This is a genomic window from Streptomyces sp. NPDC045470 (assembly GCF_040646595.1).
Taxonomy (GTDB): domain Bacteria; phylum Actinomycetota; class Actinomycetes; order Streptomycetales; family Streptomycetaceae; genus Streptomyces.
Window position 1 is genome coordinate 172,362 of record NZ_JBEZAN010000011.1, and the last position, 85,554, is coordinate 257,915.

77 protein-coding genes and 2 pseudogenes (1 of these 79 cut by a window edge) are annotated in these 85,554 nt (G+C 71.5%); 45 read left to right on the forward strand and 34 right to left on the reverse strand.

All coding sequences use genetic code 11. The annotated features are described in order from the left end of the window. Both AB0A97_RS27335 and AB0A97_RS27340 read right to left on the reverse strand, forming a co-directional pair. Positions 1-455, reverse strand: partial view of an aminotransferase class III-fold pyridoxal phosphate-dependent enzyme gene (locus tag AB0A97_RS27335; RefSeq protein WP_361154827.1) — the 5' end (the start) only. The gene continues 850 nt to the left of window position 1, outside the view; 455 of the gene's 1,305 nt are visible here — the first part of the coding sequence; the start codon lies at positions 453-455; its stop codon lies beyond the left edge, outside the window. 136 nt (positions 456-591) lie between these two features. After that, positions 592-1,263, reverse strand: a complete 672-nt coding sequence (locus tag AB0A97_RS27340; protein WP_361154829.1) for a hypothetical protein — start codon at positions 1,261-1,263, stop codon at positions 592-594. A gap of 962 nt (positions 1,264-2,225) precedes the next feature. Here AB0A97_RS27340 and AB0A97_RS27345 point away from each other — a divergent pair. From AB0A97_RS27345 to AB0A97_RS27390, 10 genes are all read left to right on the forward strand, one after another. Then, positions 2,226-2,891 carry a hypothetical protein gene (locus tag AB0A97_RS27345; RefSeq protein WP_361154831.1) on the forward strand — a complete coding sequence of 222 codons (666 nt, stop codon included), beginning with the start codon at positions 2,226-2,228 and terminating at the stop codon, positions 2,889-2,891. 42 nt (positions 2,892-2,933) lie between these two features. Next, complete coding sequence (locus tag AB0A97_RS27350) at positions 2,934-4,181, forward strand: FAD-dependent oxidoreductase (RefSeq protein ID WP_361154833.1); 1,248 nt, start codon at positions 2,934-2,936, stop codon at positions 4,179-4,181. Continuing rightward, positions 4,178-4,978, forward strand: coding sequence for a HisA/HisF-related TIM barrel protein (locus tag AB0A97_RS27355; protein ID WP_361154835.1), 801 nt, complete (start codon positions 4,178-4,180; stop codon positions 4,976-4,978). Before AB0A97_RS27350 ends, AB0A97_RS27355 begins: the two co-directional genes overlap by 4 nt. Continuing rightward, the gene (locus tag AB0A97_RS27360; protein ID WP_361154837.1) at positions 4,975-5,994 is read left to right on the forward strand and encodes a zinc-dependent alcohol dehydrogenase family protein; all 1,020 of its coding nucleotides are present in this window, start codon (positions 4,975-4,977) and stop codon (positions 5,992-5,994) included. Before AB0A97_RS27355 ends, AB0A97_RS27360 begins: the two co-directional genes overlap by 4 nt. A 90-nt stretch (positions 5,995-6,084) precedes the next feature. Continuing rightward, positions 6,085-9,189, forward strand: coding sequence for an amino acid adenylation domain-containing protein (locus AB0A97_RS27365; protein ID WP_361154838.1), 3,105 nt, complete (start codon positions 6,085-6,087; stop codon positions 9,187-9,189). Positions 9,190-9,193: 4 nt separating this feature from the next. Beyond that, positions 9,194-10,582: an FAD-dependent oxidoreductase gene (locus tag AB0A97_RS27370; protein WP_361154839.1), complete on the forward strand. Its 1,389-nt coding sequence runs from the start codon at positions 9,194-9,196 to the stop codon at positions 10,580-10,582. Further along, positions 10,575-11,789, forward strand: coding sequence for an amidohydrolase family protein (locus AB0A97_RS27375; RefSeq protein ID WP_361154841.1), 1,215 nt, complete (start codon positions 10,575-10,577; stop codon positions 11,787-11,789). The genes AB0A97_RS27370 and AB0A97_RS27375 overlap by 8 nt, the downstream gene beginning before the upstream one ends. Before the next feature lie 351 nt (positions 11,790-12,140). Then, entirely contained in the window at positions 12,141-12,665 is a 525-nt protein-coding gene (locus tag AB0A97_RS27380; RefSeq protein WP_361154844.1) for a SigE family RNA polymerase sigma factor, read from the forward strand. Next, positions 12,658-13,092, forward strand: coding sequence for a hypothetical protein (locus AB0A97_RS27385; protein WP_361154846.1), 435 nt, complete (start codon positions 12,658-12,660; stop codon positions 13,090-13,092). The genes AB0A97_RS27380 and AB0A97_RS27385 overlap by 8 nt, the downstream gene beginning before the upstream one ends. A gap of 83 nt (positions 13,093-13,175) precedes the next feature. Beyond that, positions 13,176-14,438 carry a mannosyltransferase family protein gene (locus AB0A97_RS27390; RefSeq protein WP_361154848.1) on the forward strand — a complete coding sequence of 421 codons (1,263 nt, stop codon included), beginning with the start codon at positions 13,176-13,178 and terminating at the stop codon, positions 14,436-14,438. 87 nt (positions 14,439-14,525) lie between these two features. On the opposite strand, the gene AB0A97_RS27395 is transcribed toward AB0A97_RS27390, so the two are convergent. Continuing rightward, entirely contained in the window at positions 14,526-16,049 is a 1,524-nt protein-coding gene (locus tag AB0A97_RS27395; RefSeq protein ID WP_361154850.1) for a carboxylesterase family protein, read from the reverse strand. 125 nt (positions 16,050-16,174) lie between these two features. Then, the gene (locus tag AB0A97_RS27400) at positions 16,175-16,534 is read right to left on the reverse strand and encodes a TetR-like C-terminal domain-containing protein (protein WP_361154852.1); all 360 of its coding nucleotides are present in this window, start codon (positions 16,532-16,534) and stop codon (positions 16,175-16,177) included. 163 nt (positions 16,535-16,697) lie between these two features. Between AB0A97_RS27400 and AB0A97_RS27405 the strand changes: the two genes are divergently transcribed. Beyond that, entirely contained in the window at positions 16,698-17,561 is an 864-nt protein-coding gene (locus AB0A97_RS27405) for an alpha/beta hydrolase (RefSeq protein ID WP_361154853.1), read from the forward strand. Next, a complete protein-coding gene (locus AB0A97_RS27410) occupies positions 17,554-18,108 on the forward strand; it encodes a WHG domain-containing protein (RefSeq protein WP_361154854.1) in 555 nt (184 codons plus the stop codon). The genes AB0A97_RS27405 and AB0A97_RS27410 overlap by 8 nt, the downstream gene beginning before the upstream one ends. A 34-nt stretch (positions 18,109-18,142) precedes the next feature. Here the strand turns inward: AB0A97_RS27410 and AB0A97_RS27415 are convergent, their stop codons facing one another. Beyond that, positions 18,143-19,030 (reverse strand): LysR family transcriptional regulator, encoded by an 888-nt coding sequence (locus AB0A97_RS27415; RefSeq protein ID WP_361154963.1) that lies wholly within the window; start codon positions 19,028-19,030, stop codon positions 18,143-18,145. A 395-nt stretch (positions 19,031-19,425) separates the two neighbouring features. On the opposite strand from AB0A97_RS27415, the gene AB0A97_RS27420 reads away from it, so the two are divergent. Beyond that, positions 19,426-20,121, forward strand: coding sequence for an SDR family NAD(P)-dependent oxidoreductase (locus tag AB0A97_RS27420; RefSeq protein WP_361154856.1), 696 nt, complete (start codon positions 19,426-19,428; stop codon positions 20,119-20,121). Positions 20,122-20,197: 76 nt separating this feature from the next. Here the strand turns inward: AB0A97_RS27420 and AB0A97_RS27425 are convergent, their stop codons facing one another. Further along, positions 20,198-20,536 (reverse strand): helix-turn-helix domain-containing protein, encoded by a 339-nt coding sequence (locus tag AB0A97_RS27425; RefSeq protein ID WP_361154858.1) that lies wholly within the window; start codon positions 20,534-20,536, stop codon positions 20,198-20,200. Positions 20,537-20,678: 142 nt separating this feature from the next. Here AB0A97_RS27425 and AB0A97_RS27430 point away from each other — a divergent pair, with 142 nt between their 5' ends. From AB0A97_RS27430 to AB0A97_RS27440, 3 genes are all read left to right on the forward strand, one after another. Beyond that, entirely contained in the window at positions 20,679-21,092 is a 414-nt protein-coding gene (locus tag AB0A97_RS27430) for an STAS domain-containing protein (protein ID WP_361154860.1), read from the forward strand. Between the two features lie 60 nt (positions 21,093-21,152). Beyond that, positions 21,153-21,704 carry a hypothetical protein gene (locus AB0A97_RS27435; protein WP_361154862.1) on the forward strand — a complete coding sequence of 184 codons (552 nt, stop codon included), beginning with the start codon at positions 21,153-21,155 and terminating at the stop codon, positions 21,702-21,704. Between the two features lie 244 nt (positions 21,705-21,948). Beyond that, positions 21,949-22,578 (forward strand): STAS domain-containing protein, encoded by a 630-nt coding sequence (locus AB0A97_RS27440; protein WP_361154864.1) that lies wholly within the window; start codon positions 21,949-21,951, stop codon positions 22,576-22,578. A 71-nt stretch (positions 22,579-22,649) separates the two neighbouring features. Here AB0A97_RS27440 and AB0A97_RS27445 read toward each other — a convergent pair whose 3' ends face one another. Beyond that, on the reverse strand, positions 22,650-23,138 hold the full coding sequence (locus tag AB0A97_RS27445; RefSeq protein ID WP_361154866.1) for a carboxymuconolactone decarboxylase family protein: 489 nt from the start codon (positions 23,136-23,138) through the stop codon (positions 22,650-22,652). Positions 23,139-23,319: 181 nt separating this feature from the next. Here AB0A97_RS27445 and AB0A97_RS27450 point away from each other — a divergent pair, with 181 nt between their 5' ends. After that, the gene (locus tag AB0A97_RS27450; RefSeq protein WP_361154964.1) at positions 23,320-24,258 is read left to right on the forward strand and encodes an RNA polymerase sigma-70 factor; all 939 of its coding nucleotides are present in this window, start codon (positions 23,320-23,322) and stop codon (positions 24,256-24,258) included. Positions 24,259-24,464: 206 nt separating this feature from the next. Beyond that, the gene (locus AB0A97_RS27455; RefSeq protein WP_361154868.1) at positions 24,465-25,682 is read left to right on the forward strand and encodes an NAD(P)/FAD-dependent oxidoreductase; all 1,218 of its coding nucleotides are present in this window, start codon (positions 24,465-24,467) and stop codon (positions 25,680-25,682) included. 55 nt (positions 25,683-25,737) lie between these two features. Here the strand turns inward: AB0A97_RS27455 and AB0A97_RS27460 are convergent, their stop codons facing one another. Continuing rightward, positions 25,738-26,523, reverse strand: a complete 786-nt coding sequence (locus AB0A97_RS27460; protein WP_361154870.1) for a TioE family transcriptional regulator — start codon at positions 26,521-26,523, stop codon at positions 25,738-25,740. Positions 26,524-26,581: 58 nt separating this feature from the next. Between AB0A97_RS27460 and AB0A97_RS27465 the strand changes: the two genes are divergently transcribed. Then, complete coding sequence (locus tag AB0A97_RS27465; protein ID WP_361154872.1) at positions 26,582-27,787, forward strand: erythromycin esterase family protein; 1,206 nt, start codon at positions 26,582-26,584, stop codon at positions 27,785-27,787. Between the two features lie 104 nt (positions 27,788-27,891). Here AB0A97_RS27465 and AB0A97_RS27470 read toward each other — a convergent pair whose 3' ends face one another. From AB0A97_RS27470 to AB0A97_RS27500, 7 genes are all read right to left on the reverse strand, one after another. After that, a complete protein-coding gene (locus AB0A97_RS27470) occupies positions 27,892-29,538 on the reverse strand; it encodes an MFS transporter (RefSeq protein ID WP_361154874.1) in 1,647 nt (548 codons plus the stop codon). 209 nt (positions 29,539-29,747) lie between these two features. Next, positions 29,748-30,221, reverse strand: a complete 474-nt coding sequence (locus tag AB0A97_RS27475) for a MarR family transcriptional regulator (RefSeq protein WP_361154876.1) — start codon at positions 30,219-30,221, stop codon at positions 29,748-29,750. A gap of 135 nt (positions 30,222-30,356) precedes the next feature. After that, positions 30,357-30,956 (reverse strand): hypothetical protein, encoded by a 600-nt coding sequence (locus tag AB0A97_RS27480; RefSeq protein WP_361154878.1) that lies wholly within the window; start codon positions 30,954-30,956, stop codon positions 30,357-30,359. Positions 30,957-31,170: 214 nt separating this feature from the next. Next, entirely contained in the window at positions 31,171-31,893 is a 723-nt protein-coding gene (locus tag AB0A97_RS27485) for a DJ-1/PfpI family protein (RefSeq protein ID WP_361154880.1), read from the reverse strand. 78 nt (positions 31,894-31,971) lie between these two features. Then, positions 31,972-32,982, reverse strand: coding sequence for a DUF4073 domain-containing protein (locus AB0A97_RS27490; RefSeq protein WP_361154882.1), 1,011 nt, complete (start codon positions 32,980-32,982; stop codon positions 31,972-31,974). Between the two features lie 176 nt (positions 32,983-33,158). Continuing rightward, entirely contained in the window at positions 33,159-33,509 is a 351-nt protein-coding gene (locus AB0A97_RS27495) for a hypothetical protein (protein ID WP_361154884.1), read from the reverse strand. Between the two features lie 78 nt (positions 33,510-33,587). Beyond that, positions 33,588-34,541 carry a GNAT family N-acetyltransferase gene (locus AB0A97_RS27500; RefSeq protein ID WP_361154887.1) on the reverse strand — a complete coding sequence of 318 codons (954 nt, stop codon included), beginning with the start codon at positions 34,539-34,541 and terminating at the stop codon, positions 33,588-33,590. Between the two features lie 124 nt (positions 34,542-34,665). Here AB0A97_RS27500 and AB0A97_RS27505 point away from each other — a divergent pair, with 124 nt between their 5' ends. After that, a complete protein-coding gene (locus AB0A97_RS27505) occupies positions 34,666-35,130 on the forward strand; it encodes a cupin domain-containing protein (RefSeq protein WP_361154889.1) in 465 nt (154 codons plus the stop codon). 197 nt (positions 35,131-35,327) lie between these two features. Here AB0A97_RS27505 and AB0A97_RS27510 read toward each other — a convergent pair whose 3' ends face one another. Then, positions 35,328-36,020 (reverse strand): DUF4232 domain-containing protein, encoded by a 693-nt coding sequence (locus AB0A97_RS27510; protein ID WP_361154891.1) that lies wholly within the window; start codon positions 36,018-36,020, stop codon positions 35,328-35,330. A 468-nt stretch (positions 36,021-36,488) separates the two neighbouring features. On the opposite strand from AB0A97_RS27510, the gene AB0A97_RS27515 reads away from it, so the two are divergent. The 3 genes from AB0A97_RS27515 (at position 36,489) to AB0A97_RS27525 (ending at position 40,007) form a co-directional block, all read left to right on the forward strand. Then, on the forward strand, positions 36,489-37,943 hold the full coding sequence (locus AB0A97_RS27515) for an MFS transporter (RefSeq protein ID WP_361154893.1): 1,455 nt from the start codon (positions 36,489-36,491) through the stop codon (positions 37,941-37,943). 140 nt (positions 37,944-38,083) lie between these two features. Next, positions 38,084-39,049 carry an META domain-containing protein gene (locus tag AB0A97_RS27520; protein ID WP_361154894.1) on the forward strand — a complete coding sequence of 322 codons (966 nt, stop codon included), beginning with the start codon at positions 38,084-38,086 and terminating at the stop codon, positions 39,047-39,049. A 568-nt stretch (positions 39,050-39,617) separates the two neighbouring features. After that, positions 39,618-40,007, forward strand: coding sequence for a DUF4333 domain-containing protein (locus AB0A97_RS27525; RefSeq protein WP_361154896.1), 390 nt, complete (start codon positions 39,618-39,620; stop codon positions 40,005-40,007). A 138-nt stretch (positions 40,008-40,145) separates the two neighbouring features. On the opposite strand, the gene AB0A97_RS27530 is transcribed toward AB0A97_RS27525, so the two are convergent. Both AB0A97_RS27530 and AB0A97_RS27535 read right to left on the reverse strand, forming a co-directional pair. Next, on the reverse strand, positions 40,146-40,760 hold the full coding sequence (locus AB0A97_RS27530; RefSeq protein ID WP_361154898.1) for a TetR/AcrR family transcriptional regulator: 615 nt from the start codon (positions 40,758-40,760) through the stop codon (positions 40,146-40,148). Positions 40,761-40,825: 65 nt separating this feature from the next. Then, positions 40,826-41,698: a 3-hydroxyacyl-CoA dehydrogenase family protein gene (locus AB0A97_RS27535; protein ID WP_361154900.1), complete on the reverse strand. Its 873-nt coding sequence runs from the start codon at positions 41,696-41,698 to the stop codon at positions 40,826-40,828. 152 nt (positions 41,699-41,850) lie between these two features. Here AB0A97_RS27535 and AB0A97_RS27540 point away from each other — a divergent pair, with 152 nt between their 5' ends. Together AB0A97_RS27540 and AB0A97_RS27545 are read left to right on the forward strand one after the other, a co-directional pair. Next, complete coding sequence (locus AB0A97_RS27540; RefSeq protein WP_361154901.1) at positions 41,851-42,588, forward strand: acetoacetate decarboxylase; 738 nt, start codon at positions 41,851-41,853, stop codon at positions 42,586-42,588. Positions 42,589-42,654: 66 nt separating this feature from the next. Next, the gene (locus AB0A97_RS27545) at positions 42,655-42,951 is read left to right on the forward strand and encodes a hypothetical protein (RefSeq protein ID WP_361154903.1); all 297 of its coding nucleotides are present in this window, start codon (positions 42,655-42,657) and stop codon (positions 42,949-42,951) included. 120 nt (positions 42,952-43,071) lie between these two features. Here the strand turns inward: AB0A97_RS27545 and AB0A97_RS27550 are convergent, their stop codons facing one another. Then, entirely contained in the window at positions 43,072-43,452 is a 381-nt protein-coding gene (locus tag AB0A97_RS27550) for a MerR family transcriptional regulator (RefSeq protein ID WP_361154904.1), read from the reverse strand. 230 nt (positions 43,453-43,682) lie between these two features. Here AB0A97_RS27550 and AB0A97_RS27555 point away from each other — a divergent pair, with 230 nt between their 5' ends. Beyond that, on the forward strand, positions 43,683-44,621 hold the full coding sequence (locus AB0A97_RS27555; protein WP_361154906.1) for a chlorophyllase: 939 nt from the start codon (positions 43,683-43,685) through the stop codon (positions 44,619-44,621). 226 nt (positions 44,622-44,847) lie between these two features. Beyond that, complete coding sequence (locus AB0A97_RS27560) at positions 44,848-45,588, forward strand: GNAT family N-acetyltransferase (RefSeq protein ID WP_361154966.1); 741 nt, start codon at positions 44,848-44,850, stop codon at positions 45,586-45,588. Positions 45,589-45,618: 30 nt separating this feature from the next. Here the strand turns inward: AB0A97_RS27560 and AB0A97_RS27565 are convergent, their stop codons facing one another. Both AB0A97_RS27565 and AB0A97_RS27570 read right to left on the reverse strand, forming a co-directional pair. Next, complete coding sequence (locus AB0A97_RS27565) at positions 45,619-50,103, reverse strand: tetratricopeptide repeat protein (RefSeq protein ID WP_361154907.1); 4,485 nt, start codon at positions 50,101-50,103, stop codon at positions 45,619-45,621. A gap of 10 nt (positions 50,104-50,113) precedes the next feature. Beyond that, positions 50,114-50,446, reverse strand: coding sequence for a CU044_2847 family protein (locus tag AB0A97_RS27570; protein WP_361154908.1), 333 nt, complete (start codon positions 50,444-50,446; stop codon positions 50,114-50,116). Between the two features lie 185 nt (positions 50,447-50,631). Between AB0A97_RS27570 and AB0A97_RS27575 the strand changes: the two genes are divergently transcribed. Continuing rightward, the gene (locus tag AB0A97_RS27575; protein WP_361154909.1) at positions 50,632-51,828 is read left to right on the forward strand and encodes a hypothetical protein; all 1,197 of its coding nucleotides are present in this window, start codon (positions 50,632-50,634) and stop codon (positions 51,826-51,828) included. Then, positions 51,825-52,790 (forward strand): hypothetical protein, encoded by a 966-nt coding sequence (locus AB0A97_RS27580; RefSeq protein WP_361154911.1) that lies wholly within the window; start codon positions 51,825-51,827, stop codon positions 52,788-52,790. The genes AB0A97_RS27575 and AB0A97_RS27580 overlap by 4 nt, the downstream gene beginning before the upstream one ends. Positions 52,791-52,811: 21 nt before the next feature. Here AB0A97_RS27580 and AB0A97_RS27585 read toward each other — a convergent pair whose 3' ends face one another. The 6 genes from AB0A97_RS27585 to AB0A97_RS27610 are packed head-to-tail and all read right to left on the reverse strand — an operon-like array spanning position 52,812 to position 61,992. Then, complete coding sequence (locus AB0A97_RS27585) at positions 52,812-54,767, reverse strand: hypothetical protein (RefSeq protein WP_361154913.1); 1,956 nt, start codon at positions 54,765-54,767, stop codon at positions 52,812-52,814. Beyond that, positions 54,760-55,743: a hypothetical protein gene (locus AB0A97_RS27590; RefSeq protein WP_361154914.1), complete on the reverse strand. Its 984-nt coding sequence runs from the start codon at positions 55,741-55,743 to the stop codon at positions 54,760-54,762. The genes AB0A97_RS27585 and AB0A97_RS27590 overlap by 8 nt, the downstream gene beginning before the upstream one ends. Then, the gene (locus AB0A97_RS27595; RefSeq protein ID WP_361154915.1) at positions 55,740-57,365 is read right to left on the reverse strand and encodes a hypothetical protein; all 1,626 of its coding nucleotides are present in this window, start codon (positions 57,363-57,365) and stop codon (positions 55,740-55,742) included. The genes AB0A97_RS27590 and AB0A97_RS27595 overlap by 4 nt, the downstream gene beginning before the upstream one ends. Continuing rightward, positions 57,352-59,904: an AAA family ATPase gene (locus tag AB0A97_RS27600; RefSeq protein WP_361154916.1), complete on the reverse strand. Its 2,553-nt coding sequence runs from the start codon at positions 59,902-59,904 to the stop codon at positions 57,352-57,354. Before AB0A97_RS27600 ends, AB0A97_RS27595 begins: the two co-directional genes overlap by 14 nt. Beyond that, on the reverse strand, positions 59,901-61,364 hold the full coding sequence (locus tag AB0A97_RS27605) for a hypothetical protein (RefSeq protein ID WP_361154917.1): 1,464 nt from the start codon (positions 61,362-61,364) through the stop codon (positions 59,901-59,903). Before AB0A97_RS27605 ends, AB0A97_RS27600 begins: the two co-directional genes overlap by 4 nt. Further along, entirely contained in the window at positions 61,354-61,992 is a 639-nt protein-coding gene (locus AB0A97_RS27610) for a 4Fe-4S single cluster domain-containing protein (protein WP_361154918.1), read from the reverse strand. Before AB0A97_RS27610 ends, AB0A97_RS27605 begins: the two co-directional genes overlap by 11 nt. 499 nt (positions 61,993-62,491) lie before the next feature. On the opposite strand from AB0A97_RS27610, the pseudogene AB0A97_RS27615 reads away from it, so the two are divergent. The 3 genes and pseudogenes from AB0A97_RS27615 to AB0A97_RS27625 all read left to right on the forward strand — a co-directional run. Next, positions 62,492-62,629, forward strand: a pseudogene (locus AB0A97_RS27615) (pyridoxamine 5'-phosphate oxidase); the annotation flags it as partial. 215 nt (positions 62,630-62,844) lie between these two features. Continuing rightward, positions 62,845-63,270 (forward strand): hypothetical protein, encoded by a 426-nt coding sequence (locus tag AB0A97_RS27620; RefSeq protein ID WP_361154919.1) that lies wholly within the window; start codon positions 62,845-62,847, stop codon positions 63,268-63,270. Positions 63,271-63,504: 234 nt separating this feature from the next. Continuing rightward, a complete protein-coding gene (locus AB0A97_RS27625; protein ID WP_361154967.1) occupies positions 63,505-64,545 on the forward strand; it encodes an aldo/keto reductase in 1,041 nt (346 codons plus the stop codon). Positions 64,546-64,608: 63 nt separating this feature from the next. On the opposite strand, the gene AB0A97_RS27630 is transcribed toward AB0A97_RS27625, so the two are convergent. From AB0A97_RS27630 to AB0A97_RS27645, 4 genes and pseudogenes are all read right to left on the reverse strand, one after another. Beyond that, a complete protein-coding gene (locus tag AB0A97_RS27630; RefSeq protein WP_361154920.1) occupies positions 64,609-64,761 on the reverse strand; it encodes a hypothetical protein in 153 nt (50 codons plus the stop codon). A 62-nt stretch (positions 64,762-64,823) separates the two neighbouring features. Continuing rightward, positions 64,824-65,189, reverse strand: a complete 366-nt coding sequence (locus AB0A97_RS27635) for a hypothetical protein (RefSeq protein ID WP_361154921.1) — start codon at positions 65,187-65,189, stop codon at positions 64,824-64,826. 235 nt (positions 65,190-65,424) lie between these two features. Next, the gene (locus tag AB0A97_RS27640; protein WP_361154922.1) at positions 65,425-66,228 is read right to left on the reverse strand and encodes a MerR family transcriptional regulator; all 804 of its coding nucleotides are present in this window, start codon (positions 66,226-66,228) and stop codon (positions 65,425-65,427) included. Beyond that, a pseudogene (locus AB0A97_RS27645) lies at positions 66,221-66,756 on the reverse strand (VOC family protein). The gene AB0A97_RS27640 and the pseudogene AB0A97_RS27645 overlap by 8 nt, the downstream one beginning before the upstream one ends. A gap of 159 nt (positions 66,757-66,915) precedes the next feature. Between AB0A97_RS27645 and AB0A97_RS27650 the strand changes: the two are divergent. From AB0A97_RS27650 to car, 3 genes are all read left to right on the forward strand, one after another. Then, positions 66,916-67,626, forward strand: coding sequence for an FCD domain-containing protein (locus tag AB0A97_RS27650; RefSeq protein ID WP_361154924.1), 711 nt, complete (start codon positions 66,916-66,918; stop codon positions 67,624-67,626). Then, positions 67,623-68,864 carry an MFS transporter gene (locus AB0A97_RS27655; protein ID WP_361154925.1) on the forward strand — a complete coding sequence of 414 codons (1,242 nt, stop codon included), beginning with the start codon at positions 67,623-67,625 and terminating at the stop codon, positions 68,862-68,864. The genes AB0A97_RS27650 and AB0A97_RS27655 overlap by 4 nt, the downstream gene beginning before the upstream one ends. A gap of 83 nt (positions 68,865-68,947) precedes the next feature. Next, positions 68,948-72,571 carry a carboxylic acid reductase gene (gene car / locus AB0A97_RS27660; protein WP_361154927.1) on the forward strand — a complete coding sequence of 1,208 codons (3,624 nt, stop codon included), beginning with the start codon at positions 68,948-68,950 and terminating at the stop codon, positions 72,569-72,571. 27 nt (positions 72,572-72,598) lie between these two features. On the opposite strand, the gene AB0A97_RS27665 is transcribed toward car, so the two are convergent. Beyond that, a complete protein-coding gene (locus AB0A97_RS27665; RefSeq protein WP_361154928.1) occupies positions 72,599-73,201 on the reverse strand; it encodes an XRE family transcriptional regulator in 603 nt (200 codons plus the stop codon). An 88-nt stretch (positions 73,202-73,289) separates the two neighbouring features. Here AB0A97_RS27665 and AB0A97_RS27670 point away from each other — a divergent pair, with 88 nt between their 5' ends. From AB0A97_RS27670 to AB0A97_RS27680, 3 genes are all read left to right on the forward strand, one after another. Beyond that, a complete protein-coding gene (locus AB0A97_RS27670; RefSeq protein ID WP_361154930.1) occupies positions 73,290-73,916 on the forward strand; it encodes a methyltransferase domain-containing protein in 627 nt (208 codons plus the stop codon). A 54-nt stretch (positions 73,917-73,970) separates the two neighbouring features. After that, entirely contained in the window at positions 73,971-74,471 is a 501-nt protein-coding gene (locus AB0A97_RS27675; RefSeq protein WP_361154932.1) for a DinB family protein, read from the forward strand. 98 nt (positions 74,472-74,569) lie between these two features. Next, positions 74,570-75,610 (forward strand): vWA domain-containing protein, encoded by a 1,041-nt coding sequence (locus AB0A97_RS27680; RefSeq protein WP_361154934.1) that lies wholly within the window; start codon positions 74,570-74,572, stop codon positions 75,608-75,610. A gap of 103 nt (positions 75,611-75,713) precedes the next feature. Here AB0A97_RS27680 and AB0A97_RS27685 read toward each other — a convergent pair whose 3' ends face one another. Further along, on the reverse strand, positions 75,714-75,902 hold the full coding sequence (locus AB0A97_RS27685) for a hypothetical protein (RefSeq protein WP_361154935.1): 189 nt from the start codon (positions 75,900-75,902) through the stop codon (positions 75,714-75,716). 159 nt (positions 75,903-76,061) lie between these two features. Between AB0A97_RS27685 and AB0A97_RS27690 the strand changes: the two genes are divergently transcribed. The 3 genes from AB0A97_RS27690 to AB0A97_RS27700 all read left to right on the forward strand — a co-directional run bounded on the left by AB0A97_RS27690 (position 76,062) and on the right by AB0A97_RS27700 (position 78,766). Further along, entirely contained in the window at positions 76,062-76,496 is a 435-nt protein-coding gene (locus tag AB0A97_RS27690) for a VOC family protein (RefSeq protein ID WP_361154936.1), read from the forward strand. A gap of 102 nt (positions 76,497-76,598) precedes the next feature. Then, positions 76,599-77,489, forward strand: coding sequence for an AraC family transcriptional regulator (locus AB0A97_RS27695; RefSeq protein WP_361154938.1), 891 nt, complete (start codon positions 76,599-76,601; stop codon positions 77,487-77,489). A 59-nt stretch (positions 77,490-77,548) separates the two neighbouring features. Then, a complete protein-coding gene (locus AB0A97_RS27700; RefSeq protein ID WP_361154939.1) occupies positions 77,549-78,766 on the forward strand; it encodes an epoxide hydrolase family protein in 1,218 nt (405 codons plus the stop codon). A 113-nt stretch (positions 78,767-78,879) separates the two neighbouring features. Here the strand turns inward: AB0A97_RS27700 and AB0A97_RS27705 are convergent, their stop codons facing one another. Next, on the reverse strand, positions 78,880-80,181 hold the full coding sequence (locus AB0A97_RS27705) for an MFS transporter (protein WP_361154941.1): 1,302 nt from the start codon (positions 80,179-80,181) through the stop codon (positions 78,880-78,882). A gap of 121 nt (positions 80,182-80,302) precedes the next feature. Between AB0A97_RS27705 and AB0A97_RS27710 the strand changes: the two genes are divergently transcribed. The 4 genes from AB0A97_RS27710 (at position 80,303) to AB0A97_RS27725 (ending at position 85,451) form a co-directional block, all read left to right on the forward strand. Next, the gene (locus tag AB0A97_RS27710) at positions 80,303-80,779 is read left to right on the forward strand and encodes a helix-turn-helix domain-containing protein (RefSeq protein WP_361154943.1); all 477 of its coding nucleotides are present in this window, start codon (positions 80,303-80,305) and stop codon (positions 80,777-80,779) included. 546 nt (positions 80,780-81,325) lie between these two features. Beyond that, entirely contained in the window at positions 81,326-83,068 is a 1,743-nt protein-coding gene (locus tag AB0A97_RS27715) for an FG-GAP-like repeat-containing protein (protein ID WP_361154945.1), read from the forward strand. A 257-nt stretch (positions 83,069-83,325) separates the two neighbouring features. Then, positions 83,326-84,876 (forward strand): FG-GAP-like repeat-containing protein, encoded by a 1,551-nt coding sequence (locus AB0A97_RS27720; RefSeq protein WP_361154946.1) that lies wholly within the window; start codon positions 83,326-83,328, stop codon positions 84,874-84,876. A gap of 143 nt (positions 84,877-85,019) precedes the next feature. Beyond that, the gene (locus tag AB0A97_RS27725; RefSeq protein WP_361154947.1) at positions 85,020-85,451 is read left to right on the forward strand and encodes an NUDIX hydrolase; all 432 of its coding nucleotides are present in this window, start codon (positions 85,020-85,022) and stop codon (positions 85,449-85,451) included. The last annotated feature ends 103 nt before the right edge of the window (positions 85,452-85,554 follow it).

Consider the following 85,554-nt stretch of genomic DNA (forward strand, 5'->3'; position numbering starts at 1 on the left):
GCGAGGGAGCCGAAGGACCGGCCGTGGTAGCCGTAGCGCAGCGCGATGACCTGGTGGCTGCCGCGGTACTGGGTCGTCAGCAGCAGCGCGGTCTCCACGGCCTCGGTTCCCGAGGAGGTGAAGAACACCACGGGGTCGGGGATGCCGGACGCGTCGGCGATGCGCTCCGCCAGTTCCACCTGTTCGCGGATCAGGTAGAAGGTCGAGGTGTGCACGACGCCGGTGCGCAGCCTCTCCCGCACCGCCTCCTCGATGCCGGGGACGCCATAGCCCACGGTGTTGGTCGCGATGCCGGAGTAGAACTCCATGTACGTCTTGTCACGGGAGTCGGTGACGATGCAGCCGTCCCCGCGCACGATCTCCAGGGGCTCTTCGTAGAAGAGCGGCAGCCACGGGGGCATGATCTTCTTGTGGCGGCTGAGCAGGCTCCCGTCCCGGGCGCCGTCGTGTGTCACGGTCTCCTCCACTGGCTCTGTTCCGCGACGTGGTCCGCGCGCCGCGGCACTGGTCGCGGGCAGGGGACGTGGCACCCCGGCTGGAGCGGCCGTCCCCTGCTCTCGGCGGGCCTGGCGGCGCCGAAACGCCCTGCGGCTACTGGAGCTTGGCCAGGCTCGGCCACTCGTCCAGCGACCCGGGACCGCGGACGACGGTGTCCTCGTGCGGCTCACCGCCGGTGATGCGGATGCGGACGTAGCGGTCGCCCGAGAGCATCCAGAACTGACTGTGCTGGTCGGGTACCGGCACCACCGCGTCGATACGGTCGAAGCCCGCCAGACTCGGCCAGTCCTCGAACGTGCCCGGCCCACGCACCACCGAGTCCTCGTGCGGCTCGCCGTCGGCCAGCCGGACGCGGACGTAGCGGTTGCCGGAGAGGAACCAGAACTGGCCGTACTGGTCGGGGACCGGCACCACCGCGTCGATACGGTCGAAGCCCGCCAGGCTCGGCCACTCGTCCAGCGACCCGGGACCGCGGACGACGGTGTCCTCGTGCGGCTCACCGTCGGCGATGCGGATGCGGACGTAACGGTCACCGGACAGGAACCAGAACTGACTGTGCTGGTCCGGCACCGGCACCACCGCGTCGATACGGTCGAAGCCCGCCAGACTCGGCCAGTCCTCGAACGTGCCCGGCCCACGCACCACCGAGTCCTCGTGCGGCTCGCCGCCGGCGAGGTGGATCCGCACGTACTTGTTGCCGTACAGCAGCCAGAACTGACCGTGCTGGTCCGGGACCGGGACCACCGCGTCGATGCGGACGGACATGAGGGTCTCCTTTCTGAGAGGGGTGCACCCGTACTTCGGTCTCCACCCGCGGGCGACGAACGGCACAGGTCGCGGCAGCGCCGCGGAGGATGTCCGCCGGGCGTGCGCCACGTCGGTGAGCAGACGTCTCCCGATTCACCCGGCGCGGGCACTGTTGCCGGCGCACCGGGCGACGGCGTCGGCAGGAAGTAAGGCACGGTCGGCCGTGTGCCGCGGCGTTGTGCGCCACGCCGGGGTACGGCACGCGGATTCTTGGCGCCCCTGTCGCCGCTGCCCGAAGACCGCGGACGGTGCGAGCGATCCGGAGGAGTGGGAAGAGGAGACTCCGGCTCTGTTCCGCCATCATCTTCAGCCGTTCCGGCAGTTGTCCAGGCAGGGCGGAGGGTGTTCCATGCGATGTGTTTTTCACACACCTGAAACCTGGCCAATCCCTGCCGCCCCCTCAGGGAGAACCCTTTCCCCTCGGCACCCGGCGGGCTCAGTTCTTCGCCCGTATGCCGACCGCTGCACGGAGAACCTTTCAACTGCCATACACCGGCGGCAGTTACCACGGAGCAGAATTGGCCGACATTCTGCCCCGGCCGTTTCGCCCGGCGGCGCCGCAGATCACTTTCGCCGCCCGACGCGCACGTCCGGTACCGGATCGGAGCGCCGACTCGTTTTCGGCATCAGCAACCTCGTGCCCCACAGCGAACGAAAGACGGGGAATTTCCTGCGCCCGGAAAAACTCTCCGTGCCCGCTGTGGCGTCTTTTTGCGGACAAGAGGAAGCCGCACGTGGTGTTCAAGGTTTTCGGGGGTACGCCACCCTTGTCCCCGGACAGAACGAAGGGGCATGACTCCGGCGTCCGACTTTTCTTCGGCGCCGGCGGCCGTCACCCTCACAAACGTTTCCGATCTTCGCGCGCCGCGAACCGCACGGCGCGAAAAAACATCCGATGTCACGAAGGGAAATTACCGGCCATGGTCGATTCGTCCTCCGTCACGTCCCGGCACCTCGTCGACGAACTCACCGCACGACGCGAGAAGGAACCGGTGGGCAACGCCCTGCTCGACGCCGCCGCCGACGGACGCCTGTCCGTCGACGCGTTGCGCCGCCTGGTCAGCACGGAAGCCCAGTGCCACCTGGCCGAACTCGGCGCCTACGGGACGGTGCTGTCCCGGTTCCCGCGCCGCCCGGCGGCGGACCTGAGCATCCGGCTCGCCCGGCTGGTCCACGACGCCCAGCCCAAGCTCCAGCAGTGCGCGCAGGCGCTCGGCCTCGACGACCTGCACGGCAGCGACCGGCCGACGGAGCGCGCCGCCTACACGTTCAACGGCACCCTGAGCTGGCTGGCGGCACAGGGCAGTCAGGCCGCGTTCGCGCTGGCCTCCGCCACCGACCTGCGGGTGTACTTCTCGGGCTGCGCCGAACTCGTCCGGCACATCAGGCGGTCCGGCTTCGAGGCCCCGCAGTCCTTCCTCACCTACTACGAGGACGAGACGCCGCAGGAGCTGGAACAACTGGCCCTGGACGTGGTGCAGGACGGGCTCGACCGGGGCGACGACCCGCGCGACGCCGTGTTCTGCGCCCGGCTGCTGGAGGAGTCCATCGGCGACTTCTGGCGCGCCGCCGCCGGGCCCGCCTGAGGGACCTGCCACCGGAACCCCACCCGAGACCGAGGAGGCAGCATGCGGGTCGGCATCGCCGGAGCGGGAGCCGCTGGGCTGGCCACCGCCTGGCTGTTGGACGGTGTCCACGACACGCTGGTGCTCGAAGCGCGCAAGGACGTCGGGGGCAATCTGCGGTCGGTCCACCTGCCCGACGATGCCGGGTCCCCCACCGCCCTGGACCTCGGTGTCCAGGAGGTGCCCGGCGACGGGGTGACCACGCGGCTGGCCGAGGCCCTCGGCCTGGACGGCGCACAGTGGGCCGAGATGCCCACCGGCCGCACCGTCGTCCGCGACGGCGCCCGCGCGGCGAGACCGGCCGACGGCCGTCCGTCCGCGCCGATCCGCGCCACGGAGGACGCGGCGGAACTGCTGGCCGCGCACGCCGCCGCCTGGCAGCGGGACGCGCTTGCCTGGACCGTCCCGCTGGAGGCGATGGTGGAGCCCTGGGACCTGCCGCGGCACGTCAAGGACGCGGGGGTGTACGCCCTGCCCGCCTCGGTGTTCGGCTGCACGCTCCACGACGCCCGGCGCCTGTCGGCCCGCGCCGTCGGGATGTTCTACGCCGACCCCGGCGACGGTGCCGATGCCCGTACCTACCGGCTGCGCGGCGGAATGCAGGCACTGGCCTGGCAGTTGGCCCGACGTTCCCGGTCGGCCCGGCTGCTGACCGGGACCTCCGTGCGGCGGATCCGCCGTACGGCGGGCCACTTGGAAATGATCGACGCGCGCGGTGCCCGGCACGCGGTGGACGCCGTGGTGCTGGCCCTGCCCGCCGAAGCGGCGCGGTGCGTGCTCGGCTCCCTCGGGGGCGCCGGCCGGGCCCGGGCGCTGCTGACCGCGTACCCGTACAACGACCTGGTCTACGGCGTGCACACCGACCCCTGCTACCTGCCTGCCGTGCGGGAGCACTGGTCACCGTCGACCGTCACCGTGCACGGCCCGTGGGCGGAGACCACCGCATGGCAGCGGCGCCCGGACGGTGACCTGTTCGTCAGTCAGCTCACGCACCGCGACACGCTCCCCCGCTCCGTCCTGGCCTCCACCGTCTTCCGGACGCTGCAACCGACCCCGGAGATGCTCTCCGCCCAGGCCGAGCTGCTGTCCCTGCAAGGTGACGGCGGCGTGTACTTCGCCGGCCATGTCGCCACCCGGTCCGACGACCTGGACAGCGTCCTGGCGTCCGCGGCCGAAGTGGCCCGCCTGCTGGCGCCCCGCAGTCCCCGCCCGGCGCACCTGCTGCGCACCACCGGAAAGGAAACCCCGTGAACCAGCCTGTCTTCCATGACCAGCGCGCTCATGTCGCCGACCTCGTGATCCCCTGCGTGGACGTGGCCGCCGGGCGCACCACCGAGCCGAGCGGTATCCACGGTCTCGACGACCCCGGTGACGTCGCGTCCGTCGTCGCGGCGTACGCCGAGGGCAACGCCCGGAAGGTGTTCCTGGACGTCTTCGACCCGTGGGACGCCGTCGACTACCTCCCGTCGCTGCTGCGCGAACTCCGGCAGACCGGCGTCAGCCTGCTGGTGTCCGTGGGGCACGGGCAACTGCCCTCCCTCCTGCACACCGGCGGCCTCTTCGAGGCCGGCGCGGACGTGCTGTCCGTGAGCACCGGCCTGATCGAGAAACCGGAGACCGTCCAGGCAGCCGCCCGGGAGTTCGGGGCCGAACGGCTGATGGGCGTCATCAACTGCCGCCGGACCGCGCCCGGCCGGTGGGGTGCCTACACCCACGACGGCGAGCAGGACGCGGGCACCGGCGCCGTCGACGTGGCCAGGCAACTGGCCGGCCTGGACGTCGGAGCCGTCCTCGCCAACAGCGTCGACCGCGAGGGCACCGGCCAGGGCTTCGACCTCGACCTGTGCCACGCCGTCGCCACTGCCTCGGGCCTGCCCGTCATCGCCTCCGGCGGCTGCGGCAGCCTGGACCACCTGCACGAGGCCCTCGACGCGGGCGACACGACGTACGTCCTGGTCAACAACATGCTGCACAAGGGGCAGCACAGCATGGCAGAGATCCGCGACCACCTGCTGGCGCACTCCTCGTTCCGCGCGACCGGCACATGAGCGCCGCGACCATGCGCCGGCTGGTCTTCGGCCGGTACGGCGACCCCGCCGAGGTGCTGCTCCTGCATCGCGGCCCGGTGCCCGAGCCGGGGCCGGGCGAAGTCCGGGTCCGGATGCGGGTCAGCCCCGTCAACCCCTCCGACCTGCTCCTGGTGCAGGGGCGTTACGGGCGGCCCGCCGCCTTCTCCCCCGGGCTGCGGCCGGACGGGAACGGTTCGGCGTCCCCCGTGGGGTTCGAGGGCGTCGGTGTCGTCGACGCCGCGGGCCCCGGCGTGCCGTACGCGACGGGCACGCGGGTGGCGGTGTCGGCGCTGGGCACCTGGGCCGAGTACCTCACCACGGACGCGGACGACGTCCTGCCCGTGCCCGCGGAACTCTCCGACGAGGCGGCCTGCCAGCTGACGATCAATCCCGTCACCGCCCATCTCCTCCTCGACGACCTCGGTCTGGAGGAGGGCGAGCTGCTCCTGCTCACCGCCGCCGCGTCCGCCGTCGGCCGGATGGTGCTCCAGCTCGCCGGCGGGCGGGGGCTGCGCTGCCTGTGTGTGGTACGCGACGAACGTCACCGTCCGGCGCTGAGGGAAGCGGGTGCCGAAGCGGTCCTGGTCCAAGGGGAGGAACGTTTCCCGGAACAGTTGGCGGCCCTCGCCGAGGGGCGCGGCATCGCCGCCGTGCTGGACGCCGTGGGCGGCCCCACCGGGACGCTCGCGCTGCGGTCGCTGCGCGACGGGGGACAGTTCGTCAGTTACGGCCTGCTGTCCGGTGAGCCCCTCACCGTCGCGCCGGAGGACCTGATCTTCCGTGGCATCGCGATGACCGGCTTCTGGCTGCCCGAACGCCTCGGCCGGTGGGCCGCCCACCGCACCGACCGGCTGATGCGCCAGGTCACCGGGCAGCTCCTCGACGGCCGCCTCACCGTCCCCGCGGTCGAACCCTACGACCTGGCCGACGCGGCTCGCGCCGTACGCCACGCGCAGTGCCCCGGCCGTACGGGCAAAGCCGTACTGACCAGCTGACCGGCCCCACCCCTTCGCTCTCTCCTCCCCCGCCCCGCCTCTTCCTGGCCCCTCGCCCCCGCATCCCTTCACTCCCGTACTGGACGAGCCATGAGCCGCGACCTCCACCACAGCCCCGACACCGTCCCCGACACCGTCCGCGCCTGGAACGACACCGCCACCGACTACCCCCGCGACGCCACCGTTCCCCAACTCTTCGCCGAGCAGGCCCGCGCGCACCCCGACCGAGCAGCCGTGGAGTGGAACAGCGGCGGCTGGAACTACCACGAGCTGTACGCACGGGTCCGCCGCGCCGCCGCACACCTGCGCTCCCGGGGCGTGCAGGACGGCGACACCGTGGCCGTCCTGCTGCGCCGCTCACCGGAGGCGGTCGTCGCGGTCCTCGCCGTGCTGGAAGCCGGCTGCGCCTACCTCCCCCTGGACCCCGGCGACCCGGCGGACCGGCTGGAGACGGTGCTGACCGGCGCGGGAGTACGGCACTGCGTCACCGCACCGGGCACCGCTCCGGAACCGGTGCACGACCACTGCACGCAGATCACCACGGACGGCCTGAGCGGCCACCCGCTGCCGGACCCCGGCGACCGCTGGGGGCGAGACCGGCGCGCCACCGACCCGGCGTACGTGATCTACACGTCCGGCTCCACCGGTACGCCCAAGGGCGTCGTCTGTCCGCACCGCGGACCGGTCCGTCTGGTGCGGAACACCGACTGGCTCCAACTGGAACACACCGACCGGCTGCTGGCGACCACAGCGCTGACCTTCGACATCTCTTGCCTGGAGTTGTTCGGCCCGCTGCTGAACGGTGCCTGTCTGGTCCTGCCCGAACCCGAGACCCTGCTGTCCGCCGACGCGCTGGAAACAGTACTGCGGGAGCGGCGCATCAGTGTGCTGTGGCTCAGCGCGGGCCTGTTCCACCAACACGCGGAGGACAACCCCCGCATGTTCGGCTCGTTGCGCGCCCTGATCGCCGGAGGCGACGCGCTCAACCCCTCCGCGGTACGCGCCGTCCTGCGCCACGGCCGCCCCGAACTGCTGATCAACGGCTACGGGCCGACCGAGGCGTCCTCCCTCGTCACCGCCCACCGCGTCGAGGACCTGGCCCCGCACGCCGAGACCGTGCCGATCGGCCGGCCGATCGCCAACGCCACCGCCTACGTCGTACGGGAGGACGGCCGCCTGGCCGCCCCTTGCGAGGACGGGGAGCTGTGGGTCGGCGGTGACGGTATCGCCTGCGGCTACCTGGGCGACGCCGACCGGACCGCCGAGGTGTTCGTGCCGGACCGGTTCGGCGGTGACCCGGACGCCCGGCTCTACCGCACCGGCGACGTCACCCGCCGGCGCCGCGACGGCGTCCTGGAGTACCGCGGGCGCCGCGACCGGCAGGTCAAGATCCGCGGCTACCGGGTGGAACTGGACGAGATCGAACTGACGCTGGCCCGCCATCACGAGGTCCGCGAGGCGGCCGTGGACGTCCTGGGCGACGGACCGGGCCGGCACCTGGCCGCTGCCGCCGTGCCCGCCCCGGACGTACAGACCGGGGGACTGCCCCGACGGCTCACCGCCTACGCCCGCGACCGGCTGCCCCCGTACATGGTGCCCACCCGGATCGCCACCGTCACGGAGATCCCCCTCAAGCCGAGCGGAAAGATCGACCGCGACCGGTTCCTGGAACTGATGGAGCATCAGAACGACCGGCCGCTCACCGGCGGCGAGCCACCCCGCGGCGCCGCCGAGGAAGCCGTCGCCGACATCTGGACGCACCTGCTCGGCCTCGACCAGGTCGGGCGCGAGGACGAATTCTTCGCGCTGGGCGGTACGTCGCTGCACGCCACCCAGGTCGTCACCGCCGTACGGGACCGCCTGGGCCTGCCCCCGGGATCGGGCCGCGCCCTCATCGGCCGTCTGCTGGACGGCCCTTCCCTGTCCGCCTTCGCCGCCCGCGCCACGGCACTGCGTGACGACGACGGGGCGGAGGCCACCGTGGATTTCGCCGCGGAGTCCCGCCTCGACGACCGGCTGCGCTTCGACGCCCGGCCCGCCGCGACAGCCACCCCGCCCCGCTCGGTCCTGCTGACCGGCGCAACCGGCTTCCTCGGCGTCCACCTGATCGACCAGCTCGTCGACGCCGGAGTGCGGCGGGTGCACTGCCTGACCCGCGCCGGCGACCGGGACACCGCCCACGCGCGCCTCGCCGCCCGGATGCGCCTCTACGGTCTCGACCCCTCCTGCTGCGACGACCGTCTCGTACCCGTACCCGGCAGCCTGGAGGCTCCCCGCTTCGGTCTCACACCCGCAGCCTGGGACGAACTGGCCCGCGAGACGGACCTCGTCGTGCACGCCGGAGCCCAGGTCAACTTCGCCTACCCGTACGAGGCCCTGGCGCCGGCCAACGTCACGGGCACCCGCACCGTCATCGAACTGGCCGCCGCCCACCACCTCAAACCGGTCCACCACATCTCCACCGTCGCCGTCCTCGCCGGGTCCGGCGCCGCGGGCGTACGGCACCTCGGCGAGGACGCGCCCCTCGCCCACCCCGACAAGCTCTCCCAGGGCTACCCGGAGACCAAGTGGGTCGCCGAACGCCTCCTGACCCGGGCCGCCGAACGCGGGCTGCCGGTCACCGTGCACCGTCCCCACGAGGTCACCGGCACCCGCCGGCGCGGGGTGTGGAACACCGGCACCCTGATGTGCGCGCTGTTCCGCACCATCGCCGAGACCGGCACCGCCCCGGACCTCCCCCTGCCGCTGGACTTCGTACCGGTCGACTACACCGCCCAGGCCGTCGTCCACATCCTCACCCACGAGAAGCCGGACGGCCGTACGTACCACCTGACCAACCCCCGCCCCGCGCGGCTACCGCTCCTGACCAGCCGACTGCGCGCCATGGGATATCCGGTGGAGACCCTGAGCCACGCCACCTGGCTCCGCCGCATCGGCGCCCTGGTCGCCCGCCACCCCGACCACCCCATGGCTCCCTACCTCCCGATGTCCGCCGACGTCCCCGACACTCCGGAGCACGCGGTCAGGAGCCTGTACCTCACGGGCGCCGTCCCCGTGCTCGACCGCACCAACACCGCCCGGGCCGTGGACGACAGCGGCATCGACTGCCCCCCGGTGGACGCCGGCCTGATCGACCTCTACCTGAGCTACTTCCGCGACAGCGGCTTCCTCGAACCGCCGCGACGGGAGGAGTGACACCGTGGACACCCGCAACACCCGCACACCGGCCGTCGGTCTACAGGCCGACTTCCCTTTCGACTACGCGGTCCACCTCGACGGCGACCGCCGCGTCGGACGCCTGCCAGCGACGGCACCCGGCACACCGGTGGCGGTCGTCGGGGCCGGCCGCAGCGGCCTGACCGCCGTGTACGAACTCCTGCGCGCCGACTGCCGCCCGGTGGTCCACGAGGCCGAGACCGATCCGGCGGGCCCGGGCGGCCGCTGCCTGGGCGGCCGGATGTTCTCACTGCGCCTCGCCGGGGCCGACAGCGCCGTCGACGAACTGGGCTGTAGGCGCTTCCCCGACTCCGCCGCCCTGCTGCACCACTACGCACGGCGCTTCGGACTCCGCCGGCAGCCCTGCCGCGACAACTCCCCTCCCGACAGCACTCCGCCGACCGTGCTCGACATCGACGGTATACGCCGCCCGGCCCGGCGGATCACCGACGTCTGCCCCCTCGACGAGGAATTCCGGCAGGCCCGCACCCGCTGGCCCGACGCACCGGAGGGCATCAGCACCCTCGCCGAAGGGTTCTGGACCCACCGAGCCACCGGCCCCACCGGCCGGACCACGAGCCTGGAACAGTGCGACCGCGGAACCCTCCGACCGGCCGTGACCGCCGTGGAGGCCGAGCGCGACCCGGCCCGCGGCGTGGTCGTGCACAGCGACGACGGAGCCCGCGAACGCTTCGCCGCCGTCGTCTTCACCCCGCGGCTCCACCTGCCGGAGACCAACGTCGAACTGCGCTGCCGGGGCACCACCGCCTCTCCCTTCGGTCCGCGCCTGTGGCGCGCCGTGCGGCGGCTCAGTTGCCGGCAGGCGTCCAGGACCGCGCTGGTCACCGAGCGGCCGTTCTGCAAGGGCACCAGTCTCGACGGCGTCGCCCTCGCCTACCGGCTGCCGCGCAACCCGTACACCGTCGACTACGGTGCGCCCCGGGCAGCGGGCGGCCGGACGGCCGTCCTCGACCTCAGCTCTGCCTGGGGCATCGACGCCATGAAAGGGGCGGCCTCCAGCCTTGACGAGCGGGTACGCCTGTCCGTCCGCGGCATGTGCCTCTCCTGCCCGCCCGGCGAACACCCCTGCCGACGCGGCCTGTTCAGCCACTTCATGAAGGACTTCAACGGCCAGCCGGCCGTCCCGGGCGAGCCGCCGCACGCCCTGTCCCTGGCCGGGGACGACACCTCCTGGTCCCCCGGCCGACTCGATCACGCGCCGGCCACCGGCCTCGACACGGCCCGGGGCGTACTGCACCACCTCGGCGGCGCCTGCGATCCGGACACCCCCGGTCCGGCAGATGTCTGGCGCCGCTGCGAGACCGGCAACCCTAACCGGCCGACCACCGTTCCACGGGAGCGCCATGAGTGAGACCGTCGTGCTGACCGCCGCCCGCTGGTGGGACGGCAGCAGCGACCGCACCCGTCCCCACGCACGCGTCCTGGTCCGCGACGGACACATCGCCCGAGCGCACGTCCGGGGCACCGCACCCGGCGTCCGGACCGTCGACCTGGGAGACCGCACCCTGCTGCCCGGCCTGATCGACTGCCACATCCACCTGTCCGAGGCGCCGCCGACCGAACTCGCCGACACCGTCAGCGGCCGGACCCTCGCCGCTCTCCGGCCGCTGCGCCTGCTGCTGCAAGCCGGCTTCACCTCGGCCCGGGACCTGGGCAGTACGGCGGAAGAGCCGTTGACCGTGCACTTGCGCAACGCTCAGGAGGCGGGGCTGATCGAAGGGCCGCGGCTGTTCGTGGCGCCGCACCTGATCTCCGCGCGTGCCGGTCACGGCGACCGCTCCACCTTGTCGGTGCCGCACGGCTCGGCGGAGGTCGGTGCGCTGGCCGACGGTGTCGGGGAAATCGTCCGCCGGGTCCGTGTCGACGCCCGGTACGGCGCCGACTGGATCAAGTTCGCCGCGACCGGCGGCCTGACCAGCCCCAGCGACGACCCCGGCCACAGCAGCTACACCGAACACGAGGTCCGGGCCCTGGTCGCGGCGGCCGACGACCTCGGCCTGCCCTGTGCCACCCACGCCTTCTCCGACGAGGGCATCCGCCGCGCCGTCGGCGCCGGCGTCCGCTCCGTGGAGCACGCCTGCCTCGCCTCCCCCGAGACCCTCGACCTGATCGCCGAGCGCGGCATCCACCTGGTGCCCACCCTGTACGCCGCCGAGCTGTTCCTCGGCAAGCTCGACGACGACGCCTTCAGGACGGCGGGCGAACAGCGCATCCGGGAGAAGCTGGTGCGGCACCGGGCGACGATGCGCGGGCACGGGGGCCGGGTCGCGGCCGGCCGGGCCCGTATCGCCTTCGGCACCGACGCTGGCGTGTTTCCGCACGCCGACAACTGGCGCGAGTTCCCCGCCATGACCTCGGCCGGCCTCTCTCCCCACCGCGCCCTGCTCGCCGCCACCAGTACGGCCGCCGACCTGCTGCGCCGCCCGGACCTCGGACGCATCGCCGACGGAGCGACCGCCGACCTCGTCGCCGTACCGGCCGACCCCTTCCACGACATCGAAGCCCTCCACCACGTCGACTTCGTCATGCAGGGCGGAACCGTTCACCGCAGTCCGTGACCGGCCCCCGACGGCCGCGCGCACCGCGCCCTGAGCGCCGCCGCCCGCCGGGGTCACCGGCAGGCCGACACGCTCCCGTGCGAGACTGGGGCGGACAGACACCCGGACGGGCCGGACCGAAGGCCGGCTGCGGTCGAAGGCCGTCCGGTCACGAACCGCCCAGTCAGGCGACATGCCGTTCTCGCCCCGGCGACCCTCCGCGTCGCCGGGGCGAGGTGGTGTCCGGCATCCGCCCGCACCGGCGGTCCGGTGGGCAGTGCGGCGTGCCACGCCGGCCGGCGCCGTGACGAGCGTCACGTCATTTCCTCGTCCTGCGTGTCGACCGCACAGCGCCCGCGGGGCGTATGGCAGGTGAAGCGAGAGATCCGGGAGTGGCTGTTGACCGTCGAGGAGTTCGAAGAGTTCTACGCCCAGACGGTCGCGCGGCTCACGGGGCAGTTGTACGTGATGCTCGGCGACCTGCACGAGGCGCAGGACGTGGTGCAGGAGGCGTTCGCCAGAGGCTGGAGCCGGCGCCGGCAGCTCGACCGGAGCGGGCAGCCGGAGGCGTGGATCCGCACGGTCGCCTGGCGGCTGGCGGTCAGCCGGTGGCGGCGGCTGCGCCGCAGCGCCGACGCGTGGAAGCGCAGCGGTGCCCCGCCCCATGTCGAGGGGCCGGGACCGGCGCAGGTCGCGCTGGTCGGCGCGCTGCGGGAACTGCCTGCCCAGCAGCGTCGCACCCTCACCCTGCACTACCTGTGCGATCTGTCCGTCGAACAGATCACGGGCGAGACAGGGCTGTCGGCGAGCACCGTCAAGACCCATCTGAGCCGCGGCCGCAAGGCACTCGCTGACCGTCTGCACGACCCGCACATCGAGGAGGCGCCCGGTGCCTGAGCCCCAGGACCCGTTGCGGTCCCTGTTCCAGGAAGCGGCCGACGCCGGACGGGACGGCCTCGTCACCGTACCGGCGGGCGAGATCGCCGCGCGGGGGCGGCGGGCGCGCCGGCGACGCGTCGCCGCGGTGGTGAGCGTGGTGTGTCTGGCCTTCGGTGGCGGCGCCGCGACCACGGTCGCGCTGCTCTCCCGTACACCGGCCCCGGCGGGCCCGGCCGGCACGCCTCCGCCCACCCGGCCGGCTCCGGACCGGCAGCCGGCTCCCGTGGACACGGCGCCCGGTTCCACGTCCTCGCCCACTCCGGAGTCCACGGTCGACGCCTCCATGCCCCCGGAATCGACGGCCACTCCCTCCGGGCCCCCGGAGGCCACGGCCACCGCTGCGGCCTCGGACGCCTCCCGGGGAACGGCCACCGAGCCGCCCTGATCCGGCCCGCTCCGTCGTCCGGTACCCGGCGGACCGCCGCCGGGCGTCCAGGTCTGCCTGTCCACACCTTCAAGGAAACGTTTATGCCCCCTTCGTCGATCGACGCGCGCGAGCACTCCCACCCGCCGGCCACGCCGCCCGGGCGCCTTCCGCGTCTGCCCGGCCCCGCCGTACGGACCGGCCGTGCGCGCTGGGGCAGACGCGGTCCCGCGACCTGGCGCCTCAGCGCCGCGGACCGGGACATCCTGTGGCTGTACCTGTCGACGCGCGTGGGGATCTGGCTGACGGCCTACTGCGCCCGGTGGCTGTTCCCCTCCGACCCGGGCACCCAGGACCCCGGCCCGCTCCTCGCCCCGTTCCAGCACTGGGACTGGGACCACTTCCGGCACATCGCCCAGCAGGGCTACTTTCCCGGGCAGGCCGGACCGTGGCAGGCCGACTGGGACAACCGGGAAGCCTTCTTCCCCGGCTTTCCCCTCGTCCTGCGCGCGGTCCACGTCGTCGTGCCGGACTGGGGTCTGGCCGGGCTGACGGTCTCCTTCGTCTCGGGAGCCGTCGCCGTCCTGGCACTGGCCCGCATCGCCCGGCACTACCTGTACGACACGGAGGCGGGCCGGCGTACCGTCCTGTTCTTCCTGATATCCCCCTGCGCCGTGTTCCTGGCCGTCGGATACACCGAGGCCCTCTTCCTGGCCCTGGCCCTGCCCGCCTGGCTCGCGGCCCAACGCCACAACTGGCCCCTGGCCATGACGCTGACCGCCGCGGCCACCGCCGTACGCGTCAGCGGCCTCTTCCTCGCCGCGGCCCTGGCCACCCACTTCCTGCTCACTCTCCGCAGCACCCGCAACCTGCGCCCGCTCCCCTGGCTGGCCCTCCCCGCGCTGCCCCTGTTCCTCTTCAGCTGGTTCCTCCAGTCCCGCACCGGTGACTGGATGGCCTGGAAGCACGCCCAGGAACGCGGCTGGTACCGCGTCTTCCACTCGCCCTGGGAAGCCTGGATCAACACCTGGCACAACGCCTTCGACCGCACCCAGAGCACCGGTTACGCCTTCATGTTCCAGGCCGAACTCGTGGTCATGGCCGTCGGTCTGGCGCTGCTCGTCGTCCTGGCGCGCAAGCGCCGCTGGCCCGAGACCGTCTACGTCGCCCTCAGCCTGTGCGCCCTGGGAACCTCGTACTGGTACGTCTCCATCCCCCGCGCCGCCCTCCTGTGGTGGCCCCTGTGGGTCAGCCTGGCCGCCTGGAGCCTGCGCAGCCTTCGGTTCAGGACCGCGTACCTGTGCCTGGCCGCCCCCGTGAGCACGGTGTTCGCGCTGACCTTCCTCACCGGACGCTGGGCCGGGTGATCTGACCCGTCCGCAGACGCACTCGCCCCCGGCCGTACAAGCCGGGGGCGAGTGCGTGGGCCCGCCGGTGGCCGGGCGCCGGTGCCGTCAGCCGCCGCCTGTCGGTTCCAGCGCGGCGAATGCCCAGTCCGCCCAGATCCGGCGGGACGTCTCCTCCGGGTACGGCACCGTGGCGGAGTCCGCGCCGAACACACGGGTCAGCCGGTCCTCGGGCCGGTACGGGGCCCAGCCGGGCGTGCCCGTTCGGGCGAAGGCGGTCCAGGCCGCCGCCATCGACTCCGAGAGCGCCACAGCCTCGCGGGAGGGTTCCGCCCCCAGGAGCAGCTCCGCGACCTCTCCGCCGAAGTTGCCGAAGACCAGCGGGACGTCGAGCCCGTGGCAGGCGCCGAGCGCACCGTCCATCGCCGGGCTCGGCCAAGCCATTTCGTACAGGTAAGCGGTGCCGCCGCCGGCGGTGTGGGCCTCGGCCAGGTGGAGGCTGGGCATCCGGAACAGCCAGTCGGACAGCACCAGGTCCTGCAGGTCGGTGGGGTTCGCGTCCGGGTGACCCGTCCGGTAGGCGCGTGCTCCGGCGGCGTCGGGCGCGCACCACTCAAGGGTGGCGGCGGCCTCTTCCTCGGTGACCTTTCCGCGCAGCCCCGAGAGCGCGGTGAATCCCCGGCATTCGTCCCGGGTGTGTCCCACCACGAGATCGATGCCGGCACTCCGGCCCGCTCGCAGCGCCTCCCAGGGAGCCTGCGGCAGTACGTCGCCGTCGACCACCGGGGCGAACGGCATCCGGGCCCGGGCCGCCCGGCCCCACCGCTTCCCGTGGTCCGCCATCGTGTTCAGGACGGTGTCCGCCGCGTCCCGCAGGGCGTCGGGAGCCACCGGCGCCAGAGCGGCGCGCGTTGGGGCCACGCCCAGTTCGGCGGCGACGGCCGTACCGATGTCCGCGGCCAGCGGCAGGCTGAAGAAGGGGCCCGGCACGCTCTGCGCCACGGCACGGTGGAAGAGCCCGGCCGCGCGGGGCATCGCCATCAGCGCGGCCACCGCGCCCGCGCCCGCCGACTCGCCGAAGACGGTCACCCGGTCCGGGTCCCCGCCGAAGGCTGCGATGTTCTCGCGGACCCACTCCAGCGCGGCGATCTGGTCCAGCAGGGCCCGGTTGGGCGGCGCGTCCGCGAACTGTCCGTAGCCTTCCGCGCCCACCCGATGGTTGAACGTCACCAGTACGGTGTCCCGGCGCGCCAGAGCCGTACCGTCGTAGCCGGGCCCGTCCGAGGAACCGATCATGTACATGCCGCCGTAGAGCCAGACCATGACCGCCAGCCCCGCCGCGCCGGGATCGGGGCTGAAGACGTTGACCGTCAGCCAGTCGTCCGCGCCCTCCGTACTCTGCCGCCCGGTGCCGTAACCGAGCGCGAGGGACTGCGGTGGCACCGGCCCGAAGGCGTCGGCTTCGCGAACGCCGTCCCAGGGCAACGCGGGCACAGGCCCGGCCAGATGCAGGTCGCCGACGGGCGGCCGGGCGTACGGCACGCCCCGGAAAACAGCCACGCCGTTCCGCCACCGGCCCCGGACGACGCCGGACGCGGTACGGATCTCGGGCGCTCGGTCAGATCGGGTCATACGATCCCCTTCCCCTGCAACGGCGCACGCCACATTACCGAGTTCCGTCCCGTCGCCGAGCGTCGGCTACCGGCCGCCCGGCGACGGACGGGCTTCCGGCGCGGCAGGCCAGGAGCCGCCCGACGTCAGCGGACCCCGAGGACCCGCGTGAACTCCTCGGCCAGTCGGCGGGTGTCGACGCTCTCCACGCTGCGCCCGGACAGGATGTGGAAGAAGGGCGGGCCGACGAGAAGTGCCGTCGCCTGTTCCACCGAGAGTTCGCTGTCGCCCGCGCCGAGCGCCGGTTCCACGACCCTCGCGGCGCTCTCACCGAGGATGTCACCGGAGGAGAGCAGCGCCGCGACGGCCGTGTCGTGCTGGGCTTCCCCGATGAGTGCCCGGTAGACGGCTCCGGCGAGGGAGTGCGCGAGGAAACTCACGAGCGCGTCCAGGTAGGCCGTGAGGTCTCGTACCGGGTCGCCGCTCAGCAGGACGCCGGCGCGCACTTCGCAATCGTCGGCAGCTTCTTCACCAGGACCATGACCGCCTTACGCGCACCGACCCGCGAGATGCTCTCCTGGACCCCCACCGGACCGGCCCCGGCCTCGGCCTTACGTCACCGGCGCGGAGATACCGACACCACTGGTTAATGGTGTTAGCTTTGTAGCTATGAGCATTAACCGGGAAGAGCACACGACGGAAGTCCTGACGGTGGACGGCCGGCACCTGGCGTACGACGTGACCGGCGAGGGTCCGCTGATCGTCCTCGCGCACGGCATGGGTGAGAACAGGACGGCCTACCGCGAGGTGGCCACCCGGCTCTCGGCGGCCGGTTTCCGCGTGGCGCGGACGGACCTGCGCGGCCACGGGGAGTCCAGCACGGGCTGGGCCTCGTACACCCGTACCGATGTGGCCGGCGACCTCCTCGCCCTGATCAGGCACCTGGGCGGCCCCGCCGTCATCGTCGGCCACTCCTTCAGCGGGGGCGCCGCCACCATCGCCGCGGCCGAGGCACCGGACCTGGTCCGCGCCCTCGTCGAGATCAGCCCGTTCACCCGCGCGCAGCAGGTCAGCCTGGGTGACCTGCTGACCCACGCCCGCTACCGCACCGGCGCGACCCTGCTCATGGGCGCCGCCCTCCTGCGCAGCGTCCCGTTGTGGCTGCGCTACCTCGACCACGCCTGCCCGGGTGCCCGGCCCGCCGGTTTCGGCGGCTACCTCGCCGCGGTCGAGGCGGACTTGCGCCGGCCGGGCCGGATGGCCGTCGTCGGCGAGCTGGGCCGGTCCGCACCGACCGATGCCGGCGCCCGGCTCGCCGATGTCCGGTGCCCGGTTCTCGTCCTCATGGGCACGCTCGATCCCGACTGGCCCGATCCCGTGGCGGAAGGCGAAGGCATCGTGGCGGAACTGCCTGCCGGACTCGGCCGGCTCGAACTGATCGAGGGGGCGGGGCACTACGCACACGTCCAGTTCCCCGCCGAAGTCGTCGCCGCCGTCCTGAAGTTCGTCAAGGCTGGCGGCGCGCGTGGCTAGAGCGGCGCTGTCCACGAGCGCGGTGGTCGATCTCGCGCTGCAGGTCCTGGACGAGGGCGGCCCCGAGGCGCTCACCCTGTCGGCGGTGTCCGGCCGGGCGGGGGTCACCACCCCGTCCCTGTACAAGCACGTGCGCCATCTCGCCGACCTGCGGGCACTCGTATCGGCCCGCGTCCTGAACGACATCGCGGACCAGGCCGGACGAGCCGTGCTCGGCCGTTCCGCCGACGAGGCGATCCGCGCGTTCATGACGGCGTGGCGGCGCTACGCGCAGCACCACCCGCACCGCTACTCGGCCGTGCTCCAGAGCCCCGACCCGCGGACGGCCGAGGCCGGGACGCGCCTGGTCGACATCATCACCGCGACCCTCCGCGCCTACGGAATGGAGGACTCCGCCGCCGTCCACGCCGCCCGATGCCTGCGTGCGGCCGTCCACGGCTTCGCCGTCCTGGAAACTCAGGACGCCTTCGGCCTGCCCGAAAACCTGGACGACAGCTACGAGTTGCTGATCCGCATGACGATCGCCGGCCTGCGGGCGCCGCACTGACCGGCGCGCCGCCGGCCGCTGCGCCGACGCGGCGTCACTCCCCTGCCCCAGCTCTCGCGGCCTGCTCCGCCCCGGGCTTCTCGTCCTCCGCCCGCTCCGTCTCCGTATCGCCGGGGCGCCCGCGCAGGGTGGCGGTGGCGATGTCCAGGAAGTCCCGTACGAGGTCCGTGCAACCGCTCTCCGGTACGGCCAGGCAGGTCCCGACCGGCGCGGAGTCGGTCACGTGCAGATAGACGAGGTCGGGGCGGGAGTACGAGCCCGCGACGCTGAGCGGGACGAGCGCGATGCCCTGCCCGGAGGCGATGAGCTCGAACTTCTCCTCCAGTGAGGATGTCCGCCGCGTCCTGACGTCGAGGATCGGCTCACCGGCGAGATCGGCCGAGGTGAGGGTGCGGCGGTCCGCCAGCGGATGGGTCACGGGCAGGCACGCGACCTTGGTCTCCTGGCCGATGGGGACGGTGCGCAGCCCCGCGTCGTCGAAGGGGCGCCGGAGGAATCCGACGTGCGCCCGGCCGTCGCGGAGCGGCGCGTCCTGCTCCCACCAGCGCAGCGGGAAGACGTCGATCTCGACCTCCGGGTGGCTCGCCGTGAACGTCCGGATCGCCTCCGACACGTGCAGGCCGGTCGAGAAGGCGACGATCAGCCGCTGCTCGCCCCGCGCGGCCTCGTGCACGCGCCGCAGCGCCGCGGACACCACCGTGGTGATGGTGCGCGCCTCGTCGAAGAGCTGCCGTCCCGCCGAGGTCAGTTCGACGCTGCGGGTGGTCCGCGTGAGCAGGCGGCAGCCCAGCTCCTGCTCGAACGCGCGGATCTGCCGGCTGAGGACCGGCTGCGCGATGAACAGTGCCCGGGCCGCCCTGCCGAAGTGCTGATGCTCGGCCACCGCGACGAAATAGCGGAGCTTGCGCAGATCCAGGTCCAGATCCATGCCGTAACGGTATCAATGCGGTCGCAAGAGTATTGGACGCCCGAACGGGTCGCTCGGAGAATGGAGTCATGATCGTCGCCACCGTCGCGGCGGGCGGCATCGGCAGTCAGGTACCGCGCATCCCGCTGGAGACCGCCACCGCCGACCGCCGCGAGACCACCGGGACTTCGAGGCATCCGGGCTGAAAGCCGCCCGCTCCGCGTCCACATGGACCGGACGCGGCCGCTTTCACCTCGACCGCTGCCGGAGTCGCCTTCCGGTGCCTTCCGGTGCGAGCGCCCGTCGGCGAACGGTCGCCGGCCGGCGACGGCCGCGAACGACGATCCCTCATCACGACGTGCACCACCCGCCCTCGGCGCACCGACCCGCCGACCCACGACAGGATTCACATGACCGACACCCGCAAGACCGCTCTCGTCGTCGGGGCCTCCCGGACGCTGGGCCTCGGGCTCGCCGCCGAGTTCCTCCGCCGCGGCTGGGACGTCATCGGTACGGTGCGCGGCAGCCGGCGCACCGGCCTGCACGAACTGGCCGAGACCTCCGAGGGACGGCTGACCGTCGAGTCGCTGGAGATGACCGACCCTGACCAGATAACGGCACTGCGCGACCGGCTGGCGGGGCGTCCCCTCGACCTGCTCTTCGTCAACGCCGCCATCACCCGCGGCGACCTCCCGATCGGCGAGGTGCCGACGGACATGTTCACCGAGGTCATGGTCACCAACGCGCTCAGCCCGATGCGCGTCGTGGAGTTCCTGCGCCCGCTGGTCGTGCCGGACGGGACCATCGGCGTGATGTCCTCCGACCAGGGGAGCATCACGCTGAACACCGACGGCGGTCAGGACCTGTACCGGGCGAGCAAGTCCGCGCTGAACCAGCTGATGCGCTGCTACGCCGCCCGGCACGCCGGGGACTCGCGCACCCTGCTCCTGATGGACCCGGGCTGGGTGCGCACCGAACTCGGCGGCATGGAAGCCGATCTCAGTGTGGAAGAGAGCGTTCCCGGGGTGGCGGAGACGATCGAGAGCCACCGGGGGAAGCCCGGCCTCCACTTCGTCGACCACCAGGGGCGGACCGTGCTCTGGTAGCCGCCGCGCCGCCCTCCGTCGAGCGGCCGGTGAGCGACACCGGCCGCTGCCCCGCCGGCCCGCGCGTGCCCCGGAGTCAGGTCGCGTCGGACCGGCGGCGTTCGCCGGGCGGCGGCGTGCGGTCCGCTTCGTCCTGGACGAGCAGGGAGAGCAGCGAAGCCACCGTCAGACCGGCCTCGGCCGGATGGCGCAGGATCTTGCCGGGTTCGATCCGGTACGTGTTGGACCGCCCCTCCCGGATGTGCGAGAGGTAACCGTCGCTCTCCAGGTCGGCGATGATCTTCTGAACGGCGCGTTCGGTCAGTCGGCAGTGGACCGCGATGTCGCGGATGCGGGCATGGTGATCGTCGGCGATGGCGGCGAGCACCCGGGCGTGGCTGGTCACGAACGTCCACCCACTGTACGGCTCGGGCACGTCATTCGTGCGCTGATTCTACCGATGGACGATTCACGCACTCAGATGCACGTAAAATTCTTCATGTATCGGTTGACGTGTATGGGCGGCGGGGTCGAGCCTGGGTGCGGAGGCAGGTGAGCCGACAAGGAAGAGGAAGGCCATGCCGGAGCCTGCGCGTTGCGCATCCCCCTTCGCCCAGCAGGACCCCGAACGCGCCCTCGCCCGCGGCACCGCGGCATCAGCGGTCCTTGAACCGTGTCTCGTGGCCCTGGAGGTCACCCCGGACGGCGGCCGCACACGCGTCGCGATCCGGGGAGACCTCGACCTGGCCACCGGGCGGCACGTCGAACCGGGCCTGCACGCGGCCCTCGGCCACTCCGTCCACGGCCTCGACCTGCACCTCGACGCCCTGCACTTCTGCGACTGCGCGGGCCTCGGCACACTGCTGCGCCTGCGCAGCCGGGCGCAGCTCCAGAACAAGACCGTCACCATCCGCGCCGGCAACCGCGCCGTCGATCAGCTCCTGGAACTGACCGGCACGCGCGGCCTGTTCGCCGCCCCCGAGAAGCGCTGAGGGGCGCACCGGGGAGGCGGCGGCCCGGACACCGCCGCTCCCCGGCCCCTTGCCGGGTCCGTGAGGAACGGAGCCGGACTACTCGCCGACGCCGGCGACCTGGTCGAGAAGACCCTCGCCGACTTGCTGAGCCAAGTCACCTTCCAGCACGCCGACTCCACGTACCTGGGTCTGCTGGGCGCGCTCGCCGTCCCCTCCGGGCCGTTGGTGACCACGGTGAGCCCGAGCACCGGTGAGGCGGGACCACGGCCGTCATCGACGGCAGCGGCTTCGACGCCGACGCCGTCGTCGATTTCGGCCCGCCCCCGGGGCGTCGAGGTCGTACGCGACCTGAGCGGTACGCAGATCACCGCGACCGTGCCCGACGGGGTGGGGATCGTCGGCGTCCGCGTCACCACCGTGTTCGGCACGTCACCTGCCGTTCCGCTGGGCCAGTTCGCCTACGGCGGTCCCGCGCCCGTGGTCGTCAGCGCCGTCACTCCGCGCAGCGGGGAAGCCGGCACCCAGCAGGTCGTCATCGGCGGCTCGGGGTTCGCCGACGGGGCCACCGTGTGGTGCAAGGACGTCGCGGCGACCGTGGAAGTGTCCGGCCCCCGTCCCGGATCACGGTGACGGCACCGCACCGGCTCCTCGACGACAAGGGCACCGCGGACGTCACCGTGACGGCCGGCGCGGCCACCTCGCCGACCAGCCCGGCCGACGCATTCACGTACACACGGCGAGACCGTTTCCGAGGGAGGCGGCCGGGGCGCTGTCCGGGAGCCCCGGCCGCACTGAAGTCCGTCCGCTGCACCTCCCGAGGCCCTTCCGGCAGCTCAGCTTCCGCGCCACGGCCGCGGCCGCTACCGTGGCCCCAATGCTCCGGAGGGCGCAGGGTGTGCCGGGAAGTCTGGTCGGCGTTCGATGGGCCATGTCCTGGGCCCGCCCGACGGCCGACCTGGAGGGACCGATGCGCGGCAGCTCGCCCCTCACGGCCTCGCTTCTCCGGCTCCCGCTGATCGAGCCACCCGATCTCCGGCTGACCGTCAGCGCCCGCCGTGCGGCCGGCGGCGCCACCGAACTGGGGGTCGCCGGCGAACTCGACGTGCGTACGGTGCGCCTGCTGTGCGAAGCCACCGTCGCCCACCTGAAGTCCGGCCACCGCCGGCTGCGGCTCGATCTGTCCGGCATCACCTGGTGCGACAACACCAGCCTCTACACGCTCCTGGGCATCCGCGGTGCCGTACAGGCCGCACAGGGCAGCCTGGAACTGGCGGTGGCGAGCGAAACGGTTGAGCAGGCTCTGGTCCGTACCGGTGTGGGCCCCCGGCTGACGCCCTGCCCCGGCACGTCGTCGTGCCGCATGACGGCGCACCACCCTGCGGGGAAGCAGCTCCCGCGTCCCGACGGGCCCCGCCCGCACCGGACGTTCTGGCGGGGCTCGTGCGGTGACCTGCTGTGCTGGGAGCCGAAGGGGCCCGGGCCGGGCGCCCCTTCGACGGCCTGACCCGGGGCTCCGGCCCCGCCGAGGGGGCCGGAGAGCACAGCTCGGGCCGGCCCCTCCCCCCTTCCCGGCAATCAGTTGACCGCGGCAGCCAGCATGCCGGGCTCGTACGTACCTCCCTGCTGGTGGGTGATCACGGCGAGCCGGTTGGCCGCGTTGATCAGGGCGACCACGGCGATCAGCGCGGCGGTCTGGTCGTCGTCGTAGTGCTTGCGCACCTGGGCCCACGTCTCGTCGGAGACCCCCTGGTTGGCGTCGGCGAGCCGGGTGCCTTCCTCCGTGAACGCCAGCGCCGCCCGCTCGGCCTCGGTGAACACGGTGGACTCGCGCCAGGCGACGACCAGGTTGAGCCGGACCGCGGTCTCACCGGAGGCCGCGGCCTCCTTGGTGTGCACGTCGATGCACCAGCCGCAGCCGTTGATCTGACTGGCGCGGAGTGCCATCAGTTCCTGCGTCGCCTTCGGCAGCGACGACTGCTGGACGATCAGGCCGGCGTTGGCGAACCGCTTGGCGAACTTGGCACCGAGCTCGTTCTCGAACAGGTTGAACCGGGTCGCGTTCATGGCTTCGTCCTCACTCGTGGTGTGCTCTGAACGACCACAAGACGCCGGTGCCCCGCCCTCTGTGACAGGGCGGTCGCGTGACGTATGCCACTGTCCACGGATGTCACAACGCGGCGGCGCCCGGCGTCTTGTGCGCGTAGCACGGTCGAAAAAGAAAAGACAGGAGCAGCCCGTGAACCCGGTGAACAGTGAGTGCAGCGAGCCCACAGCGGACACGGCGGGACGGCTCGCCGACGGCGGAAGCACGGACCTCGCCACCGAGCTGTTCGTCGCCCACCGCAATCTGTTGTTCACCGTCGCCTACGAGTTGCTCGGCTCGGCCGCCGACGCGGAGGACGTCCTGCAGGAGACCTGGCTGCGGTGGGTGGGCGTCGATCTCGCCACGGTACGGGAGCAGCGCGCGTACCTGGTCCGGATCACCACACGCCAGGCGCTGGGCCGGCTGCGTACGCTCGGCCGCCGCAAGGAGTCCTACGTCGGCTCCTGGCTGCCCGAACCGCTGCTCACCACGCCCGACGTGGCCGAGGACGTCGAACTGGCCGACAGCGTCTCGACGGCGATGCTGCTGGTGCTGGAGACGCTCACGCCGACCGAACGGGCGGTGTTCGTGCTGCGTGAGGTGTTCGACCTCGGGTACGACGAGATCGCCGAAGCCGTCGACAAGAGCCCGGCCACGGTCCGCCAGATCGCGCACCGGGCACGGGCCCACGTCGCGGCGCGCCGGCCGCGCGGAACCGTTTCCCCGGCCGAGACGCGTGACGCGCTCGACGCCTTCCGACGGGCGGTCGAAACGGGCGATCTGCAGACCCTGGTCGACATCCTCGCGCCGGACGTCGTCCTCCTGGGCGACGGCGGCGGGGTCAAGCAAGCCGTCCTGCGACCGGTCGTCGGGGTCGACAAGGTGGCCCGCCTGCTGGTCGGCGGGCTGCGCAAGACCGGGGCGATCACGCTGCGGCCGGCCCAGATCAATGCCGGCCCGGCGCTGCTCATCCACCTCGACGGCGAACTGGACACCGTCGTGACGGCGCACGTCGACAACGGGCGCATCACCGGACTCTACGCCGTACGCAACCCCGAGAAGCTGTCGCGCATGGAGCGGGAGACCGTCCTGCGTCGCTGAGGCGAGCCCTGTCCTGGTACCTGTCCGGGAGCGCGAAGCCCGAGCCCTCGTACGGTGGCGGGCGCGGTGTGTCGAACACCGCGCCCGCCACCCTGCTCCGGAGGAACAGCCGGAACGGGGCTGGTCCCGAGCCGGCCCCGGAACAGGCCCGGGCCGGACGCAGACTTGACGCAGAATGGAACCCGCACAGAAGAGCGGAGTAATTCGTGGAACGCATACTGGTCATCGGTGGCGGCATCGCCGGCACGGCAACCGCGCTGGCGCTGCACAAGGCGGGATTCGACGTCGTCGTGCACGAGGCGCATCCCGACACGGCCGAGGACATCGGGGCCTTCCTGACCCTGGCCAGCAACGGTATGCGCGCGTTGGCACAGCTCGGCGCCTCGGCCGCGGTCACCTCGATCGGCTTTCCGCTGCGTTCCCTGCGTCTTCTCGACGACCGGGGCGGCGAGGTGGCGCACGCGCCGATGGGAGAGGCCGACGACGCGCTCCTGCGGTACCGGTGCCTGCGTCGCGGCGAGTTGAACGCTGCGCTGCAGGCCGAGGCCGTCCGCCGGGGCATCAGGATCGTGCACGGAGCGCGGCTGGTGTCCTTCGAGGACGGGCCGCACCAGGTGTCCGCGCGGTTCGCGGACGGCAGCGTCGCCACCGGTGATCTGCTCGTCGGCGCGGACGGGGTGCATTCGACCCTTCGACGGTCGATCGCCCCTGGCGTGGCCCCCGTCCCGGCGGGGCAGCGCGTCTTCTACGGCTACACCCGCAGCGCGCCGGTGGCGGAAGAGACCGGCCACATCACCATGGTGCGGGGAAGCAACGCGTCCTTCGGCTACGCGGTCTCACCGGACCGGGAGACGTACTGGTTCGCCCGGGTCGCCACCGAGGCCCTTCCCGCCGAGGAACCCGCAGGCCCCGCCCCCTTGCGCCGGCGTGAGCAACTGGTCGCCCTGCTGCGCGCGGACGCCACGCCCGCCGCGGACATCGTCGCCGCCTCCACGGACGGCATCATGGCCACGAACGCCACCGAGATCCCGCCCGGCACCCCCTGGCACTCCGGGCGGACGCTGATCATCGGTGATGCCGCGCACGCGGCATCACCGGCGACGGGCCAAGGCGCGTCCATGGCCTTGGAGGACGCCGTCATCCTGGCCAAGTCCCTACGGGACACACCCGACGCGGAGCGCGCTCTCGCCCTCTACGAGGCGTGCCGCCGCCCTCGCGTCGAGCACAACATCACCGTCAGCGGGCAGATTTCGCGCGGTACCCGCACTCCCCCGCGCAGCGGCTCGGCACCGTCACCGGCACCGCAGCGTCCTGGCGACGACGCCTTGATCGCTCAACTGGACTGGCACACCGACCTGCGCACGGTCTCCGGCGAAGACGGCCCCGGGGCGACGGCGGCGGACCGTTCTTCGCCGCGGACGTAACGGACAGCGGCCCGAGCAGTCCGCCGGGTCCGATCCGGCCGTCGGCCCCGGCCGTTCATCCGCGTTCGCGGAGGTACGCCTCCAACTCCGCGGCCCCGGTCAGCATCGCGCGGGCCCGGGCGGACAGGCGCCCCTGCCAGTCACGCAGGACGCCTTCCAGCGGCTCCAGCCCGCCCGCCGCCCGCACCTGGTCGATCAGCGGGGCGATCTGTTCCAGCAGATAGCCGCCCCGCCTGAGCTGGTGGACCAGGCGGGCGTCCCGTACGTCGGACGCGTCGTAGACGCGGTAGCCGGTCAGCTGGTCGCGGCGCGGTCGTACCAGTCCGGCGTTCTCCCACTTGCGGAGCGTCGCGGGCCGGATGCCCAGCTTCACTGCCAGCGGCCCGATGAATGTGCTGCCGGTCTCCGACGCCGCGTCGGGCGCGGACGCCGAGTCCGTCTCGGGCACCGTGTCCGTCTCGGGCGCCGCGTCGGCCTCGGATGCCGGGGCCCGCGTCAGGTCGCGGATGGCGCTCTCGACAGCCTGGAGGGTGCGCCGGTCTTCGAGGAGCTGGGCGTGGCTCGCGTCGATGAGACGGAACGCCTCGTCGGCTTCGCCCCGGTTCACCGCCCGCAGGATCGACCCCGCCACCTGGTGGCCGTGGCCGGGCAGCAGGGCGAGGAAGGCGCGGAGGGCCAGTGCGTGCAGGGGGGTGTAGGCGCGGTAGCCGTGCGGTGTGCGGTCCGCGGCCGGAAGGATGCCGTCCTCCTCGTAGTTCCTGACGGCCTGCGTGGACAGGCCGTGCGCGCGGGCCAGGTCGATCGGCCTGAGACGCCCCTCGTTTTGAAGGTTCTTTCCCATTTTCCCGCCGCTAGAGAGCAAAAGCTTCAACCGAAGGTTCAACGATACCGTTGAAGGCATGGCATCCGACATCAAGGACACCGTCCATGCCGTCGAAGCCGCCGCCGTCATGCGGCTGCTCCCGGCCCGGCCGCGACTGCTCGCCCTGGGCGAGCCCACCCACGGGGAGGACCCACTGCTCGACCTGCGCAACGACCTCTTCCGGCAGTTGGTCGAACAGGAGGGGTACCGCACCATCGCGATCGAGAGCGACTGCGTGGCAGGCCTGATCGTGGACGATTACGTCACCGCGGGCACCGGCACGCTCGACGACGTCATGGAACGCGGCTTCAGCCACGGGTTCGGCGCGTCCACGGCCAACCGTGAACTCGTACGGTGGGTACGGGCGTACAACGCCGGCCGGCCGGCGTCGGGGCAGCTGCGCTTCGCCGGTTTCGACGGCCCGCTGGAGATCACCGGCGCCGCGAGCCCCCGGCAGGTCCTCACCGCCCTCCACGGCTACCTCGCCACCTGGGTGGACCCGGACCTGCTCCCCTGCACGGCGGAAGCACTCGACCAGCTCCTCGGCACCGACGAACGGTGGACCGACCCCGCCGTGATGACGGACCCGTCGCGGTCCGTGGGCCGGTCGCCCGAGGCCAGGGAACTGCGGCTGCTCGCCGACGACCTGGAAGCGCTGCTGCACGCCCACACACCACACCTGATCGCGGCCACCTCACGGGACGCCTGGGACCGGGCCTGCCTGTACGGGCGCACCGCCACCGGCCTGCTCCGCTACCACTTCTGGATGGCCGACACGTCCCCGAGCCGCATGACGCACCTGTTGGGCATACGGGACCAGATGATGGCCGACAACCTCCTCGCCCTCGCCGACCGGGGCCCCGCCCTGGTCCACGCCCACAACGCCCACCTCCAGCGGCACAAGAGCTCGATGCGCATGTGGGACCACCCCCTGCTGGAGTGGTGGAGCGCCGGCGCGATCGTGAGCGCCCGCCTGGGCGAGGAGTACGCCGTCCTGGCCACGGCCCTCGGCTCGATGCGGCACCGCGAGGTGGGCACCCCGCCGGCCGACACCGTCGAAGGGCTGCTGTACACGCTCCCGGAGGACCGCTACGTCGTTGACGCTCCCCGGCTGGCCACCGTGCTCGGTGACACGCCGCCCGCTGCCCGCGTCTCCCCCTGGTTCGGCTACGCCCCGCTCGATCCGGCCCACCTGGCGGACACCGACGGGCTCGTGTTCGTCAAGGACGTCCCGCAGACATAGCGGGTGAGTGCAGGGGCGGCCGTCGCCCGGCCGCCAACGCGGACAACGGCCCGGCCGGGGCGCCTGTGCAGGACAGGCGCCCCGGCCGGGCCGGTCCGCTGTTCTCAGTGCCCGGCGGGCGCCTGCGGATCGCGTCGGACGCCGACCGCGGCGAGCACCGCGCCGATCACGCACAGCACACCGGTGACGAGGGCCGCGGTGTGCACACCGTTGACGAACGCCTGGCCGCTGCCCTCGACCACCGCGGACTTCAACTGGTGCGGCATGCCGTCGCCGACCGGCGACACCCCCATCGCGACCGCGTCCTTGGCCTCGTGCATCCGCGCGGCGACGGGGGCGGGGACACCGGCCGAGGCCAGCTCGTCCGTCAGAGTGGCGCCGACCCTGCTGCTGATCAGGGACATCAGCACGGAGGTGCCCAGCGCGCCGCCGACCTGGAGGGCGGTGGCCTGCAGTCCCCCGGCCACCCCCGCGTCACTGACCGGCGCGTTGCCGACGATCGCGTCGGAGGAGGCGGCCATCACCATGCCCACGCCGAGACCGAGCGCGATGAACGGCGGCCACATGGCGGCGTACGAGGAGTGCACCCCCCAGCCGAGGATGCCGAAGGAGGCACCCGCTTGCAGCACCATGCCCAGCGGCATGGACAGCCGGGCACCGAACCGCTCGGTGAGCTTCGCCCCCAGCGGCGAGGCGACCACGGAGGCCAGGCTCAGCGGCAGGGTGCGCACCCCGGCTTCGACGGGCGTGAAGCCGCGTACGTTCTGCAGGTAGAGCATGACGAAGAAGATCACGCCGAGCAGGACGAAGAAGTTGACGGCGGTGATGACCGTACCGATGGTCAGCGCCGGGCTGCGGAACAGCCGCATCGGCAGGATGGGGTTGCCGCGCTGCTCCTCGGCCGCGCCGGCCGGGGAGGCCGGGGCCGGTCGCCCGAGGCGCGTCTCGTACCAGCCGAATGCCAGCAGCACGACGATGCCCGCCGCGAGTACGCCGAGGGTCGAACCCGCGCCCCAGCCCCACGACTCCCCCTTGACGACGCCGAAGACGACGAGGAGCAGGCCGAGCGCGAGGAGGACGACACCCGGGATGTCGAAACGGTGCCGGCCGGCCGTGCTCTTGCTCTGCGGCAGGACGAGCGCGCTGAACACCAGGGCCACGACGCCGATGGGGGCGTTGATGTAGAAGACGGACTCCCAGTTGACGTGCTCGACGAGCAGACCGCCGACGATCGGGCCGAGCGCCGTGGACACGGACGACACCATCGCCCAGATGCCCACCGCCATACCGAACTTCTTCGGCGGGAAGGCCGCACGCAGCAGGCCCAGCGTGTTGGGCATCAGCAGTGCGCCGAAGAAGCCCTGCACCGCGCGGAAGGCGATGACGCCCTCGATCGAGCCGGACAGGCCGATGGCGACGGACGCCAGGGCGAAACCGGCGACACCGATCAGGTAGTAGGTACGCCGGCCGAACCGGTCACCGAGCTTGCCGCCGAGGATCAGCGTGGCGGCCAGGGCCAGCAGGTAGGAGTTGGTGACCCATTGCAGGTCGGCGGTGGAGGCGTGCAGGTCCCGGCCGATCTCCGGATTCGCGATCGAGACGACCGAACCGTCCAGACCGACCATGAACAGGCCGAAGGCGACCGCGACGAGCGTCAGCCAGGGGTGACCGCGGCGGCCCCGGGCCGGTTCCGGCGGCGCGGGCGGCGCGTGGGTGGGCATGGGTGAGTGCCCCATGACGGAGGAGGACATGGTGATGCCTTGCTTCTTCGAAGGGGGTGAATGGGGAGGTGTGTGGTGCTACAGGGGTGCGCGGCTACGGGCGACTGCGGACTGCTGCGGGCTACTGCCGGGACGTGGAACACGGCACGGCGAGGACCACGGCACAGCCGACGGCCGACGACGGGCCGGCAGCCCTGGCCATTGATCGGGTTCAACGGCCCGGGTGTCGGTCCGGGGCGTCAGTCCGCAGCAGGGTGGATCCGCTGCGCCAGTCCCTGGAGAGCGCCGAGAGCGGACCCGATGGCGTCGAGATCCCCGTCGGTGAGGGCGTGCAGCGCCTCGACGAGGTAGCCGTCCACCAGGTTGTCGACCTCGGCGACCTGGCGCCGGGCCTTGGCCGTCAGGTGCAGGTGCGCCACCCGTTTGTCGGCCGCGTCCTGCCTGCGCTCCAGCAGCCCCTGGGCAGCCAGCTGGGTGACCAGGGCGCTCACGTTGTTGGGCTTGATGAGCAGCGCGTCGGCTGCCGCGCGCACGGTGACACCGTCGTGTTCGGCGACGTGCCGCAGCAGCGCGATCTGGCTCTCGGGAAGCCTGGGGAACGGGAGGTCCTGGACGATCCGCCGGTCGAGGGCCCGGTGCAGTGCGGGCAGGACGGCCGCGAGCCCGGAGGCGATGCGGTGGGTGTCCTGGCCGGACGCACGGGAGGTGGTCATGCGGACACTTTAGGTATGACGTCATACCTAAGTCAAGCCGCACGCCCTTGCCCACCCGAAGACCCCGGACGGAACGCGAATACCTCCGTAACCCGTAACCCGCAGCCCGCAGCCCGCAGCCCGCAGCCCGCAGGATCAGACGTACGGACTCCACCGGCCGAAGCGGGCCAGCAGACTCGCGGCCTGGCGGGAGTTCAGCCCGAGAGCTGTCGCCACCTCCTCCGGGGACATCGCGCCACGGGCCTTGCGGGCCGCCCAGTACCCCAGATTGGCCGCGGAGATCTCCATACGGCGGGCGATCTTGACGGCCCCCACCGGGGACTCCTCGGTGTACCGCTCGACCTCCGCCTCAAGCGTCTCCAGCAGCCCGGCGATCCGCTCGGGCACCGGGACGGTCGACTCGCCCACCTCCATGATGTGCCGGTCCCAGTCCGTCACGCACCGGTCCGCGTCCGCGGCGGCGGCCGTGTGCAACGGCTGGTCGCCGACCTTGCCCCAGTCGAGGACATGACTGGCCCCCACCCAGCCGCAGGCGCACGTGGCCCGGAACGCGGACGCCCGCGGCGCCCGAGCGCTCCGCCCGTCGTAGATGCTCCAGTGACTGGAGCTCGGTACGTAGCCCCCGGAACCCGCGTCGAAGTACACGGGCTCGGCGGTACTGCCGTCGTCCAGGAGCACCTTGACCGTTCCCTCGTGCGACGCCCCGTACTCGTCGGCCGTCCAGCTCTCTTCCACCGCGCGCTCCTTGCCCTCGTCCGCCCCGGCCCACCCTGCCGTACGGCCGAGGCGGTGGTACGACCTTGCCGTACCGGGCACTCCGGGGGCAGCGAAACGGACGGACTGCACCCTCCGGCGCGAAGTCGAAGAGTGCAGCCGCACCGCACCACCCCCTCGCCTGCGTCACCCTTCGGCTGCATCTCCCCTCAGCAGCCGCACCGCGCCCTCCCGGCTACACCGCCGCCTGCACCGTTTCCGCGTGGACGCCGAGCCGCCGGGCCGCCCGCTCCGCGACCTGCGCGAAGACGGCGCCCATGTCGGCGCTCGCGGCAAGGAGCTGCTCGGTGAGTTCGGGGCCGGCCAGCTCCGGGGTGCCCACGCCGAACGGGGGCCGGGGCGCGTACTCCATCATGAGTTCCGACTTCCGTGCGACGTCGTCGCCGAAGAATGCCTGGAGGAGCCGCAGCCCGATCTCGAAGCTTCCGGTCGCCGGGCCGGCGGTGATCCGGTTGCGGTCCTCCACGACGTTGCCGCGCGCCGGCACGGCACCGTAGTGCACGAGATTGTCGTGCAGTTGGAAGTTGGTCGTCGCGCGGTACCCGAGCAGCAGGCCCGCCGCGCCCAGCAGCAGCGACCCGGCACACACTCCGGCCACCCAGGTGGCCCGGCTGCCCCGGTCGGCGAGGAAGGCGAGAACGTCCCCGTCCTCGAAGATTTCCGGCGGCACGGCACCGGCGTACAGGACGTCGAGGTCCGCGGGGCAGTCCTCGAAGGTGGTCGTCGCGCGGGTGGGGAAGTGCGGCATGCCGGCGATCTCGTCCCGGTTCTTCCAGACGAGGTGCAGGTTCACGTCCGGCAGCAGGCCGAAGGCGGTGTGGAACCCGATGATGTCGACCGGCATGTAGCCGGGGCACACCAGGATGGCGATCTCAAGAGCACGACGTTCGGATGTCATGGCCGACCCTTCTCGAAGAACTTACAGCCAGGCTAACAGCTTGGCTGTAAGTTGGGAACGGCCGAGCCCGGCATCCGCTCACCGCGCCAGCGGCACGGTGATCTCCTTCAGCCAGGCACGGCGGGCGAAGTCGCGGGCCTTGATGACGACCGCGTCGCGGCGCACCTCGACCTGAAGACCCTGGTTGAAGGTTCCGCCGACGGAGACTTCGCCACCCTTGCCGTCGTCCCGGTAACCGGTCTGGACGGCACCGGTGTTGATTACCGTGAACCCGCTCAGGTTCGCGGTACCGGGTACGACCCGGCGCACCACCCAGTCGGAGAGTTCCAGGTCCCAGTGGGTGTGGCCGCTGAAGAGGAAGACGTCCGGGTGGCGGCCGAGCAGGCCCAGGAGGCGGTCGGCCTGGAGGTAGTCGCTCGCGTAGAGCTTGCTGCGGGTGCCGGAGACCGTGTCGGGCAGGGGATGGTGGGTGATCACCATGACCGGCTTGCGGCGGCGCGACCAGTGCCACAGGCGGTCCTCCAGCCATGTGAACTGCGCGTCACTGATCCAGACCTCGTCCCAGAGCTTCGGATCGTGGTAGTGCGCGTACCGCTCGGTGCCGAGGGTCAGCACGGGGATACCGCCGAAGGAGGTTTCGGCGTGGACCGTGCCGCGCCGGGCGAAGCGGTGGAAGCTTCGGAAGAGGGAGTCCTCGGTGGTGTGGTTGGGCCAGGTGTCCTGGGACAGGGTGCCGGGGTCGCGCCACTTCGGTACGTAGAACTCGTGGTTGCCGATCGCCCAGGCCACCTCGTGCGGGTGCGAGTGGCGCGCCAGTTCGGCGCTGACCTGCGCGTATTCGGCGTCGTAGCCGCGCGGTGTGATGTCGCCCGCGACGGCGAGACCGGCGCTGTGCGGGTTGACGGCCGCCATGTCGTCCAGGGCCCGGCCGAAGTCGCGCAGGTCCCCTTGGATGTCGCTGATGACGTTGAACCGTACGGCGGCGCCCCGCCCGGGGCCTCGGTGCGGAGTGGCGTATGCCTGCGGAAGGCTTGCGGCGGCCGCCAGGGCGGTGCCACCGCCCGCGGCGAGAAGGGCTCTGCGGTCCATGTGCGGCTCCGGATGCGCGAGTTGTACGGGGTGTCCCCTGTCGTTGGTGAAGATCACGGCGCGGGGTGCACTCCGGGCTACCGGCATCGGGCCTGTACATGTGCGGGGCATGAACTTGTGTCTGCTCTTGAACAACACGGCTCACCGCCGCACCCCGGCCCGGCACCCGCCTCTGGTCAGATCGGCGTGCGACCGGCGTCACGGGCCGCCCACCAGGCCAGGCAGGCCAGCCCCAGCACCACGAGCGCGGCCACCGCGGTCCCCACAGACACCGCCACCCGGACCCTGCGACCACCCCGGTCACCCATGACGGCTCGGACAGACGCCCAGCTCGCCAGCGTGAGCGCCGGGACGCCGAGCATCATCACCGGCAGCTCGACATACAGCAGGCTCCACTCCCGCTCGCCCTCGAACCCTCCCCCGAGGCCGGCGCGGGCCCCGGACAGCCATACTCCGCATCCCACGCAGGCCCCCAGAAAGGCCAGCAGGCAGCCTGCTCCGGCGGCGTCCACACTTCTTCTTCGCATGCTGATGGCGACGCCACACACTTGATCGCGGTTCCTCACCTGCACCGCGGCTCAGCCGCCGGCCAGGACAGCCCTCGCTCAGACGGTGCGCACCAGCTCCCAGGTGTCCACGGCGAAGTCGAGAACCATCCCGTGCCGTTCGTAAAGGGCGAGCGCGCCGCTGCTGTTGTCGGTGTCGACGCCGAGACCTATGAGGTGCCGGCCCAGCTCCGCGTAGTGACCGAAAGCGTGGCGGAGGAGGTGACTGCCGAGCCCCTGGCCGCGGGCCCGCTCCAGGACACCGAGGTGTGCGATCCAGGCCATCGAGGCACGGGCGTCGTGGGTGCGCAGCACCGCGGCGTCGCCGAGGCCGTCCACCCGCGCTATCCATATCAGCGACCAGTCCGCGCGGTCGGCGTCGATGTCGTCCAGCCACTGTTCGTACGTCCGGGGCTGGAAGTCGAAGTGGCCGGCGAACGTCTCCTGGAGCAGCGCGTGGGCGCACCGGCGGTCGGCCTCGGTGCGGCAGGGGCGCAAGGCCACGCCGGGCGGCGGGGTCGGCAGCCGGTCGGTGGCGGTGGACAGGGTCCGGTTCAGTACGTTGTAGCGGCGCACCGTACGCCAGCCCCGTCGGCGGAGCGCGTCGAGGTCCATGGTGGGCGCGGTGTTGAGGTGCAGGTGGATCACCGCTCGTGCCGCGCCGTTGGCGGCCGCTCGCTGTACGGCCCGCGCCTCCATCAGGTCGTACAGGTGCAGGGCGCCCGGCAGTCTGCCGGGCAGGACGTAGTGATCCATGTCGATGCGCTCGCCGCCGGACTCGTCCCACAGCAGGCCGTACGCGATCAGCCGCCCCGCGTCGTACATCAGCCAGGAGTCGTGCTCCAGGTCCGCTTCGGGGTGCTTGAGGTCCGCCTGCACCTCGCTCAGGTCGGTGTCGGCGCGGCCCACCTCCAGCAGGTCGATCTCGTTGAGCAGCGCGCACACCGCCGCCGCGTCGTCGAGCGTCGCCGGGCGTACGGTCAGGCCGGGCGGCGGGGTGAGGGGCGAGGTCATGCGCCGATTCTCCGACGCCGGCCCAACGACCGCCACGGATTAACGCGTTGGCACCCGGTGTTCACGTCAGTACGGCACCACCCGCCAGGAGGCGCAAGAACGAGCCAAGGTGCAGGAGGACTCCATGAGCTTTGCCCTCGTACGCAATCCGGGCGACGGTCAGAACTTCCGCTACTACCGAAGCGTGATCGAGCAGGTCGTGTCCAACGCCGAGACGGGCGGCGCGGTCACCGTCATGAGGCAGACCGCGCGGCCCGAAGACGCACCGCCTCTGCACACTCACAGCCGGGAGGACGAGAGCTTCGTCATCCTGTCCGGCCGCGTGCGGTACTGGGTCGGCTCGCCCTCACTCGCCGAGTGCGACGTGCACGAGGCCGAGCCGGGCGCCTACATCTTCGTCCCCCGGTTCACCCCCCACACGTTCCAGACCATCACACCGACCGCCGACATCCTCGTCATCAACAACCCCGGAGCCATCGAGGGGTACTTCCACGCGATCGGCCCCGCCGACGCGCGCAGCGACACCGAACACACCGACATCCTCGGACACTACGGAACGGTGCTCCTGGACAGCCCACCGCCTTCCTGAACATCCTCCGGGCGAGAGCATGCTCTCGCCCGGACGCCACTGCGACGACTCCTGCTCAAGCCGCCGGTCCGGATCCGTGGCAATGCCGGCCCCTGTGACCGCCAAGGCCACGGCTCGCCTACGTCGGCGACTCCTGGAACGACCGCATCAGCTCGTTCCGTCAGGCGGGGGCGCCGACGGGGAACCGCTGGTGGCGGTCAGCCGATGGGATGGACGAAGGTGGCCGGGTGAGAGGCACCGTCCTGGTGGACGAGCGGGCCCCAGGGCCACTTCAGGGTCAACGCGGTGGTCTCGTCGGGCGGGGTGACGGCCACGGTGGCGGGCTTCCAGGAGCCTTCCTCGTTCTCCTTCGCCATCCCCAGGTTGATCGTGAAGTCGGTGCTGTCGCCAGGGCCCAGGACGATCGAGCCGTGCTTGGCGGCCGACCGGGCCAGGGACCAGCTCGGGCCGCCCCCGTCCGGTGTGAGGTCCACACCGGCGAACCCGCCGATCTTGCAGGTGCGGCCGCTGGTGTTGGTCAGCACGATGCTGGTGGTCGTGCCCCCGTCCGCGTCCGGGTCCGGGACCGCGTCCTCGCCGGTGGCGAAGGCCGCCTTGAGTTCGGAGGTGTGGCAGCGCTGGACACCCGAGCCCGCCTTGCCGCCCCGGGCGGCATTCTCACTGCCCGGCTGCTTGCCCGCGTCTCCCGCCTCGGCACCGGAGCCCGAACCGCCGGGCTCCGCGGCGGCCGCACCCGTATCCGTCTGCCCCGGCCCCTTCGTACCGGTGGCATCCGCCCCGGAGCAGGCTGTCAAGGCCAGACCGGCGGCCACGGTCAGGGCCGCGGCTGCGACGCGCAGCGTGCGACGACGGGCGGTACGCGAAGTGTTCGTGCTCAACTTCGTGCTCAAGCCCGTGCCTGTCTCCATACCAGTCTCCGTGCCTGTTTCCGTGCCTGTTTCCGTGCTCAACTTCGTGCTCATTTCGGGTCCCCCAGGGCAGACGATGCCGTTGACTCCTCGGTACGTCACCCACTCTGGCCAGGGCCCCTGGCGTGAAGCTGCCACTCCGCTAACACGCGGCTAACACCCCGCGCGCCGCGCCGGGTTGACGCCTCCAGAGTCGGAGCGATGTCGGGAACGGGCCTCACAACAGGCTTGCGCGTGGGAATTCGCAGCGTAAGGCCCCTACGACGACAGGAATCCCCTTTCCCGGCGCTCTGACTGGGGGGCGCCGCTTCCCTACCTCCACTCTGTCCGGGGCCGAGCTCGGTGCCCTCCCTGTTTTTCCCAGGGCGTCCCGGTTCACAGGACGAGGCGACGAGCTGGCGTACCGGCGTACCGGCGTACCGACCGTGATCATGATGGGAAGGACCTCCGATGACCGTTGAGCACGTGCTCGCGCCGAGTCCCGCAGCGGCGCACCGATGGCGGTGGCCGGCGCTCGCTGCCCTGCTGCTCGGTGAGGCCATGAACTTGTTGGACGCGACCATCGTTCAGGTCGCCGCGCCCGCGATCCACGCCGAGCTCGGAGGGACGGTGTCCGACATCCAGTGGTTCACGACGGCCTACACCCTCCCGTTCGCGGTGCTGCTGATCACCGGTGGCCGACTGGGCGACATCGCCGGCCGGCGGCGGATCTTCGTCATCGGCGTCACCGGCTTCATGCTCGCGTCCGCCGCCTGTGCTCTCGCACCCTCGGCGGGTCTCCTGATCGCCTTCCGTGCGGTTCAGGGAGCCGCGGCGGCCGTGATCATCCCTCAGACCATCGTTCTGATCAAGACCATGTTCTCCGGCGACGAGATGTCCAAGGCGCTGGGCAGCATCGGCCCCGTGATGGGCCTGGCCGCCGTCTGCGGTCCGGTGCTCGGTGGTGTGCTGACCCATGCCGACCTGTTCGGCTCGTCGTGGCGCGCGGCGTTCCTGGTCAACGTCCCGGTGTCCCTCGCCGTACTGGCCATCGCCCCCAAGATGCCGGAGGCCCGCGCTCCGAAACGGCCCACACTCGACCTGACCGGCACGCTTCTGGCCATGGTCGGTACCGGGCTCGTCGTCCATCCCCTCATCGGGGGAGACATCGCCACGCTGTCAGGGTGGAGCTGGGGAGCCGTCGTAACCGGTCTGCTGGTGATGATCCTGTTCGGACTGCACCAGCGACGGGCGGCTGCGGGCGGCCGCAGTCCGCTGGTGGAGTCGAGCCTGTTCGCGCGGCGGAGCTTTCCTGCCGCCTTGGTGACGTCGGCGGCGTTCTTCGCCGTGACGAACGGTCTGATGATGGTCATCGTGCTGCACCTTCAGCTGGGACTCGGCACCGACGCGCTCGACGCGGGGCTGACACTCGTCCCGTGGTCGGTCGGTCTGGCCATCGCGTCGTGGCTGGCCGGCGCCCGCCTGGTGCGGCGCTACAGGCACCACACCATGTCCATTGGTCTCGGCGTACTCCTGGCCGGAGCGCTGGCCGCCATCGCCGTGTACCGAACGGCGGACGTCACGGCCTACCCCAAGCCGCTGCTGCTCGCGCTGGGTCTCATCGGCCTGGGCGTCGGCCTCTTCGGCCCCGCCTTCTTCACCATCGCCCTGGAGCCGCTGCAACCTCAGGAGATCGGGTCGGCCGCCGGACTGCTGAACGCCGTACAGCAGCTCGGAGCCACGCTCGGAGTGGCCGTCCTGGGCAGCGTGTACCTCAACTACGCTGTTTCCGGGGGCCCTTCCGCCGCCCTGCACGCGGTTCAGATCGCCTTCTGGGTCGCTGTCGCGCTGGTGGTGGTGAGCTTCGGCACCAGCAGGCTGATGGTGCCGAAGGGCCCTTCGGGCCGGGCCGTGACACCGCACTGATCGAACCACCTGCCGAAACAGTCCCCTCCCCGTGGCGGCCTCATGGCCGCCGCGGGGAGGACTGGCAGGCCGTCGGCCGCGCCCGGAAGGGACGCGATGGGAGTCGGAACCGGACATGTCACCCAAGCGTCCCGATAAGCATGAAGGTGTCCCGAAGATTGGCTCTCGTCCCTGCTGCCACACTGGCGGCGCTCCTCACCCTCTCCGCATGCAGCGGTGGTGTGGAGGGTGACGGCGCGCCGGGAGACCTCGCGGCGCCCGCGTTTCCCGCAGAGCAGCGACCGGCCGGCGCGGGCGGGCTGCTGGCGGAAGGCGTCTGGCGGTTTCGGGAGGTCACGTTCGACGGCCAGGAGGAAAACCTGCCGTCCGAGGCACGTGCGTGGATCGCGCTGCACGGCGACGGCACCGCCTCGGGTGACTACGGCTGTACGCCGTTCCGTCTGAAAGCCGAGGTGTCGGCCACCCGGCTCACGCTGGGCGAGAAACTGACCCCTCGTCCCGCCCCCTCCGCGACACCGGCCCCTCCACTGGCCGGGTCCGGACCGTGCGCTCCGCACAGCGGACACGACCGACTGAAGCTGACGCGCTTCGAGAAGCAGGTGCAAGGAGCGCTCCGCGGGAATCTCTCACTGTCCTTGGAGCGGCCCAACACGCAAGGCGAGGTGGAGCTGCATCTCAAGAACCAACAGGGCGACGACATCACCCTCGTGCAAGCCAGGAGCGACACCTTCTTCACGACCCGGTGGAAACTCAGCACCGTCACGGCCTACGACAGCCAAGGTCCGGAATTCGCCGCCGGCGACCGGATGTACTTCGATTTCCACAAGAACGGCGAGGTGAGCGGCAAACTCGGCTGCAACGACTTCACCGCCCGGGCCACGTTCTCCGGCTTGCACGTCTTCTTCCACGACGTGGCCCTCTCCTCGCACCGCGGCTGCGACGAGAAAATCATGGAGGAGGAAGCGGGCGTACTGGCAACGTTGCGGAAGTCGTTCAATTACACATACTGGGCAGAGCCGGGAAGTTCCCGTATGTCCCTGACGCATGACCTGGCGTTCCCCGCGATGGAGACCGGCTTTCTCTTCCAGGGGCTCCCCCGCCGATAGCGGCGGCCGACGACCGACGGACCGGAATCGAAACCGGAACGGAACCGGAACCGGATTCACCACGGATGTGCGCTGCTACGCCGCATTAGCCGTCCGTTAGTGGAACGCCAACGTGATCTTCGAAGCTGTCTTTCGTCCGGGAGCGAGACGAGGGAACAGCGCAACAGGAGAACACGATGCACACCGCCGCCCGCCGATTCCGTGGCCGCACCGGCCACCGGATCGCCGCCGCCGTCGTCGCCACGGCGCCGGGTCCGGGGGCCACGGCCTGCGGGCAGGATTCCGTGGCGGCGGGTGCTTCCGGCTCAGCGGACTCCGCTGCCTCTTCGCCTGCGTCCAGTGCCCGGCACTCCTCGGCCTCGTCCCAGTCCACCGGCAGCAAGTCCGCCCCGCCGGAAGCGGCGTCGCCAACGCCACGCGCGGATCGGCGCCGCCACCTTCACATGCGATGCCGGCGAGGCGGTCGAGGGGACATACCACCCGTTGGTTCCGCACTGCGGGTGAGGACGGACGGGTGAGGAAGAACAGCCGGGCAGAACCGGCCGGAACGAAATTCGAGGAACACCGTATGAAGCGCATCATCATCGCCTTGGCCGTGATTGTCGTACTGGCGGCAGGCGGCGGAATCGCCCTGAGCCTGAACACGAACAACGGCGGGGCGGTCCTCACCGCGAGCGGGGCCGGGCACGAGGTGCCGCGCGCGGACGTGGAGGAGAACGCCAAGGGCCATCCCTTCCGCGGCGAGGAGCCGGATTCGGTGAGCTGCCCGAGCGGGCTGCGGGCGAAGGAGGCGGAGAGTGTCCGGTGCACCGCCGTCTACAAGGGCCGGCCGAAGTCGATGACGATTTCCGTCACCGAAGTGCAGGACGACCAGGTGACGGTCGACTTCGCCATCCTCGACAAGAGCACGGAGGGCGCCGCCCAGGGAGCCGAAGGCGAAGCGGGGAAGAGCAAGTAGCGGTCCGTCGGTCGCGGAGCCGGAGCAGTTCGACTCCCCTCCCCCGCTCGTTCTCGCGAACGCCTGGCGCCTGGGCGCGGGAGGGGACGGCCTGAGCGACGCCGGCCGGGAACGGCTGCGGACGGACCGCAGCCGCCGTCACTCCTGCGATGCCCCCAGGGCACGGACCAGATGGGGCAGGACGCGGCGGGCCAAGGGAGCGGGGTCGGCGTCGGTGGTCGTGTGGGTGACGCGCATGGCGGTGAGGCCCTCGTAGAGCGCCACGACCAGGCGGGCGAGGGCGGTGGAGGAGACGTCGGGGGCTTGTCCGGAGGACGCGAGGCAGCGGCCCAGGATCTCGGCCAGGCCGGTGTTGAGGCGCTCTTCGTGTTCGGCCAGGGCGCGCGCGATCTCCGGGTGGCGCGCCGCGTGCAGGGTGAATTCCATCGAGACCAGGAACCAGGAGCGCTCCTGCGCGTCGTGCGTGGCCAGGAGGTCGAAGACGCGCGCCACCGGGTCGGCGTCGTTCGTGAACGTCTCGACCTGCTCCCGGAGTTGGGACAGAAGCCGGTCGGTGTGCGTGTCGTACAGGGCCAGGAAGAGTTCTTCCTTGTCCCGGAAGTTCGAGTAGAAGGCGCCGCGGGTCAGTCCGGCCTGCTGGACGATGTCACTGATCGACGTGGCGTGGAAGCCGCGCTCGGCGAAGAGCACGAGCGCGCTGTCGGTGAGTGCGGCGACGGTGGCCGGCCGGCGTTTGGTGGGTGACTTGGGCACGTACCGCTCCCTGGAGGTGATGGTTCCTCCCGAAGGGTACGTGCCCGCCCGTTCCGGGCCTACCGTCAGCCCTGTCGCGGGTAGTCGTCGTAGAAGCCGGCACCGGTCTTGACGCCGAGGCGGTTCGCGTCCACGTACTCCCGCAGCAGCTCGCGGGGCCCTTCGGGCAGCCCGGGGCGTTCGGCGGCGTAGTGGTTCTCGATGTCCAGGACGACGTCCAGACCGATGGCGTCCATCAGGCGGAACGGACCGGCCGCGGCACCCGTGTTGACCTGCCACATGCGGTCGATGTCCGCCGGGGTGGAAACACCTTCGGCGACCACCGCGAGGCATTCCCGCTTCATGGCGGCCCAGACGCGGTTGAAGATGAAGCCGGTGCTCTCCCGGCGGGCCTCGAACGGGTGGATGCCGTAGTCGGGCAGCACCTTCAGCAGCAGTGCGACGACATCGGGGTCGGTGTGACCGCAGGACATCACGTCGGCGGCGTTCTGCCGGGGCGGCATGTAGAAGTGCAGGTTCAGCAGACGCTCGGGGGTGCGCACGCTGTCGACGAGGTGGCTCGTCGCGTAGGACGAGGAATTGCTGGCCAGGACGGCGTCCGGCTCGGCGAGCGCGTCCAGGTCCGCGAAGAGGCGCTTCTTCAGGTCCAGGCGCTCCGGTACGGCCTCGATGACCAGCCAGGCGTCCGCGAGGGCGGTTGCCAGGTCGGTCACGGCCTCGACGGTACCCAGACGGCCGCCGTCGATCGTCTTCACCACCTCGGGCAGCTCGCGGGCCACATAGGCACAGGCCGCCTCGCCCGCTTCGGCGGCCGGGTCGTAGATGCGGACCAGGCCGCCCCGGGTGGCGAACATCAAGGCGATACGGCGGCCGAGCGTGCCCGCGCCGATGACGGCGACCGGCCGGTCCTGGTGGCGGGCGGGAGGGGTGAAGCTCATGACTGCTCCTGTCTCGTGGCCCCGCCGCGGGAGGGGCGCGGGGCCGGAACGCAGGTGGATGCACCACCCAACTTCTCGATACAGTGTGTATCCGATACACCGTGTATGCAACTGAAGGGGCGCCCCTCGCGCCCCGGTGAAGGAGCAACCCCATGCGCGCCGACCAGGTGACCGCCGCAGTGACCGCCCCCCTGACCGTCCCGCTCTACCCCCCGCGCCCCACCCGCTTCACCGACCGCGAGTACTTCAACGTCGTCTACCGCACCGATCCGGACGCCCTGCGCGCCGTGGTCCCGGAGCCGTTGGAGATCACCGAGCCTCTGGTCCGCTTCGAGGTCATGCGCATGGGCGAGGTGGACGGCTTCGGGCCGTACACGGAGTGCGGCCAGGTCATCCCGGTACGTCACGGAGCCGAGCAGGGCGAGTACCTGCACGTCATGTACCTGGACTCCTTCGGCGCCACCGCCGCCGGGCGCGAACTGAGCGCCTATCCGAAGGTCGCGGGCGAGCCCGCGCTGCGCCACGAGCGCGGCGCCCTCGTCGGGACCCTCGACTACGGCAGCGAGCGTGTGGCCACCGCCACCATGGCCTACAAGTGGCAGCCGCTCGACCCGGAGGAGGCCCGCAGCCAGATCACCGTGCCCACTTTCGCCGTCAAGACAGTCCCCGGCTACGACTTCAGGCCCCGCGTCTGCGACCTGGTCCGTATGCGGATCACCGACATCACCGTGAAGGAAGCCTGGCACGGCCCGGCCCGCCTCCAGCTCTTCGAGCACGTCATGGCACCCCTGGCCGACCTGCCCGTACGCGAGGTCGTCGACGCCAGCCACATCCTGACCGACCTCACCCTCGCCCCCGCCGAGCCGGTCCACGACTACCTCGCCGCCTGACCGCCCGCCGGGCACGGCGGCACAGGCCCCTCCGCCTGGACTGTTGTCCCGGGGACGTTGTCGGCGTTGACGCGGTGGGCGTCACTTCCCGTCCGCGCCGGATTCCGCGCTGTCGAGGATCGGCATCACCCGGTCGCGGCCCGCGCGTCCCCGGCCCTCACCCTGCCCGCGAGGCTGCTCGCTCAGCAGCGCCCGGACACCGGGATCGGGATCCTGCCCGCTCCCGAGGAGATCCGCCCGCTGCGCTACCAGACGGCCTGGCACCCGCGCCTCGACGGCGACCCGGGGCAGCGTTGGCTCCGGGACACCGTCCGCGCCATCACCGCCGAACCGCCGGAGCCGCCCCCTGAGGGGACGGGCTGACCACCGGGAAGCATCTCGCCGCCACGGGCGCGCCAATCAGGCGCAAGGTTTTCGCACGCGCCTTCGCTGGGGGACCGAATATCGGCGAACGGCCCTGCCCCGAAGGGAGTCGGCGCCGGCCTATGTGTGCGCGTCTCGTGGGCAGGGGGCGCCGGTGTGCAGGTGGGACGAGGCGCCGTCGATGACGGAGTCGAGCCTGTCCCGGGTGTGGGTGAGATCCGCGATGCGCCGGTCGAGGTGGTCACGTTCCGCGGCCAGGCGCTGGAGGAGTTCAGGGGTGGCTTTGCCGTCGATGACGCAGGGCGTCAGCTCGGCGATGACCTTGCTGCTCAGTCCGGCGGCGTAGAGCTGGCGGATGAGGTGGATGCGGTCGACGGCGGTTTCCGTGTAGCGGCGCTGGCCGCTGCTGCTGCGCTCGGCGGTGAGCAGGTTCTGTTCCTCGTAGTACCGCAGGGCCCGGGTAGTGACGCCCGTGCGGCGGGCGAGTTCCCCGATCCGCATTTCCGCCCCCTTCTGCGTGATCTGCGGCACACGCACTTGCCTTTCACGTCAACGTCAAGTTTTACCGTAGCTCACGTGCCCGCCGGGACGCCGGCGGCGTGGGCACGGAGGTCCTGTCCGTCACCACCTCGGTGTGCCGCTGTACGGCCGGGACGCCCTCGGTCACCTCGACGCCGCACGCGTTTCTCCACCTGCCCCGGCCCGTTGCTCCCTGAAAGGCAGACCCCCGCATGAACACGTACCACACCACCGGCCTCACCGGCCCCGCCCCCACAGCGACGGTATCCGTCAAGCCGCTCGTGCTGAGCGCACCGTGGCGCGGCGCGGACCTGCATGTCCGCGTCACGGCCCCCACCACCGGCACCAGCCTGCCCGTCGTGCTCTTCGCCCACGGCTTCGGCTCGGACCTGGACGGCTACGCCCCGCTGGTCGATCACTGGGCATCCGGCGGCTTTGTCGTCGTCCAAGCCACCCACCTGGACTCCAAGCGGCTCGACCTGCCGGCCGATGACCCTCGCCGGCCCCGGATATGGCGCTACCGCGTACAGGACATGCGGCGCGTCCTCGACGAGCTCACCACCTTGGTCAGGAGCGTGCCGGGTCTGGAAGGCCGCGTCGACCACAGCCGCATCGTCGCGGCCGGGCACTCCTTCGGCGGCCAGACCGCCGGCATCCTGGTGGGTCTGCGCGTCACGGACCCGCAGACCGGCACCGCCGAGAACCTGTCCGATTCCCGGGTCATGGCCAGCATCCAACTGGCCACGGCAGGCAGGGGCGGTGACGAACTGACCCCCTTCGCCCACGCCAACCTTCCCTGGCTGCGCGGTCAGGACTTCTCCCACATCACCGCCCCCGGCCTCGTCGTCGCGGGAGACAAGGACGACCTCCCGTTCTCCACCCGGGGCCCGGCCTGGACGGCCGACCCCTACACCCTCAGCCGCGGCGACAAGAGCCTCCTGACCGTCCACGGCGGCGAGCACTTCCTCGGCGGCATCTCCGGCTACCAGGCAGCGGAGACCACCGACGAGAACCCCGACCGGGTCGCCCTCGTCCAGCAGACCACCCTCGCCTACCTGCGCCACGTCACCGGAATCGACCGCACTGACTGGAACAACGCCCGAACGGTTCTCACCGGCGACCACCCGCTGGGACACCTCGAATCCAAGTGACCCCGCCACCCGCGGCCGCGTTTCCTCCGTCCCCTCGGTGGAAGACCGGGACACCGTGTCGTCGTGCCGCCGTGTCGCCAGTAGAGTCCCACTGACCGGCAGGCACGGAGTCGTCCACCACTTGGTCAAGTGCCTGTACGCACTCAACAATTCAGGGGGTACGGTGACCGAGAACCTCACGGAGTCCGTCGAATCGGCACGCCAGCTCACCGTGGTCTGGCGCTCCATGGTGCTCGACCGCGACGCGGACGCGGACGTACGCGACCTCCCGGGTATCGCCGTCCGTTGGGCGGACTGCCGCTTCGCGTTCTGGAACTGCGTCACCTTGACCGACGTTGGCGTAGGCGCGGAGACTCTCGGACACCGCCTGGGCCAGGCAGCGGACATCATGCGCGCGAAGAAGCACCCGGGCTTCCTGTGGCTCTTCGAAGACCTTCTCGACGGCGAGGCCCGCTCCGCCGTGGAGACGGCGGCGGAGCAGGCGGGCTTGCAGTACGCCTTCCCCGGTACGGGCATGGCCGGAGACCTGCTGCCCGTCCCGGAACCTGCGCACCCCAAGCTGACGTTCACGCGCGTGAGCACCGAGGAGCAGGTACGGGCTTACGCGGACATCAACTCCCGCGCCTACGGTTTCCCCGTGGAAGAGGGCCGCGACGGCCTCGCCGGGTCCGCGCTCTGGAAGAACGGCGTGTACGCCTACCTGGGCATGCGAGGTGACGTACCGGTGGCGTGCGCCGCCACCGTCGAAGCGGAGGGCCGCCTGTTCGTCCTACTCGTCGCCACCGATCCGCAGTGGCAGCGCAGGGGGTACGGCGAGGCGGTCACCCGCAAGGCGCTGTACGAGGGTGCCCGGGCCACCGGCCTGACTCGCGCCGTTCTGCACGCGACCGCCGCCGGGGCCCCGGTGTATCCGCGTATCGGTTTCCAGCCGAACTCGCCGATCCGCTTCTACAGCCTGAAGGACTGAGCCGACGGGGCGGTCCCGAGTGCGCGGCGGTCACGCACCGGGGCCGTCCTCGCGCGTGAGCGAAGCCAGCAACGCCTGTGCCTCCCGGATGCGCTCGCCGGTGGCGAGCGCCCGCTCGAACCAGTAGTGGGCCTCGTGCGGCAGTCCCTCCCCCTCGGCGATCCGGCCGAAGACGAGGAGGAGGTCGGCCGGAAGGCTTTCCGCGTGGCTCGACGGCTCGGGCGGATCGTCAGGTGAGGGTGCCTGGCCAGGGGGCGAGGCAGGCTGCACGGGGGCCGAGGCCGGGTGTGCGCCGATGGGCTCCGGAAGGGCCGAGGCCGGAGGTGCCCCGGTGGGCTCCGGACCCGCGATGCCTGGCGGACCGGGGCCGAGCGGCAGGACGGGCGTGGCATCGAACTCGTCCAGTGCCTGGCGTGCGCGGCCTCGGGCCTCGGGGTCGTCCGACGCCGCCGCCTGGGCGAGCCAGTCGTGTGCCTGGTCGGCGTGTTTGTCGAGCACGGCCAGTTGCCCGAGGATGACCAGGCCCTGGGGCCGGTGGACGGAGTCGTCCGAGCGGGCCAGCGGGAGGAGGGTGTCGCGGGCCTCGGCGAGGCGCCCCAGCCTGGCCAGGGCGCTGCCGAGGTAGCGGCGGGCGAGCGGCTCGATCGCGGATGTGCCGGTGGCCAGCGCCTCCGTCAGGGCTGCCCTGGCCCCGTCGAGGTCGCCTTCCGCGAGCAGGGCCACGCCGAGCAGTGCGAGGGCTTTCGGGACGGTGTCCGGCACCTCCAGACCGAGTGCCGTGTTCAGGTACTCCTGGGCGGCCGTGGTGTCGCCCACCTCGATCAGGAACTCGCCGTAGCCCAGCAGTGCCACCGCCGCGGCGCCCGGGTGCGCGAAGTCCGTCTCGTCGAGCCGTTCCAGTGCCTCGTCCACGTGTCCTTGCCGGAGCAGGATCGCGCCCAGGTGGGCGCGGGCGATCGGGATCACCGAGACGGCGACCTCGCTCGTGGAGTCCAGCAAGGCTTCGAAATGCGCGGTCGCCTCCGGCATCCGGCCTTCCTCCACCGCCAGCTTGCCCAGTTGCACCCGGCAGAGGTCCGCGGCCGAGTCGGAGCCGGACGTCACGAGCCGCTCCAGCAGCGGACGTCCCTCCTGCGCACGCCCCTCCTGCTGCACCAGCAGGATGCCCAGGAACGCTTCGGCGACCTCGGCCAGCGCCGAGCCGGACGTGGATTCCTCCCTGAACAGGGCCTCGGAACGGGCCAGTTCGCCCCGGTCCGCCAGCATCATCGCCAGGTCCAGCCTGGCGACGGCCGACCAGTGCGGGTGCGCGGCATCGATGGCGCGCTGGTACGCGGCCTCGGCTTCCGCCCAGTCACCTCGTGCGGCCAGTACGTCCCCGAGCAGGTCCGAGGCGCGCGGTGCCAGGTCGGGCACCTGGGACGCCGCGACCTCGGCGAGCAGGTCCCGGTCCCGCTCGTCACCGAGCCGGTTGCACATCACGGCCAGGTCGAAGCGGGCCATCGGGGACCAGAGCGGGTGTCCGCTGCCGATCGCCTGACGGTACGCGGCTTCCGCCTGCTGCCACTGCTCCTGCGCCGCTTCCAGGTCCCCCAGGAGGTCGGCGGCTCGCGGCGACTGTTCCGGGTGGCCGGCCCCCGCCATCTCGGTCAGCGCGGTGCGGGCCCGCTCGTACTGCCCTGCCTGGCACCAGTACAGACCTTGGTCCGTACGGGCGAGCGGTGGCCAGTCGGAGGGGGCGGAGTCGACCACCGGTTGCAGTTCCTCGGCGGCGGCCGCGTAGTCCCCGCGCGCCGCGTGCACCGTACTGAGCAGGCAGCGTGCCCGCAGCACCTGTTCCGGATTGGTGAAGCCGACGGCGCGCCGCAGGATCTCGGACGCCTCGTCGTACCTCTCCTTCAGGCAGAACAGCCAGGCAAGGGTCACCTGCGCGTGCTCGGAGGCGAAGACGTGCCCGGAGGCCGCTGCGGCGTCCAGGAGTTGACGGGCCTCTTCCAGCTCGCCCCGCTGAATGTGCAGGCCCCCCAGGTTCGCCTGGGCCAGCGGCACCACCATCGGGTTTCCGGACCGCAGGGCCGAGTGGAGCAGTTCGTCGGCCTGTTCCAGTTCGCCCTCCCCCAGCAGGGCCGCGCTCAGGTTGACCTGGGCCAGCGGCACCGCCGAGGAGATCGCGGACTGCCGTACGGCCCGTGGCAGGTTCAGCGGACCCGCGGTGCCGAAGCGGGCCGGCGGGTCCGAGGAGGCGGGCCCGGACGGCTCCCGTTTGACCGTGGTGGTCGCTCCGGACATCTCGCCGCGCTGCACGATCAGGCCGCCGAAGCCCATCTGTACCAGCGGCACGACCTGTGAGTCCCCGGACCGCAGGGCCGCTTCGAGGAGTTCCCGGGCCCGGTCGGTCTCGCCCTGCCCGAGCAGCAGTCCGCCGAGACTGGCCTGGGCCAGCGGCACCGCGAGCGGGTCACCGGTGGCGATCACCGTCTCCAGCACCGCGCGTGCGGCGTCCAGGCCGCCGGACAACTGCAGTACGGCGGCCAGGTCGACCTGGGCGAAGGAGACGACGTCCGGCGCATCCGAGTCGGTCGCTCGCTCCAGCAGCCTCTTGGCACTGGTCACGTCGCCGCGGTACATGGCCAGTTCGCCGAGCATCAGGGCCGCCCAGGCGACGACGTCACGGTCCGTGGCCTCGGCCAGGGCGCGCTCCAGTGCGCTCCTGGCCGCCTCGCCCTCTTCCCGGGTGAACGCGGCGAAGGCGACGCCGAGCAGTTGGTCGGCGGGGGTGCCGCGGACCGCCCAGTCCCAGGCGAAGCGGGGGACGCGCGCGGTGTCCGGGTCGTCGCGGCTGTCGAGGTACCCGGGGAGGTAGGCGAACGCCTCGTAACGGCGGCCCTCGCTGCCGTCGGCCCTGCCGCCCGCTCCCGGTGTGCCGGTCCGGCTGTACTCGGTCAGCAGCGCGATGCTGCCCGCCACGGGCTCGGTCGCCCAGGCGATCCCGGAGCGCAGTGCGACGTCGGTGGCGGCGCGGTGGCTCGGCCCGGCCTCCAGGTAGTGCGTGAAGAGACCCGCCAGCGCCGCACTCGTGAGTTCCCCTTCGCAGCCCATACGGTGCCAGTCCGCGGCGGCCAGGACCACCGCCCAGCCCTCGGGGCAGCCGGCGCGACCGCCGTTGAAGCGCGCTTCCACCAGGGGCGCGGCGACCATCAGCTCGCCGATGCCGCGGTCGGTGAAGTCCTCGTCCGGATACAGGCGACGGGCGTCCGCGAGATCCTCCTGGCGGAGCAGCCGCGGCAGCAGGACCGGCTGCGGCGCCCGCTCCAGCACCTGCCGGGCCGCGCGGTTCACCTCGCCCTTGGGGGTGAGGATACGGCCCAGCCACTCGGAGGTGATGGTGGCGACCACGCGGACCGGGGGCCGCATGGACCGGTAGGCGTCGAGCACCTTGGTGTCCAGGCCGCCGGGCCGGAGGTATTCGTCGATGTCGTCGAGCCACAGCACCGCGCCGTCGCCCCCGGTGGGCAGCGGAAGAGCGGCGATACCGCCCGGGGCCGAGGGAGCGGGTCCGGGCACGATGAGGCGTGTGCCGTGGGGCAGTACGCGGCGCAGGCTCTCCACGAGGGTGCGGGACTTCCCGGCCTTGGCGTCCCCCGCCAGCAGGACGAACGGCCGGGTCAGCAAGGCTTCGTCGAGTGCGCGGTCCTCCCGCAACCGGGGCACGTAGGGCGGGTCCGGGTGGTCCTGGAGGTTCTTCGACGGGGTGACGCCCATGTCGTAGATGCGGACGTCGTGCAGTCTGGGCAGTTCGCCCGCGGAGTCCAGTGGGAGGGCGAGCAGTTCTTCGAGTACGGCCCGTTGGTCCTCGCTGACCGGATCGCGGATGAGGTCGCGCAGGGGCGGCCAGTACGTGGCCAGGGTGTCGACCGGGATCGCGTACGACGTCCGGGTGTCCTGGCCCTGGGACGGCCTGTCCCGGGTGGTGACGATGCCGATCACGCCGCCCAGGGTGCGGTCCCACACCGGGGAGCCGGAGAAGCCGGGGGCGAGGGCGTGCCCGCGGGCGGACTGCGACTCCAGCTCGATCCATTCGTGTTCCGCGGCGCCGCGGACGATTCCGTTGGCCGGGACGCCGCCGTATTCGTGGTCGCGGGGATAGCCGTACACGTGGAAGGCGTGGTCGAAGGTGCCTCCCCTGGTGCTGATCAGGGGAGCGGGAGCGGCCGACGGCGGCAGCGGGCCCAGGAGTTCGAGTACGGCCAGGTCGCCCCGGCGCCCCTTGGCGTCCTGCGGGTGCCAGCCCCCTGCCACGACCGCTGCCGGTACCGGCTCATGGCCCCCGGCCCACTGGAACCGTACGGACACGGGGGTGTCGGGCGGCTCGGCCCGGTCTCCGGCCGCGGCCGCGACATGGGCACAGGTGAGTACGTGCCGGTCGGTGACGAGTACACCGGCGCCACTGGGCGGCCGGCCTTCGGCACGGGCGATGCTCACCAGCCAGGCGGCCTGTTCCCACTGGGAGGACACCGCGGGCTGCCTAGCCGGCCGGAGCGGCGGGCTCGTCCCGGCGCCAGCCCAGCCGTACGGTGAAGTGCCCCTCGGCGGAGGTCTTGGCGACGACCACCCCGGCCTCGGCGTTCAGTTTGACGCCGAATCCGACTTCGTACTCGTCGGGTGCCATCCGGCGGAGCCACTCCAGTACCGCGTCGATCGTGGGCCGGGCTCCGGCGAGCATCTCGTCGAGGCTCCGGGCCGCTTCCAGGATGCCGTTGTCGCCGCGTGCCACGTTCTCCAGGCCGGGCGAGGCGCTGTCGACCTCGACGAGCATGTCCTCGCCACCCGCCGTCCTGAACCGCACCAGATCACTCATGTGCCGCCCCCCTGACCAGTCCGGCCCGACCGAAGTGCGCTTCGAGTCTAGTCCCGCTCCCTGCGGTCGATTCCGCGATGACGTCATTTTTCCGGTGGGCGGACGGGCGCCCGCCGGGAGGGCTACTCTGGGGCGTGCGGAGAGCGCACGGGTGTGGTGGGCGCGGGCGGGTGGTGGCCGTGTTCGTGGGGATCGATGTCGCGGCGGGTGTCGCCGTGACCGGCGCGGCGGACGGTGTCCGGCCGCCGGAGTCCTTCGTCTCCGGGCCCGGGGTATTTCTGCGGGGCCTCACGGAGCCGGTGGACGGTCTGGTGCTCGCCGTGCCGGAGCAGTGGTTCGACGCGGCCGGTGCGGCCCGCCGCGAGGCGCTGTACGGAGAACTCGCCGAGGGCCTGGGGATGCCGCTGCGCCAGTTCGTGCCCAGAGCGGTGGCGGCCGTGGCCTCACTGGAGCAGTCCTCCGGCGGGCACCTGGTGTGCCGACTGGAGGCGGACGGGGTCGTGGCCGCCGTGTGCGGTGTGCGCGGGCGGTCCGTGACCCTGTGCGGTGTCGAGTGGCGGGCGGCGTCCGCCGGCCCGCCTGTCGGGTCGCCACGGGAGCCGCAGAATCCGCAGGAGGCGAGGCGGGCCGCGCTGCTGCTGTCCCGGGCGCGGGTACAGGCCCGCTACCGGGCGGCTCCACTGTGTCTGCCGCGGGAGGTGACGGCCGGAGCCGTGCTGGACGCCTTCGCACCCGTCGAACAGTCCCTGCGGTCGGCGCTCTTGCCGCTCCTGGCCGGGCTGACCGCCTCGGAGGGCGTGACGCAGGTCCTTCTCGACGGCGGCCTTCGCCGGCATCCGCTCGCCGGGGCCGCCGTCCAGGAGGCCGCGACAGGCGCACCGGTCTGTGTGTTGGAGGACCACGCGGCCGCGCTGGGAGCATTCCTCGTCGCGCGCGGCACCGTCCGGATTCCCGAGACCGCGCGCCACCGGCTGAGTCTGCGCGTCCACCGCGTCCACCAGGGACTGCTCACCGAAGCCGAACTCCCTCTGGCCGTCCCTGGCGGGCCCGTCACCCTGTCCCTACAGGGATCCGGGCGAGGGCCTGTGCAGGAGCCAGTACGGGAGTCCGTACAAAAGCCGGTGCAGGAGTCCGTACGGGACGGTGCTCACGACGCGACGGTGGACGTGCCCGACGGGCACCGCCCCGAGGTCCTGATCCGGCTGGGCGACACGGAAATCCGCGTGCCCAGCCCCGCTCTGCGCCCGGGACGGTACCGCTTGGGCCTGCACTCGGCGGGGAACGGGCCCGGTGTGCTGACCCTGCGTCCGGAGGACGGCGGGGAGACGGTGCTACTGCCGCTGAGCGGCCCGGCCGGAGCGAGGACGGGGGACACGGAATGAACGACGAGACGAGGGCGCGCGTCACCGAGGCGGCGGCCCGCGGCACGGACCAGGACGCGTTGCACGCCCTGCGCTGGTCGCTGGAATGGGCGGCGCAGGCCGTCGCCCGGCTGGCCGGTGAGGCGCCGGAGGACGTGACGACCGAGGCGGTCTTCCTGCTGGACGACGCCCTCGGCTCGGCATCCGGGCTCACCGGGGCGGTGCCCTCGTTGCTGCGGGCGGCCCGCCCCGGCCCGGACGTGGTGGCCTACCTTCGGGACCGAGAGCGGGAACTCGCCGAACTGGGCGCGGAGGTGGAGGAATTACGTCGTCGGCGCGACGAGGTGGCCGGAACCCGGGACGCCCTCGACGCCCGCCTCGCGGAGTTGGCGGGCCTCCGGGACCAGGTCGCCGAGGTCCGTCGCCTGGAACGGCTGGTGGAGGCCCTGGAGGACGTACAGGAGCAGCGCGATGTGCTCGACGCGCGTCTGACGCTGCTGCGCGAGCGCGCCGACGGCACCGAGGAGGCCGTTCGGCTGGGCAGCGGCGAGCTGGTGCGACTGTCCGAGGAGCGGCTGACGCGGCTGGCCACGCCGGTACGGCAGGCGTTGGAGCGAGCCGCCGAGGCGCAGCGCGTTCTCACCGGGGCCGAGGGCGAGCTGGCCGCCGCGGAGAAGGCCGCGTCCAAGGCCGCGCAGCAGACGGACCTGGTGCACGCCGAGCGCGAGCGGCTGGCTCGGCTCACCACCTGGGCCCAGGTCAACCACCGCATCGTGGAGTCGCTGGCCGAGTGCGCCGAGCCGGGAAACGGTGACGACGCGCTGGAGCGGATCGCAGGCGCCCTCGGCACCGTCGAGAGCAGGCTCGGCGAACTGGACGCCGCCCTGAAACGCGCTCTCGACACCCGCGACCAGGAGATGTCCGCAGCCCGGCCCCTCGTCACCTGGAATGACGAGGGACCGGCCACCCACCCGGCGCGGTGACCCCCGGGCCCCTCGGCCGGATCAGGAGATGAACAACTCCGCGTCGCGCGCGAGGGCTTCGAGATCCGCGGCGATGCCCTTGCTGATCTCGCTGACCAGCTTCTGGCCACCGTCCTCGATGAACTGGGCGCTGAACGCGGCCGCGAGCTGTGCCTCCTGCGGTCCGGCGCCCTGCCGCAACTTCGACACCAGCCGGTTCTCCCCGCCGACCTTGCGCATCATCAGCGGGATGTTCGTCTGCCGGGCCCTCGTCATGGCGGCCTCCCGCCCCTCGTTGATCCCGATGAACAGTACGACGGCGGCGATGATGACGGCGAACGGACCGGTCGTCGCGATGATCGCGGTACCGGCACCGAACAGGGTCATGGCCACGACGCCGGCCACCACCACGTTGACCACCTTGGCGATGTTGTCGAGCACCTCGGTCGCCGCCGCCGAGTCGAACGGAATGTCCATCTGCCCACCGCTGACCTGCACAGCGGGCAGCTCCATCGCGGACGGCGGAATGTGCCACCGGTGGCAGATGGGGCGGGTCAGCTCCTCGATCTCCGGTCGCAGCCCGTTCTGCCACTCCGCGATCGCCCCGGCCAGCCGCGCGTTGCCCGGTTCGGCCAGCTCGGCGTGGAGCGCCCGGGATATCCCCTCCGCCATGTCGTCGAGCGTGGCGATGTCGCCGTTGCGCCAGCGGCGGAACGCGGGGATCACATGGCGCTCGGTCATGCCTTCGGCGACCGCCGCCCCCAGCCGTTCGCCCAGCGCCGGCAACCTGTCCTGCACCAGCGAACCGACCCGGTCGCCCTCGATCAGTTTGCGGACGTCGGCCCGGAAACCGGCGGCGTGCAGCCCCATCCGGCCCGCCAGGGCCAGGCCGCGGGCAATGGCGAGTTCAGGCTCCAGACCGAGCAGCACCCGGTCCGCGCCGAACGCCTCCCGCGCCTCCTCCTGCACGAAGTGCATGCGGGACGCGCCGCCGGTGAGCACCACCAGCTCCGGTTCCCGCCCGAGCCGGCCGGCCGCCTCGTGGAGCGCGTCCCGGAATGCCTGGCGCCAGGGGCGGTTGCCGAGGGAGGGTTGTGGCGTGTCCAGGACCGTGTCCATCTCGGCAGCCGTCAACTCGACCTCGAAGTAGGCGTTCCCGGCCCTGGTGACCACTTTCCGGGTGCCGCCGACCGTGGCCTCGGGGTCGTCCACGAACCGGCTCGGATCGGTACGGAAGAAGGTCTCCTTCGCCTCGCGGCACAGCAGCTCCAGCCGCAGCCGTTCGAAGCGCGAGTCCTGGAGCGTCTCGCGGAGCGCGTCGGCCATCGGGTGCCGGCTGAGCTGGCGTTCCAGGATGGTGCGGTCGATCAGTCCGGCGCCCAGCTGCACTCCGGCGTCGATGGGCGGGCCGGTTTGGTAACCGAGGACGCCAGTGAAGTCGGTGGTCAACGAGCCGAAGTCGGCGATGAGCACACAGCCGCCCAACTGGTCGCGGTCGAGCTGCACCTCACCCGAGTCCCGGGCGTACAACATCGCGGCCCGCGACTCCCGCACCACCTCCACGTCCGTCAGCCCGGCCTGAGCGAGCAACTCCCCGTAGGCGCGGATCAGTTCGTCGCCCCATCCAGAAGGGGCGCCGAACACCCAGCGGACCGGGCGGGACCCGCTCAGGTCGTGGTCCCGCTCCCGGGCGTCGCGGCCCACCTTCTCCACGAAGAGACGGATGGGGGTGCGAATCTCGTCGCGTTCGATCTCGGGCGACTTGAACGCCAGGTACAGCGAGGTCACCCCGCGCGCTTCGGTGGCCTCACGGCCCACCAGCACCCCGCGGCCGGGGTGCTCGGCGACCGCGGTCACATGCTGGCGGCCCGCGCCGGTCGACCCGATGTCCAGGACGACCGGCGGTGCGGTCCGGTCGGTGTATGTCTTGGCGAGTGCGGACTCTCCGTGCCCGAGATCGAAGCCGACGATCACTGTGCTGCCGGACACCTTAGCCATGGTGGTGCTCCTTGCCCCCGTTGTTCTGTGTGTCATGGTCGGCCGCCGGCGTCTTCTCGTCGGCGGTCTCCCCGTACGGAGCCGACCGGGCCTGTGCGGACTGCGCTGCGCCGGGCCCGGCCTGTGGTACGTCGGGGTCGGCCTGTGGTACGTCCGTTCCGGCCGGCGGTACGTCGGCTCCGGCCCGCGCCGGGGGCTCCGGAGGTACCGCGACAGGCATGGTCGCCTCACCCCGGCGCAGAATCCGGCCGTCCTTCAGCACCAGCGCCGGCTGCACCGTGCGGCAGTCTCCGCCCGCCGGGCCGCCCGGTTGCCTGCCCACGGTGAAGAGCCATTCGTTGGTGCCGTCGAAGTCGACCACGTCGATGTCGTGGCGCAGCGACAGTTCCTGGCGCAGCCCGGCGATCCGGCGCAACGCCAGCTCGCCGTCGTGCTCGCTGTGCGCCGCCATCAGGTCACGGAGGAGGTTGACGAGTTCGTCGTCCTCGTGCCAGGCGAGCGGCACCTTCTCCGGCGGGGGCGGCTCCGCTTCGGCGAGCAGGCGGTCGGCCGACTCCAACGCGGCGTGGAGCTGTTCGAGCAGTGACACCGTGTGGGCCACCGGCCGCCGTACGCGCAGCAGTTCCTCCTCGTGTTCCCGCTCCCTGCGCCGGTCGTCCTCGTCGCCGCCGAATCCGGTCAGGAGCAGGTGGAACGGTGACCGGCGCGGCGGCGAGGGCCGGGGCTGCGGCAGCGTCGGCGCCCGTACGGCGGCCAAGGTACCGACGACTGCCGCCCGGACCAGTTCCACCGCGGCGGCTGCCTGTCGGCGTTCGCTCGCGCCCAGCTCGGGATGTGTCTGCGCTTCGCGCGCCAGCCGGGTCAGCGCGGCACGGATCGCGTGCGTCGCCTGTTCGGTGGCGAGCTGGTCGTCGAGGGTCAGCTCCAGCTTGGTGCGTGCCGACTGGAACGCCGCACCGAGATATCCCTCGCTCATGGTCCCCCCTTGTCGCTGTCGGATCGGTGGATGCCCGCGAGGGGCCAGGTGCGGACCAGGCCGTCGGCGCCCGCGCTGAGCAGCCGGCCGTCCGGGGCGAAGGCCAGTCCCCGTACGCGGTCCGGGTGGGCCCCCACCGTCCGGGCCGTTCCGCCCCGCTCACGGACCCGGACGGTGCCGGCGTCGTCCGCCGTGGCCAGCACTCCCCCGGGGCCGAAGGCGACCTGGCGCACCGGGCCGGTGTGCCCGTCCATCTCGGCCTGCGCGGTCCGCGCGGCCCCCAGGGTGAAGATCCGTGCCACGCCATCGGCACAGCCGAGTGCCACCAGCCGGTCCTCGCGGTCCAGTGCCAGGCAGGCGACCTCGTGTTCCGCTGTGAGGCGACCGGTGCGCGCGCCGGTCCTGCCGTCCCACAGGCTCGCCCCGTCGGAGCCCGCGACGATCACGACGCGTCCGTCCCGGGTGACCTCCAGCGCGGTGGCGGAGGCCCAGCCGACCCGGGCGAGCACGGCGCCGGCGGCTCCGGCCGCGCCGAGCACGGTCCGGTGCACGCAGGCGTCGTCGCCGAGGCTGAACACCACGCCGTCCCGCTGTCGCAGCGCATTGACCCAACCGTCGTGCCAGGCGAGCACCCGGACCCTGCCGGAGGCGGCGAACGACCAGAGCCGGACCGCTCCGTCCTGACCGCCGGACACGACGGACAGGCGGTCCTCGGTGAGGTCGACGCAGGTGACCCTTCGGTCGTGCAGCTTCAGGGAGGCGAGCGGCGCCTGGTGCCACAGCCGCCAGACGGTGACGGTGCCGTCCTGGTCCCCGCCCGCGAGGAGTACGTCGTCCGGGTCGGGCAGGCCGCGGCAGACGGCGGTGGTGAATCCGCCCGGGTGCCGGAGCGGGCCGGGTTCCGGGCGTTCCGGTGGCAGGTACAGCGTCCGGGCCTGCGGGAACCGCCGGGCGAGCCTGGCCAGCAGGCGCTCCGGCACCGCCCAACCACGCAGTCGGCTGGCCAGCACGTCCACCGTCGTCGGGAGGGCCGTGGGCTCCTGGGCCTCGGATGCGCCGGTGGTACGGGTACCGACGCCGCCCGCCAGGCGGAACAGCGTCTCGTCCGCGCCGTCGGGCAGCCCGGGCAGCAGCTCGGCCCAGGGCCATTCGGTGGCTTCCGCCTGCTCGGCACCGTGCCGGACCGTGGCGGCCCGTAGTCCCCGTGGGCCGATCTCGATGACGACGCCGTCGGGGAGCGGCTCGGGGAGGCCCGTCGCCGTAAGCTCGTCGGCAGGCTCGGCCGGCTCGGTCAGCTCGGCCAGCGCCTGGTCGCGTTCGTCGGGCTGTGGCAGGCCACCACGCAGCAGCGTTTCCAGCCGGGCCAGCCGCTCGGGCTCTCCGCGCCCCGGGTAGCCCGCCGCCCGCGCCGCAGCCGTCAGGTCCAGACGGCGCCGCGCGGTGACGAGCCGTTCGTCGAAGGCATGCCGGATCTCCGGCGTGAGAGGGCCGAGAACTGCGGGGCCTTCGAGGGCCCAGCGGCAGTACGCGCACTCCGGCCCACCTGCGGCCGTCGCGAGACACACCGGGCAGCAGGTCTCCTCGACCGCGTGTCCGGCGACGGCCACTTCACCGGTCGCCATCGGGCACGTCCTCCGGCACGAACTCCAGTGGCCGGCCGGCCGGTGTGTCCGCGTCGATGCGCCGCGCCATGCGGGCCTCCATCCGTTCCAGCAGCACCCGTACGGTCCTGGCGTTGGCGAAGTGCTCAGGGTGGGCGCGGCGCTGCCCCTCCAGCCATCTCCGTACCCTCGGTACGGTGTCGTCCGGCAGTTCGTAGGGCGGCTCGTGGTCGTGGGCCGTCCGGCGCAGGATCTCCACGAGTTCGGCGCCCGAGTAGTCCGGGAAGACCACACGTTCGGTGAAGCGGAAGCGCAGGCCCGGGTTGGCCGCCAGGAACGTCTCCATCGGAGCGGGGTAGCCGGCGGCCACGACGACCAGCCGGCCGCGCAGGTTCTCCATTTCGCGGGTCAGTGTGTCGAGGGCCTCCTTGCCGTAGTCCGTTCCGGGTCCGCTGCCGCGCGACAGGCTGTACGCCTCGTCGATGAACAGCACGCCGTCCACCGCCGACCGCACCGCTTCCTTGGTCTTCAGCGCGGTCTGGCCGACGTAGCCGGCGACGAGTTCGGGCCGGGTCACCTCGATCACGTGTCCGCGCGGCAGCAGGCCGAGGGAGCGGAGCAGCTTGCCGAGCAGGCGGGCCACCGTGGTCTTGCCGGTACCGGGCGGGCCCACGAACAGCAGGTGGGGCGGGGGGAACGGCTCGCCGCCGTGCGACCGGCGCAGCCGCAGCCGGTACACGAGGTCGCGGATCATCTCCTTGACCGGTTCGAGCCCCACCAAGGTGTCCAGCTCGGCGAGGAGTTCGTCGACCGGCGGCACCGGGCCCCTGATGTGTGCCCGGTAATGTTCCGGGAGGTCTTCGGCGTCCAGTGGCTCGCTCACCACAGCGCGTACGCGCTGTGCCCAGGCGTCCTTGAGTTCGTCGGCGAGGTCGCGCATGGCACGCGCGTTACCGAACTGCTGGTCACGCGTGGCGTGCAGGCCCCGCGTCACCTCGCCCAGGAGTTCTTCGAGGGCCGGTGTCCAGCTCAGCCCGAGCGCGCGCAGCCGGCCGAGCAGGATGGCGTGCAGTTCCGCCGGTTCGTAGTCGGGGAACTGGATGACGTTGGCGACCGGTATGCGGCTGCGCAAGCCGAAGTTGGTGGAGAGGAATTCTTCCACCTTGTCCGGGTAGCCGGCCGCGATCAGCACGAATCTGCCGCGGTCGTTCTCCATGCGGGTGAGCAGCGTGTCGACGGCCTCGGAGCCGAAGCCGCCACGCCCCGGCTCGGTCAGCCGGTAGATCTCGTCGATCATCAGCACCCCGTCGAGGGCCCGGTCCACGGTCCGGTTGGTACGGATCGCCGTGCCGCCGACCACACCGGCCACCAGGTCGGGGACCTCCGCCTCGACCAGGTGGCCGCGGCGCAGCAGGCCGAGGTCCCGGTAGATCTCGCCCACCAGCCGTGCGACCGTGGTCTTGCCGGTGCCGGGGTTGCCCGTGAACACCAGGTGGGGAGAGCCCGTCTCGACTTCGCGGCCGAGGCCCTGGGCGCGTAGCGCGGCGTCCGCGGCCGCCCGCCAGCGCAGCCGCTGCAGATGCTCCTTGACGGAACCGAGACCCACCATGGCCTCGATGCGGTCGGTGACGCTCCGGTCGTCCTGGGGGCTGCCGCCCGCCCACTGGTACTGCCGCAGTGCGGCGACGTCGAGTGGCCGCTTCTTCTCGGCCAGCAGACTCAGCCGGGCCCGCCAGTTCTTGGCGCGTTCGGGAGCGGCAGCCATCGTCCGGACGACCAGTGGCAGCTCGTTCCACTTCTCGACCCGCAGCTCCGCGCGCAGGCGCACGACGTGGACCAGGCGCTCCAGCTCTTCCGCGGACGGCAGGCCGATCGCCGCGGTGGCGCCGCCTCCGGGCCGCCCGCGCTGGTCGGCGAGGTAGGTCTCCAGGCGCGGGACGCGGCGCAGCTCGCGGACGAACTCCTCCACGTCGTCGAGTGTGTCGCGGCGGAACAGCAGGACACACAGATTGCGGTCCTGGGCGCGCTCCACCCACTCCGCCAGTGCGCCGGCGAGCGTACGGCCCGCCTGTTCGTAGCGCAGTGACTCCTCGGCGTGCGTGAAGACCACCGCCGTACGGTGCTCGGCCTGTCTCATGAGGTGGTCGAGGAGCATGACCCGGTGCTGATCGGTGAGGGTCGGTACGGGGGCCCCGCCCGGCAGGGTGCCGGCCGCGGCGGAGCCGTCCGGCACGGTGGCCCCCAGGATGCGCCGGCCCAGCGGTCCGGAGAACTCCGCTCGCATCAGGTTGCTCCCGCCCCGGTGCGCGGCGGGGCGGCGGCGCCGGGTGAGGTCACGGGAGCGCTGGTCGCGGAAGTACACGGGGTGCGACAGGGACGAGTACACGATGCGGGTGAATCCGGCGTCGTGCAGGACGTCCCACAACAGTTCCTCGATGCCGCGTACCCCGTGGTCCCGGCAGACGAAGATGTCGTCGACGCCCTGGCCGTGCACGATCAGCAGGGCATCGCCGGCCGGCAGCCGGAATCCGTCCAGCCGCTCGACGAGGGGGCGGCTCATCCCGGTTCGGCTTCCGTGGCGGCGTGGGGCAGGGCGCGCGGCTCACTGTGCGCCGGCGTGCGTGGCTCACTGTCCGGCAAGGCTCTCGGCTCACTGTCCGGCAGGTTCCGCGGCTCACTCAGAGCAGCGAAATCGGCGTACTCGGGGTCCGGCGTGCCGGCCTCCTCCTGGGGCGCCGCGGCCGGGAAGCCCTGACCCCGTAGAGCGCGCATCAGTCCGGCTCCCCGTTCCTCCAGTTCGGTACGGGAGGCCGTGTCGTGGTCGTAGGACAGCACCCGCAGGACGGACGCGCCCGAGTCGGGACCGGCGGGGGCGACCTCCACGACGATGGCGTTGCGGTTGCCGTGCACGAGCCGGGCGAAGAACGCGTCCCGCTGGTCCCCGCCCAGATACGTGGTCGCGTCGAGTTCGTACGCCGTCATGCCCTCCAGGGTCCGTACGACCGCCTCGGCGAGGTTGACCCGCTGCTGGGAGGCGAGCTGGCGGCCGCCCGCCCGCTCGACGAGCCGGGTCAGACGGTCCTGGAGCGCGGGTGCCCGGTGTTCGAGGAGTTCCCGCAGCTCGTCGGCGGACAGCGGCCGCTCGTCGTCCTCGACGCGGCGCCGCAGCGCCTCGGCCTCCTGGCGCAGGGCGGTGAACTCGCCGTGCGTCCAGTAGTCGACGTCGAGGTCGTACCCGTCGAGCTCCTCACCCTGTTCGTCGCGCACGTTCTGCCGGGCGCTGTCCTCGATCAGCAGGCGGACCAGGAGCAGCTCGCCGCGCGCCTGGGCGCGCAGCACCTCCCGCTCCCGCTCACGGTGCTCCAAGTCCAGTCGCAGCTCGCTGAGTTCCTGATACGCGGCCTGCGCGGTGGCCAAAGCGGCGTCGAACCGGCCCTGGGCGATGTTGTCCCCGGCCCGGCCGAGTGTCTCCTCCAGGCTCTCCAGCCGTCCTGGCGCGTGCCGTTCGTGCGGCAGCGTGCCGAGGACCAGGGCGTGCATGGCGCGCGCGTCGGACAGGGCGGCGCGGGCGACGACTGCGGCGTGCTCCCGGTCCTGGACCAGTTCGGCCAGCTCGGTACTGATGCGCCGGATGTCCGCGCGTCGCTGCTCCCGTTCGGCCGCGAGCTCGTTCCGTAACCTGCGTTGCTGATCGGCGAGCTGCCGGCGTGTGTCGCCACGCAGCTCGTCCGCGGTGGCCCGCAGGTCCTCCGCCATCTGCCGCGCCTGCGCCCGCAGTCGCTGCTGGGTCTCCGTCTCCAGCCGGCGGGTCTGCTCGCTCAGCCCTTCGACCACCTGTTCCACCGAGCGCTGACGGTCCTCGATGACTCCGAAGACGCGCTCCAGGTCGTCGTGCGTCTGCCGGCGTATCTCCCGTATCAACGCCGGGACGTTGCGGAGGACGTCCTTCTGGCGTGACGCCGCACGCTGTATGCGGTACCACTCGGACTCGTCCACCTGGATGCGTTTCCTACCGCTCATGGTCTCCCCCGATGTGTGACGTCCGTACCTGGTCGACCGCCGAGTCGAACGCGGCGAGCAGGAGGGGCGGCGGGACGCCGATCAGCAGGGCCGCGGGCCCGTCGACGGCGATCTCCGCACTGCGGTCGCGGCCCGTGAAGTCGTATCCGCACCCCGCGAGACGGCCGGTCAGGTGATGCACCCGCTGGTTGCTGCTGCCGCGCAGTCCCCGGCCGTCGTCCAGCGCGGCGACGTACCGGCCGTCGATGAGGACGTCGACCATCCCCAGCAGTTCCCGCACACCGGGCCCGGGGGGCCGGGCCCGCAGGCCTTCCACACGGTGACCGGTGAAACAGACGAGGCTGACCTCCCGCACCTCGCGGGCCGCACGCGCCAGTTCGGCGAGCCCCGTGGCCTGCTGCATCGGCTCACCGCCGGAGAAGGTCAGCCCGTCGACGGCGGGATCCGCGAGGAGTTCGGCAGCCAGCTCGGCCGGCCGGGCCGTGCGGGCGGGCACGTCCGGTATCCAGTCCGGGGACATACAGCCCCGGCAGCGGAACGGGCACCCCTGCACCCACACCACCGAACGCCATCCCGGCCCCAGCGCGCCGGTACCCACCCATGTCGCCGCAACGTTGAGTCCCGCCATAGCGTCCCCCGACCCGTGCCCGGACCGACGATTCCCGCTGCGGCGGTCCGCGCCCCTCAGAATCCTCCGCCTCCGGGAGGCGGTCAAGGGACGCGCACCGCGGGCCGGCGCGGTCTGACGCCACGGCGAATTCCCAGCTCAACCCGCCATTCTCTCCTGGCCGGAGGAGCACTCACACCGCCTTCCGAACAGTTCGAAAAGACGGACGAAAATGTCCGCGCAGCGGCCGAGTAGGACCGTTTCCCTACCGAAAGAGCCCACCCGGAGAACGGAACGTGCCTCCGCCGCCACTTCGGCGAGCATCGCGCTGAAACAGTCGGTGCGGGAGAACCCGTAATCCGTGCCGGGCGGGATTGCGGCGGGCCGGGCCACGGCACCGGGGCACTCACGTCCCGGGGCATCGGTCGCTGGGGGTAGGTCCTGCGCCGCAGGCGCGCTTCGCGCCTGCCTGGTCAAGGTCGGTTCCCATGGAGATACCGGCAATCGTTCGCCGCCAGACGTGTGTGCCAGCGCCACCTCCGCGACTGCGCGGAACGCCCGCAAGGAGCCGCGCGTACGCCTGGCCCTACCGGACACCTTCGACGTGCTGCTTCTCCAGGGTGAGGCGGAGTGCTTCCCGGACCAAGAGGTGCCCGGGAAGCGGCTGGCATGACGGCCGCCCTCGCGGTCACACCTCTCTCGGATCACGGTCTACCGCGGTACAACCGGAGCGCTAGGTGGGGTTTACGTAAGGCGCTACGTAGATCGCGTCCGGACGGCCCGAGGCGCCCGTACCCGGACGTAGCGTCGACGGCATCAGGCACAAGGGCTTGGAGCCCGGGCACAAGAGACACGCATGAGCGAAGGAAGTCCATGACCAGGACGAAGAAGACCGGGACGAAGGCGCGGAGCGGCCGGGTGGCTGTGATCGGTGCGCTGGGGCTGGCCTCCGTGGCTCTGGCCGCCGGGCCGGCGTTCGCCAAGGGTGGTGTGGAGATCACGGCGCCGCCCACGGCGCAGGTCGGCAAGACCTTCACGGTCACGGCGCACGGCGACGACGACGCCTCCAGCTACCTGCGGGTATGCCTGGAGAACCGCAGCGGCGGGTCGGCGTGGCACCGACTGACCTGCGGCGCCGTGGTCGAAAGGGGCTACGACGCGCGGGTCGCCGCACACGTCAAGGCCGCGCACAGCGGCGCCCAGCAGTACCGCGCGGTGGTGTACGGCCTGCTCAGCCCGGCCGACCACAACCCCGTACGCCAGCGGACTTCCAGCCCCACCACGGTGGACGTCCGCTAAGGCCGGCAGCCCGGCCGCGGACGGCATGCGGGATCTCACGACCATCACGACCACGGCCACGGCCGGGCCTCGGGGACGCTACGGCTGATCCCCGGGGCCCACATCGGTGCGCCTGCCTTCACCCAACACCCCGGCAGTCCCAGGAATTGTGTTGCCCCTGCCGTACCGGACGTCTTAGGTGGCCCCATCGGCCGACGGAAGGGCAGGGCGGGAACCATGGAGCAGCCGCAGCAGATGGAGCAGCGATTTCTGGGCGGGACGGGGTTGCGTGTCAGCGAACTGTGCCTGGGCACGATGACGTTCGGCAGCAGCGCGGACGAGGTGACGTCGCACCGCATGCTGGACGCGTTCACGGCGGCGGGCGGTACCTTCGTCGACACGGCGGACATCTACGGGCAGGGCGCGTCCGAGGAGGTCCTGGGCCGTTGGCTCAAGGCCCGTGGCAACCGTGACGACCTCGTCATCGCCACCAAGGTGTTCGGGTCGATGGGCGAGGGCGGCGGGAACGCGTCGGGCCTGAGCCGTAAACACATCCTGACGGCTGTCGAGGGCAGCCTGCGCCGTCTCGGTACGGACTACATCGACCTGTACCAGACACACATGTGGGACGTGGAGACGCCGGTCGAGGAGACCCTGTCGACGCTGGACGGGCTCGTACAGGACGGCAAGGTGCGCTACTTGGGCGCGAGCAGCGTCACGCCGTCGCAGTTGCAGAAGGCGCTGGACGTGGCACGGTTCCACCGTTGGGAGCCGTTCGTCTGTCTGCAGCCGCTCTACAACCTCCTGACGCGGGAACTGGAGTGGGAGCTGCTGCCGTTGAGCCAGGCGGAGGGAGTCGGAGTCATACCGTTCAGCCCGCTGCAGGGAGGCTGGCTCTCGGGCAAGTACCAGCGCGGCATGGCGGCCGCCCCGGCGGGCTCGCGGGAGGCGGCTGTCCAGGAGCAGCAGGGTCGGGAGAGCTGGCGGGACCGGGACACCGAGCAGACGTGGCGGGTCGTGGACGCGGTGCTCGCGGTCGCCGACGAGACGGGGCGTACCCCGGCCCAGGTGGCACTGCGCTGGCTGCTGCAGCGCCCGGGCGTGACGGCACCGATCATCGGAGCACGCACCCTGGAGCAGTTGACGGACAACCTGGGCGCCCACGGCTGGGAGCTTGCGCCGGAGCAGGAGGAGCGCCTGACTGCGGCGAGCGAACGTCCGCTGCCGTACCCGTACGACGTACTGGCGCGCCCGAGGGAGCGCTCGCGCCCTTCGCGCCGGGTCCAGGACGCGTAAGACCGCCCCACTGCTGCGGGACGCTGCGCTCGACTACGAGAGGGGGAAAGGCCCCGAACGGGGCTACGCGTCGGCGGTTCCGCGAGTTGCTGCCCGGTAGCCGCCGGGTGCCAGGTCGGCCGTGCGGGTGAACGTGTCGATGAATGCGCTGGTGGTCGCCCGCCCGCGGCTCCGGCCGGACTCGGTGACCGATCGCCCCTCTGCGAGCAGGATCATGTCCCCAACCACAGGTCGCGGCCGCGCAGGAGGCCGGCCGATGAGACACGGGCGGCCGTGCCTCACGGACCGGCCGTGCCGCGAAGGCCGGGGATCAGACCGGGCCTGGCACCGATCTCCGCCACATCCCCGCGGACGGCAGCCACGAAGCGTCCGAGTTCCGCCGCAAGGACGTCCCAAGTGACCGGTGAGGTCCAGGCATCCGGTTCGAAGACCGAGCCGCCCCGCCACCCCTCTGCCGACTCCACCATCCGCACCACCCCCGGTTCCGGGTAGGACATCGAGTCGAACACGAAGTCACCGCGCTCGCCGTCCGACCGGCGCAGCCAGCCCACCAGAGCACGCGCCAGCTCAGCCACGGGGAACTGCTCCTCCGCCAGCACCACCCGGTCTCCGTCCCGGATGACCAGGTCTGCCTCGATGTCCACGAGCAGAACTCCGTCATGCGCCCTCTCAGGCCGAAGGCCACGCCGGTACACGTCCGGCGCACCCGCATTCCGGTACCCCAATCTCACTGACATCCGGCCCTCCCGAGCGTTCACGGGCCACACATCCACCGGCCATCCAAGCCGTAAACAATACCAAGGCCCGCCAAGGCCTACCAAGCAGCTCCAAAAGGGTTGTCAGGGTCGCTTCACGGGTGCGGGCTCCCGGTCCCGCGCTCTACTGCCAGGTCGCGGTCTCGGGGTCGATGCCGTGGGCCCGGGCGCCGGCGTCGACGATGCGACGGAACCATGCGGCAAGGCCGGTGCGGATGCCGTCGTAGTGGGCAGCGAATCCCGGATCGGTCTCGAACGTACGGGCCAGGCAGACCTGCATCTGCCTGGTGAGGGGAAAGTACGAAGCGAAGACTTCGCGGTGCCGCTCGACGAGTTGGTCCGCTTCCGGACTGCCGGGGGTGACGACTGCGTCCATCGCCTCCCCGAGGGCGCGGTCGAGGTCGGCCATGGCGTCGGTGACCGCCTGCCATTCCTCCGGGCCGCGAGAGGCCGAGCGTTCGGCGTACTGCTGCCATTGCGTCGTGCCCCCGTAGCGCCGACGGGCCTCGGCGGGCCAGTCCGGATTCCACTGCGGGCCGAAGACCGCGGCCTGCTGCTCGACGGTCAGCAGCAGGCCGCGCTCGTGGGCGTCGATCATCCGGTCCAGTCCGGCGCTGAGCCGCTGGAGGCGGGCGATCCGTTCGGCGACCTGGGTGCGTTGCGCGCGCAACGCACCGGGTACATCCGCGGTCGAGTCGTCCAGGACGGTCCGGATCCGGTCCAGGCCGAGACCGATCTCGCGGTAGACGACGACGCGGTGCAGACGTTCCAGATCACCGGCGGTGTAGAGCCGGTATCCGGCAGTCGTACGCAGCGACGGCCGCGCCAGGCCGATCTCGTCCCAGTGGTGCAACGCGCGGACGGTCACGCCCAGCCGCGCCGAGGCCTGACCGACGGTCAGGCCACCGGCCTCATCGGCATCAGACATGCTTCTCATGGTCGCCGCGGCCGGCGTCCGGTGGGGTGATTCCGATGGCTGCAAGGTTCCGCGCCTCCTGACTGGCCGGATCGAAGGGCTTCGCCGCAGTAAAGACGATCCGTGCGCTCTCGGGCGTGATCACCGTCACGTCGCGGGTGTTCCAGGGCGTGTCCCTCGGCCCCTCGACCGAGTCGGGGCGCAGCGCGCGACATGCCTCGGCGAGGGGGTCGACCTGGCCGAGCACGCACGCGAAACTGCAGCTCATCGCCGGTGGCTGTGCCGGAGCGTTCTCCGCCGGGACGAGGAGTACGTCCTGGAACGCCCACCGGCGCAGATGTACGAGCCTGCCGGGGATGCCGAACAGCTCGAAGAACCCGAGCCCACGGGTCCAGAAGTCCACCGAAGCCGCCAAGTCGCTCGTGGGGATGTCACGAACGCGGGCATCCCGTATATGCCGTGGAACGGCTCCGGCGGAACCGCGTCCGGGCCGGGAGCGGGTACGGGGCTCATCTCGAACGCGTTGTAGTAGTCGCTCATGCCCCCCACACTCCAGCCTCACGCTACGTGAGGGTCAAGCCTGGTGATGACGAGCATGAACGTCCATGAACCGCCCGCATGGGGGCCGACGCACGAGACCCCTCCAGCCAGCACCTATGTGATGTTCAAACGTCTGATGTTTGTCTGTATGCTGCCGCCATGAAACGCATCAGTACACCGCGGCGGACAGCCAGCCTGTCCGCGCAGCTCGTGGACAGTCTCCGCTCGCACATCGAGGCAGGCGGATGGCCGGTGGGAACGCGTATCCCGTCGGAGCAGGCGCTCATCGAGGAGCTCGGGGTCGGGCGCAGCACCCTGCGGGAGGCGCTCGGCGCGCTCGTACACCTGGGCCTGCTGGAGGCCCGGGTCGGGGACGGCACCTACGTCCGCGCGTCGAGTGAGCTCCAGTCGGTCATGGTGCGGCGAGCGAGTTCCGCGCAACGGAACAACGTGCTCGAACTGCGTACCGTCCTCGAAGAGTACGCCTCAGGAGCCGCCGCCCTGCGCCGCAGCGAGGACCAGCTCCACCAGCTCAAAGAGCTGGTGGCCGACGCCGACGCGGCCTGCGCCGGCGCGGACAGGTCCGCGGCCGAGAGTGTCGACGCGCTGTTCCACCGGGCCGTCGTCCGGGCGAGCGGCAACGACCTTCTGATCGAGATGTACGACCACCTCGGTACGGCTCTCACCTCCTCCCTGGGCGGCCTGCCCTGGGACGCCGCCGGCGCCGAGGAGCATGCCACCCTGCACCGGCGCCTCGTCGACGCGATCGAGGACCGGGACGAGAGCGGCGCCCGCGCCGCGGCGGCCGCGATCGTCCAGCTCACCCGCGACCACGAGGCCGGGGCCCCACACGAAGCGGCGGGAGAGTGAGTCCGCGGGCGGCGTCGCTGTCCCGTCGGCGCTCCACCGCGGCGTCGCCGGCCGCCGACCGCACCCGGCCCGCCGTGTCCGTCGGGCTCGTCCTCGCGATCTGCCTCGTAGCGGCGAACCTGCGTACCGGCCTCACCGGTGTCGGTACGCTGCTCCCGGCGATCGAGCACGGCAGCGGCCTGACATCGAGCTGGGGCGGACTGCTGAGCACGCTCCCCCTGCTGACGTTCGCCGCGACGTCACCCCTGGTGGCCCGGGCCTCCCACCGGTTCGGCACCGCACGCCTGCTGGTGGCCGCCCTCGGCACACTGGCGGTCGGCACCGTGGTCCGGTCGATTCCCTCGGTGATCTGCCTGTTCGCCGGGACCGTGATCCTTTCCGCTGCCATCGCGTTCGGCAACGTGCTGCTGCCCGCGCTGATCCGGCGGAGCGTGCCCGCACACCGCGTCCAGGGCATCAGTGCTCTCTACGTCACGGTCATGGGCGTCACGGCCGCGGTCTCCTCCGGGATCTCCGCGCCGCTCTCCCACACGTTGCCGGGTTCCTGGCGCACCGCGCTCGCCTGGGGTGTCGCCTTCACTGTCGCGGCGTTCCTCGCCTGGCTGCCCCGGATGCGGGGCGACAGGCCCCACTCCTCCACCGGGGCGACCCGCAGCCCGGTCCCCTGGCGGTCCCGACTGGCCTGGCAGGTCAGCCTGTTCATGGGCCTGCAATCCCTGGCCTTCTACACGGCCGTCGCGTGGCTGCCCAGCATTCTGATGCACCACGGCACGACCAGCACCACGGCCGGGTGGATGCTGTTCCTCTACCAGCTGATCGGCCTGGCGGCCAGCGGTCTCCTGCCCCTGCTCACCCGGGGCCGTCACGACCAACGATGGGTTGCGGCGGGGGCCTCGGTCCTCGTGGCCGGTGGCTTCGCCGTACTGGTGTCGGCCCCCGCGCTGTCCGTTCTGGCGTGCATCTTGCTCGGCCTGGGTGGCGGCGCGTGTCTCGTCCTCGCACTGACCTTCCAGAGCGAACGCGCCGGCAGCCCCGGAGAAGCTGCCGCACTGGCAGGCATGGCGCAGTCCGTCGGCTACCTCGTGGCAGCGGCCGGGCCCCTCCTCCTCGGCATCCTGCACGACAGCACAGACAGCTGGACCCTTCCGCTCGTGCTTCTGGTCGTTCTCGGCATCGCCATGGCAGGTGCCGGATACGGCGCAGGGCGCAACCGCCAAGTGCGGTGTCCGGCACGCTGACAAGGCCGCCCACTCATCCCCGCAGCATGAAGATTCCCCCACCTGAACGGGCCTTCCAGCCCCAGGCGCAGAGGAGAGCACTCATGTCCGACTCACAGCCCCCGACCGACGCGTTCACCGCGCATACGGCGCAGCCACCGACCGACGAGTTCACCACACGTACCGCGCAGCCTCCGACCGACGCGTTCACGCAACGTACCGCGCAGCGCGCCGCTCACCTGTACGCGACAGACCCGCAGTTCCGCGACGCCGCGCCCCTGGACGCCGTCACCGAGGCGATCCGACGGCCGGGACTCACGCTCGCCGACCTCGTGGCCACGGTGATGGAGGGGTACGCGGACCGCCCCGCCCTGGGCGAGCGTGCCACCGAACCGGTCACCGACCCTGATACGGGCCGTACCACGCTGCGTCTCCTGGAGCGCTTCGACACGATCACCTACGGCGAACTGTGGGAACGCGTCGGCGCGGTGGCCTCCGACTGGCGGCACCAGCCCGGCCACGCCGTGGGCCGCGGTGACGTCGTCGCGCTGCTCGGCCCCACGAGCGCCGAGTACACCCTGGTGGATCTGGCGTGCGTCCGCTCCGGTGCGGTGAGCGTCCCCCTCCAGGCCGGCGCCTCGGCCGAACATCTGGCCCCCGTCGTCGCGCAGAGCGGGCCGCGCCTGCTCGCGGTGGACGTGGCCCACCTCGACGTCGCGCTCCAGCTCGCGGCGGACACCCCGTCGCTGGACAGGGTCGTCGTTCTCGGCCACCGTCCCGAGATCACCGCTCACCAGGAGAAGCTGGACTCCGCGCGCGATCGCCTCGCCGCGCAGGGCCGAGGCGTCGCCCTGGACACCCTGGCGTCGGTCATCGAGCGAGGGCGGGCCCTGCCACCGGCCCCCCGGTGCCCCGAGGGGGCGACGGCCGACACACTCAGCTCGCTGATCTACACCTCGGGAAGTACCGGCACCCCCAAGGGCGCCATGTACACCGAGCGGCTTGTCCGGCAGTTCTGGGTCGACTTCGTGCCTGGCCAAGGCGTACGGCCGTCCATCGTGCTCAATTACCTGCCGTTGAGCCACATGATGGGACGGGGCGTACTGTTCGGCACACTCGCCCGTGGGGGCATCGCCTGCTTCGTGGCGTCGAGCGACCTGTCGACGCTCTTCGAGGACCTTTCCCTGGTCCGCCCCACCGAGTTCATCATGGTGCCCCGCGTCAGCGACATGCTCTTCCAGCGTTACCAGGCCGAGTTGGCCCGCCGGAGCGATACGGGGGTGGAAGGCGACACGTCCGAGCAGATCGAGCGCGTACAGGCGGAACTCCGAACGGAATTGCGGGAGGAGGTCCTGGGCGGCCGCCTCCTGTGGGCCGTAAGCGCCTCGGCACCGTTGAGCGCCGAGATGACGGCGTTCGTCGAGAACTGCCTGCACGTCCGGCTGCTCAACGGTTACGGGTCGACGGAAGCCGGAATCGTCTCGCTCGACGGCCGGGTGCTGCGTCCGCCGGTGACCGACCACAAACTGGCGGACGTGCCCGAGCTGGGATACTTCCGGACCGATGCGCCGCACCCCAGGGGCGAGCTGCTGATCAAGTCCGACCGGCTCATTTCCGGCTACTTCCAGCGGCCGGATGCCACCGCCCAGGTCTTCGACGAGGACGGCTTCTACCGCACGGGCGACATCATGGCCCGCACCGGCCCCGACACGTTGGTGTACGTCGACCGCCGCTCCAACGTCCTCAAGCTGTCCCAGGGCGAGTTCGTGGCCACGTCCCGTCTGGAAGCCCTGTTCACCGGCAGCCCGGTCGTCCGGCAGGTGTTTGTGTACGGCAACAGCGCCCGTGCCTACCTGCTCGCGGTCATCGTGCCCACTCAGGACGCGCTCGACCGTGCCGGCCAGGACCCCCGGCGGCTGAGGTCGATCCTGCGCGAATCCCTGCAACGCCTCGCCACCGAGGCGGGTCTCAACGCGTACGAGGTGCCTCGGGACTTCCTCATCGAGACCGAGCCGTTCAGCCAGCGGAACGGGTTACTCTCCGGAGTGCGGAAGCTGCTGCGCCCCGCGCTGACGAAGCGCTACGGTGAACGCCTCGAAGCGCTGTACACCGAGCTGACCGAGCGCGGGGCCGACGAACTCCAGGCACTGCGCCAGGCAGGCCCGTCCCAGCCGGTAGCGGAGACCGTGCTCCGTGCCGCCCGCGCGCTCCTCGGACACCGGCCCGGCGACGTCAGGTCCGGCACGCGCTTCCTCGAACTCGGTGGTGACAGCCTCTCCGCGCTGTCGTTCTCCCAACTGCTGAAGGACATCTTCCACGTCGATGTCCCGGTCGACGTCCTCATCAACCCGGTCAACACACTCCGGCAGGTGGCTGACCACATCGAGAAGGCCCTTGCGGGGCACCGGCGTCCGACCGCCGACAGCGTCCACGGGCCGGGCGCTACGCGGCTGTTGGCGGGCGACCTGACGCCGGACGCTTTCCTCGACACGGACGCCCTCGCGAAGACCGGCAGGCCGACCGGTCCGCTGCCCGAGGCACGGACCGTCCTGCTGACCGGCGCCAACGGCTACCTGGGCCGCTTCCTGTGCCTCGAATGGCTGGAACGGGTCGCCGAGCGCGGCGGCACCCTGGTGTGTGTGGTCCGTGGCAGCACCGACGAGGCGGCCCGGAAACGGCTCGACGCGTCCTTCGACAGCGGCGACCCGGAACTCCTCCGGCACTACCGCGAACTGGCCGCCGAGCACCTGGAGGTGGTCGCCGGCGACATCGGGGAAGCCGGCCTCGGGCTCGACAAGGGGACCTGGCAGCGGCTGGCAGACACCGTGGACCTGATCGTCCACCCGGCGGCGCTCGTCAACCATGTCCTGCCGTACGACCAGCAGTTCGGCCCCAACGTACTGGGGACGGCCGAACTGATCAGGCTCGCGCTCACCTCCCGGATCAAGCAGTTCACCTACCTGTCGACGGTCGCCGTCGTCTTCGGGTACGAGGCCGCGGCCGACGAGACGGCCGACATCCGTACGGCCTGCGGGGTGCGCGACCTCGACGGCGGTTACGCGGACGGTTACGCCGCCAGCAAATGGGCGGGCGAGGTGCTGCTGCGCGAGGCACACGACACGTACGGTCTGCCGGTCGCCGTGTTCCGCTCCAACATGATCCTCGCGCACCGACGCTACCGGGGCCAGCTGAACATCCCGGACGTGTTCACACGCCTCCTGCTGAGCCTGCTGGCGACAGGCATCGCCCCGGAGAGCTTTTACGCCCGAGGTGTCGGTGCCGATACCGGCAGCGGGCACTACGACGGTCTCCCCGTGGACTTCACAGCGCGCGCCATCGCCGCGCTGGGCGACGGCGCACGGGAGGGGTACCGGACCTTCAACGTCGTCAACCCGCACGAGGACGGCATCTCACTCGACACCTTCGTCGACTGGCTGGTGGCAGCCGGGCACCCCCTGACGCGCATCCGCGATCACGACGAATGGCTCGACCGCTTCGGGACCGCCATGCGCGGCCTGCCCGATCGCCAGAGGCAGCATTCACTGCTCCCCCTGCTGCACGCCTTCGCCGAGCCGGAGGAGCCCTTGCCCGGCTCCGCACTGCCTGCGCAACAATTCCGCGCGGCCGTCCGGGCCGCCGCCCTCGACGAGGAGAACGACATCCCCCACCTGTCGCAGGAACTGATCACCAAGTATGTGGCGGACCTTCGGGCACAGCACCTGCTGTGACCAGCCAGGCCGGGGCGGAGGCTGGGCCTAGGAGTGGCCGGGAGACGGCCGGTCGGCGTCGGTGCGTACATGCGCGCGCAGCCCTTGCAGTCCGAACAGGATGAGGAGTTCGACCGCGCCGCCATCGGCGCTGCCCAGCCAGTGCGGCAAGGACGTGTCGAACTCGGCTGCCTGACCAGGCGGCAACGTCAGGTCGCGATCGCCGGTCACGAGCCGCAGGTGACCGTTGAGCACGTAGAGCCATTCGAAGCCCTCATGCGTCTGCGGAGCCGGTTCGAGGGGTTCCGGACGGGCGGGGATGATCATTTTGAAGGCGTGCACGCCGCCCGGACGCCGGGACAGGGGTACGAAGGTCATGCCGTGCCGGCTGATCGGCTTGAGGTGGATCCGGGGATCGCCGGTGCGCGGAGCACCGACGAGGTCGTCCAGCGGGACGTCGTAGACACGGGCCAGCGGCAGCAGCAGCTCCAGGGTCGGCCGGCGTTGCCCGCTCTCCAGCCGGGACAGGGCGCTCTCCGATACGCCGGTCGTCACCGCGAGGGCGGCGAGGGTGATGCCGCGGTGACGGCGCAGCGCACGGAGCCTTGAGCCCACCGCGTCGAGCACGTCGTCGTCCGTCTTGGGGTCCATGCGGCCCATCTTGCCGTTACCGCAAGTTTCCGTGCCAGGCCGTGCGGTGCCTGGCGACACTGGGCGCCCACCGACACAAGGAGTCTTGATGAGCACCACCGATGCGGTCGCGTTCTGGGACGGCGTCCACGCGGCCCGGCCGGCAGCCGGACACCCGCGGCCCAACGCCCGTCTCACCGAGACGGTGACGGGTCTGCCGCCTGGCGACGCGCTGGACCTCGGCTGCGGTGCCGGCGGCGACGCACTGTGGCTCGCCGACCAGGGGTGGCAGGTCACCGCCGTCGACATCTCGGCCGTGGCGGTCGAACGGCTCGCCACCCTCGCCCGCGCGCACGGCCTGGCCGAACGCGTCACCACCGTGCCGTACGACGTGCACGAGTCCTTCCCGCCCGGCGCGTTCGATCTGATCTGCGCCCATTACCTGCAGTCCCCGTGCGACCTGGACCGGGCGACCGCCCTGCGTGCGGCGGCGCACGCCCTGCGCCCGGGCGGGCGGTTGCTGGTCGTCGACCACGGCTCGGCCGCGCCGTGGTCGTGGCAGCAGGATGCCGACACGCGGTACCCGAGCTCGCAGGAGGTCGCCGCCGGTATCGGCCTGGCCCCGGAGACATGGACGATCGAACGGGCCGACGCGCCCCGCCGGATCGCGACCGGGCCGGACGGGCGCACCGCCGAAGTCACCGACCATGTCCTCCTCGTCCGCCGCACCGCCTGACGCGGTGGCCGGCGCCGACCTCGACGACGGCTCGACGAAGAAAGGCGACCCCTGTTGCCCAGCACCACGCGCCACACCCACCGCGGCGACACCCCACCACCCCGGACCGGAAGCAGCGAGGCCGAGGTCCTGCGCGGATTCCTCGACTACCTCCGTACGTCGATCGCCGCGAAGGTCGACGACGCCCCCGAGCCACAGGCCCGAACAGCCGCCGTACCGTCGGGCACGAACCTGCTCGGCCTGCTCAACCACCTGACGGCGGTCGAGCGCTGGTTGTTCCTCGGGGACGGCGTCACCGACTGGCGGGCGACGTTCCAGGCCGCACCGGCGGACAGCGTCGCCGACATCGTGGCCCGCTACCGCGAGACGGTCGAGCGCGCGAACGTCGCCCTCGACGTGTGCACCGATCTCGACGCACCGTTCCCCCGGCCGCAGCAGGGGCGCCCCGGCCCCAGCGTCCGCTGGGCACTGACCCACATGATCGAGGAAACCGGCCGTCACGCGGGCCACGCGGACATCCTCCGCGAGCTGATCGACGGCTCGACCGGTCGCTGATTCACCCGCGTACACGGCCCCCCGGCTCCGCGTCCAAGATCGATTGTCAGTGGTGGGTGAGAAGGTGGGAGCACCGAGTCGGAAGAGGGGGAGCTTTCATGTCCGGAAAGCAGAACTACATCAATCACGTCGCTCTTGTGCTGGATGCCAGTTCGTCCATGTCGCACCTGAGCCGTAAGGTCGTCGATGTCGCCGACCAGCAGATCGCTTATCTGGCGCGCCGCTCGAAGGAACTGGACCAGGAGACCCGCGTCACGGTGTACGCCTTCGCGGACACGGTGGAGTGCGTCATTTACGACAAGGACGTGCTGCGGATGCCGTCCCTGAAGGAGCTTTACCGGGTCGGCGGAATGACGGCGCTGCTGGCGGCCACGCTGAAGTCGCAGCGGGAACTGGCGCAGACCGCTCAACTGTACGGCGACCACAGCTTCCTGACGTTCGTGCTGACCGACGGGCAGGAGAACGCGAGCCATCGCTGCCCGGACGCCGCCGGCAAGGGCACCCGTGAACTGGTCGAGGCCGTGGACGCATTGCTCAAGAGGCAGGAGGACAACTGGACGCTCGCCGTCCTCGTGCCGGACCAGATGGGCAAGCGCGAGGCGATGCAGTGCGGCTTCCCGAAGGACAACATCGCCATCTGGGACGCCACCAGCACCCAGGGTCTGGAGGAGGCGGGGCTGGTCATCCAGCAGGCCACCGAGAACTTCATGGTGGGCCGGGCCCAGGGCATCCGAGGATCCCGGGCGGTGTTCTCCACCGGCGCGGAGGCGGTCAACAAGGACACCATCGAGGCAGCCGGCCTCACTCCCGTGGCTCCGTCGCAATACCAGCTGATTCCGGTGGCTCGCGCAGCGGCGATACGGGAATGGGTCGTCGAATGCGGACACACGTACCGTACCGGTTGCGCCTTTTATCAGCTGAGCAAGTCGGAGAAGATTCAGGCGCGGAAGCAGATCGCCGTGCTGGAGAAGAAGACGGACCGGGTGTACACGGGGCCGGAGGCCCGATCCTTGCTGGGCCTGCCGGACGAGGAAGTTCGCGTCAACCCGGACCGCAATGACGACTTCACCATATTCGTGCAGAGCACCAGCGTGAACCGGAAGCTGGTGCCGCACACGCGGCTGCTGCTGATGCTCTGATTCCTCGGCGGCCTTGAAGTCCCGGAAGCTCCGAAGCTCCGCCGGCCCTACCGGCGGGGCCGCATCCGCGGCTTCGGCATGCGGGTTCTCGTGGGTGCTGACGTTACGAGCGCCGTGCCGCAGACAAAGTGCCCCCCAGGACCCCGCCCGCACCACCGCCGAGCACGAGGCCGATCGCCATATTGTGGAAAACAGTCGACCCGAGTACGAGCCCGGCCGCGATGCCGATCAGCATGCCGGCAACCAACCCGGTACTGAGCGACGGTGCTCCGACTTCCTCGTCGTTCGTCACGCGACCATGGTGCCGGACGTGCCTCTGGGGGCCAGTTGCCCGGCAGCAGACCCTACGGCCAACTCTTCGGGCGACCTCGCGGCCGGCCGTGCGCCTCACCACCTGACCAGCCGCGACAACCCGGATGACGACGGAAGACCCCGCCTCTACGATGGGCCGATGGCATCGATCAAGCAGTTCCAGGTCACCTTCGACTGCGCAGACCCCGAGCGCGTCGCTCGCTTCTGGTGCGAGGCGCTGGGGTATGTCGTACCGCCGCCACCGGAGGGGTTCGCCACTTGGGACGACTTCGACCGATCGCGGCCGCCTGAGCTACAGGGTTCGGCGTTCGCCTGCCACGACCCCTCGGGGGTGGGCCCGCGACTGTACTTCCAGCGTGTTCCCGAAGGGAAGGTGGTCAAGAACCGGGTGCATCTCGACGTGCGGGCCGGCACCGGGCTCGTGGGTGAAGAGCGGGTGGCCGCGCTTGAGGCCGAAGGCGCACGCCTGGTCGCGCTCGGCGCGGTACGCGTGCGGCTGCTGCCCGCTGACGACGACAACGAGTCGTGTCTCTGCATGCAGGACGTCGAGGGCAACGAGTTCTGTCTCGACTGAGTGCCGGGCGACCATGCACGCATGCCACGCCGCACGCGGGCGGCCCGCCCTGGCGGGTCCGCCCGGGCCGGGCAAGCCACCGGGGCCCGTACTCTCGGCGGCATGGTGTTCGATTCGGCTCATCTCGATCTCCAGCCCTACGCCGGTTTCGCCATGGATTCCTACGTCCGGCGGACGCACTGCAGCTGGGAGGACGCCGACTGGCAGTCCTTGCTGGTACAGCGGTTCCACCACGTCCCGGTGGTCGAGAGCATGGAGTTGCCGGCCGCGGCGGACCTGCACCTGATCCTTCCCGTGGCCGGCCGGGCCGTGATGGAGACGCGGGCCGGTGGCCCATGGCACCGCCGCACCTGGGCACCCGACCAGCTCGAACTGGCCGTCCCCGACCGGTCCGTCCTCCGCCGCTACCGCGGGGACGGGCCGTTGCGCAGCATTCAGGTGCACATCCCGCGCGGCACCGTCGAACGTACCGCGGCGCAGTTGGGGAGCCGCGAGGTCGACTACGCGAGCATGGCGGCATCCGTGGCCGCCGGGGACCCGCTCCTGGTGGAGGCGGTCCGTGCCGTCGGTTCGGCGGCGGAGACCGGGGACCTGTACGCCGAGGCATCGGCCGCCTTCCTGGCCGTACACCTGCTCACCCGTCACTGCGGGGCCCCGGAGCGGCGGGGGCCGGTGCGGGAGGACGCGCGTGTCCGCGCGGCGATCGCGCTCATGCGTGACCGGCTGGCCGAACCGCTCACGCTGGCCGATGTCGCGGACGAAGTGCATCTGAGCGTCTTCCACCTCGTCCGCGTGTTCCGCCGGGCGACCGGGCAGACACCTCACCGCTACCTCACCCGCCTCCGTGTCGAAGAGGCGAAACGCCTGCTGCGCGAGACCGACTTCACGGTCGCCCGGATCGCACCGCTCTGCGGATTCGCCGACCCCGGCGCCCTGTCGACGGCGTTCCTGCGCCACACCGGCGTCCGCCCTTCGGCGTACCGCAATTCCTGACCTCTTCGCGGCAATCTCGCGCATGGGTCCGAGCGGTGACCGTACCTAGGGTTTCGTCCATGGCTGGAAACACGACGACACCGCCGGGCACCGAGCAGACCGGACAGATCGAGCACTTCCCCCTTCACGTTCCCGACCGCGAGCTGACGCTCCTGCGGACTCGTCTCGACGAGGTCCGGCTCCCCGAGCCCGAGACGGTGCCGGACGCGTCCCAGGGCATCGGGCTCGGCCGGCTGAGGACGTTGCTGGACGCCTGGCGACAGCACGACTGGCGGGCCACGGAGGACCGCTGGAACGCGATTCCGCACTACCGCGCCCGTCTCGACGGGCTGAACATCGCGTTCTGGCACGTGCGCTCGCCCGAGCCGACGGCGCTCCCCTTGGTACTGACCCACGGCTGGCCGGGCTCCGTGCTCGAATTCGAGAACGTCCTCGGGCCGCTCACCGATCCCGTGGCTCATGGCGGTTCCGCCGCCGACGCGTTCCACGTGGTCGTACCGTCGCTGCCCGGATTCGGGTTCAGTGAGCGTCCGGGTGAGCGCGGCTGGCAGCCGGCCCGTACGGCGCGGGCCTGGGCCGAGCTGATGACCACGCTCGGGTACGAGCGGTTCGGCGCGCACGGCGGGGACTGGGGCGCGTACGTCAGTACCGAACTGGCGCGCCAGGTGCCCGAGCGCGTCGCCGGTCTGCATCTGACGATGCCGCTCGCCTCTCCTCTGCCGGCGGACCGGGACGCCCCCGACCCCTCGGAGCTGCGCATGCTGGAGCGACGCGACAACCATCTCGCGGACGGCTACGGCTTCGGCATGATCATGGCGACGCGTCCGCAGACGCTCGGCTACTCCCTGCTCGACTCCCCCGCCGGTCTGGCGGCGTGGCTCGGCGAGAAGTTCGACGCCTATTCCGACACCCGGCCCGAGGCCGGTGGCGGGGTGAGCGTGACGCAGCAGGTGGAGAACATCGCCCTGTACTGGCTGACCGGGACCGGCGCCTCCAGCGCCCGCTGGTACTGGGAAGCCATGCGGTGGGTGCCGCGCAGCGCCGAGGAGGAGATCGCCCAACCGGTGACGACGCCCACCGCCTGCTCACTGTTCCCGGCCGAGCCGTGGCCGACCGCCCGGCGCTGGGCGGAGCGCCGTTACCACGACCTCCGCTCGTGGCACGAGATGGATCGCGGCGGCCACTTCCCCGGCCTGGAACAGCCGGACCTGCTGGTTGCCGAGATCCGCGCCGCGTTCCGGCACACACGTCAGCACACGGACGGTCGCAAGCGATAACGGCTTCCCTGTCAGACATTCGGAGTGAGCGGCTGCCCCGACCAGTCGGCCGGGGCAGCCGCTCACTCCGGCTTCCGGCAGAAGACATCGAGTCGGACTGCCGGGTCCGTAGCTCAGTGCAGGTCAGCGTGTCGGGCGCACGCCCACAGGACGAGCCCGAGGAAGCTGAACGCGGCACCCAGCGCGCATACGGCGCCCCACCCGGCGACCGTGTAGAGCGTCGTCGCGGCGATGGCGCCGGCAGCGCTGCCGACCGAGTAGAAGACCATGTATCCGCCGATCAGCCGGCTGCCGGCGTCCGGGTGCAGCGCGTGGATCAGGGTTTGGTTGGTGACATGCACCGCCTGCACGGCGAGGTCGAGAAGGATCACCCCGACGGCCAGGGCCCAGAGCGAGCTGCGGGTGAAGGCCAAGGGCAGCCACGAGGCGGCGAGCAGTGCCAGGGCGATGCCGGTGGTCCGCCGGGAGAGCCCACGGTCGTTCAGACGGCCCGCCACCGTCGCGGCCAGGGCTCCGGCGACGCCGATCAGGCCCAGCGCCCCGATCGCACTGTGCGGCAGAAAGTACGGGGCCTCGCTGAGCGGCAGCGCGACGCTGCTCCACAGGGTGCTGAAGGCGGCGAAGATCAGCAGCCCGAACAGGGCCCGGAGCCGCAGCAGTCTTTCCCGTACGAACAGGGTGACCGTGGAGCGCAGGAGCTGCCCGTAGCGCAGGGCGGTCGGCGGGGCGTCAGTACGGCGCGGCAGCACGCGGTACAGGACCAGGGCGAGGAGAGCGGTGAGCGACGCGGAGGCGAGGTAGACGGAGCGCCAGCCCGCCAGGTCGGCCAGCAGGCCGGAGGCGGTGCGGGCGAGCAGGATTCCGACGACCACGCCGCTGGTGACCAGGCCGACGACCCGTCCGCGTACGGCGGGTGCGGCCAGTGACGCGGCGAAGGCGACCAACGTCTGGGTGACGACCGCGAGAAGCCCGGTGGCAGCCATGCCCACGAGCAGGAACGTCGCCGTGCGGGCGGCTGCCACGACGGTCAGCGCCAGCACCAGGAGCAGTAACTGGGCCACGACGAGCCGTCTGCGGTCGGCCACGTCGCCCAGCGGCACGAGGAAGAAGAGCCCGAGCCCGTACCCGACGTGCGTCAGGGTGACCACGCTGCCGACGAGCGCCGGGCTCATGCCGAGGTCCTGTCCGATCGTCACCAGGAGCGGCTGGGAGAAGTAGACGTTGGCCACGGCGGCCCCGCAGGCGACGGCGAACAGGATGACGACGCCGCGGGACAGGACGGACGCGGCACCTTCCTCCCTCCCGGCCTCGGCCTCAGTCCCGACCTCGACTCCGACCTCTGCCTCAACCTCGACTTCGGCCCCTGCCTCTACCTCCGCTTCGACTTCGGCCTCTGCCTCGGTCCGTCGTGTCACAGCCTCACCCTTGCCGGGCATCGGTACCCCTCCGACCATCTGGTTTCAACTTGCCACCATAGCGACGGAGACCGTAGCCGTTTTGGTAGCATGTTGCAACCACTCAGAGAGCGAGGGCGCCATGGTGACCAGGACACGCTTCGACGACAGCGACTGCCCCGTCGCCCGGTCGGTGGACGCGATCGGCGACTGGTGGTCCCTGCTGATCGTGCGGGACGCCTTCGACGGAAGCCGGCGCTTCGGGGAGTTCCAGCGCAGCCTCGGCGTCGCAAAGAACATTCTCACCGCGCGACTGCGCACCCTGGCCGCCGGCGGAATCCTCGAATCCGTTCCCGCCTCGGACGGCAGCGCCTACCGCGAGTACGTACTCACCCCGAAGGGCGAGGCGCTCTTCCCCGTCATCGTGGCGCTGCGACAGTGGGGCGAACAGAACTTCTTCGCCCCCGGCGAAGCACACTCACAACTGGTCGACCGACGCCACGGAGAGCACCTCCGCACATTGGAAGTGCTGTCTGCGGACGGGCGACGACTGGGCCCTGATGACACCACCGTCCACAAGGTCTCCAGCCATCGGTCCGACCCGAAGGATCGAAGCTGACGCGTCACACCGCCGTGAAATCCTGCCCCATTTGAACGTTCTGGAAATACCTACCCCTTTCGCCTGGACCGGCCATATCGGTGTGGCGCACCGGGGAGGGCAACTCGAAGACATCACGAAGTCGTTGGGATCTCCGCGGGCGGACAGCTCGTCGACCGGAGCCGACGGGCTGCCGTAGCTGTATGCGTACGGCGGTCTGGAACTCGACATCCACCAGTCCCACTACCAGGCGAGCCAGTCAGTCACCGTCCAGACGAACCGGCCCACGACGGAATGGCCGTCGCGGGAGCCGGGCCCGGTGGAGACGTCCCCCGGCCGGACGAGCCCACGCCCTGCGCAATGCCGGTTTCCGAGCGCGGCCACCACGCCTGCGGTCAGGGCCGTCCCGCGGAGTCAGGCACGAAGTCGGATGAGTACATGACGTTAGAATCCCGAATCGGCACACAGTGCACTGAGTGTCGGGAAAGTCGGCCTTGCCCGTGAGAAGGGTGCGGTGCCGCGCCCGGCGATGAATTCTGATCGCGCGAAGGGGACCGCGAAGGCGCCATGAACAGACTTTTCTCACGTATACCGAGGGCGACCCGGGCACTGGCCGCAGGCCTGATCGGTGCCGCTCTGCCGCTGGCGTTCGCCCCGTTGGCCGTAGCCGGCCCGGCCGCCCCCCTCGGGTCTGCGCAGCCCGAGCTGCGGGTGGTGTCGTGGAACATCTGCGGCGAAGCGGGCGGTCGGCGCGGTGAGGCCGGGTACTGTCCGCACCGCAACGAGCCGGAGCAGAAGGCCGCGCAGATCAAGAAGCTCGTCGACGAGCGACAGGCCAACGTGGTGATGCTGCAAGAGGTGTGCGGTGTCGCCCCGAACAGTCATCTGGAGTTGCTACGCGCCCAGTTGGGCGACGGCTGGGACGTACGGCATGCCTCCGGGGCCCGGCCCGACGGACGCACCGACTGCCGTGGGGCACTCTCGGGTGAGCTGGGGGTCGCCCTGGCGGTCAAGGGGAGCATCACCGAGAGCTCTTCGGCCAACATGCTGCCCGCGGACCCGTCGGGCCAGGACAAGCAGACACTCCCGGTCCTGTGCGCGTCCGTCCAGGGCTGGACGACCAGGGTGTGTACCACGCACATCGCGGTCGGCGAATCCGAGCGCGTCGCCCAGCAGGTCAAGAACGTGAAGGCGTACCTCGGTACGGCAGCGAACTCCGGCTTCGTCCTCGGTGGGGACTTCAACCGCAACGCGGGCGCGGACTACATGAAGCCGCTGACCGATTCCTTCGACCGCTGCATCGACGGCTTCACCTACCACGGGTGGGACCGCGCGACGCGGCGGCACTCACTCCACGAACTGGACCACTTCTTCACCGACCGGGCTCCCGGCAACAGCCGGTTCGCGACCTGCGCCATCGACACGTCCCGGATGGACCGGTCGGAGAACGAGCCCACCAGCGGCCCGCCCACCGGGTACTCCGACCATGCGCCGATCTTCGCGCAACTGCCCGGGGCGCCCGTCCCCGGCGACCTGAGCGGCGACGGCAAACCGGACCTGGTGGCGGTGGACGACACGGGCAAGCTGCGCCTCTACCCCGGGCTGGGCGACGGCGGGGTCACCGGCGGCCACCGCGTCATCGGCACGGGCGGCTGGTCCGGCGCTTCCGTCACCCACCGCGGCGACTTCACCGGCGACGGCCGCGAGGACCTGTTCGCGCGCATCGGCAACGACCTGTGGCTCTACCCCAACACCGGCGAGGGCTCGCTCGGTGCCCGCATCCGGATCGGCCGGAACTGGCCCGCCGACGCTCAGATCGTCGCCGCCGGCGATGTCACCGGCGACGGCCACCCCGACCTCGTGACGCGTTACGAGGACAAGCTGTGGCTGTACGCGGGTGATCCGGCGGACCGGCCGCAGCTCAAGCCCCGGGTCCGGCTGGGTGGCGACGGCTGGGCGCCGATGACGCTGTCCGCGGCCGGCGACGCCACCGGCGACGGGCGACCCGATCTGTTCGTCCGGGACACCCGCGACGACAAGCTGTGGCTCTACCGCGGTCGTTCCGACAACACCTTCGGCGACCGCACCCTCTACGGAACGCGCGGCTGGGACACCCGCAACCGTCCGTTGATCACCGGAGCGGCGGACGCGAACGGCGACGGGGTGGCGGACCTGTGGGCCACGACGGCGGACGGGAGCGGCACGCTGCTGTACTACAAGGGCGGCACCGGCACCGCCGGTGACCCGACGGACGGTGACGCCAGGATCGTCGGCCCGACGGGCTGGAAGCGGATCCAGGCCATCAGCTGAGGCCGACCGGCCGGTTCCGGTTTCCGGAACCGGCTCGTGGGGCCGTGGGCTCCGGAATCGCGGGACAACCGAACTGCGCAAGCACGGAATCGCAGAACCGCGAAAGGCCGGCCACCGGCCTACCGTCGGCGCGCTGAGGCCCCAGCCACTCCCCCACCACTGGGCACCGCCCCCGCCAATCCAAGAACCAACCTGCCCCTGAGCAGAGCAAAGCCCCCACCGAACAGACAAAGACCCAACCGAACAGAAAGAACGTCATGTCTGCCAGACACTCCTCCCGCGCCGGTCTCACCGCTGGGATATCCGCTGCCGCCCTCACCGCAGTCCTGCTGACCGCCGGGTCAGCCGACGCGGTCGTGGGCCCGGCCGCCCAGGACGGTTCCTATCCGTCCACCGTGAAGCTGGACATCGGCGACGGCAAGCGCAGTTGCACGGCCACACTCGTCGACGAGCTGTGGCTGGTCACCGCCGCCAGTTGTTTCACCGACGACCCCGCACAGTACGCACAGCTCACGGCCGGGGCGCCGAAGCTGAAGACCACCGCGACCGTGGGGCGCACCGATCTCTCCCGGCCGGACGACGGCACGGTCACGACCGTCGAGCAGCTCGTCCCACGTGGCGACCGAGACCTGGTCATGGCCAGGCTGGCCGAGCCGGTCCCCGGGGTCGCACCGGCCGGCCTCCCGACCGGGAAGCTGTCGCGCGACGAGGACGTCACCGTCAGCGGTTTCGGCCGCACCAAGGACGAATGGGTACCCGACCGCCTGCACTACGGGCGCTTCACCGCGCGCGGCGTGGAGAACAGCACCATCGACCTCGCCGGCAAGGACGACGCGGCCGCCGTGTGTGAGGGTGACGCCGGTGCCCCGGTATGGCGTGCGAGCGGCGGCCGGTACGAGCTCGTCGGAGTCAACAACCGATCGTGGTTCAAGGGCTGCTTCGGTCATGAGGACGAGGCCCGCGACGGTGCCGTCGCGTCCCGTACGGACGACATCGCCGACTGGATCCAGACGGTGCGGCTGACCACGAAGGTCCCGGACGTCAGCAACGTCATCGCGGCCGCCGACTTCGACGGCGACGGCCGCACCGACATCGCCGCCGTACTGAACGACGGAAACCTGCACGCCTTCTCCGCCAACCCGGACGGCACGCTGCGGTACGGCCGCGAGCTGTGGGCCCACGACGGCACCTGGAAGAACTACACGCAGATCATCGGAGGTGACTTCAACGGCGACGGCAAGGCCGACCTGATCGCCCTCCGCGGCGACGGGCAGCTCTTCCTGCACACCGGCTCCGGTGACGGCCTCCTCAACCCGCGCCGCCCCCTGTGGCACGACACCTCCTGGGGCACGATGAAGCAGATCGTGCGCTACCGCTCCGACTCCTCCGGCCGCGACGGCCTGGCCGCCGTGTGGGGTGACGGCTCGCTGCACGCCTACACCACCAACCCCGACGGCACCCTCGTCAACGCCAAGCGCGACCTGTGGCCCGACAAGACCTGGGACGGCATGAAGCGCCTGGCCTCCGGCGACTTCAACGGCGACGGCCGGGACGACATCGCCGCGATCGCCTACGACGGTGCGCTCCGCCTCTACACCGGCAACGCCCAGGGCACGGTCAGCCGTGCCGCTGACCTCTGGCACGACAAGACGTGGGGCTACATGCGCTCCGTCCTCGGCGGCGACTTCAACGGCGACGGCAAGGCCGACATAGCCGCCCACCGCGTCAACGGCGACCTGCGCCTCTACACCGGCAACGGCAAGGACCCGCTGACCAGCGGCCCCCTCATGTGGTCCACCACCTCCTGACCGGCCCTCCCCCTGCCCTGCAACCAGCGGCCCGCACGGCGACGCGTGACGTCCGCCGTGCGGGCCGCTGCCTCGTTCGTGGGCCGATGGGAGCGTGCTACGTTCCCCGGAGGCTACTCGCGCATCGCAGGACGGGGGCTGCCATGACGTACACGTCGCCGCTGTGGCCCGTTTCCGTGAAAGGTGTCGCGCTCGACGCACGTGAGCGTGTGCTGCTCCTGCGCAATGAGCGCGGCGAGTGGGAACTGCCGGGCGGCCGCCTGGAGATCGGCAGCACCGGTGAAGGGCAGTTGCCGGACCCCAGTCCGGAGGCTGCGCTGGAGCGCGAAATCCGGGAAGAGACCGGCTGGGACGTCGAGGCCGGACCGCTCCTTGACGGCGGGGTATGGATCTACCAGCCCGTTCCCGGGTGCCGCGTGCTGATCGTGACCTACGGCTGCACCGTGCTGACTCCCCAACGGCCGCCCGTCGTCAGTCACGAGCACGAGCGGCTGGGCCTGTTCACCGCGGACGAGGTGCCAGGGCTGACCATGCCGGACGGATACAAGCGAGCCGTCGCCGCCTGGTACGGCTAGGGCCTTTTCTTCGGATCATCTCGCCGACCAGATGAAGATGGCGGCGAGGTGGAGTCCGGCGAGGTAGATGGTGGCGGTCTTGTCGTATCGGGTGGCCAGGCCG

What these genes read in the sequence shown, in the direction of transcription:
- AB0A97_RS27625 (WP_361154967.1), top strand. Translation starts at nt 63,505, where the DNA reads ATGGAGCAGCGATTTCTGGGCGGGACGGGGTTGCGTGTCAGCGAACTG.
- AB0A97_RS27550 (WP_361154904.1), bottom strand. Translation starts at nt 43,452, where the DNA reads ATGCGGATCGGGGAACTCGCCCGCCGCACGGGCGTCACTACCCGGGCC.
- AB0A97_RS27440 (WP_361154864.1), top strand. Translation starts at nt 21,949, where the DNA reads ATGCTCCGGAGGGCGCAGGGTGTGCCGGGAAGTCTGGTCGGCGTTCGA.
- AB0A97_RS27680 (WP_361154934.1), top strand. Translation starts at nt 74,570, where the DNA reads ATGTCCGGAAAGCAGAACTACATCAATCACGTCGCTCTTGTGCTGGAT.
- AB0A97_RS27495 (WP_361154884.1), bottom strand. Translation starts at nt 33,509, where the DNA reads ATGCGAAGAAGAAGTGTGGACGCCGCCGGAGCAGGCTGCCTGCTGGCC.
- AB0A97_RS27620 (WP_361154919.1), top strand. Translation starts at nt 62,845, where the DNA reads ATGACCAGGACGAAGAAGACCGGGACGAAGGCGCGGAGCGGCCGGGTG.
- AB0A97_RS27560 (WP_361154966.1), top strand. Translation starts at nt 44,848, where the DNA reads ATGGTGCTCGACCGCGACGCGGACGCGGACGTACGCGACCTCCCGGGT.
- AB0A97_RS27595 (WP_361154915.1), bottom strand. Translation starts at nt 57,365, where the DNA reads ATGGCGACCGGTGAAGTGGCCGTCGCCGGACACGCGGTCGAGGAGACC.
- AB0A97_RS27500 (WP_361154887.1), bottom strand. Translation starts at nt 34,541, where the DNA reads ATGACCTCGCCCCTCACCCCGCCGCCCGGCCTGACCGTACGCCCGGCG.
- AB0A97_RS27585 (WP_361154913.1), bottom strand. Translation starts at nt 54,767, where the DNA reads ATGGCTAAGGTGTCCGGCAGCACAGTGATCGTCGGCTTCGATCTCGGG.
- AB0A97_RS27710 (WP_361154943.1), top strand. Translation starts at nt 80,303, where the DNA reads ATGGTGACCAGGACACGCTTCGACGACAGCGACTGCCCCGTCGCCCGG.
- AB0A97_RS27580 (WP_361154911.1), top strand. Translation starts at nt 51,825, where the DNA reads ATGAACGACGAGACGAGGGCGCGCGTCACCGAGGCGGCGGCCCGCGGC.
- AB0A97_RS27535 (WP_361154900.1), bottom strand. Translation starts at nt 41,698, where the DNA reads ATGAGCTTCACCCCTCCCGCCCGCCACCAGGACCGGCCGGTCGCCGTC.
- AB0A97_RS27670 (WP_361154930.1), top strand. Translation starts at nt 73,290, where the DNA reads ATGAGCACCACCGATGCGGTCGCGTTCTGGGACGGCGTCCACGCGGCC.
- AB0A97_RS27420 (WP_361154856.1), top strand. Translation starts at nt 19,426, where the DNA reads ATGACCGACACCCGCAAGACCGCTCTCGTCGTCGGGGCCTCCCGGACG.
- AB0A97_RS27715 (WP_361154945.1), top strand. Translation starts at nt 81,326, where the DNA reads ATGAACAGACTTTTCTCACGTATACCGAGGGCGACCCGGGCACTGGCC.
- AB0A97_RS27720 (WP_361154946.1), top strand. Translation starts at nt 83,326, where the DNA reads ATGTCTGCCAGACACTCCTCCCGCGCCGGTCTCACCGCTGGGATATCC.
- AB0A97_RS27665 (WP_361154928.1), bottom strand. Translation starts at nt 73,201, where the DNA reads ATGGACCCCAAGACGGACGACGACGTGCTCGACGCGGTGGGCTCAAGG.
- AB0A97_RS27505 (WP_361154889.1), top strand. Translation starts at nt 34,666, where the DNA reads ATGAGCTTTGCCCTCGTACGCAATCCGGGCGACGGTCAGAACTTCCGC.
- AB0A97_RS27695 (WP_361154938.1), top strand. Translation starts at nt 76,599, where the DNA reads ATGGTGTTCGATTCGGCTCATCTCGATCTCCAGCCCTACGCCGGTTTC.
- AB0A97_RS27555 (WP_361154906.1), top strand. Translation starts at nt 43,683, where the DNA reads ATGAACACGTACCACACCACCGGCCTCACCGGCCCCGCCCCCACAGCG.
- AB0A97_RS27520 (WP_361154894.1), top strand. Translation starts at nt 38,084, where the DNA reads ATGAAGGTGTCCCGAAGATTGGCTCTCGTCCCTGCTGCCACACTGGCG.
- AB0A97_RS27640 (WP_361154922.1), bottom strand. Translation starts at nt 66,228, where the DNA reads ATGTCTGATGCCGATGAGGCCGGTGGCCTGACCGTCGGTCAGGCCTCG.
- AB0A97_RS27460 (WP_361154870.1), bottom strand. Translation starts at nt 26,523, where the DNA reads ATGGGAAAGAACCTTCAAAACGAGGGGCGTCTCAGGCCGATCGACCTG.
- AB0A97_RS27570 (WP_361154908.1), bottom strand. Translation starts at nt 50,446, where the DNA reads ATGAGTGATCTGGTGCGGTTCAGGACGGCGGGTGGCGAGGACATGCTC.
- AB0A97_RS27485 (WP_361154880.1), bottom strand. Translation starts at nt 31,893, where the DNA reads ATGACATCCGAACGTCGTGCTCTTGAGATCGCCATCCTGGTGTGCCCC.
- AB0A97_RS27515 (WP_361154893.1), top strand. Translation starts at nt 36,489, where the DNA reads ATGACCGTTGAGCACGTGCTCGCGCCGAGTCCCGCAGCGGCGCACCGA.
- AB0A97_RS27445 (WP_361154866.1), bottom strand. Translation starts at nt 23,138, where the DNA reads ATGAACGCGACCCGGTTCAACCTGTTCGAGAACGAGCTCGGTGCCAAG.
- AB0A97_RS27700 (WP_361154939.1), top strand. Translation starts at nt 77,549, where the DNA reads ATGGCTGGAAACACGACGACACCGCCGGGCACCGAGCAGACCGGACAG.
- AB0A97_RS27650 (WP_361154924.1), top strand. Translation starts at nt 66,916, where the DNA reads ATGAAACGCATCAGTACACCGCGGCGGACAGCCAGCCTGTCCGCGCAG.
- AB0A97_RS27375 (WP_361154841.1), top strand. Translation starts at nt 10,575, where the DNA reads ATGAGTGAGACCGTCGTGCTGACCGCCGCCCGCTGGTGGGACGGCAGC.
- AB0A97_RS27350 (WP_361154833.1), top strand. Translation starts at nt 2,934, where the DNA reads ATGCGGGTCGGCATCGCCGGAGCGGGAGCCGCTGGGCTGGCCACCGCC.
- AB0A97_RS27365 (WP_361154838.1), top strand. Translation starts at nt 6,085, where the DNA reads ATGAGCCGCGACCTCCACCACAGCCCCGACACCGTCCCCGACACCGTC.
- AB0A97_RS27465 (WP_361154872.1), top strand. Translation starts at nt 26,582, where the DNA reads ATGGCATCCGACATCAAGGACACCGTCCATGCCGTCGAAGCCGCCGCC.
- AB0A97_RS27610 (WP_361154918.1), bottom strand. Translation starts at nt 61,992, where the DNA reads ATGGCGGGACTCAACGTTGCGGCGACATGGGTGGGTACCGGCGCGCTG.
- AB0A97_RS27630 (WP_361154920.1), bottom strand. Translation starts at nt 64,761, where the DNA reads ATGATCCTGCTCGCAGAGGGGCGATCGGTCACCGAGTCCGGCCGGAGC.
- AB0A97_RS27540 (WP_361154901.1), top strand. Translation starts at nt 41,851, where the DNA reads ATGCGCGCCGACCAGGTGACCGCCGCAGTGACCGCCCCCCTGACCGTC.
- AB0A97_RS27340 (WP_361154829.1), bottom strand. Translation starts at nt 1,263, where the DNA reads ATGTCCGTCCGCATCGACGCGGTGGTCCCGGTCCCGGACCAGCACGGT.
- AB0A97_RS27345 (WP_361154831.1), top strand. Translation starts at nt 2,226, where the DNA reads ATGGTCGATTCGTCCTCCGTCACGTCCCGGCACCTCGTCGACGAACTC.
- AB0A97_RS27475 (WP_361154876.1), bottom strand. Translation starts at nt 30,221, where the DNA reads ATGACCACCTCCCGTGCGTCCGGCCAGGACACCCACCGCATCGCCTCC.
- AB0A97_RS27390 (WP_361154848.1), top strand. Translation starts at nt 13,176, where the DNA reads ATGCCCCCTTCGTCGATCGACGCGCGCGAGCACTCCCACCCGCCGGCC.
- AB0A97_RS27395 (WP_361154850.1), bottom strand. Translation starts at nt 16,049, where the DNA reads ATGACCCGATCTGACCGAGCGCCCGAGATCCGTACCGCGTCCGGCGTC.
- car (WP_361154927.1), top strand. Translation starts at nt 68,948, where the DNA reads ATGTCCGACTCACAGCCCCCGACCGACGCGTTCACCGCGCATACGGCG.
- AB0A97_RS27430 (WP_361154860.1), top strand. Translation starts at nt 20,679, where the DNA reads ATGCCGGAGCCTGCGCGTTGCGCATCCCCCTTCGCCCAGCAGGACCCC.
- AB0A97_RS27590 (WP_361154914.1), bottom strand. Translation starts at nt 55,743, where the DNA reads ATGAGCGAGGGATATCTCGGTGCGGCGTTCCAGTCGGCACGCACCAAG.
- AB0A97_RS27470 (WP_361154874.1), bottom strand. Translation starts at nt 29,538, where the DNA reads ATGTCCTCCTCCGTCATGGGGCACTCACCCATGCCCACCCACGCGCCG.
- AB0A97_RS27490 (WP_361154882.1), bottom strand. Translation starts at nt 32,982, where the DNA reads ATGGACCGCAGAGCCCTTCTCGCCGCGGGCGGTGGCACCGCCCTGGCG.
- AB0A97_RS27405 (WP_361154853.1), top strand. Translation starts at nt 16,698, where the DNA reads ATGAGCATTAACCGGGAAGAGCACACGACGGAAGTCCTGACGGTGGAC.
- AB0A97_RS27525 (WP_361154896.1), top strand. Translation starts at nt 39,618, where the DNA reads ATGAAGCGCATCATCATCGCCTTGGCCGTGATTGTCGTACTGGCGGCA.
- AB0A97_RS27690 (WP_361154936.1), top strand. Translation starts at nt 76,062, where the DNA reads ATGGCATCGATCAAGCAGTTCCAGGTCACCTTCGACTGCGCAGACCCC.
- AB0A97_RS27600 (WP_361154916.1), bottom strand. Translation starts at nt 59,904, where the DNA reads ATGAGCCGCCCCCTCGTCGAGCGGCTGGACGGATTCCGGCTGCCGGCC.
- AB0A97_RS27725 (WP_361154947.1), top strand. Translation starts at nt 85,020, where the DNA reads ATGACGTACACGTCGCCGCTGTGGCCCGTTTCCGTGAAAGGTGTCGCG.
- AB0A97_RS27360 (WP_361154837.1), top strand. Translation starts at nt 4,975, where the DNA reads ATGAGCGCCGCGACCATGCGCCGGCTGGTCTTCGGCCGGTACGGCGAC.
- AB0A97_RS27605 (WP_361154917.1), bottom strand. Translation starts at nt 61,364, where the DNA reads ATGAGCGGTAGGAAACGCATCCAGGTGGACGAGTCCGAGTGGTACCGC.